This is a genomic window from Sphingobium lactosutens (assembly GCF_013393185.1).
GTDB lineage: Bacteria > Pseudomonadota > Alphaproteobacteria > Sphingomonadales > Sphingomonadaceae > Sphingobium > Sphingobium lactosutens_A.
This window is the reverse complement of record NZ_QJQX01000039.1, coordinates 93126-208468: the sequence shown is the minus strand read 5'-3', so window position 1 is coordinate 208468 and position 115343 is coordinate 93126. Positions and strand designations below refer to the sequence as shown.

General features: G+C 61.9%; 96 protein-coding genes, 1 tRNA gene, 2 pseudogenes and 1 riboswitch (1 of these 100 only partly in view). Of the genes and pseudogenes, 52 read left to right on the top strand and 47 right to left on the bottom strand.

All coding sequences use genetic code 11. The annotated features are described in order from the left end of the window. Positions 1 to 324 carry the beginning of a hypothetical protein gene (locus DM806_RS09845; RefSeq protein WP_179043038.1) on the bottom strand. It extends 423 nt beyond the left edge of the window, so the window shows 324 of its 747 coding nt (coding positions 1-324); the start codon lies at positions 322 to 324; its stop codon lies beyond the left edge, outside the window. 76 nt (positions 325 to 400) lie between these two features. Between DM806_RS09845 and DM806_RS26965 the strand changes: the two genes are divergently transcribed. Further along, a complete protein-coding gene (locus tag DM806_RS26965; RefSeq protein WP_218647435.1) occupies positions 401 to 760 on the top strand; it encodes a transposase in 360 nt (119 codons plus the stop codon). Here DM806_RS26965 and DM806_RS09835 read toward each other — a convergent pair. The 12 genes from DM806_RS09835 to DM806_RS09780 all read right to left on the bottom strand — a co-directional run bounded on the left by DM806_RS09835 (position 731) and on the right by DM806_RS09780 (position 13282). Continuing rightward, on the bottom strand, positions 731 to 2338 hold the full coding sequence (locus DM806_RS09835; protein WP_179043037.1) for a carbohydrate porin: 1608 nt from the start codon (positions 2336 to 2338) through the stop codon (positions 731 to 733). The two genes, DM806_RS26965 and DM806_RS09835, sit on opposite strands and share 30 nt — an antisense overlap. Before the next feature lie 59 nt (positions 2339 to 2397). Further along, positions 2398 to 3300, bottom strand: coding sequence for an alpha/beta fold hydrolase (locus DM806_RS09830; RefSeq protein ID WP_179043036.1), 903 nt, complete (start codon positions 3298 to 3300; stop codon positions 2398 to 2400). 72 nt (positions 3301 to 3372) lie between these two features. Then, the gene (locus tag DM806_RS09825) at positions 3373 to 4521 is read right to left on the bottom strand and encodes an AbrB family transcriptional regulator (RefSeq protein ID WP_179043035.1); all 1149 of its coding nucleotides are present in this window, start codon (positions 4519 to 4521) and stop codon (positions 3373 to 3375) included. 926 nt (positions 4522 to 5447) lie between these two features. Beyond that, entirely contained in the window at positions 5448 to 6293 is an 846-nt protein-coding gene (locus tag DM806_RS09820) for an SDR family oxidoreductase (RefSeq protein ID WP_179043034.1), read from the bottom strand. A gap of 269 nt (positions 6294 to 6562) precedes the next feature. Next, positions 6563 to 7090, bottom strand: a complete 528-nt coding sequence (locus DM806_RS09815; protein ID WP_179043033.1) for a hypothetical protein — start codon at positions 7088 to 7090, stop codon at positions 6563 to 6565. An 82-nt stretch (positions 7091 to 7172) separates the two neighbouring features. Continuing rightward, on the bottom strand, positions 7173 to 7478 hold the full coding sequence (locus DM806_RS09810; protein WP_179043032.1) for a DUF1330 domain-containing protein: 306 nt from the start codon (positions 7476 to 7478) through the stop codon (positions 7173 to 7175). A 76-nt stretch (positions 7479 to 7554) separates the two neighbouring features. Then, positions 7555 to 8352, bottom strand: a complete 798-nt coding sequence (locus DM806_RS09805) for an SDR family oxidoreductase (protein WP_372859444.1) — start codon at positions 8350 to 8352, stop codon at positions 7555 to 7557. A 327-nt stretch (positions 8353 to 8679) separates the two neighbouring features. Then, positions 8680 to 10572 (bottom strand): bifunctional diguanylate cyclase/phosphodiesterase, encoded by a 1893-nt coding sequence (locus tag DM806_RS09800; protein WP_179043030.1) that lies wholly within the window; start codon positions 10570 to 10572, stop codon positions 8680 to 8682. Positions 10573 to 10913: 341 nt separating this feature from the next. Continuing rightward, positions 10914 to 11738, bottom strand: a complete 825-nt coding sequence (locus DM806_RS09795; protein WP_372859456.1) for a JAB domain-containing protein — start codon at positions 11736 to 11738, stop codon at positions 10914 to 10916. A gap of 122 nt (positions 11739 to 11860) precedes the next feature. After that, entirely contained in the window at positions 11861 to 12337 is a 477-nt protein-coding gene (locus DM806_RS09790; RefSeq protein WP_179043028.1) for a hypothetical protein, read from the bottom strand. Between the two features lie 41 nt (positions 12338 to 12378). Next, on the bottom strand, positions 12379 to 12705 hold the full coding sequence (locus DM806_RS09785) for a hypothetical protein (protein ID WP_179043027.1): 327 nt from the start codon (positions 12703 to 12705) through the stop codon (positions 12379 to 12381). Positions 12706 to 12766: 61 nt separating this feature from the next. After that, positions 12767 to 13282, bottom strand: a complete 516-nt coding sequence (locus DM806_RS09780; RefSeq protein ID WP_372859442.1) for a sigma factor-like helix-turn-helix DNA-binding protein — start codon at positions 13280 to 13282, stop codon at positions 12767 to 12769. Positions 13283 to 13538: 256 nt separating this feature from the next. Between DM806_RS09780 and DM806_RS09775 the strand changes: the two genes are divergently transcribed. The 7 genes from DM806_RS09775 to DM806_RS09745 all read left to right on the top strand — a co-directional run bounded on the left by DM806_RS09775 (position 13539) and on the right by DM806_RS09745 (position 21604). Continuing rightward, the gene (locus DM806_RS09775; protein WP_179043026.1) at positions 13539 to 13838 is read left to right on the top strand and encodes a ribbon-helix-helix protein, CopG family; all 300 of its coding nucleotides are present in this window, start codon (positions 13539 to 13541) and stop codon (positions 13836 to 13838) included. Next, positions 13835 to 15925 (top strand): type IV secretion system DNA-binding domain-containing protein, encoded by a 2091-nt coding sequence (locus tag DM806_RS09770; RefSeq protein WP_179043025.1) that lies wholly within the window; start codon positions 13835 to 13837, stop codon positions 15923 to 15925. Before DM806_RS09775 ends, DM806_RS09770 begins: the two co-directional genes overlap by 4 nt. Continuing rightward, positions 15922 to 18876, top strand: a complete 2955-nt coding sequence (gene mobF, locus DM806_RS09765; protein WP_179043024.1) for a MobF family relaxase — start codon at positions 15922 to 15924, stop codon at positions 18874 to 18876. Before DM806_RS09770 ends, mobF begins: the two co-directional genes overlap by 4 nt. 11 nt (positions 18877 to 18887) lie before the next feature. Then, positions 18888 to 19463 (top strand): restriction endonuclease, encoded by a 576-nt coding sequence (locus tag DM806_RS09760; RefSeq protein ID WP_179043023.1) that lies wholly within the window; start codon positions 18888 to 18890, stop codon positions 19461 to 19463. After that, positions 19460 to 19966, top strand: a complete 507-nt coding sequence (locus tag DM806_RS09755) for a lytic transglycosylase domain-containing protein (RefSeq protein WP_256869196.1) — start codon at positions 19460 to 19462, stop codon at positions 19964 to 19966. Before DM806_RS09760 ends, DM806_RS09755 begins: the two co-directional genes overlap by 4 nt. A gap of 425 nt (positions 19967 to 20391) precedes the next feature. Next, the gene (locus DM806_RS09750; RefSeq protein ID WP_179043022.1) at positions 20392 to 20541 is read left to right on the top strand and encodes a hypothetical protein; all 150 of its coding nucleotides are present in this window, start codon (positions 20392 to 20394) and stop codon (positions 20539 to 20541) included. Next, a complete protein-coding gene (locus tag DM806_RS09745; protein WP_179043021.1) occupies positions 20525 to 21604 on the top strand; it encodes a tyrosine-type recombinase/integrase in 1080 nt (359 codons plus the stop codon). The genes DM806_RS09750 and DM806_RS09745 overlap by 17 nt, the downstream gene beginning before the upstream one ends. A 71-nt stretch (positions 21605 to 21675) precedes the next feature. On the opposite strand, the gene DM806_RS09740 is transcribed toward DM806_RS09745, so the two are convergent. The 6 genes from DM806_RS09740 to DM806_RS09715 form a co-directional block, all read right to left on the bottom strand. Beyond that, positions 21676 to 21751 (bottom strand) — tRNA-Lys (locus DM806_RS09740). 123 nt (positions 21752 to 21874) lie between these two features. Further along, on the bottom strand, positions 21875 to 22987 hold the full coding sequence (gene rodA / locus DM806_RS09735; RefSeq protein ID WP_179043020.1) for a rod shape-determining protein RodA: 1113 nt from the start codon (positions 22985 to 22987) through the stop codon (positions 21875 to 21877). Further along, complete coding sequence (gene mrdA / locus DM806_RS09730) at positions 22984 to 25056, bottom strand: penicillin-binding protein 2 (protein ID WP_372859440.1); 2073 nt, start codon at positions 25054 to 25056, stop codon at positions 22984 to 22986. The genes rodA and mrdA overlap by 4 nt, the downstream gene beginning before the upstream one ends. Continuing rightward, positions 25053 to 25580 (bottom strand): rod shape-determining protein MreD, encoded by a 528-nt coding sequence (gene mreD, locus DM806_RS09725; protein WP_179043018.1) that lies wholly within the window; start codon positions 25578 to 25580, stop codon positions 25053 to 25055. Before mreD ends, mrdA begins: the two co-directional genes overlap by 4 nt. After that, positions 25577 to 26494, bottom strand: a complete 918-nt coding sequence (gene mreC / locus DM806_RS09720; protein WP_179043017.1) for a rod shape-determining protein MreC — start codon at positions 26492 to 26494, stop codon at positions 25577 to 25579. Before mreC ends, mreD begins: the two co-directional genes overlap by 4 nt. Before the next feature lie 16 nt (positions 26495 to 26510). Continuing rightward, positions 26511 to 27557: a rod shape-determining protein gene (locus DM806_RS09715; RefSeq protein WP_066861405.1), complete on the bottom strand. Its 1047-nt coding sequence runs from the start codon at positions 27555 to 27557 to the stop codon at positions 26511 to 26513. A gap of 161 nt (positions 27558 to 27718) precedes the next feature. Here DM806_RS09715 and mutL point away from each other — a divergent pair, with 161 nt between their 5' ends. Then, complete coding sequence (mutL, locus tag DM806_RS09710; RefSeq protein WP_179043016.1) at positions 27719 to 29509, top strand: DNA mismatch repair endonuclease MutL; 1791 nt, start codon at positions 27719 to 27721, stop codon at positions 29507 to 29509. 194 nt (positions 29510 to 29703) lie between these two features. Here the strand turns inward: mutL and DM806_RS09705 are convergent, their stop codons facing one another. The 3 genes from DM806_RS09705 to DM806_RS09695 all read right to left on the bottom strand — a co-directional run bounded on the left by DM806_RS09705 (position 29704) and on the right by DM806_RS09695 (position 32128). Next, positions 29704 to 30294 carry a MaoC family dehydratase gene (locus tag DM806_RS09705; protein ID WP_372859437.1) on the bottom strand — a complete coding sequence of 197 codons (591 nt, stop codon included), beginning with the start codon at positions 30292 to 30294 and terminating at the stop codon, positions 29704 to 29706. Continuing rightward, the gene (locus DM806_RS09700) at positions 30260 to 31531 is read right to left on the bottom strand and encodes an alkaline phosphatase family protein (protein ID WP_179043014.1); all 1272 of its coding nucleotides are present in this window, start codon (positions 31529 to 31531) and stop codon (positions 30260 to 30262) included. Before DM806_RS09700 ends, DM806_RS09705 begins: the two co-directional genes overlap by 35 nt. A gap of 78 nt (positions 31532 to 31609) precedes the next feature. After that, positions 31610 to 32128, bottom strand: a complete 519-nt coding sequence (locus DM806_RS09695; RefSeq protein WP_179043013.1) for a DNA-deoxyinosine glycosylase — start codon at positions 32126 to 32128, stop codon at positions 31610 to 31612. A gap of 53 nt (positions 32129 to 32181) precedes the next feature. Here DM806_RS09695 and DM806_RS09690 point away from each other — a divergent pair, with 53 nt between their 5' ends. Beyond that, positions 32182 to 33204 (top strand): DUF2167 domain-containing protein, encoded by a 1023-nt coding sequence (locus DM806_RS09690; protein ID WP_179043012.1) that lies wholly within the window; start codon positions 32182 to 32184, stop codon positions 33202 to 33204. 43 nt (positions 33205 to 33247) lie between these two features. Here the strand turns inward: DM806_RS09690 and ychF are convergent, their stop codons facing one another. Continuing rightward, positions 33248 to 34348, bottom strand: coding sequence for a redox-regulated ATPase YchF (gene ychF, locus DM806_RS09685; RefSeq protein WP_179043011.1), 1101 nt, complete (start codon positions 34346 to 34348; stop codon positions 33248 to 33250). 181 nt (positions 34349 to 34529) lie between these two features. Here ychF and DM806_RS09680 point away from each other — a divergent pair, with 181 nt between their 5' ends. Next, positions 34530 to 34970, top strand: coding sequence for a DUF983 domain-containing protein (locus tag DM806_RS09680; protein ID WP_256869195.1), 441 nt, complete (start codon positions 34530 to 34532; stop codon positions 34968 to 34970). 99 nt (positions 34971 to 35069) lie between these two features. Here the strand turns inward: DM806_RS09680 and DM806_RS09675 are convergent, their stop codons facing one another. After that, positions 35070 to 36485: a helix-turn-helix domain-containing protein gene (locus DM806_RS09675; protein ID WP_179043009.1), complete on the bottom strand. Its 1416-nt coding sequence runs from the start codon at positions 36483 to 36485 to the stop codon at positions 35070 to 35072. A gap of 124 nt (positions 36486 to 36609) precedes the next feature. Here DM806_RS09675 and DM806_RS09670 point away from each other — a divergent pair, with 124 nt between their 5' ends. The 10 genes and pseudogenes from DM806_RS09670 (at position 36610) to DM806_RS09625 (ending at position 46667) form a co-directional block, all read left to right on the top strand. Continuing rightward, entirely contained in the window at positions 36610 to 38142 is a 1533-nt protein-coding gene (locus DM806_RS09670; protein WP_179043008.1) for an acyl-CoA carboxylase subunit beta, read from the top strand. A gap of 113 nt (positions 38143 to 38255) precedes the next feature. Further along, a complete protein-coding gene (mce, locus tag DM806_RS09665; RefSeq protein WP_179043007.1) occupies positions 38256 to 38693 on the top strand; it encodes a methylmalonyl-CoA epimerase in 438 nt (145 codons plus the stop codon). 92 nt (positions 38694 to 38785) lie between these two features. Beyond that, positions 38786 to 40951 (top strand): methylmalonyl-CoA mutase, encoded by a 2166-nt coding sequence (gene scpA / locus DM806_RS09660; protein WP_179043006.1) that lies wholly within the window; start codon positions 38786 to 38788, stop codon positions 40949 to 40951. A gap of 63 nt (positions 40952 to 41014) precedes the next feature. Beyond that, positions 41015 to 42019 (top strand): biotin synthase BioB, encoded by a 1005-nt coding sequence (gene bioB, locus DM806_RS09655; RefSeq protein ID WP_179043005.1) that lies wholly within the window; start codon positions 41015 to 41017, stop codon positions 42017 to 42019. 124 nt (positions 42020 to 42143) lie between these two features. After that, positions 42144 to 42428, top strand: a complete 285-nt coding sequence (locus tag DM806_RS09650; protein ID WP_179043004.1) for a hypothetical protein — start codon at positions 42144 to 42146, stop codon at positions 42426 to 42428. A gap of 138 nt (positions 42429 to 42566) precedes the next feature. Then, positions 42567 to 44567: an acetyl-CoA carboxylase biotin carboxylase subunit gene (locus DM806_RS09645; RefSeq protein WP_179043003.1), complete on the top strand. Its 2001-nt coding sequence runs from the start codon at positions 42567 to 42569 to the stop codon at positions 44565 to 44567. A gap of 98 nt (positions 44568 to 44665) precedes the next feature. Continuing rightward, the gene (locus tag DM806_RS09640) at positions 44666 to 45541 is read left to right on the top strand and encodes a class I SAM-dependent methyltransferase (protein ID WP_179043002.1); all 876 of its coding nucleotides are present in this window, start codon (positions 44666 to 44668) and stop codon (positions 45539 to 45541) included. A 10-nt stretch (positions 45542 to 45551) separates the two neighbouring features. After that, positions 45552 to 45923 carry a tRNA-binding protein gene (locus DM806_RS09635; RefSeq protein WP_179043001.1) on the top strand — a complete coding sequence of 124 codons (372 nt, stop codon included), beginning with the start codon at positions 45552 to 45554 and terminating at the stop codon, positions 45921 to 45923. A 115-nt stretch (positions 45924 to 46038) separates the two neighbouring features. Further along, positions 46039 to 46124, top strand: a pseudogene (locus tag DM806_RS09630). Between the two features lie 120 nt (positions 46125 to 46244). Next, positions 46245 to 46667 (top strand): hypothetical protein, encoded by a 423-nt coding sequence (locus DM806_RS09625; protein ID WP_179043000.1) that lies wholly within the window; start codon positions 46245 to 46247, stop codon positions 46665 to 46667. Positions 46668 to 46906: 239 nt separating this feature from the next. Here DM806_RS09625 and DM806_RS09620 read toward each other — a convergent pair. From DM806_RS09620 to DM806_RS09600, 5 genes and pseudogenes are all read right to left on the bottom strand, one after another. Then, positions 46907 to 47229: pseudogene (locus DM806_RS09620) on the bottom strand (hypothetical protein). 309 nt (positions 47230 to 47538) lie between these two features. Next, the gene (locus DM806_RS09615) at positions 47539 to 48522 is read right to left on the bottom strand and encodes a phosphotransferase family protein (RefSeq protein ID WP_179042999.1); all 984 of its coding nucleotides are present in this window, start codon (positions 48520 to 48522) and stop codon (positions 47539 to 47541) included. A gap of 15 nt (positions 48523 to 48537) precedes the next feature. Then, positions 48538 to 49722, bottom strand: coding sequence for a hypothetical protein (locus DM806_RS09610; RefSeq protein ID WP_218647434.1), 1185 nt, complete (start codon positions 49720 to 49722; stop codon positions 48538 to 48540). A 24-nt stretch (positions 49723 to 49746) separates the two neighbouring features. Further along, positions 49747 to 50061 carry an EthD family reductase gene (locus DM806_RS09605; RefSeq protein WP_179042998.1) on the bottom strand — a complete coding sequence of 105 codons (315 nt, stop codon included), beginning with the start codon at positions 50059 to 50061 and terminating at the stop codon, positions 49747 to 49749. Positions 50062 to 50202: 141 nt separating this feature from the next. Further along, positions 50203 to 50919, bottom strand: a complete 717-nt coding sequence (locus DM806_RS09600; protein ID WP_179042997.1) for a GntR family transcriptional regulator — start codon at positions 50917 to 50919, stop codon at positions 50203 to 50205. Between the two features lie 467 nt (positions 50920 to 51386). Between DM806_RS09600 and DM806_RS09595 the strand changes: the two genes are divergently transcribed. The 4 genes from DM806_RS09595 (at position 51387) to DM806_RS09580 (ending at position 56983) form a co-directional block, all read left to right on the top strand. Then, positions 51387 to 53759: a TonB-dependent receptor gene (locus DM806_RS09595; protein WP_179042996.1), complete on the top strand. Its 2373-nt coding sequence runs from the start codon at positions 51387 to 51389 to the stop codon at positions 53757 to 53759. A 148-nt stretch (positions 53760 to 53907) separates the two neighbouring features. Then, positions 53908 to 55833 (top strand): linalool dehydratase/isomerase domain-containing protein, encoded by a 1926-nt coding sequence (locus tag DM806_RS09590; protein WP_179042995.1) that lies wholly within the window; start codon positions 53908 to 53910, stop codon positions 55831 to 55833. A 1-nt stretch (position 55834) separates the two neighbouring features. Continuing rightward, entirely contained in the window at positions 55835 to 56212 is a 378-nt protein-coding gene (locus DM806_RS09585; RefSeq protein WP_179042994.1) for a hypothetical protein, read from the top strand. A 12-nt stretch (positions 56213 to 56224) separates the two neighbouring features. Next, positions 56225 to 56983, top strand: coding sequence for an SDR family NAD(P)-dependent oxidoreductase (locus DM806_RS09580; protein ID WP_179042993.1), 759 nt, complete (start codon positions 56225 to 56227; stop codon positions 56981 to 56983). Positions 56984 to 57099: 116 nt separating this feature from the next. Here the strand turns inward: DM806_RS09580 and DM806_RS09575 are convergent, their stop codons facing one another. From DM806_RS09575 to DM806_RS09560, 4 genes are read right to left on the bottom strand one after another with little or no spacing between them, the layout of a single operon-like run. Next, positions 57100 to 58101: an NAD(P)H-dependent flavin oxidoreductase gene (locus DM806_RS09575; RefSeq protein WP_179042992.1), complete on the bottom strand. Its 1002-nt coding sequence runs from the start codon at positions 58099 to 58101 to the stop codon at positions 57100 to 57102. 34 nt (positions 58102 to 58135) lie between these two features. After that, a complete protein-coding gene (locus tag DM806_RS09570; RefSeq protein ID WP_179042991.1) occupies positions 58136 to 58933 on the bottom strand; it encodes an enoyl-CoA hydratase/isomerase family protein in 798 nt (265 codons plus the stop codon). Next, entirely contained in the window at positions 58924 to 59991 is a 1068-nt protein-coding gene (locus DM806_RS09565) for a phosphotransferase (RefSeq protein WP_179042990.1), read from the bottom strand. Before DM806_RS09565 ends, DM806_RS09570 begins: the two co-directional genes overlap by 10 nt. Continuing rightward, the gene (locus DM806_RS09560) at positions 59988 to 61175 is read right to left on the bottom strand and encodes an acyl-CoA dehydrogenase family protein (protein WP_179042989.1); all 1188 of its coding nucleotides are present in this window, start codon (positions 61173 to 61175) and stop codon (positions 59988 to 59990) included. Before DM806_RS09560 ends, DM806_RS09565 begins: the two co-directional genes overlap by 4 nt. 239 nt (positions 61176 to 61414) lie before the next feature. Here DM806_RS09560 and DM806_RS09555 point away from each other — a divergent pair, with 239 nt between their 5' ends. Continuing rightward, the gene (locus tag DM806_RS09555) at positions 61415 to 62032 is read left to right on the top strand and encodes a TetR/AcrR family transcriptional regulator (protein WP_179042988.1); all 618 of its coding nucleotides are present in this window, start codon (positions 61415 to 61417) and stop codon (positions 62030 to 62032) included. Positions 62033 to 62254: 222 nt separating this feature from the next. Here DM806_RS09555 and DM806_RS09550 read toward each other — a convergent pair whose 3' ends face one another. Genes DM806_RS09550 through DM806_RS27230 form a run of 5 tightly spaced genes read right to left on the bottom strand, consistent with a single transcriptional unit; the run spans position 62255 to position 64992 of the window. Further along, positions 62255 to 62698: an alpha-L-arabinofuranosidase C-terminal domain-containing protein gene (locus DM806_RS09550; RefSeq protein ID WP_179042987.1), complete on the bottom strand. Its 444-nt coding sequence runs from the start codon at positions 62696 to 62698 to the stop codon at positions 62255 to 62257. A gap of 12 nt (positions 62699 to 62710) precedes the next feature. After that, entirely contained in the window at positions 62711 to 62935 is a 225-nt protein-coding gene (locus DM806_RS09545) for a hypothetical protein (RefSeq protein ID WP_179042986.1), read from the bottom strand. A 55-nt stretch (positions 62936 to 62990) separates the two neighbouring features. After that, positions 62991 to 64433, bottom strand: a complete 1443-nt coding sequence (locus tag DM806_RS09540; protein ID WP_372859430.1) for a glycoside hydrolase family 3 C-terminal domain-containing protein — start codon at positions 64431 to 64433, stop codon at positions 62991 to 62993. Positions 64434 to 64459: 26 nt separating this feature from the next. Beyond that, on the bottom strand, positions 64460 to 64756 hold the full coding sequence (locus tag DM806_RS27235) for a hypothetical protein (protein ID WP_256869193.1): 297 nt from the start codon (positions 64754 to 64756) through the stop codon (positions 64460 to 64462). Then, complete coding sequence (locus DM806_RS27230) at positions 64666 to 64992, bottom strand: glycoside hydrolase family 3 N-terminal domain-containing protein (protein WP_256869192.1); 327 nt, start codon at positions 64990 to 64992, stop codon at positions 64666 to 64668. Before DM806_RS27230 ends, DM806_RS27235 begins: the two co-directional genes overlap by 91 nt. 104 nt (positions 64993 to 65096) lie before the next feature. Between DM806_RS27230 and DM806_RS09535 the strand changes: the two genes are divergently transcribed. From DM806_RS09535 to DM806_RS09520, 4 genes are all read left to right on the top strand, one after another. Next, positions 65097 to 66140, top strand: coding sequence for a nucleoside hydrolase (locus tag DM806_RS09535; RefSeq protein WP_372859428.1), 1044 nt, complete (start codon positions 65097 to 65099; stop codon positions 66138 to 66140). 237 nt (positions 66141 to 66377) lie between these two features. After that, a riboswitch (cobalamin riboswitch) is annotated at positions 66378 to 66626 on the top strand. A 179-nt stretch (positions 66627 to 66805) separates the two neighbouring features. After that, positions 66806 to 68917: a TonB-dependent receptor gene (locus DM806_RS09530; RefSeq protein WP_179042985.1), complete on the top strand. Its 2112-nt coding sequence runs from the start codon at positions 66806 to 66808 to the stop codon at positions 68915 to 68917. Next, positions 68904 to 70409: a PepSY domain-containing protein gene (locus DM806_RS09525; RefSeq protein ID WP_179042984.1), complete on the top strand. Its 1506-nt coding sequence runs from the start codon at positions 68904 to 68906 to the stop codon at positions 70407 to 70409. The genes DM806_RS09530 and DM806_RS09525 overlap by 14 nt, the downstream gene beginning before the upstream one ends. A 621-nt stretch (positions 70410 to 71030) precedes the next feature. Then, complete coding sequence (locus DM806_RS09520) at positions 71031 to 71933, top strand: phosphatase PAP2 family protein (protein ID WP_256869191.1); 903 nt, start codon at positions 71031 to 71033, stop codon at positions 71931 to 71933. A 190-nt stretch (positions 71934 to 72123) separates the two neighbouring features. Here the strand turns inward: DM806_RS09520 and DM806_RS09515 are convergent, their stop codons facing one another. After that, positions 72124 to 72963, bottom strand: coding sequence for a fumarylacetoacetate hydrolase family protein (locus DM806_RS09515; RefSeq protein WP_179042982.1), 840 nt, complete (start codon positions 72961 to 72963; stop codon positions 72124 to 72126). A 140-nt stretch (positions 72964 to 73103) separates the two neighbouring features. On the opposite strand from DM806_RS09515, the gene DM806_RS09510 reads away from it, so the two are divergent. Both DM806_RS09510 and DM806_RS09505 read left to right on the top strand, forming a co-directional pair. Next, positions 73104 to 73943, top strand: coding sequence for an amidohydrolase family protein (locus DM806_RS09510; protein ID WP_179043073.1), 840 nt, complete (start codon positions 73104 to 73106; stop codon positions 73941 to 73943). Positions 73944 to 73948: 5 nt separating this feature from the next. Further along, complete coding sequence (locus tag DM806_RS09505; RefSeq protein WP_179042981.1) at positions 73949 to 74956, top strand: aldo/keto reductase; 1008 nt, start codon at positions 73949 to 73951, stop codon at positions 74954 to 74956. Positions 74957 to 75075: 119 nt separating this feature from the next. Here the strand turns inward: DM806_RS09505 and DM806_RS09500 are convergent, their stop codons facing one another. The 3 genes from DM806_RS09500 to DM806_RS09490 all read right to left on the bottom strand — a co-directional run bounded on the left by DM806_RS09500 (position 75076) and on the right by DM806_RS09490 (position 77895). After that, positions 75076 to 75570: a CYTH domain-containing protein gene (locus DM806_RS09500; protein WP_179042980.1), complete on the bottom strand. Its 495-nt coding sequence runs from the start codon at positions 75568 to 75570 to the stop codon at positions 75076 to 75078. Between the two features lie 92 nt (positions 75571 to 75662). Next, the gene (locus tag DM806_RS09495; protein ID WP_179042979.1) at positions 75663 to 76559 is read right to left on the bottom strand and encodes a MucR family transcriptional regulator; all 897 of its coding nucleotides are present in this window, start codon (positions 76557 to 76559) and stop codon (positions 75663 to 75665) included. Between the two features lie 235 nt (positions 76560 to 76794). Next, on the bottom strand, positions 76795 to 77895 hold the full coding sequence (locus DM806_RS09490; RefSeq protein ID WP_179042978.1) for a helix-turn-helix transcriptional regulator: 1101 nt from the start codon (positions 77893 to 77895) through the stop codon (positions 76795 to 76797). Positions 77896 to 78019: 124 nt separating this feature from the next. On the opposite strand from DM806_RS09490, the gene DM806_RS09485 reads away from it, so the two are divergent. Next, on the top strand, positions 78020 to 80167 hold the full coding sequence (locus tag DM806_RS09485; protein WP_179042977.1) for a TonB-dependent receptor: 2148 nt from the start codon (positions 78020 to 78022) through the stop codon (positions 80165 to 80167). Next, positions 80167 to 81246, top strand: a complete 1080-nt coding sequence (locus DM806_RS09480) for a PepSY-associated TM helix domain-containing protein (protein ID WP_179042976.1) — start codon at positions 80167 to 80169, stop codon at positions 81244 to 81246. The genes DM806_RS09485 and DM806_RS09480 overlap by 1 nt, the downstream gene beginning before the upstream one ends. A gap of 411 nt (positions 81247 to 81657) precedes the next feature. Here DM806_RS09480 and DM806_RS09475 read toward each other — a convergent pair whose 3' ends face one another. Beyond that, positions 81658 to 82710: a Leu/Phe/Val dehydrogenase gene (locus DM806_RS09475; protein WP_179042975.1), complete on the bottom strand. Its 1053-nt coding sequence runs from the start codon at positions 82708 to 82710 to the stop codon at positions 81658 to 81660. 125 nt (positions 82711 to 82835) lie between these two features. Here DM806_RS09475 and DM806_RS09470 point away from each other — a divergent pair, with 125 nt between their 5' ends. After that, positions 82836 to 83297 carry an Lrp/AsnC family transcriptional regulator gene (locus tag DM806_RS09470; protein ID WP_179042974.1) on the top strand — a complete coding sequence of 154 codons (462 nt, stop codon included), beginning with the start codon at positions 82836 to 82838 and terminating at the stop codon, positions 83295 to 83297. A 37-nt stretch (positions 83298 to 83334) separates the two neighbouring features. On the opposite strand, the gene DM806_RS09465 is transcribed toward DM806_RS09470, so the two are convergent. Next, positions 83335 to 84480 carry a dipeptidase gene (locus DM806_RS09465; protein ID WP_179042973.1) on the bottom strand — a complete coding sequence of 382 codons (1146 nt, stop codon included), beginning with the start codon at positions 84478 to 84480 and terminating at the stop codon, positions 83335 to 83337. Between the two features lie 102 nt (positions 84481 to 84582). Between DM806_RS09465 and DM806_RS09460 the strand changes: the two genes are divergently transcribed. The 9 genes from DM806_RS09460 to DM806_RS09420 all read left to right on the top strand — a co-directional run bounded on the left by DM806_RS09460 (position 84583) and on the right by DM806_RS09420 (position 98842). Then, positions 84583 to 86091 (top strand): serine hydrolase domain-containing protein, encoded by a 1509-nt coding sequence (locus DM806_RS09460; protein ID WP_179042972.1) that lies wholly within the window; start codon positions 84583 to 84585, stop codon positions 86089 to 86091. Between the two features lie 210 nt (positions 86092 to 86301). Next, positions 86302 to 89001 carry a TonB-dependent receptor plug domain-containing protein gene (locus DM806_RS09455; RefSeq protein ID WP_179042971.1) on the top strand — a complete coding sequence of 900 codons (2700 nt, stop codon included), beginning with the start codon at positions 86302 to 86304 and terminating at the stop codon, positions 88999 to 89001. Between the two features lie 76 nt (positions 89002 to 89077). Further along, entirely contained in the window at positions 89078 to 90580 is a 1503-nt protein-coding gene (locus DM806_RS09450) for an amidohydrolase family protein (RefSeq protein ID WP_179042970.1), read from the top strand. Next, a complete protein-coding gene (locus DM806_RS09445; RefSeq protein WP_256869190.1) occupies positions 90577 to 92598 on the top strand; it encodes a serine hydrolase in 2022 nt (673 codons plus the stop codon). Before DM806_RS09450 ends, DM806_RS09445 begins: the two co-directional genes overlap by 4 nt. Positions 92599 to 92728: 130 nt before the next feature. Continuing rightward, positions 92729 to 93742, top strand: coding sequence for a dipeptide epimerase (locus DM806_RS09440; RefSeq protein ID WP_179042969.1), 1014 nt, complete (start codon positions 92729 to 92731; stop codon positions 93740 to 93742). A gap of 22 nt (positions 93743 to 93764) precedes the next feature. Beyond that, entirely contained in the window at positions 93765 to 95051 is a 1287-nt protein-coding gene (locus DM806_RS09435) for a peptide MFS transporter (RefSeq protein WP_179042968.1), read from the top strand. Positions 95052 to 95139: 88 nt separating this feature from the next. Continuing rightward, positions 95140 to 96156 (top strand): DUF1611 domain-containing protein, encoded by a 1017-nt coding sequence (locus DM806_RS09430; protein WP_256869188.1) that lies wholly within the window; start codon positions 95140 to 95142, stop codon positions 96154 to 96156. Next, the gene (locus DM806_RS09425; protein ID WP_179042967.1) at positions 96153 to 97286 is read left to right on the top strand and encodes a YkvI family membrane protein; all 1134 of its coding nucleotides are present in this window, start codon (positions 96153 to 96155) and stop codon (positions 97284 to 97286) included. Before DM806_RS09430 ends, DM806_RS09425 begins: the two co-directional genes overlap by 4 nt. Further along, entirely contained in the window at positions 97283 to 98842 is a 1560-nt protein-coding gene (locus tag DM806_RS09420; RefSeq protein WP_179042966.1) for a serine hydrolase, read from the top strand. Before DM806_RS09425 ends, DM806_RS09420 begins: the two co-directional genes overlap by 4 nt. 9 nt (positions 98843 to 98851) lie before the next feature. On the opposite strand, the gene DM806_RS09415 is transcribed toward DM806_RS09420, so the two are convergent. Next, positions 98852 to 99514, bottom strand: a complete 663-nt coding sequence (locus DM806_RS09415; RefSeq protein WP_179042965.1) for a helix-turn-helix domain-containing protein — start codon at positions 99512 to 99514, stop codon at positions 98852 to 98854. A gap of 348 nt (positions 99515 to 99862) precedes the next feature. Between DM806_RS09415 and DM806_RS09410 the strand changes: the two genes are divergently transcribed. The 8 genes from DM806_RS09410 (at position 99863) to DM806_RS09375 (ending at position 111012) form a co-directional block, all read left to right on the top strand. After that, entirely contained in the window at positions 99863 to 100507 is a 645-nt protein-coding gene (locus DM806_RS09410; RefSeq protein WP_179042964.1) for a helix-turn-helix domain-containing protein, read from the top strand. A gap of 146 nt (positions 100508 to 100653) precedes the next feature. Continuing rightward, positions 100654 to 102615 carry a serine hydrolase domain-containing protein gene (locus DM806_RS09405; RefSeq protein WP_179042963.1) on the top strand — a complete coding sequence of 654 codons (1962 nt, stop codon included), beginning with the start codon at positions 100654 to 100656 and terminating at the stop codon, positions 102613 to 102615. A gap of 214 nt (positions 102616 to 102829) precedes the next feature. Continuing rightward, complete coding sequence (locus DM806_RS09400) at positions 102830 to 103915, top strand: alpha/beta fold hydrolase (RefSeq protein ID WP_179042962.1); 1086 nt, start codon at positions 102830 to 102832, stop codon at positions 103913 to 103915. Then, complete coding sequence (locus tag DM806_RS09395; protein WP_218647431.1) at positions 103912 to 105531, top strand: N-acyl-D-amino-acid deacylase family protein; 1620 nt, start codon at positions 103912 to 103914, stop codon at positions 105529 to 105531. Before DM806_RS09400 ends, DM806_RS09395 begins: the two co-directional genes overlap by 4 nt. A 186-nt stretch (positions 105532 to 105717) precedes the next feature. Further along, positions 105718 to 107013, top strand: coding sequence for a metal-dependent hydrolase family protein (locus tag DM806_RS09390; RefSeq protein ID WP_179042961.1), 1296 nt, complete (start codon positions 105718 to 105720; stop codon positions 107011 to 107013). Between the two features lie 102 nt (positions 107014 to 107115). Next, positions 107116 to 107859 (top strand): hypothetical protein, encoded by a 744-nt coding sequence (locus DM806_RS09385; protein WP_256869187.1) that lies wholly within the window; start codon positions 107116 to 107118, stop codon positions 107857 to 107859. A 62-nt stretch (positions 107860 to 107921) separates the two neighbouring features. After that, positions 107922 to 109484, top strand: coding sequence for a long-chain-fatty-acid--CoA ligase (locus DM806_RS09380; RefSeq protein WP_218647430.1), 1563 nt, complete (start codon positions 107922 to 107924; stop codon positions 109482 to 109484). A 7-nt stretch (positions 109485 to 109491) separates the two neighbouring features. After that, positions 109492 to 111012, top strand: a complete 1521-nt coding sequence (locus DM806_RS09375; RefSeq protein WP_218647429.1) for a hypothetical protein — start codon at positions 109492 to 109494, stop codon at positions 111010 to 111012. Between the two features lie 74 nt (positions 111013 to 111086). On the opposite strand, the gene DM806_RS09370 is transcribed toward DM806_RS09375, so the two are convergent. Together DM806_RS09370 and DM806_RS09365 are read right to left on the bottom strand one after the other, a co-directional pair. Beyond that, the gene (locus DM806_RS09370; RefSeq protein WP_179042960.1) at positions 111087 to 114692 is read right to left on the bottom strand and encodes a TonB-dependent receptor; all 3606 of its coding nucleotides are present in this window, start codon (positions 114690 to 114692) and stop codon (positions 111087 to 111089) included. 217 nt (positions 114693 to 114909) lie between these two features. Next, entirely contained in the window at positions 114910 to 115185 is a 276-nt protein-coding gene (locus DM806_RS09365) for a hypothetical protein (protein WP_218647428.1), read from the bottom strand. Positions 115186 to 115343 lie beyond the last annotated feature (158 nt).

Here is a 115343-nt window from a genome sequence, read left to right as displayed (position 1 = left end):
TGGCAGAGGATCCCATGGCAGCTCGGGTGCCTCCCTATGGTGACGCCGCGTTCCGATCAACCGCGCCTCCGGGACGAGTTGATGCATCGTGCGACAAAAAACGGTATGGAAGGGGTGAACATTGATGATCGCGTCGATGGCCAAGCCATTATCCGTCAGGGCCAACAGCGCCTGCCGGTCTCTATCTTCAAGGGCGTAGCTATCAATCGCCAAAAACCGGCCGTCGCCCTTGCGGATAAGCGACATATGGGTGCCGACATCCCCCATGCCGTCGATCTCAAAGGAACCCCGAATGTTCCAAAAGCCTGGGGATAGTTCGCGCAAGGCGTATTCTCCGATTGTTACCTTTTCCCGCAAACCTGAGGGAAAAATCTGTTCCTTGCTATAGTGTTGTGCACAAATGAAATCATCCGTTCACGAACAACCGGTGTTCCGTGCCAGTGCAGCTCGGATCATTCTCCTGGCCCGGCAGCAACGGTGCGATCCGCACCGTTTGCCCTCTCTCAACTCCTACTACTTGGCTGCCATCATTCGCTTTACGTTCCAGCGCTTCGACGCCATCGATCAGACAGTTTCCGGTGTCGGGCCGGAGACTGCCTGCGCTATCATCGCGTTCGCGTCCGATCTACGCGCCGTCGCCAGCGGACGAAACTTTTTCGCGTGGCTGGGCCTGATGCCGCGCCAGCGGTCGACATGTGGCAAGGCCAGCTGGGCTCGTTTTCCATCTGGATCAAAAATTCGTACGCCGGAGTCTCGGTAGGCCAAATGCTTCGTTCAGCTCGAAATCGAGCATTACTCCGATCTGCAACGCATGCGTCACGCCTGGCCGCGGGTTGGGGAAATAGATTTGATCCGGGTGCCAGATATATTCGAGATATGGTTGTATCTTGAGCCCTGGTGCAACCGCTGCACCATAGTTCACTTCCACCATGTACTCCTTCCTCGAGAATTTATGATCTATTCCCTGCAGGCGGACGATGTCGTTAGCGACACGGCGCGTGGAACGGTCGATCCATAGGGTCTGAAATACGATACCCGCCGTATCATTTGGACGAGCTTTAAATGGCCCGTAATCGAGCGCGCCTAGCACGATACCGGCACTTATCGGCGGGTTTCCCTTGGTCGTTACATTGGCCGCGCCAAAGAGTGTCAGCCCTCGGGTGCCCCTCGGATCTGGCTTCCATACCATCTGTTGTGCCTGGAGATAGACTGAACTCTGCTTGGTATGTTGAAGCGGTGTTCCACCATAGATAACCAAATTCTCGCCAGCGACGTTTCTGATCGGATCATTGTATCTCGATGTGTCGAAAGTCGCGCCTATCGTGTATGCGCGCGGATAGAGGTCGTCAGCAAAACTGGTCTTGTATCCGATTTCGACGGGGAGCAGCGCGCCATCCGCGCGCGAGAAGGACCAGTCCTTGCCCGGCCAACCTCCATGGCCCGCTCTGGTCAGAATCGGCTCGTTCGCGTAAATTGCCGCCTTGATGTAGGTGTGTGTCGTTGGTTTGAAGAGCACGCGTGCTGCCCAGCTTGATGTTACGTACGGTGGGCCACCGTTGTTGCCCATAAAGGTAACAGGACTTGCACAAATGATTGTGGAGAATTGACAGTACAGTTCCGAGGAGTCGAATTCGCCGCCTTTGTTAAATCGGCCAACCAGTATGTGCAATTTGTCAGAAAGAATGGCTTGATCCCATGCAAATTCACGCAACTGCAAACCGTTATGATTTCCGAAAGTACTCGTGACTGATAAAACCGATCCAGTATGCTGCCACCACCTTCCCCGGCCAGAGATAGCGGTGACAGAAAAGTGAATCTTCGCCCCATCGATACCGGCAATCTTCTTCATGTCGGCGTCCAAGCCGAGTTGAGTCCAACTCCCCCCATAGGATCCACCATCGAATCCACCGGAGGGAACGCCCTGGAACTCGGAAAAATCAAAGCCGTTGAGGTAGAGCCCGGCTTTCTGCAGCGCAGAACCTATGGCTGTTACCGGTTTATTCTGCAGATTAAACAGGTAGGGCGACTGGGCCGAATTCACAGGGATGGTCGACGCGTTTTGCGGTTCGGGGGCCTCGATCGCTGGAAAGCCCAGCGGAGTTGTAGACGGTGTTTCTGCGGGTAAGTCTTGAGGTGCAGCTGACGCCGTAGTCGGCAAAAGCAGCACGGCTGATGACAAGAGGACAGCAGATTTCCAAGATACACGCGGCCCTAACGGAGGATTTAACAAAGGATCAAGTAGCATCGGCGTTACCTCCATTGGAATTTGTTCTTCTGATTCGTTGGGAAGATTTTTCCTGGTCGGCTTCGAAGAGAGCCGTGACACCGACAGGAACATCGAGCCGCTCGAGCAGGGCCGCCGATACTTCCTCTTGCCCGCTATTGGAGAACAGAAGCCTACCGGGCGGTGGCGACCAGCGACGCCGGCTCGTCTTCGGACAGGAACCGCTTCAGGTCCGCCACGTAACTTTCGAACCGGTCGTGATGGACCCAGTGTCCGGCTCGCTCGTAGCTTGTGACCATCGCTTGCTTGAAATTGTCCGCGCGCCCGTCGTCGCCAGGATGGCGCGCCCAGCTGTCCCGACCGTGTATGAGCCACACCGGACAGTCGATAGCGCTCCAGACATCGCTCAGCTCGTCGCTTGTAATGTCCGTCGGCATCGGCAGCCGGACATAATTGTCGAACTTCCAGCTGTACGTGCCGTCCTCGTTGCGGCGGGTGCCGTGCACTGTCAGGTGTCGCGCCTGTTCTGCGGACAGATGCGCATTCTTCTGCTGCATGCGGGCATAGGCCTGCTCAATCGAGGCATAACGACGCGGCGCACGTCCGCTAAGCGCGCGTCGTTCGTCGATCCAGGTTCGCCAGCGTTCGGTGACCGGGATCTGCGGCGTCTGGTCGAGTGGCGACGGGCCAAGCCCTTCTATTACGGCGAGCCGGTGGACGCGCTCGGGATGGGTACCGGCATAGCGCAGAGAGATCGCGCCACCGAGCGAATGCGACACGATGGAAACGGGCCCGTCTGTACACTGTTGGATCAGCTGCGCCAGATCGGCGACGTAATATGGCATCGAGTAGCTCCCGTCCGGAGACCAGGCGCTGTCGCCATGCCCGCGCAGATCGGGGCAGATGATGTGCCAGTCGTCGCGCAGCTCGCGCGCCACCCAGTCCCAGTTACGCGCATGATCCATCCCGCCGTGGACGAGCAAGAGCAAGGGCGCGTCGGGATTGCCCCAATCGAGATAGTTGAGCGTCAACCGCTGTGACACGAAGCGATGCGAATTCGGGCCGAGATCATGCACTGTTTTGTTCCCTTAGACCGTTGCGTTTGCGGCTGAATGGGTGATGTCCCGACAGGCTAGCACGTCCGTTGATCAGTCGGTCGGATGCTCGTGCGGGATGTTGCCCATGACCTTTGGCTGATCGCCGCACTCGCTCGTACCTGCTGACCGCATGCGCCGCGCGACGAGCCTAGCGAGGCTGGGACCAATCAGCAGCACCACGACGAACCGGAACACCTGCATCGACGACACGAAGGGCGTATCGATCGGCACCGCGCTTCCGATGATCGCGACCGAGTCCACGCCTCCCGGGCTCATCGCCAGATAGGCGGTCATCAGGTCACGCCCGGTCAGGTGGGCGAGCACCGCCCCACAGCCGGCAAGCAGCCCGATCTGCGTGCAGACCGCCGCTGCGATCCAGGGTATCGCCTTGCGGGCAACCGCGATGATCTCGGGCGTGAAGCCAAGTCCGATCCGCCACGCCAGCAAGAAATAGGATACTGCCAGCAACCAGCCCGGCAGCTGCGGTCGAACGAGTCCTGCGGCCTCAAGGCCGGCCCCAAGGAAGATTGGTCCGAGCAATTGGGCAGCGGGAAGACGAAGCAGCCGGCCGCCATAAATGCCAACTACGCCGATCACGACGGTCTGGGCCAGCCCAAGCGCGTCTAGCGGCGGGAACCAGGCTCCGCCCGGCGGCGGGCTCTCGGTGTGGCCGGTTGCAACGGCGGCGACCAGCGAGGCGAGCACGGCCACGAAGCAGATGCGCAGGTAGCTCATCACGGCAACCAGTTGCCATGGCGCGCCCTCATCACGCGCCATCATCACCATTGCCGCCGCCGCCCCCGGCATCGAACCCCAGACCGCGACAGTGCCGGGCAGGAGCCGCCACCGAGTCATCACCCACCCGATCAGCATACTGAGCGAGATGGTCGTTGCTGTGATGCCGACGAACAGCCAGGGCTCCTGGGTTGCTGTCGCGAGGATCGACAGGTTGAGCGACGGGGCGATCATAAGGCCGATGATTGCCTGGCTGCCGTCGGACACGGACTCGGAGATGTGGAAGGTGCCGCCACGCGCCGAAAAGATGATCGCGACTATCATCGGCCCCAGCAGCAGGCCGGCCGGCAGGCCCAGTCGTTCAAGGAAGGCGGCAAGGAGGCACGACGGTATCAGCAGCGAAAGGAATGCGCCAAGCCGCGCCAAGCCCGGTGGGCGCCGCGAGGGCATCCGCGCGCTGCTCATAAACTTAATCCTTTGCCTGCATGGCGCGGTCGCAGTTCCGGTAGCGCGCAGATTCGACCCTTGGCCTGCCCTGCGGTGCAGTTGGGATCAGTTGCCGGCGCGTCCATCGCTGTAAGCTCGCGCCCCAAGCTTGCCCCGGATGCAGCCTTGACCTTGAACAGGCTTGCCGGAGCGAAAGCGGGGCCATCCTGGGGCGCGAGCGCCTTCAGCGCTGCGACTATCTTGGGCGGGCCCACCGTGGCGGCCCAGACGCTCGGCCCGTCGGCGTATGCCGTCCAGCCATGGGCCTGGATGCAAGCCACATCGAAGTCGGAGGTGCGAGTGGCGACGCCTTCTTCGAGGTTTCGGGCGCGTTCGTTGACGACTGGATGAGCAACGACGGAGTGATTTCGGTCTGAGCGAGCGGCGCCCGCTGAACGATGCCCTTGCATCGCCAGCCGCCGCCGCTGGGAGTCGGGCCATATCGGCCCTATACCCGTCGCTAGACTTTTGAACATGAGATCTCTCAGTTGAATTCGGTCATCGGCGACGGCCGGCATATCGTGATACTTTGCTGCTGGATCGACTTGATCGAATATTCCCACCGTCGCATTTTGCGAACTCCGTGAGGTAGCGCTCTTTGGACTGACGGACGGGACGATTGTGCTTACCGCATGCGGCGAGACAATACATTTTCTCTGGCGAACCCGTTTAGCTGCAATAGACAATATAATGCTGTTGGCCGCGCATTCTTCGAGGCAGGCGACGACGGGGCGGCACGCACAGCGCCGCCCGTCTTGATCGAACGGCAATTCCAGCCTCGCTCCACGGCGTTTTTGACCGGATAGCGCGATCGCGCGTAGGGCGGGGCCGCTCAACGTCATTGTCGCGAATGTGACAGAGGCAGAATGACGTGCTTTAAGAGGCTTGCTGGCGGCTCGATGCCTTCACTTCGGCACCGATATTGTCCGCTGAGACTGTATCGATGTGCCTGCCCAGGCGTCCCAGGTGGCGAGGCGTGCCTCGTAGGTCGCGCGAGCAAGCTGAAGGGGAACGGCTCCAAGAAAGATGCGCAGCGGCGGCTGATCCGCATCAATGACTTTCAGGATTGCATCCCCCGTCGCTTGTGGATCGCCTATCGTATCCGGTTCGAATGAAGCATAAAGGCGTGCGCGCGGCTCGTCGTATGCCGCGATCTGAGTGGAAAATTTCATCGAGGATGGATCGCCAAAGTCGGTCGCATAGCCGCCAGGCTCAATAAGCGTAACTTTGATACCAAGGTTGCCCACTTCCTGCGATAGAGAATCCATCATGGCTTCAAGTGCCCATTTCGAGGCGTGATACAGGCCAAGCGTCGGAAAGGCGACCACGCCACCGATGCTGGAGACGGAGAGAATGTGACCGCTGCCCTGCCGACGCATGATCGGCAGCACGGCTTGAGTCCCCCAAAGAGCGCCAAGGACATTCGTTTCCAGTTGCGCGCGCGCATCGGCGGCGCTGACCTCTTCGATGGCACCGCTCAATCCGTAACCGGCGTTGTTGATGATGACGTCAATTCTGCCGAAGTGCTCGTGTCCCTGCGTGACGGCAGCGAAAACAGCATCTCGATCCGTTACGTCGAGAGTCAGGGGCAGAAGGACGTCGTTGCCATAGGATGTCCGGAGAATTTCCAGGCTGTCGATATTGCGGGCGGTAGCGATCACCCGATCGCCGCGCTTAAGCGCGGCCTTTGTCCAAACACGCCCGAATCCACGAGACGTGCCGGTAATGAACCAAGTTTTCCGTTCGGCCATATTGTTTTCCTTCAATTTATTCGCAGTTTAATCGCGCAAAGCAGCCGGGGCGGTTGAAGGATCCCACTGCTGCCCGCCCCGCTTTCTTCCTGTATTCCCAGCGTCGCCTAAGTTGTCTTTTCCGTTCAACGAGCGGGTTACAGTTTGTTCGACGAACCTTGCTGTGGCCTTTCCCTTGCCAAGGGGGTATTATTTGGGCTTCGCAAGGTTGCGGCACACAGACCAAGGGCATCCTGCGCAGTTCAGTCACCGACTACGATCCGTTGAACTCAGCCGGAATCCGCGCCAAACGCGATGCCAGCATCTGGCGAGGTGGCCATAAACGCCAGCAGCCATTGGAGATACGCTTGCCCCCGCCGCTCGGCCAAACCGTCCAGGAGAAGTACCAAGCCGGTCTGCACCGCCAAGCCCATCCCTGCGCCTTGCCACGCACTGCCGTGCGGCGAAAGGACGAGCAGCGCCAGTCCCGCAGCGAGCACGGCGATCTCGATCCGTATGCTGATGGCGTAGCTCTTCAGCACGGCCTGCATCCGTGGTACTTCCTCCCCCACAATGCGTCCCGGCTCTTGGGCAACGAGATGTTGGACGCGTTCGAGGTCATCGGGACTGCGCCACCAGTAGGTGATACCGACGTTGATCTGGATCAGCGCGCTGACCGCCAATACCCATGCTACTCCCCACCAGAAGGGGCCGTGGCGCCATCCCCAGACCGCCAATGCGATGACCAGAGCAATGGTCCCGACGATAATGAATCTCAGGCCACCTGTCCGTTCGGCATTGAAGTAAATCCTGATCATATCAGCAGCCCCGGCTCCCTTGCGGGCCTCCTAGCGGACTCAAATCGTCGACCGAGAACTATCGCATCGCTCATAGTTTGGATCAGTGGACAGGGCCGGTCCAGGATTCCAGGATGAAGGCGAAACCATCCGAGGCCTTATGCCGAAATGCGGCGACCCGCTGATAATCTTCGGAATAATACCAACTTTTCGCGGCTTCGAGGTCGGCACATTCGATAACCACGCCATAGGTGATCGGCAGCCCTTCCTCCACGACAAACGGCACGGGGCCAGCGAAGAACTTAACTCCGGGCGTCGCTTCGATGAGGGGAACCACCTGGCGACGATATTCCGCCAGACTCTCCTCATCATGAACGTTGCTGATGCAAAATATGACGTAGGCGGCCATTGATATCCTCCGCGATCTATTTGGGTTGCAAATCGAAATACTTTGAGACTGAGATTTATGCCCATCGAGCCCGACGTCAGGCGTTCTGGGTCCACTCAGTCTCCTGCCACTTCTTTGCCGCATCGATCGTTTCGGACGGGCGCATCGTGCGATAGAGGTGATCCTCGGCCGTAATGATTTCGACCATCGCGTCGATCATTTCCTTCGGATCATTCTGATTGGCGAGGGCACCGCCGAAATCCGGCATCGGGACAACGGCTGTTTTCTCATCGTACCACTGCACGTGGCTCTCGGCACCCGTATCGTTAAAGCCCGTGCTGAACATGCCGGGATTCACGGTGGCGACCTTGACGCCGTGGGGCTCCAGCTCGGTCTTCATGGCGCCGGCAAACGCCTCGATGGCATGCTTGGTGGCGCAGTAGGCCCCGATAAAGGGAAGCGCCATGATGCCGCCCATCGACGAGAGCCACACTACCTTGCCGGACTTGCGCGCCACCATCTTGGGAACGATGCCCTGCACCAGCTTAATTTGGCTAAATACGTTGACCTCGAACGATTCGCGGACCCGCTCAATTGGAATATCGACGACCGACCCGCTTTCCATGATGCCGGAATTGAGCACCAGTACGTCAGGGTCGTAGGTTGCGGCATGAGCGAGGTCGATATCGTTCAGCAAGTTAAGCTTGATGACCTCGAGCTCGACACCCGCTTCCGCCGCATCGGAGCGAAGGCTGCGCACCTGCGGCCAGGTTTCGGCGGTCGCGATGACCTGGTGCCCCTGGCGGGCAAGCTCGATCGCTGCCCCGAGACCGAAGCCGGAACTTGCGCCAGTAATAAGAATCTTCTTTGTCATGCTATCCTTCTTTCTCTGCATCTTTCAGGCTTCGTCGGGCTTCACGGTGGGGAGCCTGGTGTTGAGCAAAAACCCGGATATAGAATCTTCAGCCAAGCTTTGCGGTAGGACTGCTGAAGATATGTCATCCTGATTACCGCAACAATCGCATCAGGTTTTGATGACAGGATGAAAGAATTTCACTAATTGCCGGCGTCATCCTTCTCGATGGTGGCATTACCCGTGCCGCGGATCTGGCCAGGAACGCCCTTGCTGATGCAAGTCTCAGTGTTGTCTTTCAGAGACGGACGTGTTGGCCTGAAATCCACCTCACCGTGGCCGTTCTGATGAAGTTCCAATTGGCATTACTCAGCTTCGCTTGACGGCGAAGGCATTGTCATCTCGATGTCTTGCGGCCCTGGAAGGCTCACAAGTAACCCCATGTGTGCGAACAATAGGGATAGGATGGTCGCCGGAGATAGAATGCCGCAACGCCAGTTGCGCTGCCTCTGCCTGCGGGCGTGCAGGGGCGTATAAATAGCCTTGGCACGCGAAGCATTCCAGTTCCGTCAGCAAAGCCGCCTGCTCCACGGTTTCGACGCCTTCGGCTGTTACGCTGGCGCCGATTTTACCTGCGATCGAGATTATCGCCGAAATAATGGTAGCGCTGAGTTCGTCGGCTGGCAGGCGCTCGACGAATGATCTGTCGATCTTGATGATGTCGATCGGAAGATTGAGAAGATGTGTCAGGGAGGCATATCCCGTGCCAAAATCATCGAGCGCAATGCGGATGCCACGTCGACGCAATTCGTGAATCACGTCAATCATCAGGTGGGCCCGTTTGTCCAGATACGCCCCTTCGGTGACTTCCAAGCATAGATTGCTCAACAACTCTTTGTCGTCACCAAATGTCTGGTCAATGAGCTCGAGAAGTTTCCCGCCTTGCAAATCCACCGTTGTAATGTTGATGCTGATCGGTGAAAGCGGAATGCCCAGGTTCCTCCAGCGTTTCATGTCGCTGGCAACCTGCCTGAGCATCTGACGGGTTATTGTCGATGCAATCCGTGCATCCGTTGTCGCTTCGCTGAACGACGAGGCAGTCACGATTTCTCCTTCCGGGGTCGTCATCCGACAGAGCGCCTCAAATCCAATGATCTTCCCGCCAGCCAACTCTACGAATGGTTGATACCATGCTTCGATCCTGCCTTCGTCGAGAGCCGATTTCACAGCATCGATGGACGACAATCGGGCGACGATGCTGCTATCGAGTTCGGACCTGAAGCATATAAAACCGCCTGGATGCGTATCCTTGGCGTGATATAGCGCGATGTCCGCATTTCTATAGACAGCGTAGGCGCTGTCTTCATCTCCGGAAACGATCGCGCATCCGATGGTGGCTTTCGGCGAAATCGAGAAGGATGCAAACTCTATCGGCTGTCTCAAAGCCTCGTGTATTTCTTCGCCAAGGACGCTGACTCGGGCCAGGCGGTCCGGAGCCATGACCACTATCGCAAATTCGTCTCCACCGGTTCGAAAGATGCGATCTGGAGCGGCAAGTTGACCCATACGAGCAGATGCTTCCTGGAGCAGTCTGTCTCCCGCAGCATGCCCGAAAGTGTCATTGGTCATCTTGAGATTATCGAGATCGATCAGGAAGATCGCCCATATTCCGGGACGGGAGCATCCCAAATGCGCCAATGCATGTTCGAAACTACTGCGGTTAGGCAGGCCTGTCAGGGCGTCGATAGAGGCGCGCCGTTCTCGGTCCTGCACGCGGGAGGCTCGCGCCAAGGCGAGATCGCACAGGTGCATGCACAGTTTGACCAAGTCCCGTTCCGCACGGCGAGGTCCGCGGGATTGACGGAAATAGAGTGCAAATGTTGCGATGACGGAACCGGATACGTCAAGAAGAGGAGATGACCAGCAAGCCACAAGACCACCCGCGAGCACTGGTTCAGCATATCCTATCCAACGCGGGTCAGACGCAATATCGCGTACTTCTACGTTTCTACGGGTATATGCGGCGGTTCCGCAGGATCCAACCTGAGGTCCGGCCGCAATGTTGTCCAACAGACCGGAAAAATCGGGCGGCAGACTGGGCGCAGACAAGGGGTGCAGCAGGCCACTCGCGTCCACGGTCAAAATGGAGCAGACGATATCAGGAAAGCGCTCTTCGACGCTACGACAGATATGGTCAGCCACTACGCTCAAGGGTTCTCCCTTGGCTATGTGTTCAAGTATTTCCGCTTTGAATTTGAGCACTCAGCTTATCCGACAGCTTCTTTATCATCCGCTGCCTAGCGTGCTCAGATTAACCTCTAGCTTTCATACCATAGTCAACGCATATTAAATTACATTCAAAGTGAATATAATCGGCTAACAACCTTGTGGCGCAAGAACTCGCCTTACGGGCATGTTCCGATACAAATTTCGTTGAGCTATCCCATGCGGCTGTATGAAGGGGCGCTATACCTGATACTTCAGTCATCCACGGGATGACAAGATTTCATAGGGACGTCAGGGATGCGACCTCTTTGAAACCTCCTGGGAAACAGGAACAGCCGGTCAGCCTCTGGAGAATGGCATTTTGTCGGATCTGCAGGTCATTGTTCATGTCCGCCAAAATAAGTCTCGAGGGCTGTCCTGGCCTGAAGCGTCACCTCGACGAAATGACGGCGGCCATCATAGGGATCGTTGACCTTAATCATAAGCCCCGCCTTGCAAAGCTTGTTGACGATACGCAGCGCTGTGCTCGGCGTCGCGGTGGAAGCGCGGCACAACGTATTGATCGCAATTTTCTCGCCTTCCGCTCCCTTGATGAAGACCTCAATCAGCATTTCCCATGCAGGCTCGCCAAACAGTTCCGGCGACCCCACCAGCGCACGCCGGAGTTGGCGGCGCTCCCGGATGGCTCTTGCATTCTCGAGAGCCACAACATGACCGTCAAAGCGATCCCCGGTTTTTGGACCGAGACTATCTCGAAGAATCTGAGAACTGTTCGATGATCCGTCTGGCAGGGGGGCACAGCGCCACGCTACGCTGACAGCGCGGGTTGCGGTAACGACGATATGATCGACGATTTCGATATCCAGAGAACGACCTATTTCCGACAAGGTCCGTGTGACGACAATGTCGTTTTCGCTAGGGTTTGGGTCCCCACTTGGATGATTGTGGACAAGGATCAATCCCGCAGCCTCGAGTTCCATAGCCCGGCGAAAAATAGTGCGAGGATAAAGCGCGAGTTGCCTGAGAGAGCCTAACTGCAGCTGTTCATCCGCTATCAGATGGCCTGCGCTGTCAAGAAATATGACCCGTAAGACTTCGTCCGGAAGAGCGCCCATGGAAGCCATCAGATATTGAAGCAAATTGGGGCAGTCTCGACTGATCGGAAGAGTGGCAAATTCCTCCCGCATTCCTTCAAGGAGCACCAAGCGAGCCCCCAGCAATATCCGGGCGACGACTGCATGACCGCCGAGCACGCGCTCCAGTGACTCTGGGCTTTGAGCGAGGATGCGCCCGATGCTTCGAAATTCGTCGAAGAGGGCCTTCGCTAGCTGGCCTCCATCGACCGGCTCGATGATTTCAAGGAAGTCTGCCAGGATGGATCGCTGCCGTTGCGTTGCAGACGCAGCCGATGTCGCCAGGTTCCGAGGGCCAGAAGCGGAGGGAGAAGCCAGGATGAGGCAACCTGCATCGTCAAATAGGCGATTGGATGCATGCTCAAATCCAGCGCCCGGCTGAAATGGGCCAGAAGTGGCAGTATCTGAAGGACGGCAGCCGCCATCGGCCAGAACCTGTGCGCTACGATAGCCAGCGAGATCGTCGATGCCGCCGCAACGAGATCGATCGCAAGATGACCGGTGTCGACCGTCGCAAAGTGGGCCGGCATGAAGAGGTGAAGAGCCTGATCCATCAAGGCCATGGCAATCAGGATAGCGGCCATAGCCCGTTCCGGCATGCCTCCTTTCCAGATGGCGTATCCGATCGCCATCGACAGGAATATCAGAAACAGGGCGATGCGTAGCATTCCGTTTCCAAATCATGTCGATGGCTCCTGGTCAATCGACTTTAGGCGACGGCGGCGAGGTGAGAGGGCGCTACGGCCATCGAAGGACATTCGTGGAGATCGAGACCTGCGGTCTCCTTGCCGATATCGGCAAGTTCACCATGGGCCCGCAGAACCTCGTTGCTGATATCGATCAGCGACATCTGCGCCTTTGCGAGACGTATGATGGTCGCTTGCCCCGTTTTTGCGGCGACGCTGGTCTCACGCCGGGCAGTCACGACGCTGGTCATGAGCGTGGAAAGCGCAATGATTGCGTCGTCGATGCGGGCTTCGGCGCCAGGCACATCGCGTTGCAGACGGGCTACCGCGAACGATTCGGAATTGGACATAACTTCTCCTTCGCCGGAAGCGCGAAGCGCTTCCGGGCAATGTTGGGCCAGATTGTCAGGATCAGTTGGAAACGAGGCGCGTAAGCGTCTCGGCAATGCCGAGGCCCAGAAACACGACGATGACTAGGGCGGTGAGCATAGTCACCATAATCATTATGCGTGCCGGGATGCTGTAATCGTGTCTCCACCCTTCCTGGAACGGCGCCAGAAAATCCTTCCTTTTGCCCCCGGTCCCGATGCTGGGCGCAATACTATCGCTCAGCAAAAGAACCGATGACGGGTCGCCGTCCGAAAAGTCTGATGGCACCAGGACAGGCAGCGGGGGAAGCTGCACTGGATCATATGTGACGCGATCATATACACTCTTCAATCTGGTGTAGATGACTGCCGCCTCATCGCGGTCCGCTGCGCCGAGAACCTTCCGGGCGGCGGTGATGCGCTGATCGACAGTGGGCTTAGAAATCTGAAGAACCCGGGCGATTTCTTTCGAACTCTTGCGTTCAATGACAAGGTCCAGGCAGGCGCGATGCTTGTTGGTAAGACGGGACCAGAGGGAGAGGTCGTCCGGATCTTCCACTGATGCCTTCCTCCTGACCAACCACTCGATAGGCAGTGCACAATCTCCACACGCCATCAAGGCGATTCGCCCCTAGGAAGCATATCCATCCTCCTCATGTGAAACACCCCGCAGTCGGTAACGGCCGAAAAGCATTCCTATAACCTTCCGATCATGGATTTTCGAATCGTCGTGACTTGCGCCACGAACGCGGATTCAGTAACGTGCTATGGCTTCATGACATCTGCGAAGGTCTCCGGACAAGGAGGCCCTTCGCTTGCCCAAGCTCAATTTCCGTCTCGATGAGTCGCTGCATGCTGCCTTGATGCGCCGTGCTCGCGGTGCAAACCTCTCTTTGTCGGGCTTCATACGGCAGCTGCTTGAGCAGGCGGTCGATGAACGCAAGCGCTACGTCTTCTCCTCCCAGGACGAGATCCTTGCCACTTCGATCCAGATCCTGTCGATCGTCGCGACATCCGTCGGCCAGCAGTCTCCCAAGGCGCTCGAGCAGGGGATGGCGCAAGCCCGCGCTATTCTTGCCGAACGCGGCCTGCTGGGCGGGGAGGATGCCCTATGAGCATCTTCCGCAACGATATGCTGGGGTCCTGGACGCGCGGCGGACAGGCGATAGTCCACAACGTCCGCATGACCACCCAGGTCTTTTACCAGACCATATTGGCCGGCTTCATCATCTGGATCATCGGCACCCTCTGGTATGCCTTCGAGAAATCGACCGAATATGAGCGTTTCGTCCTGCTCAAGCTGGTCGAGGCGACGATCAAAGTCGATGCAGCCGGCGGGACCAATGACCCGGTACAGTTTCGCACGCCGGCAGGCCTGGATTACTGGACTTCGGCGGACTGGCTAGTCGCGTCGGCGCTCGCGAAGAATACCTTGCGGTCTTTCGAGGGTTATCTGCTGCATGGGGCGCTAATTTCGGGGCTGTTCACGTTTGTCATGCTCGCCTGGGCGTGGTTCTATTTCACGCGGACGGGCAGGGGGCTCGGCTCCAACGAATATTTGCGCGGGGCGCGCTTCGGCACCATTCGCCAAGTCCGACGCGCGCTATGGGGCCAGAAAAAAGGGCCGCTCGTCATCGGCGCCGTTCCAGTTCCCGAGGCCTTTGAGCCCGAGCATATCCTGCTCTGCGGCGCTCCGGGTACCGGCAAGACCAACCTTATCGTCGGCATGCTCGAGGGTATCCGTAAATCAGGCCGTCGCGCGATCGTCTATGACACCGCCGGCACCTTCGTCGAGAAATTCTATCGGCAGGACACCGACATGCTGCTCAACCCGCTCGATCAGCGTACGGCTCGCTGGTCACCCTGGGTCGATGTGCCGCGCGACTATCATTATGACCAGATCGCGGAGTCGACTATTCCGGACAAGCATGGCGATCCCTTCTGGGCCAAGGCGGCGCGGGGCACGCTGGTCGCGGTCATGCGCAAACTCGCCCGTCAGAAACATACCTATGTCTCGGTCCTGCTCGATCGGCTCTTGCGTTCGAAGCTCAAGGATCTGGCCGCCTTCGTGACCGGTACGGACGCCGCCGCCTTCATCAGCGCCGAAGGCGAACGGACATCCGCAGGCATCCAGGCCGAACTCGCTTCGGTCATGCGCAGCTTCGGCTATCTCGACGATACCGAGGACGGCTTCTCGATCCGCGACTGGGTAGAGAAAGGCGCGGAGGGAAGCTGGCTCTTCATCACCGTGAAAGCCGATCAGCTTCCCTCGCTGCGCCCGCTCATCACGGTGTGGCTCGACATCGCGATCAGTGCGATCATGAGCCTGGCGCCGGATCGCGACCGGCGGCTCTATTGCGTGATCGACGAACTGCCGACGCTGCATAAGCTGCCCTCGCTTTCGGATTTTCTTGCCCGAGCCCGCAAATATGGCGGATGCGGCATTTTGGGCTTCCAATCCTATCCCCAGCTCAAGGCCACCTACGGCAAGGAAGATGCCGCGGCGATCACCGGCTATTGTTCGACCTGGGTGGCGCTGCGGGCGAACGATACCGACACCGCCGAGCATGTCTCGATCAACCTCGGTCAGGTCGAGCAGGTAGAGGCCAATGAGGGCATGTCCTATGGCGTCAACGACATGCGCGACGGCGTCAACCTGTCGCGCATGCAGGTGACCCGGCCGCTGGTCATGCCGACCGAGGTCACCAACCTACCCAATCTGGTGGGCTTCCTGCGCTTCGGCCGCAATCTGCCCGTGGTCCGGTTCGATAGCCGCTTCAACGACATTCCATCGCTGGGAGAGGCCTTCTCAGAGCGTACGGACCCGCCCGCCCAGATGGACAAGGCGCAAATACTCGTTCGCATTGCCCACGCCGAATCTCGGGTCCGTGAAGCCATGGAGCGCGAGGCTGCGCAGACGCCGCCAGCCCCCAACGCCGGGGAAAAGCCGTCGAAGAAGCCCCAGGCATCCCACGAGACGCCAACGCCACCGTCACCACAGCCGGATCTGTTCAGCCCTCCTGCGCCCGATATCGATCCGCAGCGGGTCGCGGATATCCTGCTGAATGAAGAGCATGCCGAGCTTCCGGTTCCCGCGCGATCCCTGTGGACTATCCTTGCCGGCAAACAGGGAGAAATCCGCTCCGAACTTGTCCAGCATGGCCGTGAAGATGGACCGCGCGAACAGGCGAGGCCGGCATGATCCAGCCCCAGCGCCTCCATGGGCAACCCGCTAACATTGCCCGCTATTATACGGTCGGCGACTATTACACGAAGGGCGGGAACGAACCTTCGGAATGGGCCGGCAAGCTTGCGGCTGATCTTGGGCTGTCAGGCGCGGTCGATCCAACGCTGTTTCGTGAACTTTTGGCCGGCAAGGTTGGCGACCAGCAACTGGGCCGCCATCGCGCCGATGGGCAGAACCAGCACCATCCCGGCTGGGACTTCGCGGTCAACGCACCCAAGTCCGTGTCGATCATGGCGCTGGTGGCCGGGGACGAACGCGTTATTGCCGCCCATGAGGGCGCGGTGACCGGCGCTATCGCCTATCTGGAGGAACAGGCGCAGTTGCGCCGCCGGAACGAAGGCAAGATCGTTCACGAAACCACCGGTCGCATCCTCGTCGCGCGCTTTACCGAACATGGCAGTCGCGAACTCGATCCCCATCTCCATACCCATCTGGTCGTCCTCAACATGACCAATCGCGAAGCCGGCGATCCCATGGCGAGCCTGGAAAGCAGGGTCATGTATGGCGAACAGCGCGTCGCGGGTCAGATATATCGCAATGCCCTGGCCTTTGGCTTGCGCGAGGCTGGCTATGAGATCGACACCAATCCGCGATCGGGCCTCTTCGAGATACGTGGTGTTCCCGATGATCTGATTGAACAATTCTCGCAGCGCGCCGAGGCGATCGAGGAACATGCCCGCGAACATGGGCTGGTCGGGCAGAAGGCCCAGCGCGCCTCTTTCTACGCCACGCGCAAGGCCAAGGTGAAGATCGGCAAGGAAGACCTTGTCGCGCGGTGGCACCAGCGGACCGGGCCACGGCTCGACGCGCTTCGGTTGATCACCGCCGAAACGTATGAGCGAGAAGGCAGGCACTTGCCACCCACCGAACGGGAGGCGTCGCGTGCCGCGCTGTTCGGCCTGCGGCAATTGGACACGACCGAAGCGGTCAACAATCTGGGCGATATCATGCGCACTGGTCTCGCCGCCCATGTCGGCGAAGTCCGGCTCGAGGATATCCGTCCCCGCATCGAAAACCACGAACTGGTACGCAAGCTGCTGCCGACCCATGAGCAGACCGGCGACAAGATACTGGCACGAGGGCGAACCAGTCGCAAATCCTGGCGGCTGGAACTGGCGCTCACCCAGCATATCGCGCTCGGCCTGAATGATGCTCGCCCGATTGCCTCAAGTGATCGATTGCTTACCGTGCTGGAGGGGACCAGCCTCAACAAGCAGCAGCAGAATGCCCTTGTCGAGACGGCGCTGACACGCGATCGCATCACCGCCATCCACGGTGTCGCGGGATCCGGCAAATCGACGCTGGTCAGAGTGTTGGGAGAGGCGGCTGAGCCCGGCACGACCTTGATCGCCCTGGCGCCCACATCTTCAGCGGCCGCCGAACTGGGCAAGAAAGCAGATATCGCCTCCTATACCGTGGCCGGTTTCGTCGCGCGAGGCGGGCAGGGGATCACCGACCGCCATGTGCTGGTCCTCGACGAGGCGGGGCAACTGAGCAACCGCCAGGCCCAGCGGCTGCTTGAAATCAGCAGGACGACGGGCGCACGATTGCTGCTGCTGGGCGACGAGAAACAGACTGGCGCCATCGAGCAGGGCAAGCCGTTCTGGCTGATGCGCAAACTGGGCCTGCCGACGGTCGAACTTACCGAAGCCGTGCGTCAGGAAACCAAATCGATCAAGGCGGCCGTCACTGCCGCACGCTCGGGCAACTTCGCCGAGGCATTGGCAAAGCTCGATAGCGTCAGCACCGTTACCGACAATGAGAGGATGGCCGAGCAGGTCGTGCATGCCTGGATACGGCTCAAGCCGGACTCGCGGGCCGGCACCAATATTCTCGTCCTCGACAATGCGACCCGCCTCATCGTCAACAGCAAGATTCGCGATGCGCTGAAAGACGTGAATGGTCTCGCCGCCCAGGACACCCGACTGTCCATCCTCGCGCCCGCCGGCCTGACCGACATTGAAAAGCATATGGCGCGTTTTTACGGCACTAGTCAGATTGTGCGCTTCGACCGTGATATCGTCGGTTTCGGTGTCGCCCGCAATACCGACTATCGCGTCATAGGACTGGGGCGTGAACCCAATGGCCGACAGGTCGTGCGCCTCGTCGATGAGCAAGGCCGCACGATTCGATGGGATCCGCAGACGACCAGGGCTCGGCATATCAACATATTTAATCCGGAGCATCGCGATCTTGCCGAAGGAGACCGTATCCAGTGGCGTCTCGTCAACCGTGAACTGGATCTGCGCAACGCCGAGCGCGGGACGGTGGAGAAGCTGGAAGGGGCGGTGGCAACGATCCGCTGGGACCGCGACGAACGTGTGCAACAGGTCGATCTCTCCAAGCACCGGACCTGGGATCATGGCTATGCCGAGACCGTCTATTCCGCTCAGTCCAAGACCTATCCGCGGGTCTTCGTGCTTGCCCCGGTCGAATCGCCGCTCGTCAACGCCCAGAATTTCTACACGGCCATCACCCGCGCGGCCTTCGGCGCAAGGCTTTGGACCAACGACGTCAAGGCGTTGATCGCCAAGCTCGAGCGGCAGTTAGGTGAGAAAACATCATCGTCGGAAGGGTTGGGGCGGCTGAAGGCAGACCGTGTCGATTCACTCTCGAACCGCCATGGACAGCATCTGGCCAATCTCAAGGCTGACAAGGAGCGAATGCGCGCGGAGCGGCGCGATCGCATACTCGAACGGCATCTCGATCGCCGGGAGCGTCCGCCGCGCGGTACCGCCGAACATCTCGCCGAGCGCGCGCGCAGCGTTGCACAGGTCCTGGACCGCTTTCTCGAGGGCATTCTCGACCGCGCCCGCACCGATCGCGGCGCACCAGACAATCAGCCGGTGCGGCCAGCGCCATCGCCTGTCCATCACCCCGAGCCGTCTTACGGCCCCGAGCGATAAGGTCCTCTTTCATGCTCTTTGCCCTGTCCGCGTGCATGCTCATCACCCTTGCCGTCGTCTTCCATCAATTTCAGATGCCGGTGAAGCATCGCTGGCGAAGGCAGCAGGCCAGGGCCATGGCGGCTCAACTTCGTGGGCGTGACCGGGCGCAGCCGCCGCAGCTTCTCTATGCCCGCTTGCGCGCCATGGACCCGCTCGCTTTCGAGGAACTTCTGCTCGAGAGTTTTGAGCGCCGTGGTCACAAGGTCATTCGTAACCGCCGTTACACCGGTGATGGCGGGATCGATGGACAGGTCGTGATCGATGGCGCTGTCTGGCTGATCCAGGCCAAACGCTATGCTGATACGATCCGGCCGGAGGATGTCGCGGCATTTGAGGCGCTTTGTCGCACGAAAGGGCGACGCGGTCTCTTCATCCATACGGGGCGGACCGGGCCGCAAAGCCGGGCGGCCGCGGCTCATGGCAGCACTGTCGAAATCATTTCCGGCCGCGCGCTTCTGGCTTTGTTGACAGATGGGTCGTTTCCAGACTTCGCTGGCCAGATGCGGCATGATCGAACGGCGTCAAAATCGATGAGGGCTGTATGATGCGTTTCGCACCCTATCTCATCGGTGCATTGCTGTGCGCAGTGATGGCCTCGTCGTCCCCGGCGCAGGCCAGGACGCGCAATCCGGATGATGAACGTCTCATCGGTGCGTGCATCCGTCGGGCCTCGCTTGGCAGGCCCTGGCTCGAGAAGACACTCTTGGGTCTGCGCGACCAGGAGGCCGGCTGGATCGGTGCGGAGGTTGCCAACACCAACGGCACCCATGACCTGGGGCCCTTGCAGATCAACAGTTGGTGGGTCGGGCGCATCGCCGCGCATATTGGTCGGCCGAAAGCCCACGTGCGCCATTGGCTTCGTTTTGATCCCTGTTTCAACGCGGAGGCCGCACGGTGGGTGTTTCTGTCCGCCTTGCGGACGACGGGAGACTATTGGAAGGCAGTCGGCATCTACCACAGCCCGACAGCGTGGCGTCAGCGAAACTATATCAGCTCTGTGGCCATGCACCTGATTGGACGGTTCGGGAGCGACGTGTTTATGCGCTGAACCTTAGCCCGGTACCGCAGAATTGAGATGGGAAACCGATAAAGGCCGGCCTTTAAGTTACTCCAGACTATGATACTATCTGCTTTGCTTCATGACATCGCGCGGGTGCTCCTTTGAGGAGCGCACAATGCGTCTTTCCATCTTCCAGACTTTGGGGTCGGCTTTTGCCCCCGTGGGCGTTGCAACCACCATCAGTCGCTGTTGGGACGGGGAGGTCCATGCATCACCAGTGGCGCCCGCCGGGACGCAGCGCTCTCCAGCGCTGCCAGGTGTAACCTCATATCTCTCCAACCGACTCGCCAAGGAAGGGAGGGGGGAGTGCGGCGGGCAGGGGACCACGAGTTGGGTTCACGCCCTACGGCCTCGCTGTGGCCGGACAGCGTAAATCCTCGCCACGACGCCCCAGTCTCGCCCAGGCCATCCGTATGGCCCGCGAGGGCGGACTGACGATCGTGCGTACCGAGATCCACCCGGATGGGCGGATCATCCTCGTGCATCTGGAAACGGAACCATCCGCGGTTTCGTCGACCCCGTTCGACGAATGGAAGGCGCGGCGCGATGCGCGTCAATCTTAAAGGTGTCCACAGGGTACGCAAGAAATTGGCGAGCGGCCTATACGCAACCTACTATTATGCCTGGCGCGGCGGGCCCCGCATCGAGGCCAAATTCGGTACGCCGGAATTCCACCAGGCTTATGTCACGGCGCACAATGAGCGAAAAAACAGGCATAAACCAAGCGACACGCTCAACGGCGTGTTTCGGGCATTCGAGCAATCCACCGATTATACCCGTCTCGCGCCCCGCACCCGCAAGGACTATGGGAAGCATCTGAGATTCATCGAAACGGAGTTTGGAGATTTTCCGACAGGCGCGCTCGGTGACCCGCGCACGCGCGGCGAGTTTCTGGCCTGGCGCGATCGAATTGCCGGCACATCGGAACGCACGGCAGATTATCGCTTTGCCGTTTTGGCGCGCATTCTTGCATGGGCGCTTGATAGAGGACTGGTCATCGCCAATCCCTGCAAACGGCCCGGTCGTCTATATCAATCCGGCCGCGTCGATTCCGTCTGGAAAGACGGTGACGAGGACGCCTTCTACCGACACGCGCCGCCCCACCTCCATTTGGCCATGACACTCGCCTTGTGGACAGGGCAGCGTCAGGGCGATCTCATCAACCTGCCCTGGACGGCGTATGACGGCGCGGAAATCCGTCTTACGCAGGGCAAGACAAAGAGCAAGGTGAAGAACCGCAAGCCCAAGCGGGTGATCGTTCCTGTTGGAGCACCGCTCAAGCTTGCGCTGGACGCTTTGAAAGCCCGCTACGACGTCGAGGGGAAGTCGTTGCCGGCAACGATCCTGCTCACCGAACGCGGGCAATCCTGGACGAGCGACGGCTTTCGGACATCGTGGCGCAAGGCCTGTGTGAAAGCCGGTGTCGCTGGTCTCACCTTCCACGATCTGCGGGGCACTGTCGTGACCCGTCTGGCGATCGCAGGAGCGAGTGTTCCGCAGATCGCGACGATCACCGGGCATAGCCTCAAGGACGTCGAAACGATCCTTGATACGCACTATCTCAAGCGGGATTCCGAGATGGCGGAAACGGCCATTTCGAAGCTGGAAAACAGGGGGAAATTGTAAACCAAGCTGTAAACTGGAGGGGGTGGGTCCAGCTTTGGACCTCAAACCACCCTCTAAGTCTTTGAAATATATGGTGGACGCACTTGGGCTCGAACCAAGGACCCGCTGATTAAGAGTCAGCTGCTCTACCAACTGAGCTATGCGTCCACGCTGGGCTTTCCGCTTGACCCCGTGGGGTGTCGCTCCGGCGTGGGCGGGCTGTTAGCAGTCGCCTGCGATTCTGCAAACAGTAAATTGCTTTGTTACGCAATTTTTTCACGCCGGGGCGGATCAGGCCCAGTTTCCGGGGTTGGCCCGGCGCTTGGTCGACCGGTCGATTGACATGATGATGCCGACGCACAGCATGACCGTCAGCATCGACGATCCGCCATAGGACATGAAGGGCAGGGGAATACCGACCACCGGCGCCAGACCCATCACCATCATCAGGTTGATCGCGACATAGAAGAAGATGGTGGTGGTCAGCCCAGCCGACGTCAGCCGCGCGAACTTGTCCGGCGTGCGCATCGACACGCGGATGCCCCAGCGGAACAGCAGCAGGAAAGCGACGATCAGCAATGTGCCGCCCAGCAGCCCCCATTCCTCCGCCATGGTGGCGAAGACGAAGTCGGTATGACCTTCGGGCAGATAGTCGAGATGGCTCTGTGTGCCCTGAAGGAAGCCCTTGCCCCACAGGCCGCCCGATCCGATCGCGATCTTCGACTGGCTTATATGATAGCCTGCGCCCAGCGGATCGCTCTCCGGGTCCATGAAGATGAGGACGCGGTTCTTCTGATAATCGTGCAGGAAGCTGAAAGCGATCGGGACCAGCGCCGCCCCGGTCAGGCCCGTGCCGATGAACAGCCGCAGCGGCAGGCCGGCGAGGAACATGACGGTCACGCCGCCCGCCGCGATCATCGTCGCGGTGCCCAGGTCCGGCTGCACCAGCACCAGCATGAAGGGGAAGCCGATCAGCACCAGCGCCGGCCAGATCGCGTTCCAGCGCCGTATCTCGCCCACCGGCAGCATCGCGTAGAATTTGGCGACGGCCAGCACGATGATCGGCTTCATGAATTCCGATGGCTGCAACTGCATGAAGCCAAGGTTGATCCAGCGCTGGCTACCGCCCGCGACGCCGCCGATCAGCTCGACCAGCACCAGCGCGACCAATACCGCGCCATAGGCCGGAAAGGCGAAGCGGTTGAAGATTTCCAGCGGCACGCGGCTCAGGAACAGGGCCATGCCGGAGAAAATGCAGAAACGGACGCCCTGATTGACCGCCCAGGGAAAGATGCTGCCGCCCGCCGCACTGTACAGCACCAAAGTCCCGAAGGTCGCGATGGCGAGCAGCAGCAGCAGCACGCGCCACGGGAACTGGGTCAGGGGTTGAGGAACGATGCTCATGGCGCGCCCGCAGCGTTGCTGCCCGGAGGCGGTGGGGCGTCGTTGGCGTCGTCGGCGGGAGCCGGCGCCGCCGGCGCGGCGCTATTGGCAGCAACAGCGTTCGACGCATTGTCGGCGACAGGCGGGGGCGCTTGCCCCTTTTCGATCGCCTTGGCCAAGCGGAAGGCCGCCATCTGCCGCGCCTGTCGCTCGGCGGGTGGACCGCCCCAGCCTTTCTCCAGTGTTTCCAGCTTCTCCATCGCCTTTTCCGGTTCAAACAGGAACGACATGGTATCGCTGGCGATCATCGGCGCGTCCTCGTTGCGGATCATATGGCCGCCATGCTCGATGATGCAGGCGACTGCATAGCGCGGGTTGTCGAATGGCGCGAAACCCTGGAACAGGGCATGGTCACGCAGCTTAAAAGCGAGCGAGGCGTTGCCGCGCACGCCACCCGCGCGTTCCGCCATGGTGATGCGCCGTACCTGCGCCGTGCCGGTCTTGCCCGCGATGAGCACACCCGGCACGTTCATCCGTGCTGCGCCGCCGGTACCGCCGCCATTCACCACCGCGCTCATCGCGTCGCGGATGATCACCAGATGCTCCTCACTGACGCCGACCGGGGCGGGAGCGGGGCGCTTGGCGCCCAGAAGGAAGTTGGGCATCAATTGCTTGCCGGTGGCGAGGCGCGCCGCCATCACCGCCATCTGGAGCGGATTGATCAGCATATAGCCCTGGCCGATGGTCGCGTTCACCGTGTCATAGACCTGCCAGGACTGCTTATATTTCCGCTCCTTCCACGCCGGGTCTGGTACGGTGCCATAGCTCTGGCTCGGGAAGGGCAGATCGAATTTCTGCCCCATGCCAACGCGCCGCGCCATGCTGGCGATTCGGTCCATGCCGACGCGCTGCGCCATCTGGTAGAAATAAATGTCGCAGCTCTGCGCGATCGCCCCGCGCAGGTTCAGCGAACCATGGCCGCGCCGCTTGTGACAGTGGAACAGCGTGTTGCCGACCCGGATCGCGCCGGGGCAGTTGATCGTATCCTGCGGGCTGATCCCCGCCTCCAGCAGCGCCAGGCCCACCATCGGCTTGACCGTCGATCCGGGCGGATAGAGGCCCTGCAACGTCTTGTTGCGCAGCGGGACATGATCGTCCTTCGACAGCATCTCATATTCCAGATGGCTGATGCCGTCGGAAAAACTGTTGGGATCGTAACTGGGCATGGACGCCATGGCGAGCACGTCGCCATTGGCGCAGTCGATCACGACGACCGACCCGCTCTGCGTCGCGAGGCGGCGGCCCGCATATTCCTGAAGCCCCGCATCGATCGTCAGGCGGACCTGACGGCCAGGCGTGTCGGGACGGGTGGTCAGTTCGCGCACGATCTTGCCACGCGCAGTGACTTCCACGCGCTTTGCGCCAGGCTTGCCGGTCAGATGCCGATCGAACGCCTTTTCAAGGCCATCCTTGCCGACCTTGAAGCCCGGTGTGATGAGCAGCGGGTCTTTGCGAGCCTTATACTCCTCCGCCGTCGCCGGGCCTACATAGCCCAGCAGATGGCCGACCGTGGCGCCCGCCGGATAATAGCGCGAAAAACCCTGGCTCGGCGCGACACCGGGCAGGTCCGGCAGCCGCACGCTGATCGCCGCATATTGATCGTAGGTCAGCTTGTCGGCGATCTGCACGGGACGAAAACCCGCCGACTTGTCCAGTTCCTCACGGATGCGATCGACCTCGTCCGGTTCCAGGCTCAGCAGTTTGGCAAGATGACCGATCGTCGCCTCACCATCGACGACGCGCTGGGGTATGAGATCGACGCGGAAGTCTGTGCGGTTGTTGGCCAGCGGCTTGCCATGTCGGTCGAGAATCCAGCCCCGACGCGGCGGAATGAGGGTCAGGTTGACGCGGTTGCTTTCCGACAGAAGGCTGTATTTCTCATTCTCGGCCACGCTGATCCACGCCATGCGGCCGATCAACATCGCCCCAATCGCCCCCTGCAACCCGCCAACCACCATGGCCCGGCGCGAGAAGGTGAAGGTCTGGGTGGCTTCGGTGACGATCTTGCGCTTGGAATTGATGAACGTCATGCCATCACGCGCCAGCGATCGATCCGGGCGCATTGCCGGACGATGAAAGGAAAGAGCAGGACCGTCCAGAGCATCTGCGGCGCGACCAACGACAATCTAATTTCGCCTCCGCCCGTGATCCGCGCGAAGAATACACCCCCTGTGATGCAGAAGATAATGGCGATGGTGGCGATTAGCCAGTCCTGCTTGTAGCTGCGCCAGACCATGCGATGCTCGATATAATCGATACCTATGAGCGCGACGGTCCACAGGAACATGGCGGAACCAAGCGGCTGCCCGCTCACCATGTCGTCGAACAGGCCCAGCGGCAGGCCGATCCAGACGCGCCACAATTCGGGGCGCAGCAAACGCCAGGACAGCAGCAGCAACAGGCCGAAGGTGGGCATGACCGGCGATTGCGCGATCAGCGGCACCACGCTGGCCAGCGATCCCAGCAGCACGGTGATCACCGGCGTCCCCGCGAGGCGAAACCGGCCTGGATGCCGGCCGAGGCGCGGCACATGCAGCAGATGCGGGTCGATCACGGCGCGCTCGCGTTGCTGGCGTTCGCAGCCTCCTGCGACACAGCCTCTGCCGCCGGATCGCCGCGCGTCACCACTTCCTCGAAGGCGCGCTCGACCACCACCGCATCGACCCGCGACGGGTTGGCGAGCGGGAAGCCCCAGGCGATTTCGCCCTCGACCCGAACGACGACCGCGACGGGTATGTTCGGCTGGTAGATGCCGCCGATCCCCGACGTCACCAGCAGGTCGCCGGGCTTGAACGGGTTGCGGCCAGCCGACAGGGCGCGGATTTCGAGCGACCCGTCGCCCGCGCCGGTCGAAATGGCCGGCACGCTGTCATTGGCGCGGCGAACCGGGACGATATTGCCGGTGTCGGTCAGCAGCAGCACTTCGGCCGTATTGGGCGTGGTGCTGTGGACGCGCCCGATCAGCCCTTCGGCCGCACGCACGGGCATGCCCGGCCGCACGCCCTGCCAGCGCCCGGCGTTCAGTCGCGCGAAACGGCGCGCGCTGGAGGAGGAGGAGCTGATGAGCCGCGCGGTCAGCAGGTCGCTCTGATCCTCGTCGACCAGCCGCAGCAGCTTCTTGAGGCGCGTATTTTCCTGCTTGACCGCCTTCGCGTCGATGATGCGGTTGCGATCGGCCTCGACCTGCCGGCGGAGCGCGACATTTTGCGATCCGGCGCGCCAATAGGAAGCGAGCACCTCGTCCACCGAGTTGACGCCGCTCACCATATTCTTGAGACCGGCCGACACGGGACGCGTCAGTTCGGCCGTGGCGGTGCGCAGCCCGGCAAAGCCCGTCGGGTCGAAAATCGCGACCACGACCAGCAGCAGGCCGGCCGCCGCCCCGGCAACCGCCACCACATAGCTGGCGAAGAGGCTATATTGCGCCTTCCGGTTGATGCCGGGGCGTCGGCTGGGTGGCCGCGCCATCACTCAGTCCTTCCGCTCAGGCGGTTTGCAGCACGCCCCGGAAGATCGGGTCTTCCATCGCGCGGCCGGTGCCGATCGCGACGCAGGTAAGCGGATCTTCGGCGATGGTGACGGGCAGGCCGGTCTCGTCGCGCAACTCGTCGTCCAGCCCCTTGAGCAGCGCGCCGCCGCCGGTCAGGACGATGCCCTGGTCGACGATGTCGGCCGCCAGTTCGGGCGCGGTATTTTCCAACGCGATGCGAACGCCTTCGACGATGGTGCTGATCGGCTCGGCCAGCGCGTCGGCAATCTGGCCCTGGTTGATCGAGATTTCCTTGGGCACGCCGTTCACCAGGTCGCGACCCTTGATATGGATCGTTTCGCCCACGCCGTCTTCGGGCGGCTGGGCCACGCCATATTGTTTCTTGATCCGTTCTGCCGTGGCTTCACCGATCAAAAGATTGTGATGGCGGCGGACGAAGGACACGATCGCTTCGTCCATCTTGTCCCCGCCGACGCGGACGGATGTGGTGTAGGCCAGGCCACGGAGCGACAGCACCGCGACTTCGGTCGTGCCGCCGCCGATGTCGACCACCATCGAACCGATCGGTTCGGTCACGGGCATGTCGGCGCCGATCGCGGCGGCCATCGGTTCCTCGATCAGGAAAACCTGGGACGCGCCGGCATTGCTGGCGGCGTCGCGGATGGCGCGGCGCTCGACGCTGGTCGAACCCGACGGCACGCAGATCACGATTTCGGGGGCGCGCCAGGGGCTGTGCTTGCCGCCATGCACCTTGGTGATGAAATGCTTGATCATCTGCTCGGCGACGTCGATGTCGGCGATGACGCCGTCGCGCAGCGGGCGGATGGCCTCGATCGAATCCGGGGTCTTGCCCATCATCAGCTTGGCGTCTTCACCGACGGCCTTGACCCGCTTGACGCCATTCAGCGTCTCGACTGCCACCACCGAAGGCTCGTTCAGAACGATCCCGCGGCCGCGCACATAGACCACCGTATTAGCGGTGCCGAGGTCGATGGCCATATCCTGCGAGGAGAATTTGAAGAGACGCGAGAAGATCGACATGCCTTATCCTGTTTCGCCCGCCGCCCCCCAGACGCGTTTCGGGGCCGGTCGGATACCTGTTTCGCTGTGTCCGTTCCTCTCACCTTCCTTGCGCCTTGCAGTGCAAAAAATCTGAGGTTCGCGGCTCGCGGAAAGCGCTCGCTTGGGCTAGTCACTAATCAATGTCAATACGCCGTCTACCCGAACATCTGGTCAATCGTATCGCTGCCGGTGAAGTGGTCGAAAGACCCGCCAGCGCGCTGAAAGAGATCGTAGAAAACGCTTTGGACGCGGGCGCGACTCGGATCGCCGTCCGCCTGTCCAATGGCGGCCTCGACCGGATCGAAGTCAGCGACGATGGCTGCGGCATGGATTCGGCCGACATGGCGCTGGCGCTGGAACGGCATGCGACGTCCAAACTGCCAGACGATGCGATTGAAAATGTGGCCACTTTGGGTTTTCGCGGCGAAGCGCTGCCGTCGATCGCGAGCGTCGCCCGCCTCTCGATCGACAGCCGCCCGCGCGGCAGCGACGGCTGGAACCGCACGGTCGACAACGGCCTGCTCCTGTCGGAAGGACCGGCTGCCCTGCCGCCCGGCACGCGCGTCACCGTCGACCAGTTGTTCGGCAAGGTACCCGCGCGGCGCAAATTCCTGCGCTCGCCCAAGGCGGAATATGCCGCCTGCCTCGATATCGTCCGCCGCCTCGCCATGGCGCACCCGTCCGTCGCCTTCTCGGTCGAGCATGACGGGCGCCGGGTTCTGGGCGTGCAGGAAAATGACGCGCGGGAGGATCGGGTCGCCGCGCTCACCGACCGGCAACTGGCCGACAATCATGTCATCGTGTCGCTGGAGCGCGACGGGGTGCAACTGTCGGGCGTCGCCTCGCTGCCGACCTACAATCGGGGCGTGGGCGATCATCAATATCTGTTCGTCAACGGCCGCCCGGTAAAGGACCGGCTGCTAATCGGCGCGCTGCGCGGCGCCTATGCCGACATGCTGGCGCGCGACCGGCATCCGGTTGTGGCGCTGTTCCTCGACGTGCCACCGCTGGAGGTGGACGTAAACGTCCATCCCGCCAAGACCGAGGTGCGCTTCCGCGATCCCGCGCTGATCCGCGGCATGATCGTCTCGGGCCTGCGCCGCGCACTCGATGCGGAAGGGTTCCGCGCCGTCCAGCATGCCGATCCGGCGGGCCTTTCCGCCTGGAAGCCGGAACCGATCTCGCCCACCCCGATCAGCGCCCTGCCGATCTTCGAGGCCGCCGCGCCGGCTCCGGTCAGCTACAACCAGTTCGTGCAATCCTCCTTCGCGGATCGGCGTCCCTCCTTCCAGACGCCCCCGCCGCAGGCCCGTGCCGAACCCGCCGCCGAACCTGCGCCGGAGGGGCACAGCTTCCCGCTCGGCGTCGCGCGCGGACAGGTCGCGCGCACCTATATCGTCGCGGAGGCGGAGGACGGCCTCGTCATCGTCGACCAGCATGCCGCGCATGAGCGGCTGACGCTGGAGCGGATGCGCCGGGCGATGGAGGGGCAGGGCGTCGCCAGTCAGGCGCTGCTGCTGCCCGAAGTCGTCGAACTGGACGAACCCGCCTGCGACCGGCTGGAGGCGCGGACGGAGGAACTGCGGGAATTCGGCCTCGACCTGGAGCGGTTCGGTCCGTCGGCCATGCTGGTCCGCGCGGTGCCGGCGATGCTCGGCCAGTCGGACGTGCAGGGCATGGTGACGGACCTGGCCGACGATCTCGCCGCTTATGACAGCGCCCTGTCGCTCAAGGAGCGGCTGGACCTCGTCGCAGCGACCATGGCCTGCCACGGCTCCGTCCGCGCCGGCCGCGTCCTGAGCGTCGCGGAGATGAACGCGCTGCTGCGGGAGATGGAGGTCACGCCGCGCTCGGGCCAGTGCAACCATGGTCGGCCGACATGGGTGAAGCTGGGGCATGGGGATATCGAGAAGCTGTTCGGGCGGAAGTAGCGGGGATCGGCGCGTTGCGGTTCCGATCGGCATGTCAGTGGTCGGCCAGAAGCGGACCTTCTACATCCCCTCCTCTTCAGGAGAGGGGAACGAGGGGTGGGGCGGTGGCGCGATGAAAAGCTTGCTCCTTATGGCGACGCCCCACCCCAACCCCTCCCCTGAAGAGGAGGGCCTATGTCCGCAAACCACCCAATTCAGGCGCTGCCTGATGCGTTCAGCCCGCTCTTTCCCACCCGCGTCCGCCACATGGCGATCGGGATCATGGTCATGACCGGCTGGTCGTCCTGATTGAGGATCGTCACCTTGTTGCGGACGATCCCCATTTCCGGGCGGCTTTGCGAGGCCTTCTTGTCGATCACTTCGCTCCGGCCGCGCAGCGTATCGCCCGGCCGCACCGGGCGCAGCCAGCGCAGTTCGTCGACCCCCATCGCACCAAGGCTCGCCGCCTGACGGCCGGGATGCCGCTGCATTTCGGCAACGAACATCTTCATGAACAGCGCGGTCGTGTGCCACCCGCTGGCCGAGATGGTGCCGAAATGCGTGGAGGCCGCCGCTTCGTCCGACAGGTGAAAAGGCTGGGGATCAAATTCGGCGGCGAAGGCGACGGTGTCCTCCCGAGACACGGTCAAGGGGCCGAAGTCGAAGCTGTCGCCGATCGCGATATCCTCGAAATAGACAATTTCTTCCGCCATCATTGATCTCCTCTCGCGATGGATGATGGCGTAGAATGTCTTTCCGTTTACGTCAATGTCAGGGCTTGACCAGCCCCTGCAACGCCGCCGCATTGCCGTCCGACGCCAGTGGGGTCACGCCCAGCAACCGCGCCAGCAGCGGATAGACATCGACATTGGTGAAATCGGGTGACGGGTGGAAGCGCGTGTCGAAGGCCGGACCGTTGGCGATGAACAATGCCTGCATTTCCGGCGCGCGATCGTCCCACCCATGGTCGCCGCCGGTGACGGGCTTGGCCGGCGTCGTCGCCTGGAACACCCAGCCGGTTTCGGCGAGGCAGAAATAGGGTGGGATGCGACGGTGGGCGCCATAATGGAAGCGGGCCGGAATCTCGCCCTTGCGCCAGCATTGCATATGGTCGAGGGGCTTGAGCAGCGCCGCTTCCAGCGCCTTTTCACGCCCCGGAACCGCGGCAAGGCTGGCATAGGGGCCGGTTTCCACGATGCGATAGTCGGCCGGGTCGGCGACCTTGTCGATTGCGATCACTCGGTCGTTCGATTTGGCGGCCATGCCATGGTCGGAGACGATGAGGATATTGGCCGGCTGACCCAGCGCCTTCAACCCCGCGACCAGTTCGCCGATATGCGCGTCAACATCGGCCACGGCTTTTGTCGTTTGCGCCGCATCGGGGCCGTTGATATGGCCGGTGGTGTCGACCTCATCGAAATAGAGGGTGACGAAGCGCGGCCGGATATCGGCGGGACGACGCAGCACGTCCAGCACGCCGTTCACCCGCTGGGTCGGACTGATCGCTTCGTTGAACTGCGCCCAGTCGCTCGGGCGCGATCCGTTGCTGATCGTATAGGGCCATTCGGCAGCCTTGACGCCGCCCCAGGCCACGTTGGAGCCGGGCCAGAACATGGTCGCGGTGCGGACGCCCTGTTTTTCGGCGGTGATCCAGATCGGTTCGGCCTCGTTCCACCAATAGGGGTCATCGCTGGCCATGGTGAACTTGTCCTTCGGCCGGCTCTCATCCTCCATATTGTTGGCGACGATGCCGCTACGGTCGGGTCGGTCGCCGGTGACGATCGCCCAGTGGTTGGGGAAGGTCTTGGTCGGGAAGGAGGGCCGCATCGATGCCTCGACACCCGACGACGCGAGCGCATTGAGATGGGGCGAGACGCCGCGCGTCAGATAATCGGGGCGGAAGCCGTCGATCGATATCAGGATGGTGACGGGCGCGGGCTGCTCCGCCTGCGCGACCGGCGCGGGGCGATCGGTCGAGGTCGTGGTGCAGGCGCTCAGCGCGGCAAGGGCAAGAAAAGCGGCGGCAAGGGAACGGGGCAACATGGCGACTCTTCGTATTTTCTTCGGATGGAACCGCTTAGCAGCGATGCCATGACGGTAAAGTGACGTTTTGGCAGGCTTTCATTCCAGATGGTCGCGGAGCACGCTCCACGCGTGGCGTTTCGCCTCGCGCGACAGGCTGGCATAGGCGCCGCTGGAGGAAGGGAGATCGATCAGCGCCAGCCCCGGTCGTTCTCCCAGCTGCCGGCGGCCATGCAGGCTTGCGGTCTTGCCGTTGAAGCCGATCGCCCGCAGCGCCGGAAGCCGCTCCACGAACAGTCCGAGATCGCGCAGTTCCGCGCCCCGGATGCTGCTGTCGAGGCTGCCGGGCCGCTCGGCGCTCTCGATCACGTCCCACAGGCCGACGCCCCGCGCCCGCAACCGCTTCAGCCGCATCGCATAGGGCTGTCCGCGCAGATGTTCCCCCAGCACGTCGCCGATCAACTGCCAGAAGCCATTGCCCCGATGGGCATAATATTCGCCCTGCCTGATCGATGCGTCGCCCGGCAGGCTGCCCAGGATCAGCAGCTTGGTCTCCGCATCGACATTGGGCGGAAAGGCGATTTTTCTCGGCGCGCGCGCAAACAGTCTTTCAGCCATTGCCATCTATCCGTTTGTTTCTAGACTGTTACCCATCCAATGGGGGAATTGTCATGAGAAGAATGTGGGGCGCGGTCGGCGCCATGCTGCTGCTCGGCGCGACGCCGGCGTCGCTTCTGGCGCAGCAGCCCGCTCCGACCGCCGAACAACGCGCCTATGAGGCGAAGGTCAAGGACATGCTGCAACGGCAGCAGCCGCAGACCGGCGACATCGCGCTGCCGGACGCAAAGGCGACGCTGCATCTGGGCAAGGATTATTATTATCTCGACGCCAAGGCGGCGCGCGAGGTGATCGTCGACGCTTGGGGCAATCCCGCCGCGCAGGCGGACGGTGTGCTGGGGCTGGTCTTTCCGGCGGGCAAGACCTTCCTCGATGAAGACACGTGGGGCGCGGTCATCACCTATGACCAGAGCGGCTATGTGAAGGATGACGACGTGGCCTCGACCGACTTCGACGCGCTGATGACCGACATGCAGTCGGGCGAGGAAGAGCGGAACAAGGAACGGGCCGACGCAGGCTATCCGCCGGTGCATCTGGTCGGCTGGGCGGAGCGTCCCGCCTATGACCGCGCCCATCACAGCGTCGTCTGGGCGCGCAACCTCCAGTTCGGCAGCGGCGGCGATGGCTCGCTCAACTATGATGTGCGCCTGCTGGGGCGCTTCGGCGTACTCAGCCTCAACATGATCTCGACCATGTCGCACTTGCCCGAAGTGAAGGCGGCGGCGTCGAAGTTCGGCGCGTCCGTCACCTTCGATCAGGGCGCGCGCTACGCCGACTTCGTGCCTGACGTCGACAAGGTGGCGGAATATGGCATCAGCGGTCTGGTTGCGGCCGGGGCGGGCCTGCTCGCGGCGAAGAAGCTCGGCTTTCTGGCGCTGATCCTGGCGTTCGGCAAGAAGCTGCTGATCCCGATCATCCTGTTCTTCGGCGTCGGCTGGCGCTGGATCAAGACGAAGTTCAGTCGGAACAGGCCAGAGGCGGAAGAGGCGGTCGCCTATGACGCGCCGGTCGAGAAGGAAGCGGAGCCGGCCGTCGAAGCGCCGGCGGAAAGCGCGCCGCGTCCTTCCGAAAGCTGAAGGTCATGGCGGGGGAGGGCATTGCCGTCCCCCGCCGATCGGATCAGACGTTGAAGCGGAACAGCATGATGTCGCCGTCCTGCGTCACATATTCCTTGCCTTCGGAACGCCACTTGCCCGCTTCCTTCGCGCCCGCCTCGCCGTTGAACTGGACATAATCCGCATAGGCCATGGTTTCGGCGCGGATGAAGCCCTTTTCGAAATCGGTGTGGATCGCGCCGGCGGCCTGCGGCGCCTTGCTGCCCTTGGTAACGGTCCAGGCGCGCGCTTCCTTCGGCCCGACGGTGAAGAAGGTGATGAGGCCCAGCAGTTCGTAGCCCGCGCGGATGATGCGGGCGAGGCCGGCTTCGGTCAGGCCCAGCGCTTCCAGATATTCGGCGCGTTCCTCGATCGGCATGGTGATGAGTTCCGCCTCGATCGCGGCGGACACGATCACGGCCTTGGCGTTTTCGGCGGCCGCCTTCTCGAACACGCGGGCCGAATGGGCGTTGCCGGTGGCGGCGCTTTCTTCCTCGACATTGCAGACATAGAGGACGGGCTTGCTGGTCAGCAACTGCGCCTGCGCGAACAGCCGTTCCTCCTCGACATCCCTGGGCACGGTCAGGCGCGCGGGTTTGCCGTCGCGCAGCAGGTCGAGCGCCTGCCCGAGCACGGATGCGGCGGCCTTGGCCTCCTTGTCGCCCTGCGCCGCCTTCTTGGCGAGGTTGGGGACGCGCTTCTCCAGGCTTTCAAGATCGGCCAGCATCAGTTCGGTCTCGACCGTATCGGCATCGGCGATGGGATCGACCTTGCCCTCGACATGGGTGATGTCGCCATCCTCGAAGCAGCGCAGGACATGGACGATCGCGTCCGTCTCTCGGATATTGGCGAGGAACTGGTTGCCGAGACCTTCGCCCTTGGATGCGCCACGCACCAGACCGGCAATGTCGACGAAGCTCAGCTGCGTTTCGATGATCTTGGCGCTGCCGCCGATCTTCGCGATGGTCTGGAGCCGTTCGTCGGGCACCGCGACGCGGCCTTCGTTCGGTTCGATCGTGCAGAAGGGATAGTTCGCCGCCTGCGCCGCCTGCGTTTCGGTCAGCGCATTGAACAGGGTGGACTTGCCCACATTGGGAAGACCGACGATACCGCAACGAAAGCCCATAGCATTGCCTTACAAGATCTGGAGAATATGCGCGCCCGATAGCGCCTTGCGCGCCGAAAGGCCAGCCTTTGGGCGAAGGACGAAAGCAGGGGGCAGGGGTAGGACAAAAGGCGCAGTTGAATTGCGCCGGGTCTTGCCGATTTAGAGCAGGACCACTGGGGGCAGGATGACTGGAAGCGATATGGAACAGAACAGCCAGGCTTATTGGGTCGATGAGTCCGGCCGCCAGTGGGAGAAGCGCCCGGCACATGAAACCGGTCCTTTCGGCCGCTGCCCGCGGTGCGGCGAAGGGCATATCTTCCACGGCTTCCTGACCGTGCGCGATCATTGCGAGGTCTGCGGCCTCAACTACAGCTTCGCCGATCCGGCCGATGGCCCGGCCGTCTTCGTCCAGCTGTTCGCCTGCGTGCCGGGCGTGGTCTTCATTATCATGCTGGAGATATTGGCGCGGCCGGGCCTATGGGTGCATCTGGCGGTCGGCCTGCCGGTGCTGATCCTGACCGCCGTGCTGCCGCTGCGCCCGATCAAGGGCTGGCTGATCGCCGCCCAGTTCACGACGAAAGCGCAGGAAGCGGGGACGGCGGAACTCTGGTCGAAGCTGCACGGGCCACGTTCGGAATAATCTGGAGCGCGCTGCGTCAGTTATGGCGCAGCGCGCTCCAGGTTCTTGTTATCGCATCGTTTTAAGCGAAAAACCGGTCCCATTTTTGCGCACGATGCCCTATCCGATCCAGTAGGGCACGATCTGACGATTGTCCGGGTCGACATGGATCGGACGGTCTGCGGGCGGGAAGGCGCGCTGGTCGCAGCTCTGGCGCGGGCAGAGGCGGCAGGTGATGCCGATCGGCGTCGCCGCGCCTTCCTCCTGCAAATGCAGCCCGTCGGCATAGACGAAGTTCGCCGCATGGGCGACCTCGCAGCCCAGCACCACGGCATAGCGACGCGGCGTGCGCTTGTAGCTGCCCGACGGCTTCACCAGCCCCTTGGCCATGGAGACATAACGGACCCCGTCGGGCGTCTCGCCCAGTTGCACGTTGATCCGGTCCGGCACGGCGACGGCTTCATGCACGTTCCAGAGCGGGCAGGCGCCGCCAAAGCGGGCGAATTGCAGCCGCGTGGCGCTGTGCCGCTTGGTGATGTTGCCCGCCATGTCGACCCGGCAGAAGAAGAAAGGAATGCCGCGCAGCCCTGGCCGCTGGAGCGTGGACAGCCGATGGCAGGCCTGCTCGAAGCTTACGCCGAAGGTCCGGGCCAGCCGGTCGATATCATGCCGCTTCGCTCGCGCCGCTTCCCGGAAAGGCGCGTAAGGCATGAGCAGCGCGCCGGCCGCATAATTGCCAAGTCCTATCGCCAGCAGCCGGTCCGCGCCGGGGACGGGCAGGGCGGCCCTGTTCACCACGTCCGCGATCACCGCCTGTCCTTCTAGCATCATCAGCTGATGCGCCAGCATGAACTTGCGGCTTTCGGTCGGCAGGGCAGCGTTGATGAACAACTGCCGGTCCGCCGCGCGATAGGCGCGCAGCGCGCTGTCGGGCGTCTCGGCGATCAATGTTTCGATCCCGTGGCGACGGGCAAGGGCTTCCACCAGCATCCCCTCGTCCAGCACCTGGCCCTGGGTGAAGCTTTCCGCCATCTCCTCGGCCAGGCAATCGAGCGGGTGGACATAATTGCCCGCCTCGTGGAACCAGTCGCGCGCGGCCTCCCATGGCAGGCGCGCCTGCACCTCATGATCGTTGGCGATCGCCTCCTCGATCATGTTGATCCGCTCATTGGCGCGCATATGGGCATTGTAGAGATCGACATAGCGCGCCGCGAATTCGGGGAATTGCAGATGCAGCTTCTCGATCCGTTCCGGCTCGAGCGCCGTGCCCGGCAGTTCGGGATGGCCGAGCGCGAAGGTGAAGGCGCCCAGAAGCTGCTCTTCTTCCCGACTGTCGAAGCTGGCCCAGTCGGTGGGAAAGGCATTGGCGAGCGCGGCCTTGACCTTCGCAGTCAGGGGGCGATCGTCATTTTCCATCTGCGAAAGATAGGATACGGATATGCCCAGCGCCTGCGCCATCGTCGCCTGGTCCATCCGGTGGTCCAAGCGAAGTTGCCGCAGGCGGGGGCCTGCAAAGATACGGTTGCCGCGTGCCATAAAGCCTACCCTAATTTGCGAAGTCGTGATTTGCAAATTGGCAAATTTGCATTTGCGAAAATCGGTAAAGCCTGACTAGGGGAAAGCAGGGCGGCCGCTGCCGCAAATCTGGAGAGATGCACGAATGTCGAAGCTCGCCATTATCGAACAGCTCGAAGCCAAGCGCGACGCTGCGCGTCTGGGCGGCGGCCAGCGCCGCATCGACGCCCAGCACGCCAAGGGCAAGCTGACCGCGCGCGAGCGGGTCGAGGTGCTGCTGGACGAGGACAGCTTCGAAGAGCTGGACATGTATGTCGAGCATAATTGCATCGATTTCGGCATGGACGAACAGCATATCCCCGGCGACGGCGTCGTCACCGGGTCGGGCACGATCAACGGCCGTCTGGTCTATGTCTTCAGCCAGGACTTCACCGTCTATGGCGGCGCGGTGTCGGAACGGCATGCGATGAAGATCTGCAAGATCATGGACATGGCGCTGAAGGTTGGTGCGCCGGTCATTGGCCTGAATGACTCGGGTGGCGCGCGCATTCAGGAAGGCGTGGCCTCGCTCGCCGGCTATGCGGAGATTTTCCAGCGCAACGTGCTGGCGTCGGGCGTGGTGCCGCAGATCAGCGTCATCATGGGGCCGTGCGCGGGCGGTGCTGTGTACTCGCCGGCGATGACCGACTTCATCTTCATGGTGAAGGATTCGAGCTTCATGTTCGTGACCGGTCCCGACGTGGTGAAGACCGTCACCAACGAGGTCGTCACGCAGGAGGAACTGGGCGGCGCCGTCACCCACACCACCAAGTCGGGCGTGGCCGACGTGGCGTTCGAAAATGATCTGGAAGCGCTGCTGGCGGTCCGCGATTTCGTCGACTTCCTGCCCGCCTCCAACAAGGAGCCGGTGCCCGAGCGTCCGAGCGCCGATCCGTGGGACCGGACCGAGGAGAGCCTGGACACGCTGATCCCGGCCAACGCCAATCAGCCCTATGACATGCACGAACTGATCCGCAAGGTCGTGGACGAAGGCGATTTCTTCGAAGTGCAGCCGGCCCATGCGGGCAATATCCTCTGCGGTTTCGGCCGGATCGAGGGCAAGACTGTGGGCATCATCGCCAACCAGCCGATGGTTCTGGCGGGCGTGCTGGACATCAACTCGTCCAAGAAGGCCGGACGGTTCGTGCGCTTCTGCGACGCGTTCGAAATCCCGATCGTCACCTTCGTCGACGTGCCGGGCTTCCTCCCGGGCACCGCGCAGGAACATTCGGGCATCATCAAGCATGGCGCCAAGCTGCTCTTCGCCTATGCCGAGGCGACCGTGCCGAAAATCACCGTCATCACGCGCAAGGCCTATGGTGGCGCCTATGACGTCATGTCCTCCAAGCATCTGCGCGGCGATTTGAACTATGCCTGGCCGACGGCGGAGATCGCGGTGATGGGCGCGAAGGGTGCCGTCGAGATCATCTTCCGCGGCAAGACGCCCGAGGAAATCGCCGAAAAGACCGCCGAATATGAAGCGCGCTTCGCCAACCCCTTCGTGGCGGCGAGCAAGGGCTTCATCGACGAGGTGATCCAGCCCCACTCGACCCGCAAGCGGATCGCGCTGGGACTGCGCAAGCTGCGCAACAAGGCGCTGGAGAACCCATGGAAGAAGCACGACAATATTCCGCTGTGACGGCCCGCATCGGCCGTCTTTCCAGCGCAGGCTGGGATCTGGGGCGGCCGGGCTGGATTTATGAGGCATAAGACCCCAGTCTTCGCAGGGGTGACGAGATTAGGTGAAGCGACATGAAACTCGGCCGTCTCAACCATATCGGCGTCGCGACGCCCTCGCTGGAAGCCAGCATCGCTTATTATCGCGACGTCATGGGCGCGACCATCACGCACGAGCCGTTCGACCTGCCCGCGCAGGGGGTGAAGGTGTGCTTCGTCGATACGCCGGGCGAGGGGGCTACCCAAGGCACGCAGATCGAACTGATCGAGCCTTTGGGCGAGAACTCGCCCATTCATGGCTTCATCGCCAAGAACCCGGCCGGTGGACAGCATCACATGTGCTATGAAGTGCCCGACATCCACGAAGCCAAGGCCTGGTTCGAGGGGCTCGGCAAGAAGGTGCTCGGCGAACCGCGCATCGGCGCCCATGGCACGCTGATCTTCTTCGTCCACCCCAAGGATATGAACGGGGTGCTGACCGAGATCATGGAAACGCCGAAAGAGGCGCATTGAACCCACCGCCGTTCGTGTCGAGCGAAGTCGAGACACGGATAGCGCAACCACATCGTCTCTCGATTTCGCTCGAGACGAACGGAGAGTGTGAAGTGACCGAGAAGCCGACGCTGGACCAGTGGGCCGCCGCTGCCGCCAAGGAAGTGAAGGGCAAGGATCTGAATTGGGATACCCCGGAAGGTATCACGGTGAAGCCGCTCTACACCGCCGAGGACGTGACCCCAGATAAGGTAGGCGATCCGGGCCTGCCCGGCTTCGCGCCGTTCACCCGTGGCGTGCGCGCGTCCATGTACGCCGGCCGTCCCTGGACCATCCGCCAATATGCAGGCTTCTCGACCGCCGAGGAATCCAACGCCTTCTACAAGCGCAACCTGGCCGCCGGGCAGAAGGGCCTTTCGGTCGCCTTCGACCTCGCCACCCATCGCGGCTATGACAGCGACCATCCGCGCGTCACGGGCGACGTCGGCAAGGCGGGCGTGGCGATCGACACGCTCGAGGACATGAAGATCCTGTTCGACGGCATTCCGCTCGACAAGATGTCGGTCAGCATGACCATGAACGGCGCGGTGATCCCGATCCTCGCCTTCTTCATCGTCGCGGGCGAGGAACAGGGGGTCGAGCGCAAGCTGCTCGACGGGACCATCCAGAACGACATCCTCAAGGAGTTCATGGTCCGCAACACCTATATCTACCCGCCCGAACCCTCGATGCGGATCATCTCGGACATTTTCGGCTATACCAGCCGCGAGATGCCCAAGTTCAACAGCATCTCCATCTCTGGCTATCATATGCAGGAAGCCGGAGCGACGCAGGTGCAGGAACTGGCCTTCACCATCGCCGACGGCGCGGAATATGTCCGCTATGGCGTCGCGTCGGGCCTCGACATCGACAAGTTCGCCGGGCGGTTGAGCTTCTTCTTCGCCATCGGCATGAACTTCTTCATGGAAATCGCCAAGCTGCGCGCCGCGCGCATTCTGTGGCACCGCGTCATGACGAAGCTCGGCGCGCAGGACGAGCGCTCTAAGATGCTGCGCACCCACTGCCAGACATCGGGCGTCAGCCTGACGGAGCAAGACCCCTATAACAACGTCATGCGCACCACCATCGAAGCAATGGCGGCGATGCTGGGCGGCACCCAGTCGCTGCACACCAACGCGCTGGACGAGGCGATTGCGCTGCCGACGGACTTCTCCGCCCGGATCGCGCGCAACACGCAGATCGTCATCCAGGAAGAGACCGGCATGTGCAATGTCGTCGATCCGCTGGGCGGCAGCTATTATATCGAAAGCCTGACCCAGCAGCTGGTCGACGCCGCGCAGGAGATCATCGACCGGGTCGAGTCAGAAGGCGGCATGGCCAAGGCCGTGGGTGCCGGCTGGCCCAAGGCGATGATCGAGACCGCCGCCGCCGCCCGTCAGGCGCGCGTCGACCGGGGCGAGGACGTCATTGTCGGCGTCAACAAATATCGCCTCGCCAACGAGGATCTGCTCGAAACGCTGGAAGTCGACAATAGCAAGGTCCGCGAGGCGCAGATCGCCCGCATCAACCGGGTGAAGGCCGAGCGCGACGAGGAGAAGTGTCAGGCCGCTCTGCAATCGCTGCGCGATGCCGCCGCAGCGCCGCAGTCGATCGAAACCAATCTTCTCGCCCATGCCGTCGAGTGCGCTCGTGCGCGCGCCACGCTGGGCGAAATCTCCGCCGCCATGGAGGACAGTTTCAACCGCTATGGCACACAGCCGACACCCGTGAAGGGCGTCTACGCTGCCCCCTATGAAGGGGACAGCCGCTGGCAACAGGTTCTCGACGGCGTGCAGGCCGTCGAACGGCGCCTCGGTCGTAAGCCCAAACTTCTTGTAGCCAAGATGGGGCAGGATGGACACGACCGGGGCGCCAACATCATCGCATCTGCGTTCGGGGACATGGGCTTCGACGTCGTATCCGGCCCGCTGTTCCAGACGCCGGAAGAGACGGTGGTGCTGGCGCTCGATACGGGGGTCGATGTGGTCGGCGCCTCATCGCTTGCCGCCGGCCACAAGACGCTGATCCCCGAACTCATCAACCGGCTGCGCGACAAGGGGCGGACCGACATCAAGGTGATCGCCGGCGGCGTCATCCCGCCGCAGGATTATGACTATCTTCGTGACGCCGGGGTCCAGGGGATTTATGGGCCGGGTTCCAATGTCGTGGAGTGCGCCGCCGACGTGCTGCGCCTCCTCGGCCACAACATGCCCCCGGCGGGGCTGGAGGAAGCCGCTTGACGTCTGTTTCTATCTTTTCAGTTTCCCTAGGATTGTTTATTAATTTCGTCAGACAATCGGAGGATGCCCATGTTTGACGCCCGCAACGACTGGACGCGCGAGGAAATCGCGGCGCTGTTCGACCTGCCCTTCAACGACCTGATGTTCGACGCGCAGTCGATCCATCGCGCCAACTTCCCGCGCAACGAAGTGCAACTGTCCACTTTGCTGTCGATCAAGACCGGCGGCTGCCCGGAGGATTGCGGCTATTGCAACCAGTCTGCCTCGGCGGAAAGCGGCCTCAAGGCCGAAAAGCTGATGAGCGTGCAGGCGGTGATGCAGGCGGCGGCGCAGGCGAAGGATGCGGGCAGCTCGCGCTTCTGCATGGGCGCGGCCTGGCGCAACCCCAAGGACCGCGACATGCCCGCCATCGTCGAGATGGTGAAAGGCGTGCGCCAGATGGGCATGGAAACCTGCATGACGTTGGGAATGCTCAGCGAAAGCCAGGCGAAGACGCTCGCGGACGCCGGCCTCGATTATTACAACCATAATATCGACACCTCGCCCGAACATTATGAGAAGGTCATCACCACACGAACTTTCGACGATCGTCTGGTGACGCTGGAAAATGTCCGCAGTTCGGGCATCAACGTCTGCTCCGGCGGCATCGTCGGCATGGGCGAAACGCGTGAGGATCGCGTCGGCTTCCTCCACGCGCTGGCCGTGCTGCCGCAGCATCCGCAGAGCGTGCCGATCAACGCGCTGGTCCCGGTCAAGGGAACGGTCCTGGGCAATATGCTGGCCGACACCCCGCTCGCCAAGATCGACGAGATCGAGTTCGTGCGCACGGTCGCGGTCGCGCGGATCGTGATGCCGGAGAGCATGGTGCGCCTGTCGGCAGGCCGCGAGAGCATGTCGGATGCGTGCCAGGCGCTGTGCTTCATGGCGGGCGCGAACAGCATCTTCACCGGCGACAAGCTGCTGACCACGGCGAACGCCGGCGACAATGCCGACGCGGCGCTGTTCGCGAAGCTGGGCGTCGTGCCGATGCAGGCGGAAGTGAAGGTCGAGCTGGAGGCGGCTGAGTGAAATTCGCGCCCACCCTCGTCACCCCGGATTTAATCCGGGGGCCCGCTTCTTCTCTGCCGTCGCGCGGGAAGAAAGCGGGATGCCGGATCAAGTCCGGCATGACGAAGGGTTGTAGGTGTTCTGCATGACAGGCCTTGATCTGATCATATTTGCCATCGTGACGGTTCTTTTCCTGTTCGGGGCAGGTCTTGGGCTATGGCTGGCTAAGAAATGGGGACTGCAAACGGCAAGTAATGCGCCATTCGGTCGAAAACTCGTTCTTGCAGCTATCGTTACTTGCGCGCTGGCAATCACATTTTGGTGGCAAAATGGCGGTCTTTCGAGGGAGCCGTTGTCGATCTACGTCAGCGTTTTGATTTGGGCGATCGTGATGTTCGTAATGCTTCGAAGATCGAACAAAGTCATTTGATGTACGGCAATTCACAACACCCGTTCGCCCTGAGCTTGTCGAAGGGCTGCACTTCTCTTGAAGAAAAGAACGGGGCTTCGACAGGCTCAACCCGAACGGGGTGAGAGGATTTGAATAAGGACTGGGACGGGAAATAGAATGGCAATCACCAAGATCCTGATCGCGAACCGTGGCGAAATTGCGTGCCGTGTTATGCGCACGGCCAAGAAGATGGGCATCAAGACCGTGGCGGTCTATTCCGATGCCGACGCCCGCGCGCCGCATGTGCTGATGGCCGATGAAGCCGTACATATCGGCCCGCCGCCCGCCGCCCAATCCTATCTGATGGCCGACAAGATTATCGAAGCGTGCAAGGCCACCGGCGCCGACGCGGTGCATCCCGGCTACGGCTTCCTCTCCGAGCGCGAAAGCTTCCGCAAGGCGCTGGATGCCGAGGGCATCATCTTCGTCGGCCCGCCCGCCAATGCGATCGCCGCCATGGGCGACAAGATCGAGTCCAAGAAGCTGGCGATGGACGCGGGCGTCAATGTCGTCCCCGGCTATGTCGGCGTGATCGAGGACACCGAGCATGCCGTCCGCATCTCCAACGAGATCGGCTACCCGGTGATGATGAAGGCCTCGGCCGGCGGCGGCGGCAAGGGCATGCGCCTGGCCTATAGCGAACAGGATGTCCGCGAAGGCTTCGAGGCGACAAAGCGCGAGGGGCTGAACAGCTTCGGCGACGACCGCGTGTTCATCGAAAAGTTCATCGAAAGCCCGCGCCACATCGAAATTCAGGTGCTGGGCGACCAGCATGGCAATATCGTCTACCTCAACGAGCGCGAATGCTCGATCCAGCGTCGCCACCAGAAGGTGGTCGAGGAAGCGCCGTCGCCCTTCGTCAGTCCCGAAATGCGCAAGAAGATGGGCGAGCAGTGCGTCGCGCTCGCCCGCGCTGTCGGCTATTTCAGCGCCGGCACGGTCGAACTGATCGTTAGTGGCGAGGATAAGACCGGCGACGGCTTCTACTTCCTCGAAATGAACACCCGGCTTCAGGTCGAACATCCCGTCACCGAGGAAATCACCGGCGTCGACCTGGTCGAACAGATGATCCGCGTCGCCAATGGCGAGGAACTGAGCTTCAACCAGGCCGATGTGAAGATCAACGGTTGGTCGATCGAGAACCGCGTCTATGCCGAAGACCCCTATCGCGGCTTCCTGCCGTCCACCGGTCGCCTGATCCGCTACAATCCGCCCGAAACCGGCACGGACGAAAACGGCGCGCTGATCCGCGTGGATGACGGCGTGGTCGAAGGCGGCGAGGTATCGATCTTCTACGATCCGATGATAGCCAAGCTCATCACCTGGGCGCCGACCCGTCTGGAAGCCATCGACAAGCAGATCGAGGCGCTCGACAAGTTCGAGATCGAGGGGCCGGGCCACAATATCGATTTCGTCTCCGCGCTGATGCAGCATGAGCGCTTCCGCTCGGGCAATATCACCACCGGCTTCATCGCTGAGGAATATCCGGAGGGCTTCACCGGTGCGCCCGCCTCGCCGCAACTGCTCCAGCGGCTGTCCGCGATCGGCGCTTTCGCCGCCATGGCGCAGGCCGACCGCGCCCGTCGCATCGAAGGGCAACTGGGCAAGCGCCTCGCCCCCCCGACCGGCTGGCAGGTCAAGATCGGAGACGCGATCCACGACGTCGTGATCGACGGCGACGAAGTGACGGTCGACGGCGACGCCATCGACATGGCGCTGGAATATACGCCCGGCGACCGCCTGATCGAGGCGGAGTTCGGCGAGGAGCAGCTGGCGGTGCGGATCGCGCCGGTGCGTTCGGGCTTCGTGCTGACCGCCCATGGCGCCAGCCACAGGCTGCGCATCCTGCCGGCTCACGCCGCGCCCTATGCCGCGCACATGATCGAAAAGATCCCGCCCGACCTGTCGAAGTTCCTCATCTGCCCGATGCCCGGCCTGCTGGTCGCGCTGAACGTCAAGGAAGGCGACAAGGTCGAGATCGGCCAGCCGCTCGCCGTGATCGAGGCGATGAAGATGGAAAATATCCTGCGCGCCGGCAAGGCGGGCACGGTCAAGAGCGTGTCCGCCGCACAGGGCGAGAGCCTGCCGGTGGACGCAGTGATCCTGGAACTGGAATAACCGAGCGCCTCGCGCTTATTGCGAAATTTTCGCAATAACCTTGTCTTTCCTCATTTCGCCCTCATGTTTGGGCGGATGAGGAAAGTGGAGGAGCGATAATGGGGCAGATTTCTGGACAGGCCGATGGCGGGGCGCCGGTAAGGCTGGACGCGGCCAGCTGGACCGGCGCCAATGGCGATGTCTGGGCGCAGGAATGGCAGCGGACCGACCGTAGCTTTGCTGGGCTGTCAGCACATCTTGATCGAGCGATCGGCGATGCCATGGGCACGGGGCCTGTCGCGATCGCCGACATCGGCTGCGGTGCGGGTGCGACATCGCTGGCAGCGGCAGGCGTCAATGCGCAGGCGCAGGTGACGGGGATCGATATTTCCCCGACGCTGATCGCGGTGGCGCGGACGCGGGCAGGATCGACACCCAATATCCGCTTCATCGCTGCGCCAGTCGAAGCCGCGATCGGGGACGCCGGGCCGTTCGACCTGATCGTCTCGCGCCATGGCGTGATGTTCTTCGACGATCCGCTGGATGCCTTCACCCGTCTGCGCGCGGCGGCGCGACCGGGTGCGCGACTGGTCTTCTCCTGCTTTCGTGCGGCTTCTCTCAATGTCTGGGCGCGCGAGACGATGGCGGCGGTTGGCGAAAGTCCGCCATCCTCCGCCGGCTATGCCCCCGGTCCCTTCGCCTTTGCCGATGAGGATTTCGTGCGCCATCTGCTGGCGGATGCGGGGTGGATGGATGCTACCGCCCAGCCAGTCGATTTCCCCTATCGTGCCGGCGCGGGGAATGATCCGGTGGCTGACGCGGTGAGCTTCTTCAGCCGGATCGGTCCGGCTGCGCGCCCACTCAAGGCGGCAGATCCGGCAGAACGCATGGCGATCACGGAAAATGTGGCGGCGCTGTGCCGCCAGCGGCTGGAGGATGGCCATGTGGACTTTCCGGCCGCCGCCTGGATATGGTCGGCGCGCAACCCCTTATGAGGCCCGTCCGATGCATTTGATCCATGATCCCACCGCGCCGGCCGCCGACATCGTCTCGTTCGACGATTTCCTGAAGGTCGATATCCGTGTCGGCACGATCCTCTCGGCCGATCCCTTTCCCGAGGCGCGCAAGCCTGCCTACAAGCTACTGATCGATTTCGGCCCCGCTATCGGTCAAAGGAAATCCAGCGCCCAGATCACCGAGAACCACGCGATCCAAGACCTGCCCGGCCGGCAGGTCGCCGCCGTGGTCAACTTCCCCCCGCGCCAGATCGGCAAGTTCATGTCGGAAGTCCTGACCCTTGGCTTCGCCGATGAAAGCGGCGCCGTGACCCTGTTCGCGCCGGACAAGGCCGTGCCCAACGGATCGCGGTTGTTTTGACCTTGGATAGTCAGCGCTGCGTCTGTTGGCGACCAGTTTTGGCCATTCCTATGGTCGATTGCCTTGCTCGTAAGCGGCCGTTGCAGCGCGACCCATTACTGGGCTAAATGGTCCCGCCAGCGTGACGGAATTGGTAGACGTATCGCTACAGCGATCCTCACCGTTAGGTGAAGGTGCGGGTTCGATCCCCTGCCGCTGGCGTAAATCGAACATAGGTGAACGTTGTTAGGGCGGATGTTATTTCCCTAAAGCTGCCGTTGACGATGCGTGCGGGGCATCTGTAGCTTTAGGTCCACCGGACGTATTCGCAAGGGAACTGACTTGGGGAAGGGTAGCGGTCTTCGACATAGCATCTACGTTCCGCTCCTGCTGCTTCTTGCATGCGAAAAAGCTACGGTCCCGATCATCGAGATGCACTTCGGCACCACAAAATGGATTTGGGACAGCCCGCGCCCAGCAAGCGACTATATCGCCGATTCCCACAGAAAAATTCCGGTTGCCGCTGCGAAATGCGGAGTGACTTTGTTGGGCGCAAATGGAAGCATCACCGATGGCGGTGAAGCCGTATATTTCCTTCCGCGACAAAGCCCAGGCGCTGCTCAGGCCTGTTTAAAACGCAATCTCCCGCAGGGTCATTTCGGGTTGATCGAGCGAGATGAATGGGAGAGCCGGACAAAGGCAGACCCGAGCTTTCCCATTGCTTTAGGCTCAATCCCCAAACCGATTGAGATGCCGCTTCCCTGACGGCGGCTATGGCTTGCCTTGTCGATGAAACCCGCCCGTCCATAATCCATCCCTTTTCGTCATTTCCGCGCAGGCGGGAACCCATCTCTTATGCGTAGTTCTTAGCGGAACGCTCAGGAGATAGATTTCTGCCTTCGCGGGAATGGTGATGTAAAGAAGTCGTTCCGTCCTTCAGCCTAACGCCCTCAGCGCTGTTTTTCCGATGAGACGATCGCAATCAAAAGGGCGGGCCAGCCCCCCTAATTGCCGTCGGCATCGACCATGAACACGACCGGCTTGCCACGCGACGTCGGTTCCCACCCCGCGCGAGCAGGGCGGCGCGGACACCTCGGGAGACGATCGCGTCGTTGATCTGGAGCCGTCCCCGTTGCAGTCCTTTCAACAGTCGCTTGGGTGCGGGGAATTCCAGTATTGCGCCGCGCTGCATATCTTTCTGCAATAACGCGATCGTCATGCCCCTCCATCCATCGGCATCGCTCCATTGCGGCTCCCGCCGCAGTTCCCATTCATATGTAACGCCATCGACATCGACGGTCCCGGCTTGGTCGTGCATATTGAGCATCGGGCACGCATAGCAGGCTCGTGCCAGCAAAACAGCCATGCCAGCCTGCAAGGCTTTCAATGTAGGATTTTCTCTGATCTATCCTGTGCGATGGAACAGCCCTTCACCGCGCGCCCACTGCCACCCGCCACGCTGCCCGAACGGGCGGGGGCCCGCCGCCTGTCCGTCGCGCAGGTGGTGCTTCATTGTGACGTGATTGTCGCGCCGGCGTCGCGTCAAGGGTGCGTTGCTATCGCTTCCCTGCCGCTTTTCTGGCGCAATTGGCCAAAATCGCCCGACGACAGTGTGAACTTCGGGGTGTCGCTTCTTTCAGGCTGCGGCCATCGCCCTTTGCACCAGCAGTTTCGTATAGGCGGGCAGGACCGTCCCGAACGCCTTGAAGCGTACGTCCGCTACCTTGCCGCTGGTGAAGAGATAAGCACCCAGCGCGATGATCGCCGCGACCTTCGCTTGTCCCAGCACGGTATAGCGCGCGACATCCACCGCCGTTCGCCCGGTGCCCTTTTCCCATTGCGCGATCATGCGATCGGGCGACCACCAGCCAGGTTGCTCAAACCCGGCATCGGCCAGCGAAGCTTCCCCCTGGTCATGGAACATCAGGATATAGCCCAGGTCCAGCAAAGGCTCGGAAATCTGCGCCATTTCCCAGTCGAGCAGGGCGGTCAATCGCCCCTCATGCCACAAACAATTCCCATGTTTCGGGTCGCCATGCACCGGCGTCGGCGCGCCGGACGTGCGCGGCGGCCGGGCGGTCAGATCCTCGAGCACGCCGATCAGGTCGCTGGTCGCCTCGGCGGAGCGGGCGACGTCCAGCCAATGCTGCGCCTCCTGCTGCACGGTCCGCCCCCCCGGCGGCATTTCGCCAACGGGCATATTGTGCAGGCCGATCACCGCGTCGAACCATTGGCGGCAGATGCTGTCGGGCACCGCCACCGGATCAGCCTTCACCCAATCGGGCGTCGCATATTCGAATGCGTCGCCCAGCACGCATTCCATCAGGAAGAATGCGTCGCCGATCACGGCGGGATCGGTGCAGAGTTCCAGCATGTCGGGCAAAGGCACCGCCGGCGCATGCGCTTTCACTGCCGACAGCACGGCATGCTGCCGCGCCATGTCATAAGGGGGCAGCAGCCCCTCCTCGGACGGGGGCATGCGCAATATCTCGTTCAGCCCCTCGACCAGATAGGTTTCGTTGCTGTGGCCGGCCGAAAGAGTCTTGACCCCCGTAATGCCGGCGCCACGGGGCAGAAAGGCGCTCAGCCCTTCCGCCAGACGGTCGGTGTCGCGCGCCATATCCTTGGCCTCCCTTCAGATCAGCGAGTTTTCGGCGGTCAGGCCGAGTTCGGGGTGGGCGCCATGGATGATCGTTTCCATGATGCCATGGCCGGTCGCGTCGCCTTCCCGCACCAGGATCGGGCAGTCGCGCAACTGGCGGATGCGCTTCAATGTGGTGACGTCCAGCGTGTCGTCGAACTTCTCGCCCTCGACCTCCAGCTTGCCCTTCCAAGATCCATGCTTGCGCCCGTCAAAGCCCAGATAAAGACCCGGACCCAGATGCACTGCCGTCGGTCCGGCAACTTCCACCTCGACCGTATGGCTTCCACCCTGGAGCATGTCGAAATGCACCTTGCCGCCCAGCAGGCGCCGGGTCTTGTCGTCATAGTTCAGCTCGGGGCGCACTCGCGCGACCTTTTCCTGTCGTCCGTCGGGATAGTTCCGATAGCCGGACGAATAGAAGATCCGGCCCTGCTTCGACATGAAGTAGAAGTGATAGGCGTGCTTCTCGCCATTGGGAGCGGTCAGCATGAACGGGCTCCAGATCAGCACGAACTCGCCCTCGCCGAACTTCACGTCGCCAAAGTCGGAGGAGGGGCGGACGTCGGCATTATGAGCGCCCACGTCCAACCGCTGGCCCCAGCTATGGTCGCGATACTCGGTCCATTCCTCCGGCTTGACCTCGATCCGCTCCCCGTCGATCTCGACCCAGCCCGACGGCACGCCGATCTGGTGATAGCGCACCACGTCGGAACCGATGCGGAACCCGTCCTTCTCGCGTTGCTTGTGCCGGTCCTCGAAGAAGGGGGGCATTTCGGACGTGAAGGTGATGTCGAAGGCGATCGGTTGGTCGTCGGTCTTCTCCAGCGCGTAGCGGACCTTGTGCAGCGGTTCGAGTATCTCATAGGTCAGCGGGCCGACGGCGGTTTCGGTGGGGTCGTCCCGCAATTCGCGGCTGGCGCGGACGGTCCATTGCTCCACTCCGCGCGCCACGGCGGCCCAGCCGTCCATAATCCCGCGGTTATGATAACGGCCCAGGCCGAAGTCGATCGACAGGCTGCCATCCTTGCGCACCAGCGCGGTCCAGATCTTCTCGGTCCAGCCAAGGTCCGCCGTGGCGGTGGAGGAAAAAGTATCGACGATCTGGTGGTTGAGCAATTCGTCCAGCCCGATCAACTGGCCGATATCGTCCATTTCATGACGCACGAAGTTCCGCATCGCATTCTCCCGGATTTCTTGTTTTCAGGCGTCGACCAGACTGCTGATTTGCAGCACCGGATCGACATTTGTGTAGTGGGGCGCATCCCCCATCAATGCCGCGCCGCAGCACTCCATGGCGCGATCGAAACTGTCCCGATCTCCGAAGAGGAGTTCGCTGAGCGCCCAATAGGGCGGCGGCGTGCCGTCGAGCGCGGCGATGCCGAGCGTGATGCGCAAGTCCCGCAAACCATGCGGACTTAGCAGATCGCGCGCGAAGGGGGCATGGCGGCCGACATAATCGTCGCCGTCGAAATGGCTGCCCGGTATGTTCGGATAGATGGCCGAAACGCGCAGCATGCAACTCTCCTGACCGATGCCCCGATTCGTTCGGGATCGGTTTGGAGGCTAAATGTGTCTGACGATTTCGTCCAGCCAAAACATCAGCTGATCCATGTCAGCCACACAGTTCTGCTGCTGTGGATCGCGGATTTCCGTGCTTCAGCCCATGGTTGGGAATATGTCTTCCGGCAATTCGGCCATCGTCTTGCGCGTGCCGTCAAAATGTTTCTTCACCGCCAGATCGGCCTTTTTCGGGTCGCCGGCGATGATTGCCTTGGCGATCGGGCCATATCCCGAAGCATGGCGCTTGCGCTGCGTATCGGACTGGACCGTCTCGATCTGGGCGCGGAACAGGTCGGTGCGGGACAGGGGGATGACGCGCTCCAGTTCCCGATTGCCGCCCAGATGGATCATCGCGTCATAGAAGCGGCGGCGCGATTCCAGATAATGGGCACGGTTGCCGGACCGCGCGGCGCGATCGAGATCGGCGATCGCCTGTTCGATCAGGCTGCGCGCGGCGGCGGTCGTGCAATTCTCCGCCGCGAGGCGCGCCGCCAGCCGTGCCAGTGGTTCCAGCGTGTCGAGCAATTGCAGCGATGCGGTTCGGTCGAGCAGGCCGATATAGGCGCCGCGATAGCGGTTAAGTGTGACGATGCCGGCGGCGGCCAGATGCTTGAGCGACTCGCGGAGCGATCCCCGACTGATGCCGAGGCGGCGCGTAAGGTCCGGTTCCAGCAGATGTTGTCCCGGCACGAATACGCCGGTGCGGATGCCCTGGGTGATGGCTTCGGCCACCTTGTCGGTCGCGCTCTCGCTCTCCGTCTGGGAGAGGGTCGCCATGGCGGTCTGGGCCTGTTTCGTCGCGGCTTTGGTCATCATCGGTCCACTATGTTTCTGATCCGGCAATACCGTCCTGCGGCGGCCACGTCCATATGGCGGCGCAGGGGTTTAAACTTCATGGTCTGGCGTTTTTCTCTGATAAAATCGTCGAACGATATTGACGAACAAGACTGGATGTGGAAACAGGAAGCATCCGGGGTGATTGGGCTCCCGGCGGCGACCCGCAGAAGCGGGCGCGAAACTGGAGAGGAAGACCCATGCGACTCATGGTCCCGTCGACCCAGCTTTCCGACTCTTCGCTCCGGGCGAGCGACGCTGACAGCCTGAGGTCAGTGCGACAGCATATGCCTCGACTGGATAGACGCCGTCATGGCGCGACCGCCAGAAACGCACGCTTCACTATCTGACTATTTCCGTGCCTATCCCGCCACGTCGGGACGGGCGTTTCGGACGATCATGAATGCGACCTGCAAGAGCCGGCGCAATAATCTGGGAGAAGGAATATGGGCCTGATCAAGAAGAGCAGCCTGGCATATTGCGTCAGCGCATCGCTTGTCGCACTTGCCGTTGAGGCGAACGCCGCCGGCGCGCAGACCGCCGATGCACAGTCGGCTGATACCGGCAACAACAATAATTATGCCGATATCATCGTCACCGCGAACAAGCGCGAGCAGTCGCTGTCGGACGTAGGCCTTTCGATCACTGCGGAAACGGGCGATACGCTGCTTCAACGCGGCATCACGTCGCCGACCGATCTTGGCAAGATCGTGCCGGGCCTTACCGTTCAGCCGTCTCCTTTCAACACGCCAGTCTATACGCTTCGCGGCATCGGCTTCTACGAAACGACCTTGTCGGCCGCGCCGACTGTTGCGGTCTATACTGACGAAGTCGCGCTTCCCTTCAGCGCGCCGACGCGTGGCGCCGCCTTCGATATCGAACGCGTCGAGGTGCTGAAAGGGCCACAGGGCACGCTGTTCGGCCAGAATACGACCGGCGGCGCGATCAATTATATCGTAGCCAAGCCGACCAACGACTTCACGGCCGGGGCCACCGCCAGCTTCGGTCGCTTTTCGACCTATGATGTGCAGGGCTATGTGTCCGGCCCGATGAGCGACACGTTGAAGGCTCGCGTTGCTGTGCGCACTATCCAGAGCGGCACATGGCAGAAGAGCTTCACGCGTTCTGACGAACTGGGCAAGCAGGACATGCTGCAGGGCCGCGTGCTGCTCGACTGGCAGCCGAGCGACAAGGTCAAGTTCCTCCTCAACGTCAATGGCTGGCGCGACAAGGGCGATACCCAGGCGGCACAGATCATCGAGGATACGTGCGGCGCCTCGACAGCGGGCACTTGCGGTAGCCCGGACGCCACCAATTTCCGCAATTATCCGCGTAGCCCGCGAACCCCTCGTGCCGCAGACTGGGGCTATGGCGTCTTCGGTCGCCGCCCGGCGCGTGACGACAGCTTCTGGCAGGCCAGCCTGCGCGCGGATGTGGAATTGAACGATAATCTGACCTTCACCTCCATCTCCGCCTATTCGCATTACAAAACGGACTCGGTGCAGGATTTCGACGGCACCACCTATGCGTCGGTTGATACGAACACGACCGGCTATATCAAGGATTTCGCACAGGAATTGCGGCTGACCGGCGAGTTCGACCAGCTCACCTTCATCGTCGGCGGCAATTATAACAAGTCCAAAACCTTCGATCGGCTATTCTACAATTTCAGCGAAGGTCCGTCGTCCAACCCGCTCTGGATGATCCCCGGCGCGCCGCGCGGCATATTGACCTTCAACTATTCGCGGCAGGACGTGAAGAACCTCGCCGCCTTCGCCAATGCCGAATTCAAGATCACGCCCAACATCACGCTGATCGGCGGCATCCGCTATACCGACAGCAAGCGCGACTTCGAAGGTTGCACGAACGACTTTGGCGGCGACACCGCCACCTGGTGGAACGCGATATTCGGCACCAACGTCCAGCCGGGCGGCTGCCTGACCTTCACCCAGAATTTTCCGGTGATCTTCGATCCCGCCGCCTTCGACAAGCTGAACGAGGATAATGTCAGCTGGAACATCGGCGCCAATTACAAGACCGATGGCGGCACGCTCTTCTACACGCGCGTGGCGCGGGGCTACAAATCGGGCAGCTTCCCGACCGCCTCGGTGGCCAGCTATACCGGCTACATCCCGGTCAAGCAGGAATCCGTCACCGCCTATGAAATCGGCATCAAGGGGCCGCTGGCCGATCGCCGGATCGAATATGCGCTGGCGGGCTTCTATTATGATTATAAGGACAAGCAGCTTCGCGGCCGCAAGCCCGACCCGGTGTTCGGCACGCTCGACGGATTGGTGCAAATTCCCAAGAGCCGCATTTGGGGTATCGAGGCATCGATCGTCGGCCGGCCGGTGGACGGGCTGCGTCTCAGCTTGGGCGGCACCTATATCAATACCAAGATCCAGGAATTTGAGGGCTATGACGCCTTTGGCGATCTGCGCAATTTTTCGGGCCAGAAATTCCCCTATGCGCCCAAGCTGACGGCGGTCGCGGATGCGGAATATCAGGCCCCGCTTAGCAGCAGCATGGAAGGCTTTATCGGTGTCTCCCTGACGCATAACAGCAAGACGACGACGGCGCTGGCGAACACCACCACCGCATTCGTGGATGCCGATCCGCGCTTCAATGTGAAGGCCTATACGCTGGTCGATCTGCGTGCGGGGTTCGAATTCCCGAACAGCAATGTCCGCGCCGGCATCTACATCCGCAACGTCGGCAACGTCTATTACTGGACCAATGTGCAGGACAATCTGGCGTCGATCTCGCGCTTTGCTGGCATGCCGCGCACCTATGGTGTGCAGGTCAGCTGGCACATGTGACCTGATCCTCCCCCAAGAATCACAGAGCGTGCGGCGCGTGTGAGGGCGCGCCGTCCGCCTTGGGGTATGGATGGTTGCACGTCGAACGTAATCGTCCTACGATAGTGACAAGATTCCCGGCATGACCGGGAAGGAAAAGGAGAGGTCGATGACCGCCCGGACGCTACCATTCGAAGCGGATTTCGCGCGAGACGAGCCAGCATCGTCACGGATGCCGCTGGTTGATCGCATCCCCCTGATTCCGGAACGAAAGACCCTGCATGGCCGGCTGACGGCGCGCCGGTTGCATCGCTTCTACGCGATATTGGGCCTCATTTTCCTGATCGGCGTGGCGCCGGTGCTGCTGGGCATGAGCGCCCAGTGGAAGGCGTTCGGTTTCGGCCTGATCTTCCCCGGTGCCGGCTTCCTGTATGCCGGGGACGGTGTCGGTATCCTTGGTGCCGCCTTGTCGGTGGTCGCTTTCGCGGTGATCATGTTCATCTGGTGGGCGCGGGGCGTTATCCTGGGCCCGCCCGCGGTCATGATCGGGACGGCCTTGCTGTCCGCGGCCTGGATCGAAGGGCGCGGCGGGGTCACGTGGATGGAATGGGCCATCCCCGGCGCGGTCGTCGCGCTGCACGCTTGGCTGGCGCTCGGCCGCCGTCGCAACTTCGCCGCGGCTCAGGCGCGCGGCGCGGAACTCAATAGCATTCTTGCAAAAACACAGCCGATCATGCGCGATGCGCCGATTACGGCCGAACCGGAAATGCCGCCGTCGCAGGTCGCCGAGTTTCGCCGCATGATGGATCTGGCACTTCAGCCGGTCGATAGCTGGAACGGCTTTTCGACCGAGGACACATGGCAGGACGGCGCGCTGCGCTATCAGATCTGCACCATGTCCTGGAATCTGGCGCTGGGCCAATATACCCGCCTGCCGGCCTTCCATGGCTATCTGAACACGGCGCAGGAAAATCTGATCCATAAGCACATCCATCGGAACACCTGGAACTACTGGTATTGGGAAAGCCTGTGGGGCAATTTCAAGATCGAGAAGAACCCGGTCACGACCGACAATATCATGCTGTCCGGTTTCCTGGGCGTATCGCTCGGCCTGTTCGAAACGGCGAGTGGCACATCGCCCTTCGCAGCGCCCGGATCGCTGACCTTTCGTTGGGATGAGAAGACCGTCTTCCCCTATGATCACGAATCCATGCTGGAAGAGGTGGTCAAGAATTTCCAGCGTTATGACTTCGGCTGGTTCCCCTGTGAACCGCGCTGGATCTATTCCATGTGCAATCTGGTGGGACGCACGTCGCTGGCGTTGCACGACGCACGGCATGGCACGGACATGCTCGCCCGCGTCGGCGACCGGTTCGACCGGACGATGGAAGAGGAAATGATGATGGCCGACGGCCGCATCAAGGTCTGCACATCCTCGCCCTTCGGCTTCCAGGTGCCCAGCCTGTCGGGTCTGTTCGGTGAGACATGGGGCGTCCGCTTCATGACCCCCTATGATCCCGCGGCGGCGGAACGTCTGTGGGAGGTGATGAAGCAGGAATTCATCAGCGTGAAGCCCGACGGCTCGCTCGATTTTCGCCTGCTGCCCCTGGGCTGGGACACGCGCAAGCCGGCCGATTTCTCCCGCTGGCCCGAGCTTAATCCGCTGATGGTGACGCTATGGGCGGCGCAGGAAATGGGCGATGATCGCATTGTCGAGGCGACCATGAAGGCGATCGACAAGCGGTCGGGAGAAGGCGTTGCCGCCTCGCAAAGCTGGGGCGGCCGCAACACGATCCGCGACATGGTGAACCGGGGTCTGCCCGAAGCCTGGGCCAATGGGCCGATCCTTGCCGATGCCGTCTATCCCGATGTGATCGTCGGCCGGGCGGTGACGGACGGGGCGGCGCTGGAACTGGTGCTGCATCCGGGCGCAGGCGATGTGCGGAGCGAAATCGGTCTCGACCGGCTGGTGCCGGGGCGTGCCTATCGGGTCATGGAGACGGACGATCGCTTCGTTGCCGGCCTGGACGGCAAGGCGCGGCTGACGGTCGGGCTGGCCGGCCGCACGCCGCTGACGATCGTGCCGGTGGCCTGACATGGCCTGCTGCCTCATCGCGGCCTTTCTCGTCGCCCAGGCGATGGCGATGCTGCGGCGCTGGGCGGTCTTCTGGGGCCTGATGCCGGTGCCGGAGGGGGAGGTGGCGGACACCGTCTTCACGCGGATCGCCGCCTTCCTGCGACGTCCGCGCGTGCGGATGGCGATCCTGGCCCTGCTGGTGGTGGAACTGGCGGGCGTGGGCACCTGGCTTTATCGCGATCACGCCCCCCATATCGCCCAACTCGCCGATATCGGCTGGTCACGGTTGCATGGCCAGCATGTGGTCTATGCCGACATGTGCGGCGTGAACGGCGAGCAGAGCGTGCGACTGGTGATCGACGCCGACGGCTCGCGCCATCGCAGCATCAGCGGATAGGCAGGGGGAGTCATGAGGGAATTTTCTGGGGGGGAATTTTCGGGCAAGACCGCGATCGTGACCGGCGGCTCCAGAGGCATCGGCCTGACCGTTGCAACATTGCTGGTGGAGCGGGGCGCACGGGTCGTGCTGGTCGGCCGGAATGAAGCGGCGCTAGCCGCGGCAGCGGACGGGCTGGGGGAGGCGGCCGCCATAGTCGCCGGCGATATCGCGCAGGCCGATACCGCGACGCGCGCCGTGGCGAAGGCGATTGACCATGGCGGCGGCCTCGACATCCTGGCCAACATCGCCGGCATCTTTCCGACCGCCCGGATCGAGGAGACGAGCGATGCTCTTTATGCCGATACGATCGCCGCCAACCTGACCGGCACCATGACCTTCTGCCGCGCGGCTTTTCCGATCCTGCGCGAGCGGGGTGGCGCGATCGTCAACATGTCGTCCACCGCCGCGCGCTTCCCGACGCCCGGCCTGTCGGTCTATGCCGCAGCCAAGGCAGGGGTTGAGGCGTTCACGCGCACGCTGGCGATGGAAGGCGCGCCCGCTATCCGCGTCAACGCCGTCTCGGCCGGACCGACCCGCACCGAAACCGTCGACGCATTGATGGCATCCGACAGGACCGGCGCGGTCGAGGCTGTCACCAGCGCATTGCCGCTCGGCCGCCTTGGCGAGCCGGGCGAGATAGCTGAGGCCGTTCTCTTTCTCGCTTCCGCCCGTGCCAGCTTCATCACCGGCCAGATTTTGCATGCCAATGGCGGCGGGCTAATGGCCTGAAGGATCTGGCAATCGCGACGAGGTGGGTTGGGACACGACAGGCCTCAAGCGCCCCCTGATTACCTGCAATCTTTAGCCTGCGTCGAGAAATCGACCACGGCGCGAGCGGCCATAGGTTATGCAGCCACCTTTCCGGTCTGGCGTTGCAGGAAGCCGGCCAGGCGATCGGCTATGATCCGTTCGGCATCGTCGACGATCTGCGCCAGAAGATCCTGGCAGGTCGGAATGTCGTAAATCAGGCCCTGAACCTGCCCTGCCCATACCAGCCCAGCGTCGAGATTGCCGGTTTCCAGCGCCTCGCGCCCCTTGGCGCCGGATACGAAGGGGCGGATATCATCGAACACGGCATCGGCCTGCTTGCTGATTTCCACGACCTGATCCGACACGCTGTTCTTGGCGACCCGCCCGGTATTATGGAAGCGGCGGAAGATGAGGTTGGTCGCGCGCTCGTCATTGGCGACGATGAACTGCTTTACGCGCTCATGGATCGGCGCTTCGACCGTGGCGCAGAAACGGGTGCCCATGTTGATGCCCTCGGCCCCCAGCGCCAGTGCTGCCGCCAGGCCGCGCCCGTCGCCAAAGCCGCCGCTCGCCAACATCGGTACCTTTACCCTGTTAGCAGCGGCGGGGATCAGGATCAGACCCGGAACGTCATCTTCGCCCGGATGCCCGGCACATTCGAAGCCGTCGATGGAAATGACGTCGACGCCCATGCGCTCCGCCGACAGGGCGTGCCGGACTGCCGTGCATTTGTGCAGCACGGTGATACCATGGCCCTTGAAGTCCTCGACATGCTCCTGCGGCTTGTGGCCGGCCGTCTCGACGATCCTGACCCCGCTGTCGATGATCGCCTTTCGATATTCAGCGTAGGGCGGCGGTGCCACGGACGGCAGAATGGTGAGATTTACGCCGAAGGGCTTGTCGGTCATCGTGCGGCAGCGGTCGATTTCGCGGCGCAGATCGTCAGGCGTCGGCTGGGTCAGCGCGGTCAATATGCCCAGCCCGCCGGCGTTCGATACGGCAGCGGCCAGTTCGGCGCGGCCGACCCACATCATGCCGCCCTGCACGATCGGATGCTCAATCCCCAGCAGATCCGTGATACGTGTGCGGATAGCCATTATGGCGCCTCCACGATGCAGGCTTTCGTCATTGTCATGCGTCTCCTGAAAAATCCGGCTTTCGGCGGGCGAGAAAGGCGGCCACTCCTTCGCGGCATTCGGCGCTGCCGCCAGAGGCAGCGATGCTGCGGGTTTCCCGTTCCAATTGGCTTTCGAGTGGGTTGCTGGAGCTTTCCAGCAGCAGCGCACGGGCGCCCGCGATCGCGCCGGTGGGTCCGTCGGCCAGCATCCGGGCGGTCTTCGCCACTTCCGCAGCGAAATCATCGTCGGCTACGGTGCGCGTCACCATGCCGATCGCGGCGGCTTCCTCAGCGCTGACCTTGCGATTGGTCAGGATGATTTCCTGCGCGCGGCGCAGCCCGACATGGCGCGGCAACAGCCAGGACATGCCGCCATCGGGCGTCAGGCCGACGCTGCCATAGGCGGCGATAAAATGCGCCGATTGCGTCGCGATCACAACATCGCCCGATATGGCCAGGCTCAGGCCCGCGCCAGCCGCCGGACCGTTCACGGCCACCAGCAAAGGCTTTTCCATACGCAGCAGCCGGCTCACTGCCATGTGAAGCGTCCCAGCCAGCCGGCTCAGAAAGGCCGGAACCTGATCGCCAGCGGCGTCGAAGGCGGAAATATCGCCGCCGCCGCAGAACAGCTTGCCATTGCCGGTCAGCACGACGCAGCGAATGGCGGGGTCGCCGTCGCAAAGGATCGCGGCATCGAGCAGGGCATCGGCTAGCGGCTGGTTGACGGTATTGCCGGCGGCCGGCCGGTTCAGCGTCAGCGTGGCAATGGGACCAGCGATGCTGACCAGGACGGGGGCGTCGCTCATACACATTTCTCCATCGATTGCCGGGCGAGCGCGGACAGGCGGGGCAGGGCCTTGGCCCGCTCGCGTGCATGGGCGGACGCCGCCGTGCCCCGGATCACGCGACCCTTGATGCCGTGGAATATCGCTGCCAGCCGGAAATAGTTGAAGGCGATGTAGAAATCCCAATTGGGAATGCCGGTTCGTCCCGTTCGCGCGCAGTAGGCTGCGACATAATCTGCCTCGCTCGGAATGTTCAGCGCCGCGATCTCCACGCTGCCCAGCCCCGCCACGATATCGGGCGGCATTTGGTACATCATCGCATGATAGGCGAAATCGGCCAACGGATGGCCCAGCGTCGACAATTCCCAGTCCAGTACCGCCAGCACGCGCGGCTCGGTCGGGTGGAAGATCATGTTGTCGCAGCGGAAATCGCCGTGGACGATGCTGCTTTCCTCGCCAGCCGGAATATTGTCCGGCAGCCAGGCGATCAGCGCGTCCATGTCCGGATCACGCCCGGCATCCTGATCCTCCAGATATTGGCGGGACCAGCGGCCGATCTGTCGCGCGAAATAATTGCCCGGCTTGCCATAGTCGCCAAGGCCGATCGCGGTATAGTCGATGCCATGTAGCTGCGCGATCGCCGCATTCATCGCGTCGAAATAGGCGGGGCGTTCCGCGTTAGAGACAGTGGGAAAGGTCGCGTCCCAGAAGATACGCCCTTCGACCATGTCCATGACATAGAACCAGCTGCCGATGACGCTTTCGTCGGTGCAGAGGCCAAAGACCCGCGCCACCGGAAAGCCGACGCCGCCCAGCGCAAGCAGCACCCGCGCCTCGCGATCGACCGCGTGTGCGCCCTTCAGCGTGTCGCCCGGCGGCTTGCGGCGCAGCACATAGCTGCGGCCCGGTGTCACCAGTTTGTAGGTCGGGTTGGACTGTCCGCCCTTGAACTGTTCGACGGTCAACGGCCCCTGATAGCCCTCAACATGCGCCGCCATCCACCGCGCCAGCGCCGCCTCGTCGAAACGATAGGCATCGCGCACCGCCGTGGTGCCGGCATTGGCATCGTCGCCCAGCGCGCTCATGCGGCCGCCTCCGTCTGCGCCTTTTTCCAGTCGCGCTTGATCTTCTTGGCCAGGCTCCATTTGTGGACCTCGGTTGGGCCATCATAGATACGGAAGGCGCGGATTTCGCGGAACACCTGCTCCACGATCGTGTCGCTGGTGACGCCCATGCCGCCCATCACCTGCACGCAGCGGTCGGCGACGCGCATCAGCGCTTCGGATACGGCCACCTTGGTCATGGAGCTTTCCGCCGTGCCCAGCGAACCGGTGTCGAGCACGCCCGCGCACCAGTCGATCATCAGTTCGGCCTGTTTCAGGTCGATCAGATTCTCCGCCAGCATGAAACCGACGCCCTCATGGTCGATCAGCGTCTTGCCGAAGGCCATGCGGCGATTGGCGTAGTTGGTCGCGATCTCATTGGCGCGGATGCAGGCGCCGAGCCAGCGCATGCAGTGCGATAGGCGCGCCGGGCTGAGACGCACTTGCGCATATTGGAAGCCTTCGCCGGAATGACCGAGCATCTGGTCAGCCGGCACGCGCAGATTGTCGATAGTGAGCACGGCATGGCCGCCGGGCATCGAACTGTCGATCGTGTTGGGGATATGGTCGATGCGGATCGCCGGGTCGGGCAGGTCGACCAGGAACATGCAGGCGCCGTCCTGCGATTTGGCCATGACGATGCCGATCCCGGCGCCCTCGGCTCCGGTGATGAAGGCTTTGCGCCCGTTTATGACCCAGTGATTGCCATCCTGATGGCAGGTTGTTTGCATCATCGAAGGGTCTGAGCCCGCACCGCCCTCCAGCGCCGGTTCGGTCATGAAGAAGGCCGACCGGGTGCGCCCTTCGATCAGGGGTGTCAGGAAACGCCGCCTGATGTCCGCGTTACCGACCCTTCCCAGCAGATACATATTGCCTTCGTCAGGCGCTGCCGTGTTGCAGGCGAGCGGACCAAGCGGCGACAGGCCCGTTCTGGCCAGCACGATCGCGGTTTCGCGTTGACTAAGATGCGTGCCGTCGCTGAGGATATGCGGCGTCAACACACCTGCTGCCCGCGCCTGGTCCTTGAGTTCGTCGATCAGTTCCTCGCTGGGACAGTCATGATGGTCCCTGCGCGGATCATGCTCATAGGGCGCGACGATATCGCGCACGAATGCCTCGACTTTCGCTGCGATCACCGCCGTGCGTTCCGGACCCGCGCCGGTCATTTCGACGTCGTCCGGATTGCAACGCCTGGTCCCGACGCATTGCAGCTCATGATGATGTCCAATCCGTTCATGTCCATCGACAATCCTCTTCCAGCTTTTGTTGCGACGACCACATCACTTCCGGAAGCGGCGGTTAACGGCTGCTTGGTCGCGCAATCGTCGAATCGTAAAACCCATCCGATTAATACGCACTCATGAGTGTATTGTGCTTTTGCGAGTTTCCTGTCAATGGTCCGGGCATGCAGAATTCACCCTTCAGAAATGCGGCGCAGCGAGAGGCGGACAGGGCGGAAAAGCGCGAAGCAGTCCTGCGCGCAGCCGTACGGATGTTCAACGAACGAGGGTTTTTCGCGACATCGCTGGATGATGTGGCCGCCAGCCTCGGCATATCGAAACGCACCATCTACCATTATCTGGCGAACAAGGATCAGGTTCTGCTGGAGTGCGTCACCATCGGTCTGCAGCAATTACTCCGCGCGGCGGAGGAAGCGCGGGCGGAGCCGGGAACCGGGCGCGAGCGACTGGTGAAATTCCTGCGCCGTTATGTCGAAATCAACATGGATGATTTCGGTATCTGCGTCACCCGCACAGGAGAGGAGGCGCTGTCGCGCGAGAGCCTGCCGCGCTATCGCGCGCTCAAGAAGGAAATCGATGCCGCGATGCGGCAGATGTTGAACGAAGCCATAAATGACGGCTCGATCGCCCCGATCGATATAAAGATCACCGCCTTCACGCTGGCGGGCGCATTAAACTGGCCGGGACGCTGGTATGATCCGAAAGGCGCGTTGACGCCAACGCAAATCTCCATGGCGATGGTGAAAGTGTTGATGAGCGGGCTTGATACAAGAAGTGAGTGATGAATAGGAAGCACTTAAAGCTAGTTTGACCTCGCTGTAGATGTCGCTCCTTCAAGGCAGCAATCGGATCACCGTAACCGATTTTGTAGGCAGGCGGAGGGGTAGGCGGCCATCCTTTTCGTGGGCGGCCATGGCATCGATGCGCGGCGGCGTGACATCGCCCTGCCGGTAAGTGCCGGCGTCGATCGCCAGAGGGATCAGCTGCGCGTCCTCGAACGGCACTTACATGCGATAGGCATGATAGGTGGGCGTCAGTACCATCTCCGGCCCGTCGGTCAGTTCCATCGACTGGATGGCATTGACCATCTGCGCGATGTTGCTCATCCGCACGCGATCGGCATGGCGGGCAAAGCCGTTGGGCGTGACCGAGGCGAGAATGGCGTCGCGTAGGCTGTTCTGCTGTCTTAGCCAGTCTGGATTGCGGCCCGGTTCGGGCTTCAACCATGCGCCCCAATCGTCGATGACCATTGCCACCTTCTGATCGGGATCGAACTGGCCCATGATCGCGCCATGCTCCGCGAGCATGTTTTCCATCGCATAACCGTTCTTCAGCAATTGCGCATATTCGGCTTCCCCGAAGTCGGTCGATGAATCCGCCATCGGCATATGGTCGGCCCAGCTATAATGGTGCAGCGAGATGCCCTCGATGTTCGAGAAATAGGGCAATTTCCGTTCCTTTTACGCCTTCATCGAGGCGCTGGTATAAGCCGTTTCGCCCAATCCCTGCCCGACCGCGATCCGTTTGGTCTCATTGGGGTCCTGAACCCGTGGCGTGCTGACCTGCGCCGAGTTCAGATTCTGTGCGAAGACCGAAGAGGGCATCATCGTCTCGACATAGGCTTCGCTGCCGATCTGTTCGACAAAGTCCATATATTCATGGGTGCCGAAGCTGTTCGGTTCCAACTGGCGAATGTCGATCGAGACATGGATGTTCCGATACGCAAGGGAAGAGCGGCGCCTATTCGGGCAGTTTCACGCTCTGATCGATGTCGAACGCGGCACTCTGGAATGGCACGCCGGTGTCAGGCTGCGCCGATCCGACGCTCACGCGATAATGGCCTGCCAGCATTTGCCGGACACCGTGCAGCGTCACGGTGCTCAGGTCGCGGGCCGACAGGGTGAAGAACAGATTGCGGCTCTCGCCCGGCTGGAGTTCGACCCGCTGGAAGCCGCGCAGGGCGATCCGGGGCGTGCCCTTGACGTTCGGGAAATTTAGATAGAGTTGCGCGACTTCGGCGCCGGAAACCTTACCGGTGTTGCGTACCTGTGTCGTGACCGTGACGACTGCATCGCCCTGTGTCGCGCGCGTCACCGCGACTGGCGCATAGGCGAAGCTGGTGTAGCTGAGGCCATAGCCGAACGGATAGACGGGCTTGCCCGCGAAGTAGCGATAGGTGCGCCCCTCCATCAGGTAATCGTCGAAGGCAGGAAGATCGTCCACGCTGCGATAGAAGGTTAGCGGCAGGCGCCCTGACGGATTGGTCTTGCCCAGCATCGCATCGGCCACCGCCGTGCCGCCGGACTGGCCTGGATACCAGGCCTCGATGATCGCGGCGGCATGATCCTTGGGCCATTGCAGATTGATCGGGCTGCCGTTCATGGCGACGACGATCAGCGGCTTGCCCAGCTGCTGTGCCTGCTCCAGCATCGCCAACTGGTCCTGCGGCAGATCGAGCGTGGTCTTGTCGCCGTCTTTGAAGCCGGGGATTTCGACGCGGCTTTCCTCCGCCTCCATATCGGATGTCAGGCCGACGACGGCGACGATCATATCCGCTTTCTCCGCCGCTGCCTGCATATCGGCCACGGGGTCGTCGGAAATGCGTTTCCAGACGAGGTCCAGCCCGCCCATCTTGCGCGACTGGCCAGTGACGGAGATCGGATATCTCTGTCCGGCGATCAGCTTCACCGTCTGCAATTTAGGCGACGCGCCAAAGGAATCCGGGCCGAGTTCGACGAAAGCCTTGCCATCGAACGTCATAGCCCCGTTGAAGCCCGACAGGCCGACCCGATAGGTGCCGGTCACGGGCGGCACCAGAAATCCGCTCCACACCACCTTGTGATAGTTTGTGACCTCCGCCAGATCGAGGCTGCGCCCGGCTACATCCGGCTCGATCCGGGTGACGGCTGGGGTGGAGAGCACCGCCAGCGGCGTCAGAAATTCGGGCACGCCTTCGGGCGCAGCGGGTTTTGGCGGCTTCGGATCGGCATTATAGTAGCGCGCCAGCAGGCCCGGCTTGCCATCCGGCGTGCCCAGGGCGCTCGTCGGGATACGGTCGCCGTCGGTATAGCTCGCGCCGAAAGGGGCAAGCGCCACATTCCCCGCACCGAGCGCTTCGCTCAGCCCTGCGGCGATAGATATGGGTTTGTTCGACAGGCTGGACGAATAATTGCCGCGCAGCACCCGCGTCGCATCGGCGAGCGGCCCGATCAGCGCCAGCCGCGTGCCGGATATGCCGTGACGAGGCTTTGCGTCGCCGCCTTGAGCGCCAGTTGCTGGTTGGCGAGGCTGTTCACCGCCGTCATCGGGACATCGGGCTTTGCACGCAACCCGCCTAGATCGCCGACCCGGTAGCGCGCGGAAAACAGCCGGATCAGCGACTGGTCGATGTCCTTCTCGCTGATAAGGTCACGCTTCAGCGCGTCGCGGTACCGTGCGCTGAGGCCGGGCAGGTTGATGACCGTGCCGTTCGCGCGTTCGCTGTCGACGCCTGCGCGTAAGGCCACGGCCCCAGCAGTTGCGGCATCGGGCGCATATTTATGATGTCGGCAATGTCCTTCACCCCGTCGCAATCCGACACGACATAACCCTTGAAACCCCATGCGCCGCGCAGCCGGTCCTTCAACAGGAAGTCGCTGCCGCGGGCGGGCTGGCCGTCGATGCGGTTATAGGCGCACATGATCGATCTGGCATGGGCATCGACGATCGCGGCGCGGAAGGCGGGTAGATACGTGTCCTCCATATCGGCATAGTTCAGCGCTATGCCCTTATGAAAAATCCATATTATGCCCATTGGGATTTTTTTGCCATCAGGCTGGCAACAGTTGAATTCAGGGGAGAGGGAATGTGGCGCTGAAGGTTGATCGCAGAGCTTTTGTCAGTTCGGTTGTCGCGCTCGTTGCCAGCCTCGGTGGCCATGCCATGGCGGCGACCATGGAAGGGCGCAAAGTTGCGCGGGTCATTCTGGATAATGATTTCGCGGGTGATCCGGATGGCCTGTTTCAGCTGGCGCATCATGCCCTTTGCCGCTCCGTCGATATTCCGCTGATCGTGGGTTCCCATCTCCCCGACGGTTTCAGTAGCGGGCATGATGCCAGCGATGGTGCGGCACGGGCGCGAGAATTGCTCAAGCTCATGACTCTGGATGGTCGGAATACTGTCATCGCCGGTTCGGAAACGGCGATGCGATCGAAGACATCCTGGACGCCTAGCCCAGCCACTTCGGCCATCGTCCGCGAGGCGATGCGATCGGACGTTAGCGAGCCGCTTTTCTATGCGGCTGGCGCGGGATTGACCGAACTTGCGCTTGCATGGCTTGCAGAACCCAGGATCGGCCAGCGCGTCAAGCTGATCTGGATTGGCGGCAACGAGCATGAAGGCCTTGCCAATCCCATTCCCCAGCCGGACGAAGTCGAATTCAATCTCTCCATCGATCCCGTCGCTGCTCAGGTCATCTTCAATGAGTCCGACATCGAAATCTGGCAGGTGCCGCGTGACGCTTATCGGCAGATGCTGTTTTCCAACACCGAAGTGGACGAACTCGCCGCATCCGGTGCGTTGGGCCGTTATCTGAAGGAAAGGCTGGACGCGATGGCCGAGTTGATGGCGAAAATCCCAGGCTTTCCTGGAATTACGCAGACGGAAGCCTATGTTCTGGGCGATAGCCCCCTGGTGACTTTGACCGCTCTGGTTCCGCCCTTTCAGCCCGATCCTTCGTCAAGCCGCTACAAACAAATGCCGACGCCGAAAATCCGGGCTGACGGGACATATATTGCCCGTCCAACCGGTCGTCCGATGCGCGTCTATACCGACATAGACGCCAAGCTGACCTTCAGAGACATGTTGGCCAAGTTCAGGACGCTCCGTATCGAGCATCCAGGACAGGGATGACTTAATCGCATTGTGAGGCACAATGCTCGTTCGAATTACGCAACCGCGATAGCAACGATCGACCATCTCTCCGTGTGCGAGGCAAGGCATCCAGGCTGCCGTCGAAAGTAGCCGAGAACCGAGCCCGGCGGCTGAACGGCGAGAGAAAGTCAATTGGCATAGATGATATGCTAATCACTTGCGCAAGAGAGGACTGCGTCATAAGGGGCGTTGTCCTTTTCCTGCTCTGGCAGGATAGGGGCGAAAGATCGCGTCGGTTCCCCGGAGACGGGGATGAAAAGGGAATGCGGTGCGGCCCCCAAAAGGGGCCAAATCCGCAGCTGTCCCTGCAACTGTAAGTGGCGAGCGCGATATACAGGGTGCGGACGGCATTATGGCCGATCCGCCAGCCACTGGGCCGGACGCTAAATCCTGCGAGGCCTGGGAAGGCCGTATATCAAGCGATGACCCATGAGCCAGGAGACCTGCCGGCGTCTGGTCGCTCTTGCCTTGGTCCAGGGGATGGCCGCGGCACGGTGAACTCCGTCTGAGCGACGAACGAGCGGCTGGGGCCGCATCGGAAACCGTGTGTCGGTCGCCCCTGGCGTCCGGCCGATGCCGGCTGCCGACCGTTCGTGAACGGCACGCCCCGCCCATTTGTCGTGCGACGCCGACGGGGGAATGCAATGTTGAAGTTCACATCGGCTGCGATTGCGGCCTTCTCTCTTGGCGCACCCTGCGCCATCGCCCAGCCTGCCGAAGAGGAGGTGGGTACTGCGGCGATCATCGTCACCGGTATGGTCGATCCGCTGCGGCTAAATCAGAAAAGCGAAGGGGCCAGTCGGCTCGGCCTCACTGCTCTGGAGATGCCCGCCAGTGTCGAAACGCTGGATGGCGACGCCATCCGCCTGCGCGGCGATCTCACTATCCAGGATGCGGCGGCTCGTGCGACCGGGATGGTCAACACGTCCGGCGTGTTCGGCTTCGGTCTGTCGGCGCGCGGTTTCACCGGACAGAATTCGGTGATGACGCTCTATGACGGGATGCGCATGTACAACAATACGCTGACCTTTCCCGCCGATCCATGGATGGCGCAGAGCGTGGAAATCCTGCGCGGTCCGGCCTCCGTCCTCTATGGCGAGGGAGCGATCGGCGGCGCGGTCAATGTCGTGCGCAAGCAACCGTCCGACAAGATGGAGGTGAGCGGCCGGCTCGGCCTCGCGTCCTTCGACAGTTTCAACGTTGCGGCCGGCGCAGGCGGCCCGATCACGAATGGGGTGGGTTTTCGCGCCGACGCCAGCTTCCGCCGGTCGGAAGGCTGGATGGATCGGGGCGATGCGGATGCGCTGGCGCTCGCCGGCGCGATCCGGCTGAAGCCCGCCGCCAACCTCAGCATTACCCTGTCGCACGACTATAGCGAGCAGAATCCGCGCACTTGGTTCGGCGTGCCGCTGATCGGCGGCAAGCTCGACCGTTCGATCCGAAAGAACAATTATAATGTTGCCGACGCCAGCCTGCGTTTCCGCGACAATTGGAGCCAGGCGAAGATCGAATGGACATCGTCCGACGCGCTGACCATTCGCAGCACCTTCTACCATCTGTGGGCCAATAAATATTGGAAGAATGCGGAAAACCTGACCTATGTCCCGGCCACCGGGACCACGGCGGCGCAGGTGCGCCAGAGCAGCTTCCTCGAACTCTACCACATCCAGAAGCAGACGGGGAACCGTACTACCGCCAATCTGGAACATGATCTGGGCGGGCTGGAAAACAGGCTGGTTGTCGGCTTCGACGTCAACCGCATCAGTTACAAGAATGTCAGTAACAGCGGCAACAACGCTACCCGGCTGATTGATGCGGTCGATCCCGATCCAGGCCTGTTCATCCATCAGGCGACGACGAAGCCGCGCTACACCAACCGCATCCGCCAATATTCTATCTTCGCCGAAGATCGGCTAAAATTCAGCGATCAATTCTCGCTGGTCGGCGGTGTGCGCTACGATCGGCCGGAGATCACCAAGACGGATTATGTAAACGCGGCGAACAACTTCACCTCAACGCCCGATGCCGTGACCTGGCGCGTGGGCGCGGTCTATAATCCGGTGCCCAGCCTGTCGCTCTATGGCCAATATGCGACCGCCGCCGACCCGGTCGGTGCGCTGGTATCGACCAGCGTCGCTCAGAGCGATTTCGACCTGTCGACCGGACGGCAATATGAGGCTGGGATCAAGCATATCTTCTGGGGCGCGAAAGGCCAGTGGACGTTCGCCATCTACGATATCGTCAAGCGCAAGCTGCTGACGTCCGATCCGCTGATCCCGACCATTCAGGTGCAGGTCGGCCAGCAAAGCTCGCGCGGGATGGAGGCTTCCCTGTTCCTGGAGCCGATCGATCGCGTCAGCATCACGCTCAACGGCGCGTTGTTGCGGGCGCGCTATGATGATTTCTCCGAATCGGTGGGGGGCGTCCTGTTCCAGCGGGCAGGCAATCGGCCGAGCAATGTGGCAACGCGGACAGCCAACGTCTTCGCCAGTTGGGAGTTTGCCAAGGGGTGGATCGTGGACGGCGGTCTCAGCTATGTCGGCAAGCGGTATCAGGATGCGGCGAACAGCCGGGTCGTGCCGGCTTATACGCTAACGGATGCCGGCGTGCGCTGGCAGTTCGTCGAAGGAGCGAGCGCAGCGCTGCGCGTCCGCAACATCTTCAACGAAACCTACGCTCGTGCGACCTATGGCCAGACGCAATGGGTGCTGGGCGATCCCCGGACGGTGGAGGCGACGATCCATGTCGCTTTCTGACATGGCGGCAGTACGGCGCAGGGCATTTCCCTTCGCCGCATCCACCCTGTGGAAGGCAACGAAGCGCTGGCTTTATGTCTTCCATCGCTGGACCGGCATCATTCTGTGCCTGCTCTTTGCCATCTGGTTCCTGTCGGGACTGGTGATGCTCTATGTGTCCTTCCCGTCCTTTCGCGCGCCCGAACGGGTGGCGATGGCCGGGCCGATCGACTGGCGGCAGGTACGCATCGGTCCCGACCGGGCGCTGGCGCACCTGAGTCAGCCCGACTTCCCCGCTGAAATGCGACTGGGGACTGTCGGTGGGGAACCTCTCTATGTCTTCGCGACTTCCGGAGGGCGGCGTGCCGTATCAGCGCGGACGGGTACGGAGATCATGTCGGTCGACGCGCAGCGTGCCGCATCCATCGCTTCGGCCATGATCGACGCGCCGGCCGTATCGATCGATCCGGTCGATCAAGACCAGTGGGTCGTCACCCGTACCTATAAGGCGATGGCTCCATTCTGGCGGGTGCGAATGGCCGATGCCGCCGCTACCGACCTCTATATCAGCCAGCGCACGGGGGAGGTGGTGCAGAATACGACGGCACATGAACGTTTCTGGAACTGGCTGGGGGCGGTGCCGCACTGGATCTATTTCGAAATACTGCGCGTGTTTCAGGAACCATGGCGGCAGACGGTGCTATGGACGTCGGGTGTCGGCCTTTTGGGGGCAATGGCGGGCTTCTGGATCGGCATCCTGCGTGTCCGATTGAAGCGGCGCTACAAGTCGGGATCGGTCAGCCCTTATCGCGGCTGGATGAAATGGCATCATGTCGTCGGCATGATCGGTGGCCTGTTCCTGATCACATGGGTGTTCAGCGGCTGGCTATCGATGAGTCCATGGGGCGGTTTGCGTGACAGCGGGCATCATGATGCGGCCCGCCTCTATGCGGGAGCGAAGCCGCGATTTCCCGCCACGGACCTTGCCGCGCTGGCGCAGGTCGGGGCAGGCGCGCGCGAAGTTCGTTTTGCCTGGCTGGGCGGTCGGCCGGTCATGACCCTGTGGGGTGTAATGGAACCGCGTCTGCTTGAGGGAGCGACTGCCCTGCCCTTGGTACTCGACCGGCAACGCATAGCCGGGATGGCCCAATCGGCCATGCCGGGTGCGACCCTAGTAGCTATCCAACGTCTGGATCGTCCCGATCGCTACTGGTATTCGACCGGTGATCCGCGCAATGATAGTCGTCCGCTGCCCATCATGCGGCTGAAGTTCGACGATCCGGCGCAGACATGGCTCCATATCGATCCCACTTCAGGTGCCTTGCTCGGCCAGATCGGTTCAGGCGGCCGCAGCTATCGCTGGCTGTTCAACGCGTTGCACAGCCTCGACTTTCCATGGCTGCTCATCTGGCCGGCGCTGCGCCATATTATCGTATGGACCCTGTCTGGCGCGGGCTTGCTGATCTCGATCAGTGGCGTGGTGATCGGGTGGCGGCGACTGGTCCGATCCTGACTTGCAGATCGGCCCCTTAACTCATTTGGGGCCGGACGAGACGTTCGGATAGAATCGACATGATCGGCTTGGTTGACAGCAGACGCTTCAAGAACCGCAACTGACGCCTTCATGGATCGGGGGCGAGGCATCGCCCCCGACTGTTCAAGCAGTTCAAGGGAGGCAATCTGGCGGTTCCTGGGAGCGGTATGGGGCTTTCCATCGCGGCGAAGGCGATGGCCGTGATAGGCGGATAAATCCAGTAGGAAGATCGCGTCGATGGCCATGGCCTGCAGGTCAAGCTAAGTCTTGTATCAGTGTCATGAAAGTCTGATGTCGAGAAATGCCGTGCCAGTCATCGATCCGCTGTGACATAGGGTAACGACCCGCATCGATCGCCGCCCCGTTCAGTGAGCCTTAAGGCAGCGCACAGGATGCGCCATTCTCTCTCCTGCTGTTTCCAGCATCCCTCCCCTTGGACTTCCCTTTATGTCAACGTTCCTGCCTTCTGCCTGTCGTACATTCCAGTTGTTCGGCTGGCTATTGGCATGCAGGGGCCAAGGCGTTGGCCTGGCGACTATGCGCAGGCCAGCCCCTTTTCTCAGGCGGCCCATCCTGATCGCGCTATGCCTGAGCGGGGCCTTGCTTGGCGCGCTGATGTATTCGGCGGGGCTTCACTTTGATCCCTCGCGACCAAGCAACATTCCTTACATCGCAGGCGGGCTTGTTGCTGTCGTGCTGAGGTTTGCACTGCCCCGAACGGCCTGGCGTCATGCGGGTGTAGTTGCGCATTTCAGCGAATATGCAGCGCTGTTCACGATCATCTCGCTCATGGGGGCCAGCGCCAGCTATCCCATAGCGGCGCTGACGCAGGGATATGCCGATGCTACGCTGCATCACATTGATTTGTATATGGGATTTGACTGGCTGGCGCTATATCGGCTGGTCTGCAATCATCCATGGCTCCAAATGGCCGGAACGATTGCCTATCGGAGTATCTATATCACGCCTGCGCTGTTGCTTTGGCGTTGTGCTTGTACTGGTGACAAGGAGCGCGCGTACCGGTTTCTTGCCAGCTTCTGGCTTGCAGCGTTTCTGACGCTTGCGATCTTTTCTCGCATGCCGGCAATCGGCCCCTTATCCTATCTTTGGCATGGACCGATCAGCTACATGCCCGAAAGCGAAGTCTGGCAGTCCGGCCTCATCCCGGCTTTGCGGGAGCATCAACTACAGGTCGTCGACCTGGGGCAGTTGCGGGGCATTGTATCAGCGCCTAGTTTTCATACCGCCGCTGCAATACTCTATATGGCGATGGCCTGGCGCCTCGGGGCGCTGCGCTGGCCGGTTCTCATTCTTAATGTAGCGATGCTTGTCTCGACGCCAGTCGAGGGCACGCATTATCTGGTCGATATGATATTAGGGGGCATAGTTGCCGTCTCGGCACTGGTCTTGATTCATCTTTATCTACAGCTCCGGCAGAAATATCAGGATCTTGATCCTGATGTACAGGTAAAAGTGGCAAGCCACGTGCCAATGCTCATTTAAAAATGCGTCTCATCGCGGCAATAATAGTGGCTGCTTTGCCTTGGTGCATGCTCTGTCATGTGTTCATGGCGACCTATGACTTCCGAATGTAATCGGGGAGCTTTGTGTCCGCCCGTGCGAAATTGCAGCACGTAAAGGATACTGCCCCCTCGCACGAACGTTCAGCCCAAAACACCGGCATAGAGGATTGTCAGATAAACCGTTGTTTTTGTTCTCCAAGGCCAGCAATGCCAAGGGCTACAACATCGCCAGACTTGAGATACCAGGGCGTGGGTTTCTGCCCCAGGCCGACGCCGGGGGGAGTGCCGGTCGTGATGATGTCGCCGGGCAACAACATCATGAACTGGCTGACATAGGCTATAATCTCCGCGACGGAAAAGATCATCGTCTTCGTGCTGCCATCCTGCATGCGCTCACCATTGACGTCGAGCCACATGGAAAGCGCCTGAGGATCGCCCACTTCGTCGGTTGTCACCAGCCAAGGCCCGATCGGCCCGAAGGTTGGAAAGCCCTTGCCCTTGTCCCAGGTCGCGCCGCGTTCGGTCTGCCATTCGCGCTCGGACACGTCGTTGACAACGCAATAGCCCGCGACATGGGCAAGCGCGTCGGCCTTGTCCACGCCATGGGCCGCGGTGCCGATGATGACGCCCAACTCGACTTCCCAGTCGGTCTTGCGCGAGCCAGCGGGGATAGTGACGGGGTCATTCGGTCCCTGAATGCAGCTTACCCACTTATTGAACACCACCGGCTCTTCGGGAATGGGCAGGTTGGATTCGGCGGCATGATCGGCATAGTTGAGACCGATGGCTATAAACTGCCGCGTGCCGGCGACCGGCGGACCGTAGCGGACCGGGCCTTCGATCAGGGGCAGGCTGGCCGGATCGATCGTCGCCAACTGTGCGAGGCCGTCCGGAGCGATGGCCGCGATGTCGATATCACTGATATGCGACGACAAATCGCGAATATGACCATTGGCGTCGACCAGGGCAGGGCGTTCCTGACCGGCTTCCCCGATACGACATAATTTCATTATGATTATCCTTTCTTACGACGACTATGGAAGCGCATGGACAGCCAGCGATCATATTGTATGATGTCGTATGTTTATCGAGAAGGCAAGGCGCGACTGATGGGCAAGCATAGGATCTACATGCAGGAAGTTCGGGTGTGATGCGACCCCGCATATTGGATTCACACCAGCACTTCTGGCGGATCGGCGGACCGGGGCAAATTTGGCCGGATGCTGATTGGCCCTTGTTGCATCGCGATTTCCTGCCGGACGATCTATGCGCGGCAACCAAAGGGCTGGATATGGTCGGGACTATTCTGGTCCAGTCCCAACCCGACGATCGTGATACCGACTGGATGCTGGGTTTGGCGGCGGAAGATCCGTTGGTCCGGGGCGTGGTCGGTTGGGTCGCCCTGGATGATCGCAACGCGCCCGAGCGGATTGCGCAGCTTGCGGCAAAGCCCGGACTTGTCGGGCTGCGGCCGATGTTGCAGGGGATCGAGGATAGCGCATGGATATTGCGCGATGAACTAGGACCGGCAATCGAAGCGATGCTCACCCACGGCTTGCGCTTTGATGCATTGGTCCAGCCGCGGCACCTGCCCGTTCTTGCTCGCTTCGCCGCGCGTTGGCCTGGCTTGCCGATCGTGATCGACCATGGCGGGAAGCCCCATGCCGCCGACCTGATCCTCGATCCGTGGCGCGAACAACTCGCCGCGCTCGCCCGCCATCCGAATATCTGGTGCAAGCTGTCAGGCCTGCGCACCGAGCAGGCGCAGGGGCATAAGGTGGATGCGCTGGCCCCCTATGTCGCGCATGTCCTACACTGCTTTGGCGAGCGGACGATGTGGGGCAGCGACTGGCCGGTCCTGCTGCATATGGGCGACCGCTATATCGACTGGGTCGATGATGCGCTGCGTCTGGCCGAAGATCTGGACGGGGCGGCGCGCGAGCGCCTGTTCGAAGGCGCCGCGCGTGCCTTCTATGGCCTCAAGGATTAGGAGAAATGGTGGCGCTGGATTTTGGCAGGCTGGGCTTCGGAGCGGCGGCGATTGGCAACCTCTACCATGCCATTCCCGACGTGGATGCGCGCGCTGTTGTCGAACAGGCTTGGGCGGCAGGGCTGCGCTATTTCGACACGGCCCCCCATTATGGTTTTGGCCTGAGCGAAAAGCGGCTCGGCGAGGCACTGGCCGCTCTCGATCCGGGAGGGGAGGCGATTATATCGACCAAGATCGGTCGGCGTCTTGCCCCGGTATCGGGCGCGAACCTGTCGCAGCAGCGGCAGGGCTTCGTGTCGCCTGAACCCTATGAGAGCGTGTTCGATTATAGCTATGACGCGGTGATGCGCTCCTATGAGGCAAGCCGGCAACGGTTGCGACGCGATCGCATCGATATATTATATGTCCATGATATCGGGCGGTTCGCCCATGGCGATGCCCATGCGACGCGAATGCGCGAACTGATGAGTGGCGGTTTTCGTGCGCTCACTGAGTTACGGGATGCCGGTATCGTCCAGGCGATCGGTCTTGGTGTCAACGAGATTGAAGTTTGCGAGGAGATATTGAGCGAGGCCGATATCGACATCATCCTGCTCGCCGGACGGTATACGCTCCTGGAGCAGGCGCCGCTCGATCGCCTTTTTCCCCTTTGTGCGGAGCGTGGCGTCCGGATCGTGCTCGGCGGCCCGTTTAACTCCGGCATACTGGCGCAAGGCGTTCGGCATGGTGGGCCGGTTCATTATGACTATGGAGCGCCGCCCACGGAAATCGTCGAGCGCGTGGCGCGGATCGAGGATATTTGCGAGCGGTTTGGCATCGCGCTTGCGGCGGCGGCGTTGCAATTTCCCTTGGCGCATCCGTTGGTCGCGACGGTCATTCCGGGTATCGGTTCTTTGACCCATCTCCATGCTGCTCAAGGTTTCATGGAACAGTCAATCCCGGCCGCTTTCTGGTACATCCTGAAGGATGAAGGGCTGATTGACCCGCGATCTCCTCTGCCTGCCGATGAATGAATATTCCATCGATCGGCATCAACGCGCGCGTATCAGTTGCCATGGCGGCCAGGCCAAAAATGGTCGGGCGGCGGCCGATACGGTCCGTAAGATTGCCGCGTAGCGCGACGTCCAATGCGTTATGGAAAAGGGAAGCCGGTAATGTTCAGTCGCGGATTCGACCGACGGTATGATGGGAATGGAAGAAATGCGAAAGCGGGGATCGTCGGTGACGCCCTTGCCGACCCATGTGAGCAATTCAACGATCTGGTCTGGCGTGGAAAGTTCGATTTCGGCCAATATAAGGCCGGCGGCATTTCCAGCGAAACATCGGCATCCCAGACGTGTCCGGCATGTGGAACGCAATAGCCCGCCTTCTCTATCGGTGGACCGGCGGACAAGCGGTCCAGAAGCTTCTGCCCGTCTTCTGCCGATATTTCATATTCAAATTCGTCGCGTGCAATGCCTGCCCGTGCCCTCTTGATAGTCAGCCATGCCCTATCATCCGCTATGCGGATACCGTACACTCGCGTGGTCATCATGCGCGATATAGGCTTGGCGACGCTCGTATCCGGCATCAGCCATCTTCTACGGTCGTCGTTGACCAGGAACTTGCGCTCGATTTCCAGTGCCATGGACACCCTGCCGCCGAATAGTCGGATGAAAGACCTTTTGGGCGCCGTGAGTCACCATCGCCACCCTATTCGGGAGGCGATGGCGATCAGGATCAACCCTCTGCCGGGATGGATGCGACGTCCGACTTCTGGTCCGAGGGCTTGGACTTTGGTGTGCTGATGCCCAGCTTCCGACGAGCAGGTTTCGTAGGCGCAGCGGCACTGTCCTTGTCTTGCGTGGCTGGTTTTGCCTTGGTTCGGGAAGCAGTTTTGGCTTCGCGTGCGGGGGCGGTGCTTTCGCTTGCCGCTGGCTTCTCCTTGCGGGCCGTCTTAGCCGTGCGCGGCGACGTGCCGGCGCTCGTCTTGGGCGCGCCGGACTTGCGCGACGGCTTGGGAGCAGCCTCTGCCGCAACGACGACTTGCTCTTCTACGGTCGGCGTCTTTGTCCGAACCTTCGACGCAGGAGCCGCCGAGGTCTTTGTATCTGCTCCCGGTGCTGCGGTCTTGCTGCGGTTTTTCCGAGTTGAAGATTTTTCCGGCGCCGTCAGCGAAAGGCTCGCCGCCTCGACCTTGTTCGACGGGGCCGAAGTCTGCGCCGCCGCCTGCGCGGCGCTGCCGCGCTGGCCAAGGCCGATCTTCTGCGCGACGGCGCGGCGCTGTTCGGAATAGCCGGGCGCAACCATCGGATAGGATTTTGGCAAACCGAAACGCGCGCGATATTCATCGGGCGTCAGGCCATTGGCGGCGAGATGGCGTTTCAGCGTCTTGTAGGGGCGCCCGTCGATCAGGCTGATGACATGCTCGCGCGACGCTAGACTCTTGCGAATGCTGACCGCAGGCGTATGTTCGGGAACCTCGACTTCAACCTGCGCTTTTTCTTCGATCAGTGCGCTGCGGGTTGACTGGATAAGCGCTGCGAGTTCGTTGCTTGGAACCAAATTATTGGCAACATAGGCGCTCAGCAACTGCACGGTCAATGTCGTGTAATCGGGCTTTTCGGTATCGGACATAAGGATTTCCCGTCGAGATAGATGTCAGAGTCCATGCCGCTTTGCCGTTTCTGCGGGCGCGGAGCCATGACTTTGCCGTATATCGAGTATCTTGTCAAAGACAGTAGGTTAAGGTCTATGGAACAGTTACCGGTCATGTCGATCCTGCATGACGCCTGTTCCGGCACATAGTTCCGTCATGCCTTCCGGTTCGACTCATGTGCGACGACTTTAGCTGTTCAGCAGAGATAAAAGATCAGGCGTTTCCGGCGATCGACAGCACACTGGTCAATATATTGCGCACCAGTTCGGCCTGGCCGCGTGCGCCGGTTTTGGCATAGACCTTCTTCGAATAGTTACGCGCAGTCTCCACCGTAATGCCAAGTTCCGCTGCCGCTTCTTGGATCGAAAAGCCGCTCGCGATCGCCCAGGCCAGTCTGGCCTCGCTCGGCAAGAGACCGAACAGGTCGGCCAATTGTTCGCAGCGATCGGCATGTGACCAGCGGTCGCCGCTCAGATAGGCGATGGCGACCGGTTTGGAATGGGGGCTTGCGAAACGGTTGTGGACTGGCGTGACGAGCATGTCCATCCAGGGGTCGCGACTGAGACTGAAGGCGCGGGGCCGGCCTTCGCCGGTTTCGGCATAGGATTTGACGAGCGCAGTCAGGGTGCGATCCATTTCGGGAGAAGCTGGCGTCAATCGGTCGTAGCGTCCGCGGCGCAATATGGTCGTGCGCTGGAATAGTTGTTCGACATGCGGGGTCATGTCGATGATCCGACAGCGTGCATCCAGCGTCAGCCAGCCAAAATTCAATCGTCCGAAGGCGTCGGATGTCACCGACGAACGAAAGCGTTCGCGTTCCAAGGTGACCAGACTTTGAAGTGCGATGCGCAAATGGGGGGCAAGAGCGGTCAGAAGCGCACTGACCGCTGATCCAATATTCCGATCTCCCGCGCATGTCAGCCAGGCGTCGACGCCGCTCGGTTCGGTGACGCGAACGGAGCGAATATTGATGACGCCCAGTCCATGCAAAAATTCATCGCGATAGGCTCGTTGAACAGGGTCGTGCGGGTTGAGCAGTTCGTCGAGCGTGTAGATCCGCGCTGGTCGCATTTCCCGATAAGGAAGAGGATCGCGCTGGCCATATTTTTCCAGGAAGAGGCGGTCGAGATGTGGCGGCATGGCGGGGCCGGCATATAATTCGACAATAGCATCTTCGTCGATCGGCCTGAATGCCAGGCTGACATAGCGCGCGCCGCTATGGGCGCGCAGCTTGTCCAGAAAGCCATGCCACAAAGGCTGCTGGAATATGCCCTCGTGCAGAGCCGCCAATAGTCCGCCATCGTCCAGTCGCATGGTAAGGCATATAGCCTCCCATTTGGGAGGTGCAACCCATGGTCAAAAGATGAATTCTAGCATGCGAATGACTTGCAAAAGCATTTCGTTTTTCGTAGGTCGCGCGCGGTTTCCAGGGGGTATCATGCGCCATTTCATCCGTTCCGCGTCGGTCATGGCGCTTTTCTCTTCCACGTCGGTTCTTGCGCAGGGCACTTCTGCGGAAGAAACCCGCGATTCGATCGTGGTGACGGCGGCGCGAACCATTTTGCCAGCCAATGCATTGCCGCTCACCATCGAAGTCATCGATCAGGAGACCCTGAACCAGCAGGTTGCGATCGGCGGCTCGGTTGTCGATGCGATATCGACTTTGACACCTTCCTTTTCACCCACGCGACAGAAATTGTCGGGCGCCGGCGAAACATTGCGTGGCCGCTCGCCACTCTATGCGATCAATGGCATTCCGCAGACTGCGCCCCTGCGTGACGGCGCGCGCGACGGTTTTACGGTCGATCCCTTCTTCATCGATCGTGTGGAACTTATCTATGGCTCCAATGCGCTACAGGGCATTGGCGGCACCGGTGGCATCGTCAACCAGGTGACGGTCGCTCCACCGAAGAAGGACGGCATTGCCGGCAGGATGCTGGCGCAGGGAAATACTGACACTGGTTTCCGCGGTGACGGTATCGGTGGAAAGGTCGCGGGCCTGATCGGCTGGCGCAATGGCCGCTGGGATGCGACCGTGGGTGCAGCCTATGAAAAGCGTGGCGCTTTTTATGACGGACATGGCAATCGCGTCGGTACCGACCTGACGCAGGGCGAAACTCAGGACAGCCGCAGTTGGTCACTGTTCGGTCGCTTCGGCTATGCGCTGAGCGACAGCGCTCGGGTCGACCTGACGATAAGCCGGTTCGAATTGAAGGGCGAGGGCGATTATATTGCCGCCAACGGCGATTATAAGGTCGATCGGCCGACGACGTCAGTCCGTGGCGCGCCGCCGGGTGATCCTGCCAAAAGCCGGACCGAAAGCGCGGCGTTGACGTTGACCGACAGCAATTTGTGGGGCGGTAATTTCATCGCCCAACTCTTTCTCAACCGATCGCGTGACACTTATGGCGGCGAAATCGCTCCCATCGCGACCTTCCAGGATGCGTCGCTGGCGCCGATCGGCACCCTGTTCGATCAATCACAGAATCGTAGCCGAAAATATGGTGGCAAGATCAGCTATGAGAGGGCCGTTCCGGGGTTCGAGGCACTGACGGCGACCCTGGGTTTCGATGCGCTCTATGATCTCACCGAACAGCGACTGATCGCTACCAACCGAAGTTGGGTGCCCCCGACGGACTATCGCAGCCTCGCGCCCTTCGCCCAGGTGAATCTCGCCTTGTTCGACGAGAAGCTTCGCCTCGCCGGCGGCGTGCGGCATGAAGATGTGCAGATTGCCATCGACGACTATCGTACATTGGCTAGCTATGGAGGCTTTGCTGTATCGGGAGGCACCCCCGGCTTCAGCGACACCTTGTTCAATGGCGGCGCCATCCTGGAACCGTGGGACGGTATCCGTGCCTATGCCAGCTATGCCGAAGGCTATACCGTGCCGGATGTGGGCCGAATCGCCCGTGCCGTTGGGCGGGCGGGGGTCGACATGGACGATTATGTCAACATCCGCCCGATCGTATCCAACAATCGCGAAGTCGGTGTCGAACTGAAGCGCGGACCATTGAATGCCAGTGCCGCCTATTTCTGGTCGACCAGCAAGGAAGGGGCGCTGCTTGTCCAGACCGCGATCGGCGCGCCGTTTGAAATTCAGCGGCAACGGGTCGAGATTCAGGGTCTGGAACTGAACCTGTCGACCAGAATGCCCTTGCCGGGCCTGACACTGTCGACCGGCTACGCCCATCTGATCGGCCGGACTGACGGTTCTGATAATGGCGTGGACGTTGTGGATCGCGACCTGGACGGCGCGAATATTTCGCCCGATCGGCTCAACATCGCCGCCAACTATGTCAACGGCCCGCTCACCGCGCGCGTTCAGACGCAATTCTTCCTTTCGCGCCAGTTCGAGCGGGAGCCTGGCATATATAATCCGCTCTATCGTTTTGACGGTTATAATGTGACCGACATCAGCATGCGGTACCAGACGAGCTTCGGCGCAGTCACGCTGGCGGCGCAGAATATCTTCGATCGCTTCTACATCGATTATTATAGCCAGACGGTCCGGCCCAACGACAATGCCCATTATTTTGCCGGGCGCGGACGCAATTTCACCCTGTCATGGGATTACCGCTTCTGATGAAGCCGATCGACACGCTGCATCGCTGGACGGGCGGTATTATTGGCCTGTTGCTGGCAATACTGGGCCTGACTGGCGCGCTGCTCGTCCACAAGGATGCCTGGGTCCTGCTGCCCCATGTGCACGACGCGCAGGTGCAGGATACGGCGCGGCTGGCGCTGATCACGCAGAAGGTGATGGGTGATCCCGCGGTCCAACCGCAATCACTGACTTTTGCGTCGCAGAATTTCGGCCTGTTGCGGATTGCTTATGGTGGCGGCGCCGGAGCCTATCTGGATCAGGGTGGTGCTGTCGTTACCCAATGGCAGAGCCAGTGGGAGCGGCCTGAAATCTGGATGTTCGACCTGCATCACCATCTTTTCTATGGCGACACGGGCGAAGCGGCGATCGGCTTGGCTGCGCTTTGCGGGATATTCTTCGTCGTCACCGGCACCATATTATGGTGGCGTACGCGTAAAACGTTCGAATTTCGCTTATGGCCTGCGCGGATGAGCCGGCCCGCGATCGTCCGCCAGCATCGTGATCTGGGCGTGGTCATCGCGCCTCTGTTGCTCATGTCGCTGGTGACGGGCGCGGTATTGGTCTTCAGGCCGATGGCCGTCCTGCTGTTCGGTCCTGGCGCGCCTGCCTTGATCGACAAATCGTTGAAGGGGCCGCCGCCGATCGACGCAAGACTGTCCGGCAAGCTGGACTGGTCTGCCATGATCCGGACGGCGCGACGGCAATTTCCAGATGCCGAATTGCGCAGCATCAACCTGCCGCGCAAGGATAGCGGCCTCATCACGCTGCGGATGCGGTCGCCCGAGGAGTGGCTGCCCAATGGCCGCACCACATTGTGGTTCGCGGCCGACACGGGTAGGCTTGTAGCGATCCGCGACGCCGCCATGCTGCCGGCGGCCGTCAAAGGCTATAATCTTCTCTATCCGCTGCATGCGGCCAAGGTCGGGGGGCTGCCGTTCCGTCTCGTCATGACGCTGTCCGGGCTTGCGCTGACGATGTTGGGAACGTTCGCGGTCTGGACCTTCTGGTTCAAGAAGCCGAAAGCAGTCAAGGCGCGGCGAAAGGTCATCAAGATCTGAGTTCGGTGCTTCATGCCCATCAAATGCCGGGCTTTTGCGACACAAGTCTTGCCCGCATCTGCGCGAAATATGATCGGAGAGGCGTCGTAAATTCGCACATTTTCCGAGCCTTGCGCAGGATATTCGGGAGGTGGCGTCGGCATGACCGGAAACTGCTGCTCCACCTGTCGGGCGTTGACCGTGTAGCTGCAGGAAAGCCAGTCTCTGCCGCGCACCGGATCCCACCTTACAGCAGGCGACGCGCGGCAACATCGATGTAGCCGGCAGCGTCGCCTGACTGTTGAAGACGGGCTGTTGCACTCGGATCGTCGATACAATCCGCTCCGACATGATGGCGCACAGTGCGGCCAGTGCCTGGCTGCCAGATCGATCGCCGGGCGGGATAATGCAGCAGCCAGTCTTGACGATGGTTCAGGCTGCCCGGCAATCGGCCTGGGTGATGATGCGTTCGGCCATTTCATCGGCGACCAGCGCCGGAGATCGTACCTCGCGTCGCGCCAGTTCCAGTATCTCGCCGATACGTGGGCCGATCTGATCGACGCGTGCGGCGACGCTTGCCCGATCTTCGCCCAGATATTCGGCGGACACGCTGATGATCCCGCCTGCGTTGACGACATAGTCCGGCGCGTAGACGATGCCGCAGTCCACCAATTGCTCTGCGACGTCTGCCGTGGCCAGTTGGTTATTTGCCGCACCGCACACCAGCCTCGCCTTCATGCCTGCAACGCTTTGTGAGGTCAGTGCCCCGCCCAACGCGCAGGGCGCGAATATGTCGGCCTCGACCGACATGATCTCCGTGACGTCCACGATCCGCGCGTCCAGCACCGCACCCAGCGCGTTGCGGCGACGCGGGTCGATATCGGCAATGATGAGCCGCGCTCCGGCATCTGCCAGGCGACGACACAGGTTTGCGCCGACATTGCCCGTGCCCTGCACCGCGACGGTCAGGTCGGAAAGTTCTGCACCCAATGTGAAGCGGGCTGCGGTCCGCATCGCCTCGAATACGCCCAGCGCGGTCCATGGAGACGGATCGCCGCCGGCCATGTCGCCCGCCGGGTCAAGGCCGGCGACATGGCGCGTTCTGGTCGATACAGCACGCATGTCGGCAACCGTGGTGCCGACATCCTCGGCGGTGACGTACAGGCCGCCCAGTTCCTCGACCGCGCGGCCGAAGGCGCGGAACAGGGCGGCGCGGTCAAACGGACCATCGGGCTGGCGCAGTACCGCCTTGGCGCCGCCAAAGGGCAGGTCGGCCATTGCGTTCTTGTAGCTCATGCCTTCGGCCAGACGATAGGCATCATCCAGCGCGCTGCCCAAATCGGCATAGTGCCAGAAGCGACAACCGCCAGCGCCCGGTCCGAGCGCAGTGGAGTGGATTGCGATGACGCCGTCCAGGCCGCTTTCGGGATCGAGCAGCCGCACCGATTGCATCGGCGGGTTCTGGCGGGCGAGACGGACGACCATGGTTTTCTCCTTTGCAGTGTCGTGAAGATTATCGGCCGCGGCGCGAGAAGAATCTTGCCCGATTTTCGGCAAGACCGGATAAAATTGGGAAGATTTATCCTGAATAATTCGATATCTAGGATAATATGATCGATCTTGATAGCTTCGAGCGGAAGATTCTCCGCGAACTGCAGCGCGACGCCAGCCAGACCACGGCGGAGATCGCTGAGAAGGTAGGGTTGACGCCGTCGCCTTGCTGGCGCCGTATCGACAGGCTGGAGCGGGAGGGGCTGATCCGCAAGCGAGTGGCGGTGATTGATCGGCGCAAGGTCGGCCTCAATGCGCAGGTCTTCGCGCAGGTGAAGCTCAACGCACATGGCCGGGCCAATCTGGACGAGTTCAGCGAAGCCATTCGCGCCTTTCCGGAAGTGCTGGAGGCCTATGTGCTGATGGGCACGATGGACTTCATGCTGCGGATCGTTGCGAAGGACATCGACGCCTATGAGCGCTTCTTCTTCGAGCGGCTCAGCAAATTGTCCGGCGTGCAGGAAATCAATTCGACCGTGGCCTTGTCGGAAATCAAGTCGACCAACGAATTGCCGATATGAATATGGCGGGGCGTCTCGATGCCCCGCCATGGATGGATTATTTCCAGGTCGCGGCCAGCAGGCGACGGAAATTGCCGCCCAGCACCGCCCGGATATTATCGTCCGAATAATTACGGCGCACCATTTCCTCGACCAGATTATACATCTTCAATGGATCGTCGAACCCGTCCGTGTCGATCTTGTCACGGAAGGCGTAACTGCCCTTATAACCGGCCTTCAACTTGGCGTAGGCGGTCGGCTCCATGTCGTCATAGCCGTAAATATCTGCGTCGGACCCGATGCCGACCTTGTCGATGCCGATCAGCTTGGCGACATGATCGACCTGGTCCACCAGATTGGCGATCGTCGTTGGCTCCTTCGCGGTCAGGAAGTTGCGCACGCCGGTAATGCCCATGACGCCGCCCTTGGCCCCCAGCGCCTTGATTGCTTCGTTGGTCTTGGTGCGCGGATGGTCGTTGAGAGCCCGGCAGTTGCTGTGCGTGATCGCGATAGGCCCGCTAGCCATGGCGATCGCGTCCAGCGTGGTCTTGTCGCCGCAATGGGACACATCGACCAGCATGCCGGTCTTGTTCATCTCCCCGACGATCGCGGCGCCATAGTCGGACAGGCCTCCGTCGATCCGGTCGGTACAGCCAGATCCGATCCGGTTCTGGCTGTTATAGGTCAGCTGCGACACGCGCTGGCCGAGCTGATAGAATGTCTTCACATCCTCTACGGTGTTGAAATGATCGCTATTCTGCAACCCCATGATGACGGCCATCCGACCGTCCTGCTTGGCGCGATCCAGGTCCGCGCCAAGCCCCACGCCCTGAAAGAGATGGGGGTTGCGCGCGACGAAGCCGGTCCAGGCCAGCAACCATTGCAGCGTCTGCTGCCGCGCGTCCGGGCCACCGATACCAATGCTGTTGTGGAACGCCGTGATGCCGCTCGCGCGGAAATCGGCGGCCCATTTTTCGTTCACCGGCTCGGCATAGACTTCGGGACGGAAGTCCAGTGTCAGCGGCCCCAGCATATCGATGATGAGCGACTCCCTGACCAGGTCGGTCACTCGCTTGGAGTAGCGGCGGGCGGAGGCGGCATGGGCCTGGTAGAGGCCATAATTGATCATCGGAAAGGCGAGCGCAGTCGCCGTCATGGCGCCTGTCAGCATCTGCCGTCGCGAAACACCTGTCTTCCTGTCCATGCCTCACTCCCATTTTGTCGGATTGGAAAAGAGTTTGCCGAGAATGTTTGGTCCTGTATAGAGAAATAATTCCCAATGCGAGAATGTGTGAAGGGGTTCGGCATGCTGCATCTCGACCATGAAGTCAGGCGTCGGTGGAAATGGGGGGTGGGCAGCGCCGCCGCTGCACTCCTGCTGGCGCCGGCCGGCCATATGGTGATGGCGAAGGCTCCCGTAACCTCAGCGTCCTACTCTATTGACCGGACAAGGCTTGTCGGCCTGCCCGAATTTATCGACGGCATATTGGCACAGCAGATCGCGCAGCGCGAAGTCGCCGGGGCTGTCGTTACCGTCGTCCATCGCGGTAAGGTCATAATGACGCGTGGCTATGGCTTTGCCGATGTCGACAGGGCTATTGCCGTCGATGGGCAGCGCACGTTGTTCCGGCCGGGATCGGTGTCAAAGCTCTTCACCTGGGCAGCATTGATGCAGCAGGTGGAGACCGGTCAGGTCGATTTGGACGCGGATGTGAACCGCTATCTCGATTATGAAATCCCGCTATTCGAGGGCAAGCCAATCAAGGTTCGCGACCTGTTCGCCCACGCCATGGGCATGAGCGACCTGTCCTATGCCGAGGATGAATGGAAGAAGGAAGAGACCTATCAGTCCTTCCTCAAGACCCATATTCCCCAGCGCCTCTGGGCGCCGGGCGGCGAGATTTCCTACTCCAATTACGGCGCATCTCTGGCGGGCTATATCGTCGAGCGCGTATCGGGTGAGTCTTTCCCGGATTATGTCGAGCGCCATATCTTCCAACCGCTCGGTATGGCAACCACGACCTTCCGCGAGCCGCTGGCCGGCGGCAATGCAACGAATATGGCGAAGGGCTATGCATTGGTCGATGGGCGGTACAAGGCCAAGCCCTATGAGCGATATGACAAGATCATGCCTGCAGGTTCCGCAGCGTCTACAGCGCCCGACATGGCGCGCTTCATGCTGGCGATGCTCGGTAATGGTGCGCTGGGCGGGGCGCGCATTTTAAAGCCGGAATCGGTCCGCTTTCTCGAAAGCGACTCGGTCGCCAATGCGCCGGGATTACAGGGCATGGCCCATGGCTTCATGGTCGCCCGCGAAGCTGGGCCGCGCCTCGTCGGTCATGGCGGGAACACTATCGATTTTCACAGCTATCTGCTGCTCGCGCCCGAAGCCGATTTCGGCTTCTTCGTGTCGATGACCGGCGGGCAGGGCAGCTATGGCGCGCGCACGGAACTGAGCGATGCGATCATTGGCCGACTCTTCCCGCAGATGCCGGCGCCACGCTGGATGCAGCCAAGCGCAAAGCCGATGGTAGGGGCCTATCGCGTCAACCGCCGCGATTATGGCAAGCCCGCCGATCCGGCCGGCGATCTCAAGCTTTCACTTCAGGGAGAACATGGCCTGTTGATCGAGGGGCAGGGCCGCAAGAGCTATTGGGAGCAGATCGGACCTGCCCTCTATGAGCAGGTGACGGGCGCGCGGACAGGTGGCCCCTATGACCGGTTGCTCTTTTATGGGGCAGCCGACGATCCCCGCATCTCGTTCGGTTCCCAACCGCACGTCACTTATCATTTAGTGTCGGCGCATGAGCAATGAAGCCTGGCCAGGCCGTCGATCATAAGATCGGCGGCCTAATTTCTCTAATATGACAAAATTATCTCATTTAGGATTGTATTGTCCCTATATTGATGTTCTTATCCTCCTCAGTTGAATCGGAGGAAGCAGTTACGTCGGGCGAAAAGAAGCGACCATAAGCGGACGGCCTTGGCGTGCTGTGCCCTGCGATGGGTGCAAAGGGGTATGAGCATGAAGTCCAACCATTTGTTGTGGCTTGCGGGCACCGCGTTGGCGGGAATCGCAGGCGTGTCGCCCGCCTTGGCGCAACAGCCTGCGGAGCAGTCTGTAGAATCCGAAATTATCGTCACAGGATCGCGTATCCAGCGGCAGGGCTTCGATGCACCCACGCCTACGACGGTATTGGGGGTGGAGGAATTGCAGCAGGGCGACCGGCCTAGCCTGGCACAAGCGCTGAACGATATTCCACAATTCAGGCCGACCGCCACGCCGGAAACCACGACGGGCAATACCACAGCGGCCGCATCGCCAGCAGATTTGCGGGGCTTGACGGCTGTGCGCACACTGACCTTGCTCAACGGCCATCGCTTCACTGGCAGCGCCGACCTCAACAGCGTGCCGCAAAATCTGATCAAACGGGTCGATGTTGTGACCGGTGGCGCTTCGGCAGCCTGGGGATCGGGTGCGGTTGCCGGGGTGGTCAATGTCATCCTGGACGATGAACTAACCGGTTGGAAGATGGGCGCCAACACCGGTATATCTTCACGCGGTGATGGCTATCGCTTCGGTGGCGACCTGGCCTGGGGCACGAAATTCGCTGGCGATCGTGGCCATGTCATGGTCGGCGGCGAATATCTCAAGAGCAAGGGCGCCTTCGATCGAGATTCCCGGCCGAACCTCAATGCCGGCCTCTTCCAGCGCGCCGACGGCCAACTCGTTCTGGCCAATGACGTCAATTACACCATCCTCAATCGGGGTGGATCGATCCTCAGCACGTCGGCAAGGCCATATAATCTTGTGTTCAATCCGGATGGATCGATCGGGCCGCTACCGCTCGGTAGCGAGACGTTCGGCCAGCAAACCATCGGCGGCGGCGGGCAAAGCATCTACGACTATCTGTCGGTCAGCACGCCCTATGAGCGGACCAACATCTTTGCCCGCGCCAGCTACGAACTGACCGACACTCTGAAGATCTGGGTCGATGGCAGCTACAATCGCATGGCTGGCGACTTCTCCTTCTTTCCGGAAACGCCCATTTCCGTAATCCAGCAGGACAATGCCTTCCTGACTGCGGCCGCTAGGTCGCAACTGGCGGCAGCGGGCGTCACCGGCCCCTTCATCCTTGGTCGCATTCTGGACGATGTCGGGCCGGACGGCATGCTGCGATTCAACTATGCGCGCCGCAATCTGGAAGGGGCAATCGGGCTGGATGGCAGCTTCGGCAATGGCTGGAGTTACAAGCTCTATTATGATCATGGAGAATTGCGAAACCGGCAGTCTCTGGGCAATCAGCGGATTGCCGCGCGATTCAACAAGGCAATCGACGCTGTCTTAGTCAACGGCAGCCCGGTCTGCCGCGTCAATGCGGATGCCAGCACGGCCAATGACGACGCGGCATGCGTGCCGATCGACATATTGGGCAATGGCAAGATCAGCGAAGCCGGCCGTGCCTATGCCTTTGGCGACGCCGCCTCGACCAGCACCACCAAGCTGGACGCTGCGGGTTTCAGCCTCAGCGGCCAACCTTTCTCCACATGGGCTGGCCCGGTCGATATTGCCGTGGGCGGTGACTTCCGATGGGAAGAGTTCGTCACCAATTCCGTCGATGCGCTGTCGGCGGCGCGGGCTTTTGCGACCCTCAATTATGCGCCGACCAATGGCGGCTTCAGCGTCAAGGAATTTTTCGCCGAGGTGGCCGTGCCGCTGCTCGATGTGGCGGACACGGCCAAGCTGGAGGTGAATGGCGCAGCGCGTTATTCCGATTATAGCACCAGTGGCGGCATCTGGTCCTGGAAGGCCGGTGGCACGCTGCGGCTGGTCAACGACCTGTTGTTGCGCGCGGTCTATTCGCGCGACATCCGTTCGCCAAGCATCAACGAATATTATTTGGGCCGCGCCACCAATATTGGCAACATGCAGGATCCGTTCCGCAACAATTCGGTGGCGCTGAACGTGTTCAGCTATACTGGCGGCAATCCGGATCTCGACCCTGAAATTTCGCATACATTGACGCTGGGCGGTTCCTATTCGCCGCGCTTCGTGCCGGGGCTGCGCCTGTCGGTCGATTTCTACAAGATCAAGATCGACGGCGTGATCGTGACGCTGGCACCGCAGGATGTGCTCAACCTCTGCGCCGCGCAGAATCCCAACGACAATCTGTGCGGCGGCCTGCTGGAGCGCGATGCCAATGGTGGTCTGGTTTCCGTGCTGCGCACCTACCGCAACCTCGCCCAATATAAGACCAAAGGGCTGGATATCGAGGCGGCCTATCAGATTCCCCTGGGAGCAGGGCGCGTGACCGTTCGGTCGCTGGCGACCCATGTCATGGAATTGCTGATCGATGACGGCGTCACCACGACCGATCGCGCCGGCATCGTGGGTGGCGATACACTCTTCTCCACGCCCAAATGGCGGATGACCAGTTCGGTCGGCTATGATGACGATCATTTTGGTGCGGATGTGCGCGTCCGTCATGTCAGCGGCGGCAAATATACCTATGTGCCCGGCCCGAACGGCCAGTTGCCGATCAACAACGATATCAAGGGCCGCACCTATGTCGACCTTGCCGTCCGCTTCAAGGTGGGGGCCTTCACCCTCTACGGCAACGTCAACAACCTGTTCGATCGCGATCCGCCGATGTCGCAATATACCAATGCGAATTACGACGTGATCGGCCGCTATTTCTCCGGCGGCGTGAAGCTGAATTTCTGATCGCCCGACAGCGACCCGGGCGGCGGCAGCTTCCTTGCCCGCCGTCGTCCAGACATTTTGACGAGAGGATCTGACGATGCGTGCTGCACGTCCAGCTTTCCGACATGGCGCAGTGGCTATCGCCTCGCTGCTATTGGCTTCCGCCTCGGCCTTCGCTGCGCCTTCGGCACCCTATGACCTGATCCTGACGGGCGGGCGGGTGATCGATCCCGACAGTGGTCGGGACGAGATTGCCGATATCGGCATCAGGGATGGACGCATCGCCGCCATTTCCACCAACCCGCTCAGCGGCGGCAAGCGGCTCGATGCTAAGAACATGGTCGTCGCGCCCGGCTTCATCGACCTTCACGCCCATGGGCAGGATCCGGTCGCGGAGCGGCTGCAATTGCTCGATGGGGTCACGACGGCGATCGACATGGAAATCGGCACGCTGCCGGTCGCCGACCTCCACGCGCGAATGCAGGGCAAGGCACTTATCAATTTCGGCGCTTCCGCCTCTCATATCTGCGCGCGGTTGCAGATATTGTCGGGAAAGACCTGCGCGGACAGCGGCCCGCATCAGGTGGCAGCCGACCCGGCGATGCTGGCGAAGGGCGCCGACCCGGCTCAGGAAGCACGTATTGCTGACCTGATGGATCGCGATGTGAGGGCCGGGGCGCTCGGCTATGGCCTTGGCATCGAATATGTGCCCGGCGCGGGGCGGCGGGAGATTTTCCGCATATTCCAAGCGGCGGGAAAGACCGGCGCGCCAGTCTTCACCCATGTCCGCAGCCGCCCGCTCGACAAGGCGAGCGGCGTGCCGATCGCCGTCGTGCAGGAAGTGATAGCCGACGCGGCAACGACCGGCGCGCCACTCCAGATCGTACATATCGCCTCGACCGGCCTTGGCGACGTGCCAACCCTGCTGGAACTGGTGAAGGGCGCACAGGTGCATGGCATCGACGTCACGACCGAGGCCTATCCCTATACCGCGGGGAGCACCGCCATCGGCTCCAGCTTCTTTTCCGAAGGCTGGCAGCAGCGTAACGGGGTCAGCTATGACGCGGTCCAGTGGCCGGCCACGGGCGAGCGGCTGACGCCGGAAAGCTTTGAGCGCTACCGTCGGGACCAGCCTGATGCCGCCGTCATCATCCATGTCATCCCAAGCGAGATCGTCGATCTGGCCGTGACCGATCCGGTGGTCAGCATCGCATCGGACGGCGTGCCCTGGACCACGGCGGGCGAGCATCCGCGCGGTGCCGGCACCTTCGCCCGCGTGCTGGGCGTTTATGTCCGTGATCGCAAGCTGCTCGACCTCAAGACCGCGATCGCCAAGATGACGATCATGCCTGCGCGCCGGTTGGAGAAGGTTTCGCCGCAAATGGCGCGTAAGGGGCGGATTGCGGTCGGGGCCGATGCGGACATCACGATATTCGATCCGGCGAAGGTCAAGGACAGCGCCACGTTCGAAACGCCGATGCAGCCATCCGTCGGCATCCGCTTCGTGCTCGTTGGCGGAACGCTGATGGCGCGCGACGGACAAGTAACCGAAGGCCAATTCCCCGGGCAGGCGATCCGCAGTGCGCTGGGGCAGCCATGACGGGACCATCTTCAGACAGCTTCAACAGGGAAGGGCGCAGCATCATGCGATGGATGAAATATCTGGCTGCCGGCGCATTGGCGCTGGCAGGAGGCGTTACCGCGGCTCAACAGGTGCCGGCCGATGCACCGTCCTTGCTGCCGCAACCGGCGGCCAAGCCTGCCGCAATCGTGCCGGTGGCGCCATCGGTCGACGGGCAGCATGTGCTGACGAAGCAGGATGTCGACGCCTGGCTCGACGGTTTCCTGCCCTATGCGCTGGCGCGCGGCGACGTCGCGGGTGCGGTCGTCGTCATCGTCAAGGACGGGCAGGTGCTCACCCAGCGCGGTTTCGGCTATGCCGATGTCGCCACGCGCAAGCCGGTCGATCCCGCCACCACGCTCTTCCGCCCCGGTTCGGTGTCGAAGCTCTATACCTGGACTGCTGTCATGCAGCAGGTGGAGGCTGGGAAGCTGAACCTCGACACCGACGTCAACCAGTATCTTGATTTCAAGATCCCGCCCTATGAGGGCAAGCCGATCACGCTGCGCAACATCATGACGCATACCGCGGGCTTCGAGGAAGCAGGCCGCGATCTGATCGGCAAGAGCGATAATATCCCGACGCTGGAAGCCGCGCTGAAGCGCTGGACGCCGCACCGCGTCTATGCGCCCGGCTCGACACCGGCCTATTCCAACTATGCGACCGCGCTGGCGGGCTATATCGTGCAGCGGGTCAGCGGCATGCTGTTCGACGATTATATCGAGCGCAATATCTTCCAGCGGCTCGGCATGAAATATGCCAGCTTCCGCCAGCCGCTTCCGGCCGCGCTCCAGCCGCATATGGCCAAGGGCTATCAATTGGGATCCGGGGAGGCCAAACCGTTCGAGATCGTGTCGGTAGCCCCGGCCGGCAGTTCGTCGATCAGCGGCGCCGACATGGCAAAGTTCATGATCGCGCATCTGAACAATGGCGGTCCACTGTTGAAGCCCGAAACGGCGAAGCTGATGCACGCGCCCGCCAATGAGCCGCTGCCCGGCCTCAACCATATGATGCTCGGTTTCTACGAGGAGAGGATCAACGGCATCAGCGCCATTGCCCATGGCGGCGACACGCGCTGGTTCCATTCCGACCTGACGCTGTTTCCGGGCAAGAATGTCGGCATCTACATCTCGTTGAACAGCATGGGGAAGGACGGGGTTGTAAGTCCCATCCGCAACACGCTTTTCAAGCAGTTCGCCGACCGCTATTTCCCAGCGCCTAAGGCAGCGCCAAAGGAACTGGCGAGCGCCAAGGCTCATGCGGCGCAGGTCGCCGGCACCTATGCCAGCAGCCGCGCCCCGGTGGAGAACTGGGCGGCGATGATGGGCTTCCTCAGCCAGATGAAGGTCGGCACGGACAAGGACGGCAAGCTATCGGTCCCGGCCTTCAAGACCATCGGCGGCGCGCCGCGCAAATGGGTCGAGGTCGCGCCCTATATCTGGCAATCGACGGAGGATGGCGACCAGTTTGCCGCGCGGATCGAGAATGGCAGGGTCACGCGCGTCTTCTATGGTCCCGTCGCGCCGATCATGGTCTGGGATCCAGTGCCTTGGTACAAGAATACCACCTGGCTGAAGCCGCTGGCGATCGCGGCGCTGGCGATCCTCGTCCTGACGGCATTGGCCTGGCCGGTGGGGGCCATCAATCGCAAGCGCTACGGGGCCAAGCTGGAACTGGCCGGGCGTGACCTGATGCTTCATCGCGTCGTTCCTGCCTGTGCCTGGGGCGTGCTGGTGCTGCTCGGCAGCTGGGTCGCCGTTATCACCATAGCGAGCGATTATGTGACGTCGGTTGGTCTCATCTGGTTCAACCAGATCGCAGGGCTGCTGCTTTTCTTCGGGTTCGTCGGCATCGCTGGCTGGAATGTCCATCATGTCTTCAAGAACAGGCGTGGCTGGTTCGGCAGGCTGTGGAGCGTGTTGCTGCTGACGGCCACCATCGTCATGCTGTGGGTGGCGCTTGCCTTCCACCTCATCAGCTTCGGCGCCAACTGGTAATAGCGATGCGGAACCGGGCGGCACTACGCCGCCCGGTTCCGCCTGCCCTTTCCACTATTCTTCCTTCCGCCCGCGCACCGTGCGCGGGTGCCGGGCATCCTTGCGCCCGATCGTATCAGGAGTTTCCATCGTGACCACCGCTCTGACCCTCGACGTGAAAGCCGAACGCCTGGACTTCAAGGCGCCGTTCCGCATTTCGGGTTATGTGTTCGAAGGGCTGGACTGCGTCGTCGCAACGCTGTCTGACGGTATCCATAGCGGGCGTGGCGAAGGCGACGGCGTCTATTATCTCGACGACCGCCAGCCGCATATGCTGGCCGAGCTGGAGCGGACCCGCGCCGCGATCGAGGCGGGGCCGACCCGCGAGGAATTGCGATCCATCCTTCCGCCTGGCGGGGCGCGCAATGCGGTCGATGCCGCGCTCTGGGAACTGGAGGCGAAGCGTGCGGGGAAACCCGTCTGGGCGCTGGCAGGGCTGGATGCGCCGAAGCCTGTCGTGACGACGTTTACCCTGGGTGCGGACGATCCGGAAAAGATGGCGCAGGCGGCGCTTGCCTTCGGTCCGGTCCGCGCGATCAAGGTCAAGCTTACGGGCGACCTGGACCTCGACATCGCGCGTGTCGCGGCGATCCGCGCTGCGCGGCCCGATGTCTGGCTGGGCGTCGACGCCAATCAGGGTTTTGCCGACACCGAACTAGACAATCTCATGGCGGCGATGGTGGCCGCCAACGTCTCCCTGATCGAGCAGCCGCTGGCGCGCGGGCGGGAAGCCGACCTTGACGGCTATCGATCGCCGATCCCGCTGGCGGCGGACGAAAGCGCGCTGACGCTGGAGGATGTGCCGGGGCTGGTCGGCCGTTTCGATGTGGTCAATATCAAGCTCGACAAGTGCGGCGGCCTGACCGAGGGGCTGATGATCGCCCGAGAGGTCAAGGCCGCCGGCCTCGGCGTCATGGTGGGCAATATGGGTGGTTCCACGCTCAGCATGGCGCCCAGTTTCCTGCTCGGGCAGCTTTGTGACATTTGCGATCTGGACGGTCCGATCTTCCTGAGCCGGGATCGCGATCCCGCTATCCGCTACGAGAACGGCACCGCCTGGTGCGACGAGCGCATGTGGGGCCGGGAAAGCCCGAACGCGGCATGAATCGCGTCGGGACCATCAATCGGTGAAGCCGTCACACGATGCGCGGAGCTGGTTCGGCCAGCCGCCGGGATTGACCATCCTGTTCCTCACAAACATGTGGGAACAATTCTCCTATTTCGGCATGCGCGCGTTGCTGGTCTATTATATGACCCGGCAGCTCATGCTGGGGCAGGCGCAGGCTTCCTTCGTCTATGGCGCCTATACCGCCTGCGCCTATTTCACGCCGATCGTCGGCGGAGTGGTTGCGGACCGCTGGCTGGGCAAGCGCCGTGCGGTGGCGATCGGCGCGTCGATCATGGCGGCGGGCCATTTCATGATGGCGTTCGAGCCGCTTTTCTATCTGGCGCTGGCCACCATCGCGCTGGGCAATGGCCTGTTCCTGCCCAGCCTGCCGAGTCAGATCAACGATCTTTATGCCCCCGGAGATCCGCGACGGGGCTGGGCCTATAATGTCTATTATGTCGGCATCAATATCGGCGGCTTTCTGGCGCCGCTGATCTGCGGGACGCTGGGTGAACTTTATGGCTGGCATTATGGCTTCGGCGCGGCCGGGATCGGCATGTTCGCGGGACTGGCCATCTATCTGCTGGGGCAGAAGCACTTGCCGTCCGAGCGGGGGGCGGCGGTCCTGGCGATCGATCCCAAACCCTTGACACTCGGCGCCGGCAACCGCCAGCTCTGGCTGGTGCTGGCGGCGGTGGGGCTGTGCGTCACCCTGTTCCGGGGCGCTTATGAACAGGTCGGCAATACCGTGGCACTCTGGGCCGGCAGCGGGGTGGATCGCGGATTGGGCGGCTTCACCATTCCGATGACCTGGTTCCAGTCGCTCAACCCCTTGCTGGTCATGCTGCTGACCCCGCCCCTGCTGGAATTGTGGCGGCGGCGGGCTGAAGCGGGACGCGATACAGCGCCGGCGCGCCGTATGGCGCAGGGCGCGCTGATGGTTTCGCTGGCCTATATCCTGCTCGCGCTCGTCGCCTGGCAGGCTGGGGAGGGGCAGGCCGGATGGCTCTGGCTCGCGCTCTTCTTCCTCATTTTCACGATGGGGGAGCTGTTCATCCTGCCTTCGGGTCTGGGTCTGTTCGCCCGGCTCGCGCCGCCGCGCCTCGGCGCGACCACGGTCGCGGCCTGGTATCTCACCATCTTCGCGGGAAGCCTGGGGGCCGGACTGGTCGGCGCGTTGTGGAGTCGGATGCCCCATGGCGTCTATTTCGCCCTGCTGGCAATTCTCGCCGGTCTGGCGGCGTTTCTGCTCCGGCTGCTCGACCCGGCCATTCGTCGCATCGATCGGACATGGAATGATAAATAGGTTGACTATTCTCCAATCAGGATCATGATGTCCTTATCAGCAAATTATTGGATATCAGGATATGACGATGCGGCAAGGCGGGTTTGACATGGGAGCGCTGGTTCTGCCTCGCCCCTATCTGCTGTTCCTTGGTGACGCGACCGAGCGCGGCTTCGCCAAGACCGCGCTTGGCCTTGCCGACTGGGCGCCCGACCTGTGCATCGGCGAATATGGACTGCCGGGATGCACGGTAAGTGCGGGGCTGCCGCACCTGACCCCTGCGGAGGCGAAGGAAAAGGGGGCACGCGCGCTTGTCATCGGCGTCGCCAATGTGGGTGGCGTCATTCCCGATCACTGGATGGATGCGCTGGTCGAGGCGCTGGACGCAGGCTTCGATCTGGTCAGCGGCATGCATGCAAAACTGGAAAGCTTTCCGCGCCTTGCGCAGGCGGCGACGCAGGCCGGGCGGCAATTGATCGACGTGCGTACGCCCCCCCCGGCCATCCCGATCGCAACCGGGCGCAAGCGCAGCGGCAAGCGGCTGCTCACCGTCGGCACCGACTGCGCGCTGGGCAAGAAATACACCGCCCTTGCGATTGCCAACGGGTTCAGGGCACGCGGCATCGACGCTGATTTCCGCGCCAGCGGCCAGACCGGCATCATGATCGCAGGGGCGGGCGTGCCAATGGATTCGGTCGTATCCGATTTCCTTGCCGGCGCAGCCGAGATATTGAGTCCCGATGCACCACAGGACCATTGGGACGTGATCGAAGGCCAGGGGTCGTTGTTCCACCCCGCTTATGCCACCGTGTCGCTGGGCCTGCTGCACGGCAGCCAGCCGGATATTTTCATCGTCTGCCATGAGGTCGGCCGTACCGAGATATTGGGGGTGAACGGCTATAGCCTGCCGTCGATCCCGCAGGTGATTGAACAGACCGTGGCCATGGGGCGCCTGACCAGTCCGAAGATTCGCTGCGCCGGGATCAGCCTTAACACCGCCTCGCTCGATGCAGCGGCCGCTGCGGCGGAGATTGATCGCCTGGCGGCCGAACTCGGCTATCCGGTCGCGGACCCGATCCGGCGCGGTCCGGCCTTCGACCGGCTGCTGGACGCCTGCCTCGCATGAGCGCCGCGGGGGGAGAAAAGGGGGCGAGCTGGTTTCAGCGTTTTCTCCTGCCCGGCTTTGCGCTGAAGGCGGTCATCATCGGGGGCGGCTATGCCACGGGGCGCGAACTGGCGGAATTTTTCCTGCCTAGCGGTCCCTGGGGCGGCCTCGCCGGCATGATATTGGCCATGCTGATCTGGAGCATCGTCGCCGCCGTCACCTTCCTTTTCGCCCGCATGGTCGGCGCGCGCGATTATCGTAGTTTTTTCGAGGCGCTGCTGGGGCGGGGCTGGTTCATTTTCGAGATCGGCTATCTGCTCTTCATCATCCTGATCCTCGCCGTGTTCGGCGCCGCAGCGGGCGCTATCGCGCAAGCCGCGCTGGGGACCGCGCCGATCGTCGGCACGCTGGCGCTGATGGCCGGGATCGGCCTGTTCGCGACCTTCGGCAATGCGTCGGTCGAACAATTGTTCAAATGGGTCTCCTTCCTGCTTTACGGCGTCTATGCGTTGTTCCTGGTCCTTGCGCTTGCAGGGTTCGGGGACCGGATCGGAGCGGGTTTTGCGCAGCAAGCCTCCGCCAATGGCTGGGCGCTGGGCGGCCTTACCTATGCGGGCTATAATATCATCGGTGCGGTCGTGATCCTGCCGGTGCTGCGGCACATGCAATCGGATCGTGACGCGCTGGTGGCGGGGCTGATCGCCGGGCCGCTCGCCATGGCGCCGGCCATCGCCTTCTTCATCTGCATGATCGCCTTCTATCCCGGCATCGCGCAGGAAGTTCTGCCATCCGATTTCCTGCTCGGCCAGCTCGGCAGCCCGGCCTTCCATCTGCTGTTCCAGTTGATGATTTTCGCCGCCCTTCTGGAAAGCGGCACCGGCGCGGTCCATGCGGTCAATGAACGCATCGCCAAGGCCTGGAATATCCGGCGCGGCGCGATATTGGGCAACCCGGCGCGGCTCGCCATTGCACTCGTCATCCTGACCGGCTGCATGCTGGTCGCCGACCGAGTGGGCCTCGTCGCCCTGATCGCCACCGGCTATCGCGCGCTCGCCTATATTTTTCTCACCATCTACGTTCTGCCGCTGCTGACCATCGGGATTTTTCGACTGGCACGGCGGCGGCCCAGCCTACAAGCGGAGGTCGCATGAAGCGCCTGATGATCGCACTTGCCCTTGCGTCCACCGCGGCCCATGGCGCGCCGCCAGTCGATTTCGACGCGCGGGTCGAGGGGCTGCGCCAATCGGCCGGCGTGCCGGGCGTGGGCATCGCCATCGTGGAAAAGGGCGAGACGGTTCTGGCCAAGGGCTATGGCGTCAAGCGGCTGGGAACGAGCGATCCGGTGACGCCGCACACCCTGTTCGCCACCGGATCGACCGGCAAGGCGGTCACGGCCGCGGCGCTGGCCACTTTGGTTGATCAGGGAAAGATCGGCTGGGATGACAAGGTTATCGACCATCTGCCCGGTTTCCAGATGTGGGATGCCTGGGTGACGCGGGAGATGACGATCCGCGACCTGCTCGTCCACCGGTCCGGCCTGGGGCTGGGCGCGGGCGATTTGCTGTTCGTGCCGCGCAGCAACCTGTCGCGTGCGGAAGCGGTGCGGCGGCTGCGCTACATCAAGCCGGCCACCAGTTTCCGCAGCGGCTATGCCTATGACAATATCCTCTACATGGTTGCGGGCCGGTTGATCGAGACGGTGACTGGCCAGACGTGGGAATCCTATGTGAAGGACCATGTTTTCAAGATGGCGGGCATGACGGATTCGGTCAGCGACGATCCCGACCGTTTCGCCAGCCCCGATCGCGCCCAGCCGCATGCCCGGATGAATGGCGGCCTGCGCGGTGCCGGCGATCAGGAGGTGCTGGACGAACGTGACGGCCTCGCCCGTAACGCGGCGCCGGCAGGCGGGCTGGCGGTCAGTCCTGTGGACATGGGCAAATGGTTGGCGCTGCAACTGGCGCAAGGAAAGCTGCCGAACGGCGGCCAGCTCTACAGCCCGCGCCAGGCGCAGGAGATGTGGCGACCCGTCACCTTGATGCCGATCGCGCCCCGGCCGCCCGAACTGGCGCTGACCCAGCCGAAATTCCAGAGCTATGCGCTGGGCTGGACGGTGCAAGATTATCGCGGCGCCAAGATATTGCAGCATGGGGGCGCCGTCTTCGGTTTCCAGACCATGGTCGTCCTGATGCCCGAGCAGGATGTCGGCTTCGCGATCGAGATCAACAGCGAGGATGGTGAACTGGTCCAGGGGCTGACCTATGAGTTGCTGGATCATTATCTCGGCCAGTCGGCGCAGCACTGGCCGGAGAAGTTCCGTGCCGTCAAGGCGAAGAAGCTGGCCGACGGTCTGGCCGCGTTCAGGGCGAAGGCCGCCGTCCCGGCGAAATCCGGCCCCTCGCTGCCGCTGAACCGCTATGCCGGAACCTATCGCGATCCCTGGTATGGCGATATCGTCGTCGGACAGGACAGGCAGGGGCTGACCATCGATTTCCGGTCGACGCCGCGCATGGGCGGTCGACTGGCGCATTTCCAATATGACAGTTTCCTGACCCGTTTCGACGACAGGACGATCGAGCCGGCCTATGTCAGCTTCGGGCTGGACGCGGACGGCAAGGTCGAACGGGTCACGATGAAGCCGGCGTCGCCGATCGCCGACTTCAGCTATGACTATCAGGATCTGCTCTTCACTCCCGTAAAGCCCTGATCGCCGGCCTCATCCCTTGCGCGGCGTGCGTTTCCTGACCTCGGTCCTGGTCACATGATGATGCGCGTCGTGCATGAGGTTCGACAGATCCTCTTCCGCGCTGGACATGACGCCGATCGTCAGCGTTTCCTTGAAGCCCGGCGCGCAGACATAGGCATGGCCCATGCCTGAATCGATATAGATGGACTCGCCGGCCTTCAGTTCGATCGGATCATAAAATTCGGTGTGGACGATGATTGCGCCCTCCACAACATAGATGAACTCCTCCCCCGAATGGCGGACCAGCTGGCCGAATTCCTCGATCGACTGGGCGTGGATGCGGGTGACGACGGGCACCATCCGTTTCTGCCGCAATTCGGTGCAGAGATAATAATATTCATAGTTGGACGTATCGACGCGCACCGCATTGTCGATCGTCCCGACGCTGCGACGGCCCATGATGGCGGCGGGAGAAGCGGCATCGGCTTCCACGAAAAGGTCGGCGATGCTGATGTTCAGCCGCTCGCTCAATTGTTGCAGCTTGTCATAGGTCAGCGACAGCCGGTCATGCTCCACCTTGGATAGGGTCGACACGGGTATGCCGCAGCGTTGGCTCATTTCCTTCAGGGTCCAGCCATTGCGGGTGCGCAAATCGGTGATCACCGCGCCCAGGGTCCGTCGACCGCCTGCCATTCAATTCGCTCCTGTATCTCACCCTGAACGAACGGACCTTATGTCCTGTTCGGAAAATAGGTAATTATATTAGCATCGCTATGCCATGATGCGCAATAAGCCCGGAATATTGGGGGGCGCTGCTTCAATCCGCTGCACTGGATATCCGGTCCTCGACATTGTCCGCGCGCTTTGCAGGAGCAGCGCGGGCTAGGCCAGTAAAAACGTGTCCTGATAGGAAATTCATGACAGGGCACTTCTCGATCAGGAACGGCCTATATTGACGCTCGCACGACGGAATGGAAAACAGGCTAGTCTGGAAAATCGCTTCGATGGGCGGAATGCACGATTGGACATAAGCGGCAACGGATGAAAAGCACGCAAAAGCCTTTTCGGAACAGTCATCCCGGTGTCTTTTTGCGGGAGTTCAGGACCGCGAGCGGCCTTACCTTGGCGGAGGCGAGCAGCAGGACCGGCCTGCCCGTTTCGACATTGTCCAAGGTGGAAACGGGGAAGATGTTGCTCAGCTACGAGAAGCTGGTGAAGCTCAGCCGCGGGCTGGATATCGATATCGCCCAGCTTTTTTCCGAGACTTCCTCCACTCCCCCACCTGCGCATATGCCTTCAGGCCGTCGCAGCATCACGCCCGCTGGGCAGGGGCCGACGATCCGGACCGCATCCTATCATTATGTCTATCCGTCGGCCGATCTGCTGAACAAACAGTTGAATCCCATGATCCTAGACGTGAAGGCGCGATCGATCGATGATTTCGGCTATCTGATGCGTCACCCTGGCGAGGAATATGCTTTCGTGATCCAGGGGCAGTGCGAATTTCACAGTGACATCTATGCGCCGTCCTTGCTGAAGACGGGCGATTCCATCTATTTTGACGCCTCGATGGGCCATGCCTATGTGGCGGTCGGGGAAGGGCCGTGCCGCGTCCTGTGCGTCTGTTCGGCCAATGATGCCGAACTCGAATCGACCCTGCATCCAATCGACCGCCGAAAATCCTGACGCCTTCCTTATTGCGTCGGCTCGTTTGGCTCGCTGGCGCGCGCCGGGCTATTGACAATATTGTCCCCATATTGTCATTTTGGAGAAAATTTCCATATTAGAAATTATTTTTTCAATATGGGTGGCCGACGGTGAAGGGGGATAGCATGCGCGGAATGTGCGGATGGATCGGCATGGCGATGCTGGCTTGGGCCGGCCAGGCGATGGCGCAGCCGGACAGGGCGAAGACGCCCTCTGTTCCGCCGCCGCCTGCGGCACGTCCCGCCGCCCATATGCTGGACAAGGCAGACCTCGACGCCTGGCTCGATGGCTATATGCCCTACGCCCTCCAGCGCGGCGACGCCGCGGGGGCGGTGGTCGTCGTCGTCAAGGATGGCAAGATCCTGACCCAGCGCGGCTTCGGCTATGCCGATGTTGCGGCGCGCCGTCCCGTCGATCCGGAAAGGACGCTGTTCCGCCAGGCATCGATTTCCAAGCTGATGACCTGGACCGCAGTCATGCAGATGGTCGAACAGGGCAGGATCGACCTTGACCGGGATGTGAACGCCTATCTGGACTTCAGGATTCCCGATCGTTTCGGCAAGCCCATTACGATGCGCAACCTAATGACCCATCGTGCCGGCTTCGATGAGGTACAGCGGGGCCTCAACAGCTATGACATCAGGGATATCCCCCCGCTCGACGTCGCGGTGAAGCGATCGCTGCCGGCGCGCATCTTCGCCCCCGGTACGACGCCCGCCTATTCCAACTATGGCACGACGCTCGCCGCTTATATCGTGCAGCGCGTGTCGGGGGAGCCTTTCGAGGCCTATGCGCAGCGGCATATCTTCGCGCCTGCGGGCATGGTGCGCTCCACCCTCAGCCAGCGATTGCCATCCCGCCTCCGGTCGCTGGTCGCCAGCGGCTATGGTCGTGGCTCGGGCAAGCCCACGCGGCTGGAACTGAACAGCTTCTGGCCGGCCGGAGGCATGAGTGCGCCCGGGGCGGACATGGGCCGCTTCATGATCGCGCATCTCGACAATGGCGGCGCCCTACTGCAGCCACGGACGGCACGTCTAATGCACGACACGATCCTGCCCTCTATCGCGCCGCTCAACGGCATCGCGCTTGGCTTTTACGAACAGAATATCAACGGTCGCCGCGCGCTGTCGCATGCGGGCGATACGCTGACGTTCCACAGCCAGCTCTGGCTGATGCCGGATGAGAAGGTCGGCATCTACATGTCTATGAATGCGGCGGGAACGGACAAGGTGTCTGCGCCGATCCGCAGCTATTTGTTCGATGCCTTCGCCGACCGCTATTTCCCCTTCGACCAGAAGGATGGGCGCATCGATGCCGCTACGGCCAGGAGCCATGCGCGCATGATGGTGGGCAGCTATAACCGGACGCGGCGATCGGAGATGAGTTTCCTCAAGGCGTTGGAACTGAGTGGTCAGATCGGGATCGGACTGGACGCGCAGGGCGGCCTGCTGGTGAAGGCCGCGCCGGCATTGGGCGGGCAACCTCGCACCTGGATCGAAATCGCTCCCTTCGTCTGGCGTGACAGGGACGGCAAGACGCGGCTCGCCGCCCAGGTGGAACATGGCAAGGTGGTGCGGTTCGGCCTCGATGGCTCGGCGCCCTACATGCTCTTCGAGCCCGCGCCCTGGTACCTCTCGACCGGCTGGATTACGCCCGCGCTGCTGGCCAGCATTGTCGCCCTCCTTCTCACCTTCCTCTCCTGGCCGATCGTCGCGCTGGTGCGTCGGCATTATGCCACCAGACCGGCGCAGAGCGTCGCACAATGGCGCGCCTATCGGCTGACGCGCGGCTTTGCCGGGCTGGCCGTTGGGGTGCTGATCTGCTGGTTGTGGTTCGGCAGCCTGTTGCTGGGCGATTTTTCCGCGATGAACGGAGAACTCGACTGGGCGCTGTTCATGCTACAGGTCGCGACGCCGCTGATCCTGTCGGGGTTGCTGGGCGTCGCTCTCTGGCATGCCGCGCTGACATGGCGGCGCAAAAGTGCACGCTTTGCAAAAGTCTGGAGCATCATCCTCGTCGCGAACGCCGTCATGCTGCTCTGGGTGGCGATCGGTTTCCACCTGATCGGCTTCGGGACGAATTTCTGAATTGCTGAAATGAATCTCCAAACAGGTTGAAATTATCAAAATAGAAAATACGATCATATCGATCATGGATGCAGGATGCTGAGTCGCGACAGGCGCATCGCCATGCCCACATCTGCTGACAGGGGAGACAGCCATTGCTTCAGACCATGGGAAATGCGGCCGGTCCGATGCGAGGCATTGCGTCTCCGCAACAGTCACCCGGCAGACGGGCTGCATGACCGTGCCGGCGACCGGCAAGCCGGGCGGATGGGCGCGTGCGCGGCGATGGACGGCAAAAGGCCTGCTCGGTCTGCTGGCATTGCTGCTGATCCTCGTCATCGCTGGCGCGCTTTACGAGGGCTGGCAGCGGCACAGGGCGACGCAGCTTTTTCAGCCGACAGGCAGGCTGATCGACATCGGCGGGCGACGCATCCATATCGATTGCCGCGGAACCGGTTCGCCCACCATTATCCTCGAATCGGGACTGGGATCGGGCGGGTCGGTCGACTGGGCGCGCGTCCATGATGCGCTGGCCCGGCATAGCCGCACTTGCGCCTATGATCGCGCCGGCATCATGTGGAGCGATCCCAAGCCCGGCCCGCAAAATGCCGTCGCCGTGGCGGAAGACCTGCACGCCACCCTCGCCGCGGCAGAGATAGAGGGGCCGCTGGTCTTGGCGGGTCACTCCATCGGCGGTCCCTATACTCGCGTCTATACGGGTCGTTATGGCGATCAGGTGGCCGGACTGGTCATGGTCGACCCATCCCATCCCGATCAGGTTGCACGCCTTGGCCGGGCGATAAAGGCCAATGTCGATCCGACCCAGGTGGCATGGATGGTGCGCATCGCCAATGCCCTGTCCTGGACCGGCATCGTTCGCCTGATGACCGGCGGCGATGTACCGAACATGCCGAAGGATGCGAGCGCGAAGATCGCGGCCTATACCAGCGGTTCCATCAGGGGCGCCGGCGCCGAGTTGGAAGGCTTCCGCCTGACGCTGGACCAGGCGCGCGCCGTGCGCAGCTTTGGCGATCGTCCGCTGATCATACTCACCGCCATGGCGCCGCATACGCCCGCGCAGTTGAAGGGGCTTAACCTGACCCCGCAGGTTGGCGCGCGGATGAAACAGGCGTGGAAGACGCTGCATACCGAAATGGTGGCGATGTCGAGCCGGGGCAGCCAGCAGATCGTGCCGGATTCCGGCCATTATATTCAGATCGACCGGCCCGATGTCGTGATCGCCGCGGTCGAGCAAGTCGTCAATGCCGTCCGCGCCGATGGAGCGCGGCAGCCGGATCGTCAAACAGGGGAAAGACGATGATCAATCGTGCCTTATTCTGCAGCGCCATGTCGCTGCTGCTGGTCGCAAACGCGCCGGCGCCGGACTATGACATCGTCATCCGAGGGGGGCGCGTGCTGGACGGGGCGGGCAATCCCTGGGTTCGGGCCGATGTCGCCATCAAGGACGGGCGCGTCGCGCGCATCGGTCAGGTCAGCGGCCATGGCGCGAAGGAGATCGACGCCAGGGGACGCTATGTATCGCCAGGATTCATCGACATGATGGACCAGTCGGGTCGGGTGCTGCTCAAAAATGGCGCAGCCGAGAACAAGCTGCGGATGGGCGTTACCACCGTCATCGCGGGCGAGGGCGGAACACCGGTCGAGGCGGCGCAGATACCGAACTATTTCGGCCAGCTAGAGAAACAGGGAATCTCGATCAATTTCGGTTCCTATTATTCCACCACCCAGGCGCGCATGAAGGCGATGGGCGACGGTGCGGGCAACCCGACCGAAGCGCAGATGGACATCATGCGCAAGGAAGTGCGGACCGCCATGGAAGCCGGCGCGTTCGGCGTAACAAGCGCGCTCATCTATCCGCCGAGCAGCTTTGCCACCACAGCCGACCTCATAGCCATGGCAAAGGTGTCGGCGCAGTGCGGCGGCTTTTACGCCACACATATGCGTGACGAGAGCGGCGACCTGGTGAAGGCCGTCAACGAAGCGATCGAGATCGGCGAACAATCGGGCGCCAAGGTCGAAATCTTTCACCTGAAAGCGGCCTTCGCGCCGGGCTGGGGCAAGCTGATGCCCGAAGCGATTGCGGCAGTGAATGCGGCGCGCGCGCGCGGCGTGGATGTCGCGGCGGACCTTTATCCTTATACCGCCGGCGGCACCGGGCTGGAGATCATCGCGCCCAGCTGGGTCTGGGCCGATGGCGTCCAGAAGGGGATCGAACGATTGCGCGACCCCAAGCTGCGCGCGCGGATGAAGAAGGAAGTCGCTGCCGGCTCCATGCCCGGCTGGTCCAATCTGGTGCAGGCGTCGGGCGGCTTCGGCAATGTCATCCTTGCCAATGGTTTCAGCCAGAAATACGCCCCCTATCATGGCCAGAGCCTGGAGAAGATCGGCGTAGCGCTGAAGCGGGATCCGGCGGATGTGGCATGGGATATCCTGCTGGAAGGGCTGCCTAACCGTTCCGTCGCCCTTTATTTCATGATGAGCGAGGGCGATATCGAAACGGCGCTGCGCCAGCCCTGGGTCAGCATCGGCAGCGACGCCGCGGCATCCGAGAAGCTGGGCGAGATGGATGCGCTCGGCCTGCCGCATCCCCGTGCCTATGGTACTTTTCCGCGTATCATCGCCGAATATTCCAGGCGCCGTCCCGTCATCTCGCTGGAGGAAGCGGTGCGGAAGATGACCGGCTGGCCCGCCCAGCGCATGGGCCTGACCGATCGCGGGCTGATCCGCGACGGAATGCGGGCGGACATCGTGATCTTCGACCTCGACCGGCTGGACGATGTGGCGAGTTGGGACAAGCCGACGGCGCTGCCGACCGGCATCGACACGGTGGTCGTCAATGGCGTCGTCACGCTGGAGGATGGAAAGCATAGCGGCGCGAAAGCGGGCGCGGTGCTGCGTCATGGCTGCGGGGGTTAAGCGGGGCGGTCATGCGGCGGGGGTCCGTCATGCCTGCCCTCGCCGGCACCTTCATCACGGGCGGGAGTGGCTGGTTGCGCCACGACATCCAGGCGCCCGCGCTTTTGTGACAATTATTCGGCGCCGATCATCGCGGATCAGGCGTAGCTGACAGTCGCCCGCTGAAGGCAAGTGAGGGAGGATGGAATGAAGACGATTATCCGGATGATGGTCGCAACCGGCATGCTGGCGTCGCCGGCGATGGCGCAGGAAAGGGTGGTCGACACCAGAACCTATATTCAGGCCGGGCGTCTGCTCGCCGATCCCGCGAGTGGCCGGGTCGACACGAACAGGACGATCATCGTGGAAGGCGGCAAGGTCGTCGAGATACGCGAAGGCTTTGTGGGCGACGGCAAGGTGATCGACCTGCGCGACAGTTTCGTCTTGCCCGGCTTCATCGACAGCCATGTCCATCTGACTTCCCAGTCCGGTCCCGACAGCCGGCTTGAGGCTGTGACCAAGTCGACCACCGCCCAGGCGTTCGACGGTATTGTCTATGCGGGCCGTACCGTGCGCGCAGGCTTCACGACCGTCGCCGATCTCGGGTCCGACCCGGAGGCGATCACCGCTTTGCGTGACGCGATCGCGCAGAGGAAGGTCATCGGGCCGCGCATCCTGGCTGCCGGCATCGTCGCGGCGCATGGCGGCCATGGCGATGTCCATGGCTATCGGCAGGAGATATTGGACCTGTTTCGCCCGACGACCCTCTGTTCGGGCGCCGACGATTGCGCCCGGGCAGTCCGGCAGGCGGTGCAGCAGGGTGCCGATGTCATCAAGACGGCATCGACCGGTGGCGTCATGTCGGACACGGCGGCAGGCCTTGGCCAACAGATGAGCGACGCCGAACTTATTTCCATCGTGGAAACGGCGCACCGGCTTGGACGCAAGGTCGCGGCTCATGCGCATGGGACCGACGGGGTCAATGCCGCGCTGCGGGCGGGGGTCGATTCCGTCGAGCATGGTACCTATCTCGACGCGGAATCCATCCGCCTGTTCAAGGCGAAGGGCAGCTATCTGGTGCCTACGCTGCTGGCCGGCGACACGGTGACGCGGCAGGCCGAGACGGCCGCCTGGATGCCCGCCACCGTCCGCGCCAAGGCACGCATCGTCGGTCCACTGATGATAGACGCCGTGCGCCGTGCCCGCGCAGCCGGGGTGAACATGGCTTTCGGTACGGACTCGGGCGTGTCCGCCCATGGCGACAACGCCCGCGAATTCGCGCTGATGGTGCAGGCGGGCCTGCCGCCGATCGACGCGATCCGCGCGGCAACGGTCTGGGCGGCGGCCCATGTCGGTCTTGATCGGGACATCGGGTCGATCATTCCGGGCAAGGCGGCGGATATCGTCGCGGTGAAGGGCGATCCGTTGGCCGATATCCGTGCGCTCGAATCCATAGCCTTCGTGATGAAGGGGGGCGATGTTGTCCGCGCCGTGGGCGATTGACATGCGCCCTTTGTGCAAAGACCTGATATGATAACAATATATTGGAGACCATCGTTCACACTATATCCAGGTGCTTCCCTGCGGCGCGCGCGCATCGCGGACATGATCCAATCGGACTGGATCGAGGGTCACGTACCCCAGATCACCGCCATTTTGCCGGGAACCAGCGGCGAGGTCATGATCGTGGATACCCACACCGACGGGCAGAATTTCATCGAGGAGAATGGCTGCATTGCGATGCTGCAGCTGGCGCGTCATTTCGCCAGCCTGCCGTCGGGCCAGCGGCTGCGCCGCACCCTCGTCTTCGCGGGATGGCCGGGGCATATGAGCGGCGAATTGCCCGAGGCGCCGGGCTGGGCGCTCGCCCATCCCGACCTCATGAAACGGGCTGCCGCCGCCTTCACCATCGAGCATCTGGGCGCCAGCGAATGGGCCGATCTGCCGGGCAGGGGCTATGCGGCGACGGGGCATAATGAATATATGAACTGGCCCGCCACCGCCGGACCGCTGAACGATATGCTGATAGAGGGGATCAGGCGTCACGACCTGTTGCGCCATGCGGTGGAGCAAGGGCCGGGCTATACGACCGGCCGGGTGTTCCACAATAGCGGCATACCGCATGTCGCCTGCATTTCCGGTCCCAACTATCTGCTCGGAATCGCGCCCAACGGTCATATGGACAAGCTGGACGCCGATCTCGCCGCGCGTCAGACGGCGATGGTCGCGGATCTGATCCGGCAGGCCGATGCGCTGCCCATCGCGGCGCTCAGGGGCAGCGACAGGAGCCTGGGCGCCGATCCGGTCACGGGACCGGACACCGCCATCCGCGCAGACTGCCCGGCCTGACTCGTGGCACCCAACATGCGCCCATGCGTTATTCCCTTTTCTGACCCATTGGAGGCGATCCGTTGAACGCGCCCAAGATACTCTCGACCCCCGGCACGGACGCCTATGCCTATCCCCTGCTGATCCGCCACCTGCTCGCCAATATCGCGGACCAGAGCGATGCGGAGATCGTGAGCGGCGACCTGCGCCTGAGCTATCGCGATTTCGTGGAGCGGGTGACGCGGCTGGCGACCCTGCTGGCGGCGCGCGGCGTGCGCGCGGGCGACACGGTTGCGGTCATGGACTGGGACAGCCACCGTTATCTGGAATGCTATTTCGCCATTCCGATGATGGGCGCCGTGCTTCAGACGGTGAATGTCCGCCTGTCGCCGGAGCAGATCGATTTCACGCTGCGCCAGTCGGGCGCCTCTTTCCTTCTGCACCATTCCGACTTCGCGCCGCTCTGTGATCATTTGCTGCCCGGCCTGCCGCAGATTGGTGACGTGATCGTCATGAACGCGACGGAGGAGGCCGAGGGGTATGAAGCCCTGATCGCCGCAACCGGTCCGGATTTCACCTTCGGCGATTTTGACGAGAATGCGATCGCCACCACTTTTCACACCACCGGCACGACGGGCGATCCCAAGCAGGTCTTCTTCACCCACCGGCAACTCGTCCTGCATACGATTACGCTGGCGGCGACTCTGGCGAACCAGCCGGACGGGCAGGGGCTGCGCCGATCGAATATCTACATGCCCATGACGCCCATGTTCCATGTTCATGCCTGGGGCATGCCCTATGCGGCGACGATGCTGGGTGTGAAGCAGGTCTATCCCGGTCGCTATGATCCTGCGACGCTGCTGACGCTCAAGCTGCGGGAAGGCGTCGATTTCTCCCATTGCGTGCCAACCATCCTGCGCATGCTGCTGGACGCCAATGCGACGAACCGCGAAAGCCTCGCCCCCTGGACCATCGTCATCGGCGGATCGGCGCTGCCCACGGCACTTGCGCAGGAGGCGGAGGCCGCAGGGATCACCACCCTGGTCGGCTATGGCATGTCTGAAACCGGCCCGGTCGTCGCACTGGCGCGCGGCGCGTCCGACGATGCGACGGATCGCTGCCGCGCCGGCTATCCGGTCGCCCTGGTGCAGGCGCGGATCGACACGGCCAATGGCGGCGAATTGCTGCTGCGCGCGCCCTGGCTGACGCAGGGCTATGCGACCCAGGCGGATAGCGATGCACTCTGGGCCGATGGATGGCTGCACACGGGCGATATCGCCGCCGTGGATGAGGATGGCGCGCTGCGCATCGTGGATCGGCTGAAGGATGTCATCAAGACCGGCGGCGAATGGGTGTCCTCGGTGGAACTGGAGGATCTGCTGGTCGCCCAGCCGGGTGTCGCCGAAGCGGCCGTGATCGCTATTCCCGACGAAAAATGGGGGGAGCGCCCGGTTGCCTTCCTCGTCGCGGCGCTCGACGCACAGCCCCTGCAGCGGGATCAGATCTGCGCGCAACTCCAGTTGCATGTCGCGGCAGGCCGGCTCAGCCGCTATGCCATTCCAGAACGGCTCCTGCTGATCGACGCCCTGCCGCGCACCAGCGTTGGCAAAATCGACAAGAAGAAACTCCGGACCATGGTCGCGTGAGGGAGTGATGGCGCGACGAAAGGCTTTGATCGGCGGCCTGGCGGGCGTCGCGGCGCTGGGCGGGATGCTGGCCTGGCGCTCCCGGCCGCTCAAGGCCTTGCCGGACATCGACGCCGTGCCGGTCCCGGACCGCGATACGCTGTGGCATTGGGTCGAGCGGCTCAACGCCTTCGGCCCGCGACTGACTGCCAGTCCGGCGCATAACCGCTCTGTCGACTATATCGCCGACGAACTGGCGGCCATGGGGCTGGAGGTGCATCGCCAGACCCATCGGATCCGCCGCTGGACGCCGGGCCGTACCGCGATCGGCATCGATGATGGCGCCGCGATCCCGGTCGCCGCGCCTTACCCCTATTCGGGCAGCACCGGGCCACAGGGCGTGTCGGGACAGCTGGTCTGGTTCGACAAGGCGCCCAGGGACTTCGCTGCCGCTCGTGACAAGATCGCCATCGTCCCCGTAGGCCGACTGGACCTCAAGACGATCACCACCCTGATGCTGTTCGAACGCAAGGCGACCCTGCCCGATGCCAGCGCCGATCTTGCCAATGGAGAGGTCGTGCCGGTCCTTGGCCCGCTTACCAACATCTTCCTTCCGCGCGCCAGAGCCGCCGGCGTGCGCGGGGTCATCTGCCTGTTCGAAGGGCTGTCCGATGAACTGGCGCAAGGGCAGGTGCTGCCCTTTACTACCCCCTATGCCGATTGTCCGGCGCTCTGGGTCGGAGATGGCGAGCGCGACAGGCTGAAACAGGCGGCAGCGCGCGGTGCGTCGGCAACGTTGCTGTTGGAAGCCGGGATCGAGGATGCCGATACGGATACGCTGCATGTCGTGCTGGAGGGGCGCAACCCCCAGGAGACGATCATCGTCAATACCCATACGGACGGTCCCAATGCCTGCGAGGAAAATGGACCGGCCGGTCTGCTTGCGCTCGCGCGGGCGCATGCGGCGCGGCGGGTCAGGAACCGCTCGATCATCCTCGTCTTCGCCACCGGCCATTTCCAGATTCCGCAAATGGTGGAAGGCCATGGGCAGGCCACATCTGCCTGGCTTCTGAGCCATCCCGAACTGTGGGACGGCAAATCCGGTCATGCCCGCGCGGTGGCGGGCCTGACGCTCGAACATCTGGGCTGCACGGAATGGAAGGACAGGGGAGGCCATCCCTTGCCCACCGGCCGGCTGGAGCGGGAGATCGTCTACACCACCAACCCGGTGATGGAGCAGGTCTATCGCGCTTCCGTCGCCGGCCGGACGAAGCTGCGCAGCCTGACCGTCGCGCCGCGGCTCAGCCATATGTTTCTGGGCGAGGGCGCGCCGCTCTATTTATCCGGCATCCCGTCCATCTCTCTGGTCCCCGGCCCTGATTATCTCTGCCAGATTCTCGACGATGGAGGACTGGATCGGCTGGATGCCGATTTCGCGCATCAGCAAGTGGAGAGCTTTTCTCGCGCGCTTTGCTATCTCGATGCCATTCCGGCACAATCGATAGGGAATGTCGCGTCTACCTGGGACAGGCCTTTCGGGAAAAGATAGCCGGGCCGGCTGCGCACGGGATTCCTGGTGTATGGCAAGGGCGCGAAGTTGTAAGACCCCGCGCCCCTGGGGCCTCAATTGCCGAACTGGATGCGGATGCCGCCCATGATGCGGCGGCCGCCATAGGACAGGCGCATGACGCGCGGCGTGCCGTCGGCGAAGGGCACATAGCTGCCGGTGGAGGCCGTCGCGGCTTCCCGCGTCATGTTGCGACCTTCCATGTAGATCTGGAAGTTGCGCGTGATGTTGTAAGAAATCTTGGCATCGATGAAGGTAGTCGCGTCGGTGAAACGCGGCACGCCGGGATTGTAGCCGGGCGCGACCAGTCGGACATTGGTCCATTGTTCGCCGGGATAGTTGATGTCGATATTGTTGCCGCCGCAGGGCGTGATGCAGTTGAAGGTCGAACTGCGCTTTTGATAGGCGACGCGCATGTTGAGCTTGCCGTCGTCATACCAGAGCGAGGCGTTGAGATAGCGCTTCGATTCATTGGGCGGCGCCATCACGTCGCCGGTCAGCGGATCCTGCTGGCCCGTGGTGGCGGACGATCCCAGGATCGACAGGTTCGCGTCGGCGCCGGTATATTTCAGGAACCAGGGCAGGAAGGTGAAGGCGGTCTTGGCGGAGAATTCCCAGATCGACCGCTTGTAGCCCGGACCATTATCCCAGGTCGGGTAGCTGAATTCATAGTCGGACAAGGGCTGGCCGGTGGCTGGATCGACCTGATCGCTGCCCGCAAAGGGGCGGTCGACGCGTGTCACCGCGATCGGATTGCCAGTCTTCACGTCCAGCTTGCCATAGGCGACCGAAAAAAGGGTATCGGCATTGGGATACCATTCCAGCGAGGCGTTGTAGCTCCAGGCGGTGAAAGGCTTCAACCCCGGATTGCCGACGCGACCCGTGCAGCCGAAGATGTCGTCGCCCGACGTGTCGAGCAGCGTGCGCTGATCGATCGTGCAGGTTCCGCCGGCGATGAGGCGATCCATCGACGGACGCGCTACCGTCTTGCCGCCATAAAGGCGCAGCACGACGGAGTCGTTGAAGCCCCACAGGTTGAAGTTGAAGCTGGGCAGCCAGTCGCTGGTGCTGGAATTGAGAGTCGTGTTCTGGCTGAAGGTCTGGACGATCATGCCGCCCGGATTGTCTGGGTCTGCCGGGTTGAAGGTCGGCGTCGTCCGGATCGTGCTGAGCGTCAGCAGCGCCGACCCGCTGACCTTGGCGAAGACGCCGCGGACGCCGACATTGCCGTTGAACACCAGCCCCCAGGGGAGCTGCTGCTCGAAATCGGCCATCGCATAGATATTCTTGATCTCCTCGCGCACCCGCGTGACCGGCTGATCATATATCTGCCCGTCGCTGCCCATGCAGGTCTTGAGACAATCGAAATTCATGAACTGCGAGGCGCCCAAAGCATCGAAAAGCTGGTCGGTCCGGATGCCCTGCCAGGCCGGCGGCAGGTTGCCGCGATCGGGCAGGCCGCCAAAATATTGGGAATCGCTATTCTCCAGCGTGCGACGGAACAGATCCTCCAGTTCGGCGGGCGTCAGCGTGTCGACACCTGACCGGATATTGAGGGGATTGGTGCTGGGTACGAAGCCATAATTGCAGGACAGGCCGCCCGGCGAGGACGAGCCTGCGGTCGGCTGGCAGGCGCGCAGCGTGCCGCGAACATTGGCCGTCGGCACGATCACGGCGGGAACATAACCGGGCTGGCCATAGCTGCCGACCGCACTGCTGACGGTATATCCGCCGCCGCCCCAGCGATCGAGCTTGTTCTTGCGGTACATGCCGCCCACCTTCACCCGCGTGATGAAGGGCAGGAATTCGTCGGTCTTGTAGGCGACGTCGAGTTTCGCGATCCGCTCGGAGGATTCGCCCATTTGCGGCGAATAGGACACGCCGAACGAAGGCGTGGTCAACGGCATTTGTCCGACCGTATAGGCCGGCGTTGCCGGACCGTTCGGACCAGCCGCGACAGCGGTCTGGCCAATGCAGGATGGCGCTGTGCCGCCGCCGATGCAGTTAGGCGCATTCAACTGGACGAAGTTGGACGGGTTGGTTTCGTCATAGCCGCTCGGCAATGCGACGTCCCACAAGCCATTGGGCTGGAGCGTCATGGTCGCATCGCCATAGGCATAGTTGCGTGACGTTCGCATGTCGCCGCGACTGGACTTGGCCTGGGTCATGCCGGCCATGGCATCGATTTCCAGCCGGTCGCTACGATATTCAGCGCCGAACTGGCCATATTTGGTCTTCGTATCGATCAGATTCTCGATCTGGTCGATATTTACCGAATTGTTGGTCAGCGTCATCTGAGTGACATTGTGATCCGCGTCGACGACGACGCTGCCGGGCACCACGTTCAAAACATTGCCGAAGGTGGCGTTGTTGTTGAAATTGTTGAGGCCGTCGAACAGATAATAGCCGGCGGGCGCCGTCGGTGACACAATGCGGGTGCGCGGATAACCCGTCGCGCTGTCGACGAAGGTGCCGTTGAGATTCTGGCCGAACAGGGTGACGGGATTGCGGCTGCGATTCTGATCATGCACCTTGCGATTGGCCATGGTGCCCTTCGCGAAGACGGTGAGATTGTCGGTCAGTCGATAGTCGAGGCGGGCGTCGAGCGCATAACGTTCGTCGGTCTGCGTATTCATGAAATTACGGATCAGTGATGGCGTATAGTCGTTCCATTGATTGAGGCAGCTCTGCTGCTCCAATATGCGCTGCGACCGTTGCGCCGCGGTGCCGCCCGGATTGTGCGGGAACAGGTCGAAACATTCCGCTTTCGTCTCGGCCGATGCAGACTTGGTAATCAGCGTGCGCGGCGTTTCCATACTGTTGGGGAACAGCACATCCGCTGCGTCCGTGCCGATCGTACCGGGATTATATTCGAAAGTCTTGTCCGGTGACTGGTCGAAATCGAACAGGCGGGAATAACCGCGATTGTTGCTGGTCGTGGTTTCATAGCCATGGCCGTTATTTTGCAGTTTCGAATAGCTGCCGCTGACGATCACGCCCAGGCGATCGTTGAAGAACTTACGCGCGCCCACCGCGTTGAAGTCCGGCGTCCAGTCCTTGCCGAGCGAATTCTGGCCGGCGCCGCCCCGGAAGGAGAAATAGGGCTTCTTGAAATCCAGGCCAGTACGGGTCTTGATCTGTACCGACCCGCCCAGCGACCCTTCGGTCATGTCGGCGGTCGATCCCTTGACCACGTCCACGCTCTTGACGATTTCCGCGGGCAGTTCGCGCAAATCCGCGCTGCGTCCGCCTGATGCGCCTAGCGCCAATCCGGTCGTACTTTGTACGCCGATGCCGTCCAGCTCGACGCGAGTCAGGTCTGGACCGTTGCCGCGCACCGCGACGGATTCACCCTCGCCAAATTCGTTGCGGCCCAGCGCAACGCCGGGGATGCGCGAAATCGCTTCATTGACGTTGCGATCGGGGAAGGATCCGATGTCGTCGGCGACGATCGAGTCCGTCGCGGTCTTCGCGTCCTTCTTGCGCGTGTTGGCGGACTGCTGGCTTGCGCGCGATCCGACGACGACGATATCGGCATCGCTGACGCCGGCCGGTCCGGTTATTTGCGCGCTGGCATGTCCGGTTGAAAGCAACGCCAACCCTAACACCGACCAGGACGCGGTCGCGACCATAGTATGACGGACATCGAATCGATGTTTCATGCACCCTCTCCCTGTTCGCTGAGGCGGGCATCCGCCGGGGGCTTCGCCCCTCTTGTCGGACCCGGAGCGACCCTGCGCCTGCTCCCAGCATATAACCCAACAAACCCCTATTTGGGATTCGATGATTATGGGTGACATGGCTTGTCCGACAAATCAATCCGGAAAAACCGAATGAATTCGTCAACTTGGTTAATGCGATATTACGTTTAAGCGTCTGTCAAAAATCGATGAGGCCGCGACGACGCATCATTCCGGCGGGCATGGGCCAGTCCCAATCTTCATACAAGCCAGCGATGACGCGGATCATGGTGTCGAGATGGGCGGAGGGGTCATTCTTGCGATGGCTGATGATTATGGGCGATACGGCGCGCTGCGCCAAATCGCGAAAGACGATGTCGCGCCGTCCCATCACGTGGATCGCGGCAGGCACGATGCACACACCGTCCTCTGCCGCCACCAGGCCCAGTGCCGTCTGAAATTCGCGCGCCTCCATCAGGTGATTGATATCTACCATATCTGACCTGATGGAATGGAGAGGAACCATGACGTATCGCATAGCCCTGAATTTCGAGGACGGCATTACTCGCATCATCGACTGCAATGAAGGCGAGAAGGTGCTGCCATGCGGTCCTGCCCTATATGCTGGGGGGG

Excerpts from the sequence above, each read along its gene's own strand:
- DM806_RS09495 (WP_179042979.1), bottom strand. The coding sequence starts at position 76,559 with ATGTCCGATACCGAAAAGCCCGATTACACGACATTGACCGTGCAGTTG.
- DM806_RS09705 (WP_372859437.1), bottom strand. The coding sequence starts at position 30,294 with ATGCGGCGGCGTTGCAGGGGCTGGTCAAGCCCTGACATTGACGTAAAC.
- rodA (WP_179043020.1), bottom strand. The coding sequence starts at position 22,987 with ATGAGCATCGTTCCTCAACCCCTGACCCAGTTCCCGTGGCGCGTGCTG.
- DM806_RS09390 (WP_179042961.1), top strand. The coding sequence starts at position 105,718 with ATGAAGACGATTATCCGGATGATGGTCGCAACCGGCATGCTGGCGTCG.
- DM806_RS09555 (WP_179042988.1), top strand. The coding sequence starts at position 61,415 with ATGCAGAATTCACCCTTCAGAAATGCGGCGCAGCGAGAGGCGGACAGG.
- DM806_RS09525 (WP_179042984.1), top strand. The coding sequence starts at position 68,904 with ATGTCGCTTTCTGACATGGCGGCAGTACGGCGCAGGGCATTTCCCTTC.
- mutL (WP_179043016.1), top strand. The coding sequence starts at position 27,719 with ATGTCAATACGCCGTCTACCCGAACATCTGGTCAATCGTATCGCTGCC.
- DM806_RS09460 (WP_179042972.1), top strand. The coding sequence starts at position 84,583 with ATGCTGCATCTCGACCATGAAGTCAGGCGTCGGTGGAAATGGGGGGTG.
- DM806_RS09485 (WP_179042977.1), top strand. The coding sequence starts at position 78,020 with ATGCGCCATTTCATCCGTTCCGCGTCGGTCATGGCGCTTTTCTCTTCC.
- DM806_RS09615 (WP_179042999.1), bottom strand. The coding sequence starts at position 48,522 with ATGGCGCGCGACACCGACCGTCTGGCGGAAGGGCTGAGCGCCTTTCTG.
- DM806_RS09475 (WP_179042975.1), bottom strand. The coding sequence starts at position 82,710 with ATGGTCGTCCGTCTCGCCCGCCAGAACCCGCCGATGCAATCGGTGCGG.
- mrdA (WP_372859440.1), bottom strand. The coding sequence starts at position 25,056 with ATGACGTTCATCAATTCCAAGCGCAAGATCGTCACCGAAGCCACCCAG.
- DM806_RS09805 (WP_372859444.1), bottom strand. The coding sequence starts at position 8,352 with ATGCAGAGAAAGAAGGATAGCATGACAAAGAAGATTCTTATTACTGGC.
- DM806_RS09450 (WP_179042970.1), top strand. The coding sequence starts at position 89,078 with ATGCGTGCTGCACGTCCAGCTTTCCGACATGGCGCAGTGGCTATCGCC.
- DM806_RS09595 (WP_179042996.1), top strand. The coding sequence starts at position 51,387 with ATGGGCCTGATCAAGAAGAGCAGCCTGGCATATTGCGTCAGCGCATCG.
- DM806_RS09560 (WP_179042989.1), bottom strand. The coding sequence starts at position 61,175 with ATGACCGGCGCGGGTCCGGAACGCACGGCGGTGATCGCAGCGAAAGTC.
- DM806_RS09400 (WP_179042962.1), top strand. The coding sequence starts at position 102,830 with ATGACCGTGCCGGCGACCGGCAAGCCGGGCGGATGGGCGCGTGCGCGG.
- DM806_RS09565 (WP_179042990.1), bottom strand. The coding sequence starts at position 59,991 with ATGAGCGCGCTGGGCGACGATGCCAATGCCGGCACCACGGCGGTGCGC.
- DM806_RS09575 (WP_179042992.1), bottom strand. The coding sequence starts at position 58,101 with ATGGCTATCCGCACACGTATCACGGATCTGCTGGGGATTGAGCATCCG.
- mce (WP_179043007.1), top strand. The coding sequence starts at position 38,256 with ATGAAACTCGGCCGTCTCAACCATATCGGCGTCGCGACGCCCTCGCTG.
- DM806_RS09790 (WP_179043028.1), bottom strand. The coding sequence starts at position 12,337 with ATGCTACGCATCGCCCTGTTTCTGATATTCCTGTCGATGGCGATCGGA.
- DM806_RS09635 (WP_179043001.1), top strand. The coding sequence starts at position 45,552 with ATGCATTTGATCCATGATCCCACCGCGCCGGCCGCCGACATCGTCTCG.
- DM806_RS26965 (WP_218647435.1), top strand. The coding sequence starts at position 401 with ATGAAATCATCCGTTCACGAACAACCGGTGTTCCGTGCCAGTGCAGCT.
- DM806_RS09700 (WP_179043014.1), bottom strand. The coding sequence starts at position 31,531 with ATGTTGCCCCGTTCCCTTGCCGCCGCTTTTCTTGCCCTTGCCGCGCTG.
- DM806_RS09815 (WP_179043033.1), bottom strand. The coding sequence starts at position 7,090 with ATGATCAGGATTTACTTCAATGCCGAACGGACAGGTGGCCTGAGATTC.
- DM806_RS09610 (WP_218647434.1), bottom strand. The coding sequence starts at position 49,722 with ATGCGGAACTTCGTGCGTCATGAAATGGACGATATCGGCCAGTTGATC.
- DM806_RS09420 (WP_179042966.1), top strand. The coding sequence starts at position 97,283 with ATGAAGCGCCTGATGATCGCACTTGCCCTTGCGTCCACCGCGGCCCAT.
- DM806_RS09715 (WP_066861405.1), bottom strand. The coding sequence starts at position 27,557 with ATGTCGATCTTCTCGCGTCTCTTCAAATTCTCCTCGCAGGATATGGCC.
- DM806_RS09770 (WP_179043025.1), top strand. The coding sequence starts at position 13,835 with ATGAGCATCTTCCGCAACGATATGCTGGGGTCCTGGACGCGCGGCGGA.
- DM806_RS09690 (WP_179043012.1), top strand. The coding sequence starts at position 32,182 with ATGAGAAGAATGTGGGGCGCGGTCGGCGCCATGCTGCTGCTCGGCGCG.
- DM806_RS09480 (WP_179042976.1), top strand. The coding sequence starts at position 80,167 with ATGAAGCCGATCGACACGCTGCATCGCTGGACGGGCGGTATTATTGGC.
- DM806_RS09510 (WP_179043073.1), top strand. The coding sequence starts at position 73,104 with ATGCGACCCCGCATATTGGATTCACACCAGCACTTCTGGCGGATCGGC.
- DM806_RS09580 (WP_179042993.1), top strand. The coding sequence starts at position 56,225 with ATGAGGGAATTTTCTGGGGGGGAATTTTCGGGCAAGACCGCGATCGTG.
- DM806_RS09425 (WP_179042967.1), top strand. The coding sequence starts at position 96,153 with ATGAGCGCCGCGGGGGGAGAAAAGGGGGCGAGCTGGTTTCAGCGTTTT.
- DM806_RS09605 (WP_179042998.1), bottom strand. The coding sequence starts at position 50,061 with ATGCTGCGCGTTTCGGCCATCTATCCGAACATACCGGGCAGCCATTTC.
- DM806_RS09810 (WP_179043032.1), bottom strand. The coding sequence starts at position 7,478 with ATGGCCGCCTACGTCATATTTTGCATCAGCAACGTTCATGATGAGGAG.
- DM806_RS09430 (WP_256869188.1), top strand. The coding sequence starts at position 95,140 with ATGGGAGCGCTGGTTCTGCCTCGCCCCTATCTGCTGTTCCTTGGTGAC.
- DM806_RS09515 (WP_179042982.1), bottom strand. The coding sequence starts at position 72,963 with ATGAAATTATGTCGTATCGGGGAAGCCGGTCAGGAACGCCCTGCCCTG.
- DM806_RS09600 (WP_179042997.1), bottom strand. The coding sequence starts at position 50,919 with ATGACCAAAGCCGCGACGAAACAGGCCCAGACCGCCATGGCGACCCTC.
- DM806_RS09820 (WP_179043034.1), bottom strand. The coding sequence starts at position 6,293 with ATGGCCGAACGGAAAACTTGGTTCATTACCGGCACGTCTCGTGGATTC.
- DM806_RS09365 (WP_218647428.1), bottom strand. The coding sequence starts at position 115,185 with ATGGAGGCGCGCGAATTTCAGACGGCACTGGGCCTGGTGGCGGCAGAG.
- DM806_RS09695 (WP_179043013.1), bottom strand. The coding sequence starts at position 32,128 with ATGGCTGAAAGACTGTTTGCGCGCGCGCCGAGAAAAATCGCCTTTCCG.
- mobF (WP_179043024.1), top strand. The coding sequence starts at position 15,922 with ATGATCCAGCCCCAGCGCCTCCATGGGCAACCCGCTAACATTGCCCGC.
- DM806_RS09500 (WP_179042980.1), bottom strand. The coding sequence starts at position 75,570 with ATGGCACTGGAAATCGAGCGCAAGTTCCTGGTCAACGACGACCGTAGA.
- DM806_RS09385 (WP_256869187.1), top strand. The coding sequence starts at position 107,116 with ATGATCCAATCGGACTGGATCGAGGGTCACGTACCCCAGATCACCGCC.
- DM806_RS09455 (WP_179042971.1), top strand. The coding sequence starts at position 86,302 with ATGAAGTCCAACCATTTGTTGTGGCTTGCGGGCACCGCGTTGGCGGGA.
- DM806_RS09640 (WP_179043002.1), top strand. The coding sequence starts at position 44,666 with ATGGGGCAGATTTCTGGACAGGCCGATGGCGGGGCGCCGGTAAGGCTG.
- DM806_RS09410 (WP_179042964.1), top strand. The coding sequence starts at position 99,863 with ATGAAAAGCACGCAAAAGCCTTTTCGGAACAGTCATCCCGGTGTCTTT.
- bioB (WP_179043005.1), top strand. The coding sequence starts at position 41,015 with ATGCCCATGTTTGACGCCCGCAACGACTGGACGCGCGAGGAAATCGCG.
- DM806_RS09755 (WP_256869196.1), top strand. The coding sequence starts at position 19,460 with ATGATGCGTTTCGCACCCTATCTCATCGGTGCATTGCTGTGCGCAGTG.
- DM806_RS09530 (WP_179042985.1), top strand. The coding sequence starts at position 66,806 with ATGTTGAAGTTCACATCGGCTGCGATTGCGGCCTTCTCTCTTGGCGCA.
- DM806_RS09405 (WP_179042963.1), top strand. The coding sequence starts at position 100,654 with ATGCGCGGAATGTGCGGATGGATCGGCATGGCGATGCTGGCTTGGGCC.
- DM806_RS27230 (WP_256869192.1), bottom strand. The coding sequence starts at position 64,992 with ATGGAGGACACGTATCTACCCGCCTTCCGCGCCGCGATCGTCGATGCC.
- DM806_RS09375 (WP_218647429.1), top strand. The coding sequence starts at position 109,492 with ATGGCGCGACGAAAGGCTTTGATCGGCGGCCTGGCGGGCGTCGCGGCG.
- DM806_RS09825 (WP_179043035.1), bottom strand. The coding sequence starts at position 4,521 with ATGAGCAGCGCGCGGATGCCCTCGCGGCGCCCACCGGGCTTGGCGCGG.
- DM806_RS09505 (WP_179042981.1), top strand. The coding sequence starts at position 73,949 with ATGGTGGCGCTGGATTTTGGCAGGCTGGGCTTCGGAGCGGCGGCGATT.
- ychF (WP_179043011.1), bottom strand. The coding sequence starts at position 34,348 with ATGGGCTTTCGTTGCGGTATCGTCGGTCTTCCCAATGTGGGCAAGTCC.
- DM806_RS09590 (WP_179042995.1), top strand. The coding sequence starts at position 53,908 with ATGACCGCCCGGACGCTACCATTCGAAGCGGATTTCGCGCGAGACGAG.
- mreC (WP_179043017.1), bottom strand. The coding sequence starts at position 26,494 with ATGGCGCGGCCACCCAGCCGACGCCCCGGCATCAACCGGAAGGCGCAA.
- DM806_RS09745 (WP_179043021.1), top strand. The coding sequence starts at position 20,525 with ATGCGCGTCAATCTTAAAGGTGTCCACAGGGTACGCAAGAAATTGGCG.
- DM806_RS09570 (WP_179042991.1), bottom strand. The coding sequence starts at position 58,933 with ATGTGTATGAGCGACGCCCCCGTCCTGGTCAGCATCGCTGGTCCCATT.
- DM806_RS09445 (WP_256869190.1), top strand. The coding sequence starts at position 90,577 with ATGACGGGACCATCTTCAGACAGCTTCAACAGGGAAGGGCGCAGCATC.
- DM806_RS09750 (WP_179043022.1), top strand. The coding sequence starts at position 20,392 with ATGGCCCGCGAGGGCGGACTGACGATCGTGCGTACCGAGATCCACCCG.
- DM806_RS09670 (WP_179043008.1), top strand. The coding sequence starts at position 36,610 with ATGTCGAAGCTCGCCATTATCGAACAGCTCGAAGCCAAGCGCGACGCT.
- DM806_RS09680 (WP_256869195.1), top strand. The coding sequence starts at position 34,530 with ATGGAACAGAACAGCCAGGCTTATTGGGTCGATGAGTCCGGCCGCCAG.
- DM806_RS09785 (WP_179043027.1), bottom strand. The coding sequence starts at position 12,705 with ATGTCCAATTCCGAATCGTTCGCGGTAGCCCGTCTGCAACGCGATGTG.
- DM806_RS09675 (WP_179043009.1), bottom strand. The coding sequence starts at position 36,485 with ATGGCACGCGGCAACCGTATCTTTGCAGGCCCCCGCCTGCGGCAACTT.
- DM806_RS09395 (WP_218647431.1), top strand. The coding sequence starts at position 103,912 with ATGATCAATCGTGCCTTATTCTGCAGCGCCATGTCGCTGCTGCTGGTC.
- DM806_RS09370 (WP_179042960.1), bottom strand. The coding sequence starts at position 114,692 with ATGAAACATCGATTCGATGTCCGTCATACTATGGTCGCGACCGCGTCC.
- DM806_RS09645 (WP_179043003.1), top strand. The coding sequence starts at position 42,567 with ATGGCAATCACCAAGATCCTGATCGCGAACCGTGGCGAAATTGCGTGC.
- DM806_RS09835 (WP_179043037.1), bottom strand. The coding sequence starts at position 2,338 with ATGTTCCTGTCGGTGTCACGGCTCTCTTCGAAGCCGACCAGGAAAAAT.
- DM806_RS09490 (WP_179042978.1), bottom strand. The coding sequence starts at position 77,895 with ATGCGACTGGACGATGGCGGACTATTGGCGGCTCTGCACGAGGGCATA.
- DM806_RS09415 (WP_179042965.1), bottom strand. The coding sequence starts at position 99,514 with ATGGCAGGCGGTCGACGGACCCTGGGCGCGGTGATCACCGATTTGCGC.
- DM806_RS09760 (WP_179043023.1), top strand. The coding sequence starts at position 18,888 with ATGCTCTTTGCCCTGTCCGCGTGCATGCTCATCACCCTTGCCGTCGTC.
- DM806_RS09470 (WP_179042974.1), top strand. The coding sequence starts at position 82,836 with ATGATCGATCTTGATAGCTTCGAGCGGAAGATTCTCCGCGAACTGCAG.
- DM806_RS09465 (WP_179042973.1), bottom strand. The coding sequence starts at position 84,480 with ATGGACAGGAAGACAGGTGTTTCGCGACGGCAGATGCTGACAGGCGCC.
- DM806_RS09585 (WP_179042994.1), top strand. The coding sequence starts at position 55,835 with ATGGCCTGCTGCCTCATCGCGGCCTTTCTCGTCGCCCAGGCGATGGCG.
- DM806_RS09650 (WP_179043004.1), top strand. The coding sequence starts at position 42,144 with ATGACAGGCCTTGATCTGATCATATTTGCCATCGTGACGGTTCTTTTC.